The 115,343-nt window shown below is 35.9% G+C and carries 106 protein-coding genes, 2 pseudogenes, 1 riboswitch and 1 other annotated feature (1 of these 110 cut by a window edge); of the genes and pseudogenes, 37 read left to right on the plus strand and 71 right to left on the minus strand.

What is annotated here, in order from left to right; translation table 11 throughout:
- The 5 genes from H9650_RS08155 to H9650_RS08175 form a co-directional block, all read right to left on the minus strand.
- The coding region (locus H9650_RS08155) for a hypothetical protein (RefSeq protein WP_191696964.1) at positions 1-715 on the minus strand (715 nt) is incomplete at its 3' end.
- A gap of 164 nt (positions 716-879) precedes the next feature.
- On the minus strand, positions 880-1,356 hold the full coding sequence (locus tag H9650_RS08160; protein WP_144539976.1) for a hypothetical protein: 477 nt from the start codon (positions 1,354-1,356) through the stop codon (positions 880-882).
- Positions 1,357-1,526: 170 nt separating this feature from the next.
- A complete protein-coding gene (locus tag H9650_RS08165; protein ID WP_191696965.1) occupies positions 1,527-3,341 on the minus strand; it encodes an ABC transporter substrate-binding protein in 1,815 nt (604 codons plus the stop codon).
- A gap of 27 nt (positions 3,342-3,368) precedes the next feature.
- Positions 3,369-4,859, minus strand: coding sequence for an ABC transporter permease (locus H9650_RS08170; protein WP_318245398.1), 1,491 nt, complete (start codon positions 4,857-4,859; stop codon positions 3,369-3,371).
- Positions 4,860-4,874: 15 nt separating this feature from the next.
- Positions 4,875-6,299, minus strand: coding sequence for an ABC transporter permease subunit (locus H9650_RS08175; RefSeq protein WP_144539980.1), 1,425 nt, complete (start codon positions 6,297-6,299; stop codon positions 4,875-4,877).
- A gap of 245 nt (positions 6,300-6,544) precedes the next feature.
- Here H9650_RS08175 and H9650_RS08180 point away from each other — a divergent pair, with 245 nt between their 5' ends.
- From H9650_RS08180 to H9650_RS08200, 5 genes and pseudogenes are all read left to right on the plus strand, one after another.
- Positions 6,545-8,287, plus strand: coding sequence for an ABC transporter ATP-binding protein (locus H9650_RS08180; protein WP_191696966.1), 1,743 nt, complete (start codon positions 6,545-6,547; stop codon positions 8,285-8,287).
- A gap of 69 nt (positions 8,288-8,356) precedes the next feature.
- Positions 8,357-8,461, plus strand: a riboswitch (SAM riboswitch).
- A gap of 167 nt (positions 8,462-8,628) precedes the next feature.
- Positions 8,629-9,747: a methionine biosynthesis PLP-dependent protein gene (locus H9650_RS08185; RefSeq protein WP_191696967.1), complete on the plus strand. Its 1,119-nt coding sequence runs from the start codon at positions 8,629-8,631 to the stop codon at positions 9,745-9,747.
- Positions 9,748-9,755: 8 nt separating this feature from the next.
- Positions 9,756-10,939 (plus strand): annotated as a pseudogene (metC, locus tag H9650_RS08190) (cystathionine beta-lyase).
- Positions 10,936-12,042: a 5-methyltetrahydropteroyltriglutamate--homocysteine S-methyltransferase gene (locus tag H9650_RS08195; RefSeq protein ID WP_191696968.1), complete on the plus strand. Its 1,107-nt coding sequence runs from the start codon at positions 10,936-10,938 to the stop codon at positions 12,040-12,042. The pseudogene metC and the gene H9650_RS08195 overlap by 4 nt, the downstream one beginning before the upstream one ends.
- Before the next feature lie 161 nt (positions 12,043-12,203).
- Entirely contained in the window at positions 12,204-12,506 is a 303-nt protein-coding gene (locus H9650_RS08200) for a hypothetical protein (RefSeq protein ID WP_191696969.1), read from the plus strand.
- Between the two features lie 47 nt (positions 12,507-12,553).
- Here the strand turns inward: H9650_RS08200 and H9650_RS08205 are convergent, their stop codons facing one another.
- The 4 genes from H9650_RS08205 to H9650_RS08220 all read right to left on the minus strand — a co-directional run bounded on the left by H9650_RS08205 (position 12,554) and on the right by H9650_RS08220 (position 14,546).
- Positions 12,554-12,733, minus strand: coding sequence for a DUF6019 family protein (locus H9650_RS08205; RefSeq protein ID WP_191696970.1), 180 nt, complete (start codon positions 12,731-12,733; stop codon positions 12,554-12,556).
- Positions 12,734-12,754: 21 nt separating this feature from the next.
- Positions 12,755-13,453, minus strand: a complete 699-nt coding sequence (locus tag H9650_RS08210) for a DUF3169 family protein (RefSeq protein ID WP_191696971.1) — start codon at positions 13,451-13,453, stop codon at positions 12,755-12,757.
- Positions 13,453-13,653, minus strand: a complete 201-nt coding sequence (locus tag H9650_RS08215) for a helix-turn-helix transcriptional regulator (protein ID WP_144539995.1) — start codon at positions 13,651-13,653, stop codon at positions 13,453-13,455. Before H9650_RS08215 ends, H9650_RS08210 begins: the two co-directional genes overlap by 1 nt.
- Positions 13,654-13,796: 143 nt before the next feature.
- On the minus strand, positions 13,797-14,546 hold the full coding sequence (locus H9650_RS08220) for an HAD-IIB family hydrolase (RefSeq protein WP_191696973.1): 750 nt from the start codon (positions 14,544-14,546) through the stop codon (positions 13,797-13,799).
- A gap of 81 nt (positions 14,547-14,627) precedes the next feature.
- Between H9650_RS08220 and H9650_RS08225 the strand changes: the two genes are divergently transcribed.
- Positions 14,628-15,320 (plus strand): Crp/Fnr family transcriptional regulator, encoded by a 693-nt coding sequence (locus H9650_RS08225; protein ID WP_191696974.1) that lies wholly within the window; start codon positions 14,628-14,630, stop codon positions 15,318-15,320.
- A gap of 24 nt (positions 15,321-15,344) precedes the next feature.
- Here the strand turns inward: H9650_RS08225 and H9650_RS08230 are convergent, their stop codons facing one another.
- Both H9650_RS08230 and H9650_RS08235 read right to left on the minus strand, forming a co-directional pair.
- On the minus strand, positions 15,345-15,692 hold the full coding sequence (locus tag H9650_RS08230) for a DUF3147 family protein (protein WP_191696975.1): 348 nt from the start codon (positions 15,690-15,692) through the stop codon (positions 15,345-15,347).
- Positions 15,680-16,099 (minus strand): MarR family winged helix-turn-helix transcriptional regulator, encoded by a 420-nt coding sequence (locus H9650_RS08235; RefSeq protein ID WP_191696976.1) that lies wholly within the window; start codon positions 16,097-16,099, stop codon positions 15,680-15,682. The genes H9650_RS08230 and H9650_RS08235 overlap by 13 nt, the downstream gene beginning before the upstream one ends.
- Before the next feature lie 378 nt (positions 16,100-16,477).
- Between H9650_RS08235 and H9650_RS08240 the strand changes: the two genes are divergently transcribed.
- The 5 genes from H9650_RS08240 to H9650_RS08260 all read left to right on the plus strand — a co-directional run bounded on the left by H9650_RS08240 (position 16,478) and on the right by H9650_RS08260 (position 19,555).
- Positions 16,478-17,383 (plus strand): AEC family transporter, encoded by a 906-nt coding sequence (locus H9650_RS08240; protein WP_191696977.1) that lies wholly within the window; start codon positions 16,478-16,480, stop codon positions 17,381-17,383.
- Positions 17,384-17,504: 121 nt separating this feature from the next.
- A complete protein-coding gene (locus tag H9650_RS08245) occupies positions 17,505-17,723 on the plus strand; it encodes a spore coat associated protein CotJA (protein WP_144540003.1) in 219 nt (72 codons plus the stop codon).
- A complete protein-coding gene (locus H9650_RS08250; RefSeq protein ID WP_144540005.1) occupies positions 17,720-17,986 on the plus strand; it encodes a spore coat protein CotJB in 267 nt (88 codons plus the stop codon). Before H9650_RS08245 ends, H9650_RS08250 begins: the two co-directional genes overlap by 4 nt.
- Before the next feature lie 15 nt (positions 17,987-18,001).
- Entirely contained in the window at positions 18,002-18,571 is a 570-nt protein-coding gene (locus tag H9650_RS08255) for a manganese catalase family protein (protein WP_144540007.1), read from the plus strand.
- A 249-nt stretch (positions 18,572-18,820) separates the two neighbouring features.
- The gene (locus tag H9650_RS08260; RefSeq protein ID WP_191696978.1) at positions 18,821-19,555 is read left to right on the plus strand and encodes a polysaccharide deacetylase family protein; all 735 of its coding nucleotides are present in this window, start codon (positions 18,821-18,823) and stop codon (positions 19,553-19,555) included.
- 92 nt (positions 19,556-19,647) lie between these two features.
- Here H9650_RS08260 and H9650_RS08265 read toward each other — a convergent pair whose 3' ends face one another.
- From H9650_RS08265 to H9650_RS08280, 4 genes are all read right to left on the minus strand, one after another.
- Entirely contained in the window at positions 19,648-21,744 is a 2,097-nt protein-coding gene (locus tag H9650_RS08265; RefSeq protein WP_191696979.1) for an MMPL family transporter, read from the minus strand.
- A gap of 100 nt (positions 21,745-21,844) precedes the next feature.
- On the minus strand, positions 21,845-22,420 hold the full coding sequence (locus tag H9650_RS08270; RefSeq protein ID WP_191696980.1) for a TetR/AcrR family transcriptional regulator: 576 nt from the start codon (positions 22,418-22,420) through the stop codon (positions 21,845-21,847).
- A 119-nt stretch (positions 22,421-22,539) separates the two neighbouring features.
- Positions 22,540-24,024, minus strand: a complete 1,485-nt coding sequence (gene dacB, locus H9650_RS08275; RefSeq protein ID WP_191696981.1) for a D-alanyl-D-alanine carboxypeptidase/D-alanyl-D-alanine endopeptidase — start codon at positions 24,022-24,024, stop codon at positions 22,540-22,542.
- A 166-nt stretch (positions 24,025-24,190) separates the two neighbouring features.
- Complete coding sequence (locus H9650_RS08280; RefSeq protein ID WP_225215980.1) at positions 24,191-25,441, minus strand: erythromycin esterase family protein; 1,251 nt, start codon at positions 25,439-25,441, stop codon at positions 24,191-24,193.
- 103 nt (positions 25,442-25,544) lie between these two features.
- Positions 25,545-25,804 (plus strand) — a binding site (T-box leader).
- Positions 25,805-25,867: 63 nt separating this feature from the next.
- Between H9650_RS08280 and H9650_RS08285 the strand changes: the two genes are divergently transcribed.
- Positions 25,868-27,073, plus strand: coding sequence for an MFS transporter (locus tag H9650_RS08285; RefSeq protein ID WP_191696982.1), 1,206 nt, complete (start codon positions 25,868-25,870; stop codon positions 27,071-27,073).
- On the opposite strand, the gene H9650_RS08290 is transcribed toward H9650_RS08285, so the two are convergent.
- Positions 27,070-27,807, minus strand: coding sequence for a class I SAM-dependent methyltransferase (locus H9650_RS08290; protein WP_191696983.1), 738 nt, complete (start codon positions 27,805-27,807; stop codon positions 27,070-27,072). The two genes, H9650_RS08285 and H9650_RS08290, sit on opposite strands and share 4 nt — an antisense overlap.
- 123 nt (positions 27,808-27,930) lie before the next feature.
- Here H9650_RS08290 and H9650_RS08295 point away from each other — a divergent pair, with 123 nt between their 5' ends.
- From H9650_RS08295 to H9650_RS08310, 4 genes are all read left to right on the plus strand, one after another.
- Complete coding sequence (locus H9650_RS08295; protein ID WP_144540021.1) at positions 27,931-28,617, plus strand: TVP38/TMEM64 family protein; 687 nt, start codon at positions 27,931-27,933, stop codon at positions 28,615-28,617.
- 316 nt (positions 28,618-28,933) lie between these two features.
- Positions 28,934-29,491 (plus strand): class I SAM-dependent methyltransferase, encoded by a 558-nt coding sequence (locus tag H9650_RS08300; protein ID WP_144540023.1) that lies wholly within the window; start codon positions 28,934-28,936, stop codon positions 29,489-29,491.
- Positions 29,492-29,525: 34 nt separating this feature from the next.
- Complete coding sequence (locus tag H9650_RS08305) at positions 29,526-30,212, plus strand: response regulator transcription factor (protein WP_151111467.1); 687 nt, start codon at positions 29,526-29,528, stop codon at positions 30,210-30,212.
- Positions 30,209-31,267, plus strand: a complete 1,059-nt coding sequence (locus H9650_RS08310; RefSeq protein ID WP_144540028.1) for a HAMP domain-containing sensor histidine kinase — start codon at positions 30,209-30,211, stop codon at positions 31,265-31,267. Before H9650_RS08305 ends, H9650_RS08310 begins: the two co-directional genes overlap by 4 nt.
- A 338-nt stretch (positions 31,268-31,605) precedes the next feature.
- On the opposite strand, the gene H9650_RS08315 is transcribed toward H9650_RS08310, so the two are convergent.
- Positions 31,606-32,250 (minus strand): SMI1/KNR4 family protein, encoded by a 645-nt coding sequence (locus tag H9650_RS08315; protein ID WP_404814876.1) that lies wholly within the window; start codon positions 32,248-32,250, stop codon positions 31,606-31,608.
- A 63-nt stretch (positions 32,251-32,313) separates the two neighbouring features.
- Complete coding sequence (locus H9650_RS08320; protein WP_154311650.1) at positions 32,314-33,429, minus strand: hypothetical protein; 1,116 nt, start codon at positions 33,427-33,429, stop codon at positions 32,314-32,316.
- 205 nt (positions 33,430-33,634) lie between these two features.
- Between H9650_RS08320 and H9650_RS08325 the strand changes: the two genes are divergently transcribed.
- Positions 33,635-34,372: a metallophosphoesterase family protein gene (locus H9650_RS08325; protein ID WP_191696985.1), complete on the plus strand. Its 738-nt coding sequence runs from the start codon at positions 33,635-33,637 to the stop codon at positions 34,370-34,372.
- A 560-nt stretch (positions 34,373-34,932) separates the two neighbouring features.
- Positions 34,933-35,970 (plus strand): PTS transporter subunit IIC, encoded by a 1,038-nt coding sequence (locus tag H9650_RS08330; protein WP_191696986.1) that lies wholly within the window; start codon positions 34,933-34,935, stop codon positions 35,968-35,970.
- A gap of 166 nt (positions 35,971-36,136) precedes the next feature.
- Here the strand turns inward: H9650_RS08330 and H9650_RS08335 are convergent, their stop codons facing one another.
- From H9650_RS08335 to H9650_RS08355, 5 genes are all read right to left on the minus strand, one after another.
- Positions 36,137-39,259 carry a hypothetical protein gene (locus tag H9650_RS08335; RefSeq protein ID WP_191696987.1) on the minus strand — a complete coding sequence of 1,041 codons (3,123 nt, stop codon included), beginning with the start codon at positions 39,257-39,259 and terminating at the stop codon, positions 36,137-36,139.
- Positions 39,260-39,264: 5 nt separating this feature from the next.
- Complete coding sequence (locus H9650_RS08340) at positions 39,265-40,686, minus strand: glycosyltransferase family 2 protein (RefSeq protein WP_191696988.1); 1,422 nt, start codon at positions 40,684-40,686, stop codon at positions 39,265-39,267.
- Positions 40,686-41,729, minus strand: coding sequence for a HEAT repeat domain-containing protein (locus H9650_RS08345; RefSeq protein ID WP_154311657.1), 1,044 nt, complete (start codon positions 41,727-41,729; stop codon positions 40,686-40,688). The genes H9650_RS08340 and H9650_RS08345 overlap by 1 nt, the downstream gene beginning before the upstream one ends.
- A complete protein-coding gene (locus tag H9650_RS08350) occupies positions 41,726-42,598 on the minus strand; it encodes a response regulator transcription factor (RefSeq protein ID WP_191696989.1) in 873 nt (290 codons plus the stop codon). Before H9650_RS08350 ends, H9650_RS08345 begins: the two co-directional genes overlap by 4 nt.
- A 397-nt stretch (positions 42,599-42,995) precedes the next feature.
- Positions 42,996-43,493, minus strand: a complete 498-nt coding sequence (locus H9650_RS08355; protein ID WP_154311660.1) for a flavin reductase family protein — start codon at positions 43,491-43,493, stop codon at positions 42,996-42,998.
- Positions 43,494-43,630: 137 nt separating this feature from the next.
- On the opposite strand from H9650_RS08355, the gene H9650_RS08360 reads away from it, so the two are divergent.
- Positions 43,631-43,957, plus strand: a complete 327-nt coding sequence (locus tag H9650_RS08360) for a general stress protein (protein WP_144538564.1) — start codon at positions 43,631-43,633, stop codon at positions 43,955-43,957.
- A 23-nt stretch (positions 43,958-43,980) separates the two neighbouring features.
- Here the strand turns inward: H9650_RS08360 and H9650_RS08365 are convergent, their stop codons facing one another.
- Entirely contained in the window at positions 43,981-45,135 is a 1,155-nt protein-coding gene (locus H9650_RS08365; protein WP_154311662.1) for an MFS transporter, read from the minus strand.
- Positions 45,136-45,499: 364 nt separating this feature from the next.
- Between H9650_RS08365 and H9650_RS08370 the strand changes: the two genes are divergently transcribed.
- Positions 45,500-47,641 (plus strand): type IA DNA topoisomerase, encoded by a 2,142-nt coding sequence (locus tag H9650_RS08370; protein WP_191696990.1) that lies wholly within the window; start codon positions 45,500-45,502, stop codon positions 47,639-47,641.
- Positions 47,642-47,801: 160 nt separating this feature from the next.
- Here the strand turns inward: H9650_RS08370 and H9650_RS08375 are convergent, their stop codons facing one another.
- From H9650_RS08375 to H9650_RS08380, 3 genes are read right to left on the minus strand one after another with little or no spacing between them, the layout of a single operon-like run.
- On the minus strand, positions 47,802-48,848 hold the full coding sequence (locus H9650_RS08375) for a DmpA family aminopeptidase (protein ID WP_154312357.1): 1,047 nt from the start codon (positions 48,846-48,848) through the stop codon (positions 47,802-47,804).
- Between the two features lie 14 nt (positions 48,849-48,862).
- Positions 48,863-49,186 (minus strand): 5'-nucleotidase C-terminal domain-containing protein, encoded by a 324-nt coding sequence (locus tag H9650_RS20430; RefSeq protein WP_225215981.1) that lies wholly within the window; start codon positions 49,184-49,186, stop codon positions 48,863-48,865.
- Between the two features lie 33 nt (positions 49,187-49,219).
- Positions 49,220-50,254, minus strand: coding sequence for a bifunctional metallophosphatase/5'-nucleotidase (locus H9650_RS08380; protein ID WP_225215982.1), 1,035 nt, complete (start codon positions 50,252-50,254; stop codon positions 49,220-49,222).
- 136 nt (positions 50,255-50,390) lie between these two features.
- Between H9650_RS08380 and H9650_RS08385 the strand changes: the two genes are divergently transcribed.
- The gene (locus tag H9650_RS08385) at positions 50,391-50,888 is read left to right on the plus strand and encodes a TspO/MBR family protein (protein WP_191696991.1); all 498 of its coding nucleotides are present in this window, start codon (positions 50,391-50,393) and stop codon (positions 50,886-50,888) included.
- Positions 50,889-50,985: 97 nt separating this feature from the next.
- Positions 50,986-51,426, plus strand: a complete 441-nt coding sequence (locus H9650_RS08390) for a hypothetical protein (RefSeq protein WP_191696992.1) — start codon at positions 50,986-50,988, stop codon at positions 51,424-51,426.
- 47 nt (positions 51,427-51,473) lie between these two features.
- Here H9650_RS08390 and H9650_RS08395 read toward each other — a convergent pair whose 3' ends face one another.
- Positions 51,474-53,120, minus strand: a complete 1,647-nt coding sequence (locus H9650_RS08395) for a glycerol-3-phosphate dehydrogenase/oxidase (protein ID WP_191696993.1) — start codon at positions 53,118-53,120, stop codon at positions 51,474-51,476.
- 162 nt (positions 53,121-53,282) lie between these two features.
- Here H9650_RS08395 and H9650_RS08400 point away from each other — a divergent pair, with 162 nt between their 5' ends.
- Positions 53,283-53,846, plus strand: a complete 564-nt coding sequence (locus tag H9650_RS08400; RefSeq protein ID WP_144538557.1) for a glycerol-3-phosphate responsive antiterminator — start codon at positions 53,283-53,285, stop codon at positions 53,844-53,846.
- On the opposite strand, the gene H9650_RS08405 is transcribed toward H9650_RS08400, so the two are convergent.
- Genes H9650_RS08405 through H9650_RS08420 form a run of 4 tightly spaced genes read right to left on the minus strand, consistent with a single transcriptional unit; the run spans position 53,841 to position 58,499 of the window.
- Positions 53,841-54,623 (minus strand): HAD-IIA family hydrolase, encoded by a 783-nt coding sequence (locus tag H9650_RS08405; RefSeq protein WP_313955893.1) that lies wholly within the window; start codon positions 54,621-54,623, stop codon positions 53,841-53,843. The two genes, H9650_RS08400 and H9650_RS08405, sit on opposite strands and share 6 nt — an antisense overlap.
- Before the next feature lie 9 nt (positions 54,624-54,632).
- On the minus strand, positions 54,633-56,336 hold the full coding sequence (locus H9650_RS08410) for an ABC transporter permease (RefSeq protein WP_151111487.1): 1,704 nt from the start codon (positions 56,334-56,336) through the stop codon (positions 54,633-54,635).
- Positions 56,333-57,463 carry an ABC transporter ATP-binding protein gene (locus H9650_RS08415; RefSeq protein WP_151111489.1) on the minus strand — a complete coding sequence of 377 codons (1,131 nt, stop codon included), beginning with the start codon at positions 57,461-57,463 and terminating at the stop codon, positions 56,333-56,335. The genes H9650_RS08410 and H9650_RS08415 overlap by 4 nt, the downstream gene beginning before the upstream one ends.
- 16 nt (positions 57,464-57,479) lie before the next feature.
- A complete protein-coding gene (locus H9650_RS08420) occupies positions 57,480-58,499 on the minus strand; it encodes an ABC transporter substrate-binding protein (RefSeq protein ID WP_144538592.1) in 1,020 nt (339 codons plus the stop codon).
- 404 nt (positions 58,500-58,903) lie between these two features.
- On the opposite strand from H9650_RS08420, the gene H9650_RS08425 reads away from it, so the two are divergent.
- Positions 58,904-62,206, plus strand: coding sequence for a DUF6359 domain-containing protein (locus H9650_RS08425; protein ID WP_191696994.1), 3,303 nt, complete (start codon positions 58,904-58,906; stop codon positions 62,204-62,206).
- An 88-nt stretch (positions 62,207-62,294) separates the two neighbouring features.
- Here the strand turns inward: H9650_RS08425 and H9650_RS08430 are convergent, their stop codons facing one another.
- The 6 genes from H9650_RS08430 to H9650_RS08455 form a co-directional block, all read right to left on the minus strand.
- Complete coding sequence (locus H9650_RS08430; protein WP_144538552.1) at positions 62,295-63,140, minus strand: DUF1028 domain-containing protein; 846 nt, start codon at positions 63,138-63,140, stop codon at positions 62,295-62,297.
- Positions 63,141-63,241: 101 nt separating this feature from the next.
- Positions 63,242-64,093 carry an MBL fold metallo-hydrolase gene (locus H9650_RS08435; RefSeq protein ID WP_191696995.1) on the minus strand — a complete coding sequence of 284 codons (852 nt, stop codon included), beginning with the start codon at positions 64,091-64,093 and terminating at the stop codon, positions 63,242-63,244.
- A 215-nt stretch (positions 64,094-64,308) separates the two neighbouring features.
- On the minus strand, positions 64,309-65,223 hold the full coding sequence (locus H9650_RS08440) for an exonuclease domain-containing protein (protein ID WP_191696996.1): 915 nt from the start codon (positions 65,221-65,223) through the stop codon (positions 64,309-64,311).
- Between the two features lie 637 nt (positions 65,224-65,860).
- Positions 65,861-66,712, minus strand: a complete 852-nt coding sequence (locus H9650_RS08445) for a general stress protein (protein WP_191696997.1) — start codon at positions 66,710-66,712, stop codon at positions 65,861-65,863.
- A gap of 235 nt (positions 66,713-66,947) precedes the next feature.
- A complete protein-coding gene (locus H9650_RS08450) occupies positions 66,948-67,388 on the minus strand; it encodes a YusW family protein (protein WP_144538548.1) in 441 nt (146 codons plus the stop codon).
- 73 nt (positions 67,389-67,461) lie between these two features.
- Positions 67,462-67,701, minus strand: coding sequence for a hypothetical protein (locus tag H9650_RS08455; protein ID WP_144538547.1), 240 nt, complete (start codon positions 67,699-67,701; stop codon positions 67,462-67,464).
- 422 nt (positions 67,702-68,123) lie between these two features.
- Between H9650_RS08455 and H9650_RS08460 the strand changes: the two genes are divergently transcribed.
- Positions 68,124-71,924, plus strand: coding sequence for a S8 family serine peptidase (locus H9650_RS08460; RefSeq protein ID WP_191696998.1), 3,801 nt, complete (start codon positions 68,124-68,126; stop codon positions 71,922-71,924).
- A gap of 176 nt (positions 71,925-72,100) precedes the next feature.
- Here the strand turns inward: H9650_RS08460 and H9650_RS08465 are convergent, their stop codons facing one another.
- From H9650_RS08465 to H9650_RS20640, 4 genes are all read right to left on the minus strand, one after another.
- The gene (locus H9650_RS08465; protein ID WP_151111501.1) at positions 72,101-73,090 is read right to left on the minus strand and encodes a YecA family protein; all 990 of its coding nucleotides are present in this window, start codon (positions 73,088-73,090) and stop codon (positions 72,101-72,103) included.
- Positions 73,091-73,224: 134 nt separating this feature from the next.
- Positions 73,225-74,598 carry a sensor histidine kinase gene (locus H9650_RS08470; RefSeq protein ID WP_191696999.1) on the minus strand — a complete coding sequence of 458 codons (1,374 nt, stop codon included), beginning with the start codon at positions 74,596-74,598 and terminating at the stop codon, positions 73,225-73,227.
- The gene (locus tag H9650_RS08475) at positions 74,595-75,269 is read right to left on the minus strand and encodes a response regulator transcription factor (protein ID WP_191697000.1); all 675 of its coding nucleotides are present in this window, start codon (positions 75,267-75,269) and stop codon (positions 74,595-74,597) included. Before H9650_RS08475 ends, H9650_RS08470 begins: the two co-directional genes overlap by 4 nt.
- Positions 75,270-75,509: 240 nt before the next feature.
- Positions 75,510-75,635, minus strand: a complete 126-nt coding sequence (locus tag H9650_RS20640; RefSeq protein WP_263619331.1) for a hypothetical protein — start codon at positions 75,633-75,635, stop codon at positions 75,510-75,512.
- Between the two features lie 274 nt (positions 75,636-75,909).
- Here H9650_RS20640 and H9650_RS08480 point away from each other — a divergent pair, with 274 nt between their 5' ends.
- Entirely contained in the window at positions 75,910-76,308 is a 399-nt protein-coding gene (locus H9650_RS08480) for a hypothetical protein (RefSeq protein ID WP_151111505.1), read from the plus strand.
- 89 nt (positions 76,309-76,397) lie between these two features.
- Here the strand turns inward: H9650_RS08480 and H9650_RS08485 are convergent, their stop codons facing one another.
- The 7 genes from H9650_RS08485 to H9650_RS08515 form a co-directional block, all read right to left on the minus strand.
- Positions 76,398-77,162, minus strand: coding sequence for a 3-hydroxybutyrate dehydrogenase (locus H9650_RS08485; RefSeq protein WP_151111507.1), 765 nt, complete (start codon positions 77,160-77,162; stop codon positions 76,398-76,400).
- Positions 77,163-77,179: 17 nt separating this feature from the next.
- Positions 77,180-77,944, minus strand: a complete 765-nt coding sequence (locus H9650_RS08490; protein ID WP_151111509.1) for an SDR family NAD(P)-dependent oxidoreductase — start codon at positions 77,942-77,944, stop codon at positions 77,180-77,182.
- Positions 77,937-78,884 (minus strand): 3-hydroxyacyl-CoA dehydrogenase family protein, encoded by a 948-nt coding sequence (locus tag H9650_RS08495; RefSeq protein WP_191697001.1) that lies wholly within the window; start codon positions 78,882-78,884, stop codon positions 77,937-77,939. The genes H9650_RS08490 and H9650_RS08495 overlap by 8 nt, the downstream gene beginning before the upstream one ends.
- Before the next feature lie 84 nt (positions 78,885-78,968).
- Complete coding sequence (locus H9650_RS08500) at positions 78,969-80,291, minus strand: GntP family permease (RefSeq protein ID WP_151111513.1); 1,323 nt, start codon at positions 80,289-80,291, stop codon at positions 78,969-78,971.
- Between the two features lie 26 nt (positions 80,292-80,317).
- Positions 80,318-81,595 carry a histidinol dehydrogenase gene (gene hisD, locus H9650_RS08505; RefSeq protein WP_144538538.1) on the minus strand — a complete coding sequence of 426 codons (1,278 nt, stop codon included), beginning with the start codon at positions 81,593-81,595 and terminating at the stop codon, positions 80,318-80,320.
- A gap of 109 nt (positions 81,596-81,704) precedes the next feature.
- Positions 81,705-82,700 carry a LacI family DNA-binding transcriptional regulator gene (locus H9650_RS08510; RefSeq protein ID WP_225321731.1) on the minus strand — a complete coding sequence of 332 codons (996 nt, stop codon included), beginning with the start codon at positions 82,698-82,700 and terminating at the stop codon, positions 81,705-81,707.
- 113 nt (positions 82,701-82,813) lie between these two features.
- The gene (locus H9650_RS08515; RefSeq protein ID WP_144538536.1) at positions 82,814-83,950 is read right to left on the minus strand and encodes an MFS transporter; all 1,137 of its coding nucleotides are present in this window, start codon (positions 83,948-83,950) and stop codon (positions 82,814-82,816) included.
- A gap of 205 nt (positions 83,951-84,155) precedes the next feature.
- On the opposite strand from H9650_RS08515, the gene H9650_RS08520 reads away from it, so the two are divergent.
- Positions 84,156-84,458 (plus strand): nucleotide pyrophosphohydrolase, encoded by a 303-nt coding sequence (locus H9650_RS08520; RefSeq protein ID WP_144538535.1) that lies wholly within the window; start codon positions 84,156-84,158, stop codon positions 84,456-84,458.
- Between the two features lie 53 nt (positions 84,459-84,511).
- On the opposite strand, the gene H9650_RS08525 is transcribed toward H9650_RS08520, so the two are convergent.
- Positions 84,512-85,312, minus strand: coding sequence for a hypothetical protein (locus tag H9650_RS08525; protein WP_144538534.1), 801 nt, complete (start codon positions 85,310-85,312; stop codon positions 84,512-84,514).
- Between the two features lie 115 nt (positions 85,313-85,427).
- Between H9650_RS08525 and H9650_RS08530 the strand changes: the two genes are divergently transcribed.
- Positions 85,428-86,336 (plus strand): DL-endopeptidase inhibitor IseA family protein, encoded by a 909-nt coding sequence (locus H9650_RS08530; RefSeq protein ID WP_144538533.1) that lies wholly within the window; start codon positions 85,428-85,430, stop codon positions 86,334-86,336.
- Positions 86,337-86,416: 80 nt separating this feature from the next.
- On the opposite strand, the gene H9650_RS08535 is transcribed toward H9650_RS08530, so the two are convergent.
- Entirely contained in the window at positions 86,417-87,796 is a 1,380-nt protein-coding gene (locus tag H9650_RS08535; protein WP_144538532.1) for a DUF4179 domain-containing protein, read from the minus strand.
- The gene (locus tag H9650_RS08540) at positions 87,789-88,310 is read right to left on the minus strand and encodes a sigma-70 family RNA polymerase sigma factor (protein WP_144538531.1); all 522 of its coding nucleotides are present in this window, start codon (positions 88,308-88,310) and stop codon (positions 87,789-87,791) included. The genes H9650_RS08535 and H9650_RS08540 overlap by 8 nt, the downstream gene beginning before the upstream one ends.
- Positions 88,311-88,746: 436 nt before the next feature.
- Between H9650_RS08540 and H9650_RS08545 the strand changes: the two genes are divergently transcribed.
- Positions 88,747-89,184, plus strand: coding sequence for a hypothetical protein (locus H9650_RS08545; protein ID WP_144538530.1), 438 nt, complete (start codon positions 88,747-88,749; stop codon positions 89,182-89,184).
- Positions 89,185-89,417: 233 nt separating this feature from the next.
- On the opposite strand, the gene H9650_RS08550 is transcribed toward H9650_RS08545, so the two are convergent.
- On the minus strand, positions 89,418-89,885 hold the full coding sequence (locus H9650_RS08550; protein WP_144538529.1) for a DUF6985 domain-containing protein: 468 nt from the start codon (positions 89,883-89,885) through the stop codon (positions 89,418-89,420).
- Positions 89,886-89,993: 108 nt separating this feature from the next.
- On the minus strand, positions 89,994-91,145 hold the full coding sequence (locus H9650_RS08555; protein ID WP_144538528.1) for a retropepsin-like aspartic protease: 1,152 nt from the start codon (positions 91,143-91,145) through the stop codon (positions 89,994-89,996).
- 562 nt (positions 91,146-91,707) lie between these two features.
- On the opposite strand from H9650_RS08555, the gene H9650_RS08560 reads away from it, so the two are divergent.
- From H9650_RS08560 to H9650_RS08570, 3 genes are all read left to right on the plus strand, one after another.
- Positions 91,708-92,643: a sensor histidine kinase gene (locus tag H9650_RS08560; RefSeq protein WP_151111515.1), complete on the plus strand. Its 936-nt coding sequence runs from the start codon at positions 91,708-91,710 to the stop codon at positions 92,641-92,643.
- Positions 92,644-92,676: 33 nt separating this feature from the next.
- Positions 92,677-93,963 (plus strand): sensor histidine kinase, encoded by a 1,287-nt coding sequence (locus tag H9650_RS08565; protein ID WP_151111517.1) that lies wholly within the window; start codon positions 92,677-92,679, stop codon positions 93,961-93,963.
- Between the two features lie 83 nt (positions 93,964-94,046).
- The gene (locus tag H9650_RS08570; RefSeq protein ID WP_186318162.1) at positions 94,047-94,196 is read left to right on the plus strand and encodes a YfhD family protein; all 150 of its coding nucleotides are present in this window, start codon (positions 94,047-94,049) and stop codon (positions 94,194-94,196) included.
- Positions 94,197-94,277: 81 nt separating this feature from the next.
- Here the strand turns inward: H9650_RS08570 and H9650_RS08575 are convergent, their stop codons facing one another.
- The 8 genes and pseudogenes from H9650_RS08575 to H9650_RS08610 form a co-directional block, all read right to left on the minus strand.
- Positions 94,278-95,375, minus strand: coding sequence for a Ger(x)C family spore germination protein (locus tag H9650_RS08575; protein WP_191697002.1), 1,098 nt, complete (start codon positions 95,373-95,375; stop codon positions 94,278-94,280).
- Positions 95,372-96,442 (minus strand): annotated as a pseudogene (locus tag H9650_RS08580) (GerAB/ArcD/ProY family transporter). Before H9650_RS08580 ends, H9650_RS08575 begins: the two are co-directional and overlap by 4 nt.
- A gap of 30 nt (positions 96,443-96,472) precedes the next feature.
- The gene (locus H9650_RS08585; RefSeq protein WP_225215983.1) at positions 96,473-97,927 is read right to left on the minus strand and encodes a spore germination protein; all 1,455 of its coding nucleotides are present in this window, start codon (positions 97,925-97,927) and stop codon (positions 96,473-96,475) included.
- Between the two features lie 181 nt (positions 97,928-98,108).
- Positions 98,109-98,525 (minus strand): pyridoxamine 5'-phosphate oxidase family protein, encoded by a 417-nt coding sequence (locus H9650_RS08590; RefSeq protein ID WP_151111521.1) that lies wholly within the window; start codon positions 98,523-98,525, stop codon positions 98,109-98,111.
- Between the two features lie 70 nt (positions 98,526-98,595).
- Entirely contained in the window at positions 98,596-99,468 is an 873-nt protein-coding gene (locus H9650_RS08595; protein WP_151111524.1) for a patatin-like phospholipase family protein, read from the minus strand.
- Positions 99,469-99,788: 320 nt separating this feature from the next.
- A complete protein-coding gene (locus tag H9650_RS08600) occupies positions 99,789-99,953 on the minus strand; it encodes a hypothetical protein (protein WP_186318161.1) in 165 nt (54 codons plus the stop codon).
- Positions 99,954-100,168: 215 nt separating this feature from the next.
- The gene (locus H9650_RS08605) at positions 100,169-100,309 is read right to left on the minus strand and encodes a hypothetical protein (protein WP_154311721.1); all 141 of its coding nucleotides are present in this window, start codon (positions 100,307-100,309) and stop codon (positions 100,169-100,171) included.
- Positions 100,310-100,332: 23 nt separating this feature from the next.
- A complete protein-coding gene (locus H9650_RS08610) occupies positions 100,333-101,058 on the minus strand; it encodes a gamma-glutamyl-gamma-aminobutyrate hydrolase family protein (protein ID WP_144538521.1) in 726 nt (241 codons plus the stop codon).
- 149 nt (positions 101,059-101,207) lie between these two features.
- Here H9650_RS08610 and H9650_RS08615 point away from each other — a divergent pair, with 149 nt between their 5' ends.
- Positions 101,208-102,080 carry an SDR family oxidoreductase gene (locus tag H9650_RS08615; protein ID WP_191697003.1) on the plus strand — a complete coding sequence of 291 codons (873 nt, stop codon included), beginning with the start codon at positions 101,208-101,210 and terminating at the stop codon, positions 102,078-102,080.
- A 178-nt stretch (positions 102,081-102,258) separates the two neighbouring features.
- Here the strand turns inward: H9650_RS08615 and H9650_RS08620 are convergent, their stop codons facing one another.
- From H9650_RS08620 to H9650_RS08655, 8 genes are all read right to left on the minus strand, one after another.
- Positions 102,259-103,653, minus strand: coding sequence for a SpoVR family protein (locus H9650_RS08620; protein WP_151111525.1), 1,395 nt, complete (start codon positions 103,651-103,653; stop codon positions 102,259-102,261).
- Positions 103,653-104,804 (minus strand): sporulation protein YhbH, encoded by a 1,152-nt coding sequence (gene yhbH, locus H9650_RS08625; RefSeq protein WP_144538518.1) that lies wholly within the window; start codon positions 104,802-104,804, stop codon positions 103,653-103,655. The genes H9650_RS08620 and yhbH overlap by 1 nt, the downstream gene beginning before the upstream one ends.
- Positions 104,805-104,912: 108 nt before the next feature.
- A complete protein-coding gene (locus H9650_RS08630; protein WP_144538517.1) occupies positions 104,913-106,808 on the minus strand; it encodes a PrkA family serine protein kinase in 1,896 nt (631 codons plus the stop codon).
- A gap of 111 nt (positions 106,809-106,919) precedes the next feature.
- Positions 106,920-107,819: an NAD-dependent epimerase/dehydratase family protein gene (locus tag H9650_RS08635; RefSeq protein ID WP_191697034.1), complete on the minus strand. Its 900-nt coding sequence runs from the start codon at positions 107,817-107,819 to the stop codon at positions 106,920-106,922.
- Between the two features lie 36 nt (positions 107,820-107,855).
- Complete coding sequence (locus H9650_RS08640) at positions 107,856-108,803, minus strand: NAD-dependent epimerase/dehydratase family protein (RefSeq protein WP_144538515.1); 948 nt, start codon at positions 108,801-108,803, stop codon at positions 107,856-107,858.
- A 149-nt stretch (positions 108,804-108,952) separates the two neighbouring features.
- Positions 108,953-109,591: a hypothetical protein gene (locus tag H9650_RS08645; RefSeq protein WP_151111527.1), complete on the minus strand. Its 639-nt coding sequence runs from the start codon at positions 109,589-109,591 to the stop codon at positions 108,953-108,955.
- Positions 109,575-110,828 carry a glycosyltransferase family 4 protein gene (locus tag H9650_RS08650; protein WP_151111529.1) on the minus strand — a complete coding sequence of 418 codons (1,254 nt, stop codon included), beginning with the start codon at positions 110,826-110,828 and terminating at the stop codon, positions 109,575-109,577. The genes H9650_RS08645 and H9650_RS08650 overlap by 17 nt, the downstream gene beginning before the upstream one ends.
- Before the next feature lie 86 nt (positions 110,829-110,914).
- Positions 110,915-111,274, minus strand: coding sequence for a DUF4183 domain-containing protein (locus tag H9650_RS08655; protein ID WP_191697004.1), 360 nt, complete (start codon positions 111,272-111,274; stop codon positions 110,915-110,917).
- A 170-nt stretch (positions 111,275-111,444) separates the two neighbouring features.
- Here H9650_RS08655 and H9650_RS08660 point away from each other — a divergent pair, with 170 nt between their 5' ends.
- The 3 genes from H9650_RS08660 to H9650_RS08670 all read left to right on the plus strand — a co-directional run bounded on the left by H9650_RS08660 (position 111,445) and on the right by H9650_RS08670 (position 113,720).
- Entirely contained in the window at positions 111,445-111,819 is a 375-nt protein-coding gene (locus H9650_RS08660; protein ID WP_225215984.1) for a DUF4183 domain-containing protein, read from the plus strand.
- Positions 111,820-112,087: 268 nt separating this feature from the next.
- A complete protein-coding gene (locus tag H9650_RS08665; RefSeq protein WP_144538510.1) occupies positions 112,088-112,717 on the plus strand; it encodes a DUF1796 family putative cysteine peptidase in 630 nt (209 codons plus the stop codon).
- A gap of 40 nt (positions 112,718-112,757) precedes the next feature.
- Entirely contained in the window at positions 112,758-113,720 is a 963-nt protein-coding gene (locus H9650_RS08670) for a polysaccharide biosynthesis protein (RefSeq protein WP_144538509.1), read from the plus strand.
- Positions 113,721-113,901: 181 nt separating this feature from the next.
- Here H9650_RS08670 and H9650_RS08675 read toward each other — a convergent pair whose 3' ends face one another.
- On the minus strand, positions 113,902-114,786 hold the full coding sequence (locus tag H9650_RS08675; RefSeq protein ID WP_191697005.1) for a DUF4349 domain-containing protein: 885 nt from the start codon (positions 114,784-114,786) through the stop codon (positions 113,902-113,904).
- A gap of 276 nt (positions 114,787-115,062) precedes the next feature.
- On the opposite strand from H9650_RS08675, the gene hutH reads away from it, so the two are divergent.
- Positions 115,063-115,343, plus strand: partial view of a histidine ammonia-lyase gene (gene hutH / locus H9650_RS08680; RefSeq protein WP_144538507.1) — the 5' portion only. It continues 1,231 nt past the right edge of the window; the window shows 281 of its 1,512 coding nt (coding positions 1-281); the start codon lies at positions 115,063-115,065; the stop codon falls past the right edge of the window.

A 115,343-nucleotide genomic window follows, 5' to 3' on the forward strand; every position in this document is an offset into this window, starting at 1 on the left:
CTTTACCTTCGTGTTTTTCTTTGTCTTCTTTGTTTGCTTTACCTTCGTGTTTTTCTTTGTCTTCTTTGTTTGCTTTATCTTCGTGTTTTTCTTTGTCTTCTTTATTTGATTTATCTTCTTTGTTTGCTTTATCATTGTGACTCTGTTCATTTACGGTATTGGCTTTGTCTTCATTATTTTCTTTCTTTTCTTTACTTTCTTTATTTCCTTTGTCGCTACTATTTTTTTTATCTTTACTATGTTCATCTTTATCTTTTTCTTTGGACTTTTCTTTTTTATCATCTTTGGATTTTCCACATGTAGAAATTTGGCTAATGTTACGCATATGGAACAAGGAAACCCGAATTACTTCTTCGTTTGAAATTATAGTTACAAATTCATTATTAACGCCTTCCAATACACCTTCTAATGATTCTGGTCCACCGCGATTAACTTTGACCCATTTATATCTCAGACACTCTAAAATATCTTGAAAATCTCTCGCTTGTATAAAATCTAATTCCTCTGTTTCCACTTCTAAATCCACAGATTTTTTAGCGTTATGTGTCAAACTCTTCACGTGATGTCTATTATAGTAAATGATTCCATCCTCTTTAGTGTGCAATGTAAGATAATCCTTTCCTACTGCAAGCAGCCTACCTACGCGCGATTCTGGCCCACCTCTATCCACCTTAATAATCCTATTTACTAAAGAAAGCAGCATTTCTTTCTCCATAAAATTCCCCCCTTTTTATTATCCTAGTATCTATATGTATCTTAGGATTATTAAGTAACAGACATAAGCCTAACTATCCTTGATAGGCCAAGCTAATTAGTTTAATTTTTAAAATTCGCCGATTCTAGAAATCAGAAACGACGAATAAATTTTTATATATTTACTTAGGACTTTGTATTATCCTCAGTTTTTTTTTCATTAGAGTCCTTGTTTTTACGATCTTTTACTTCGTAACTAACGTTTCTAATATGGAACATAGAAATTCTGATAACTTCTTCTTTCGCTATAATGGTTACAAAATTATCGTTTACTTGATCGACAATGCCTTCTAGCTTTTCTGGTCCTCCACGATTAATTTGTACCCAATGGTATTTTAAGCTTTCTAAAACTCCCTTAAAATCCTCTGCTTGAATAAATCTAAAATCTTCAGGAACTTGAAAATCAAATTGCGAATCGTTTTTTGTATTTGAAGTTAAACTTTTTATGTGATGAGTTCTATAATATACAACACCTTCGTTTTCAGTTAACAACGCGATGTAGTCTCCTCCTACCGCAATTAGCCTTCCTTCCCTGGATTCTGGACCACCTCTGTCTATTTTTATGATGTTATCAACAAGGGAGTGTAACATTTTAATATCCAATTCTTCTAGCCTCCTTTTTATTTATCTTAATATTCATATGTATAAGCTGAATGTCTTGTAATAGACATACGCCCACTTTTATATTTAATGTCTCTCATAAAATTCGACATAAAAAAGCTCAGCAAGGAGGGGTTCCTCTCTTTGCTGAGCTTTTAACGTATTTTTAACTTTTACTTACCTTGTTTAAATTCATTTAAGTACTCTTTGACTTTATCTGTATCAGCTTTTAATTCGTTTCCTGTTTCCACAAGAGGACTTACAGTGGACACGGCTTTTTTCTTGTTGCCTTGGTAGTAATTCAATATTTCCTCTTGGTTAATGGAATATAAAACTGCTTTACGTAAGGATTCACTTTTCGCAACTTCACGATCCTTCGTATTAAATAACAAGTAACTTACTGCATTACTATCATTTTTTTGAAGGGATAGCTTGCTGTCGTTCTCAACTAAATCGTATTTAGTTTCTGGTACTCCATTAAATATATGAATTTCGCCATTGCGAAGAGCTGATAATGCACTGTCAGCATCCGCGATAAAGCGTACGGTCACATTTGTAATTTTCGCCTCATTTTCTGTACCTGGCATATAGGCTGGGTTTTTCATGAATACTGCTTCGTAATCATTTTTGTAAGTCAGAATATAAGGACCACTTGCATATAAAGTATTGTTATAAGAAGAGCCTTCCGTTACAGTATTCTGATCCCCATAAGGAATATCTGTTTTTACATCAAATGAATCTACTTCATACGTGTTAATGCTTTCTACTTGTTTCTGAGAAACAATACCTGCTGATTGGTGAGCCAGGTAGTTTAAAACTTGCGGGAATGGATTCGTAGTAGTAATTTTTACTACTTGGTATTTTCCAGCAGTTGCATCAGCTTCTGTTTTATTTGACACTAATTCGTTAATGCCAGAATCCACACCGTTTTCTAAAGCTTCTTTTACAGAAGTCTCGCTTCCGGATTGCTTCACATCAAGTTCTGAAAGATCTGTAACGATTTCTATATTTTCCATGCTTTCATGTAAGCTGTATGTGCGGTGATCTGGAACTGATTTGCTGTCTTTTGCACGGTTTAATGAGAATACAACATCCTCTGCACCCACGCGTTCACCAGTGTCTACTGCTTTTTTATCTGTTACAGCAGCGAAGTTAATATCATCTCTTAGTAAGAAATAATAATCTTTGTTGCCATCTGCTATCGCATGATTCAATGATAGAGATCCATCAGAAACTACTTTATCATCATCTGTTAAGTTAACTAAACGGACATACATATTTGTATTCAATGTATTGATAGAACCGTCATTGCCTTTGATAGGATCTAAAGAAGTTAAGGATGCAATACCTTGTTGCATAACCAATGGTTCAGAGTTTCTTTTAGAAGTGTCTGTAAAGTCAATTGTCTCCCATGCTATTGCACGAGATTTAGCTAGTCTTACTGTCTCTTCATTCAACACTTCTTTGTTTACTCCTTGCGCTTTGAAAGAGTTATATAAAGGTGCAATATAAGCCTTTTCTAAAACTAGAAGTTCTTCAAATTCTTTATACGTTTTTGTGTATTCTTCCGGTGTTTCTGTACTTGCTCTTTCAATTAATTCATCAATTTTCTTATCAGACATAATACTGTTATCGCCATCTGATTTAAATAATGCACGTACTGCATAATCTGGGTTACCCGTAACTGTCGTCCAGCTTGATAATGCCAAATCATAGTTTCCAGCATCTTTTTGAGCTGTAAAACTACCGTAATCAGGTTGTATGTTTAGTTTTACTTCAAAGCCGTTTTTAATTAATTGGTCGCGTACAATGTTCATATCCGCTTCACTAGAACTCATGCCTAATAATTCAATTACAACGTCACCTTGCTCTGTTTTGGAATCGGATTTGTCAGCTGCTTTATCAACATCTGATTTAGTATTAACACAGCCCGCCAATACTAAAACTAGAGTAAACAATAAAGCTAATAATCCTTTTGTGTTCTTCATATTTTTTTCCTCCTTGTTGAGCTTGCTTTAATCCATTCTCGGATCGAATGCATCTCTAAGTCCGTCACCTAAAAAGTTGAAAGATAATACGAGTCCTATAATTGCTAAACCCGGTATAATCGCCAAATAGGAATTGGACTCTAAATAAGTACTGCCTATCTTTAAAATATTGCCCCATTCTGGTATATGGGGTTCTACTCCAAGACCTAAAAAGCTCAAGCTGCTTGTTGCAATTACTGCTGTGCCTATCGTCAGTGTAGCTTTGACGATCATAGGTGCAAGTGAATTGGGAACAATTTGCTTAAAGATGATTGATAGATTGGAAGCTCCTAAAGCTCGAGCCGAGTCTACATATTCGTAGTTCGATACCATCATTACATTAGCTCGCATTGTTCGGGCATAAGTCGGAATCGAACCAACACTTAAAGCTAGTATAAGATTCGTAGTATTTGCTCCAAATGCTGCAATAATAGCGATGGCTAGTAATATTCCTGGTATTGCGTACAAGATATCTAGCAAACGCATAATGATGTTATCTGTACGCTTGCTATAATAGCCTGCCAACGCTCCTAATGCTCCTCCAACCACGAATGGAATTAGGGTCGAAGCAAAGCCCACTATTAGGGATATTCTTGCCCCGAAAATAATTCGAGAAAATAAATCTCTTCCGTAATTATCTGTACCAAATGGATACTCAAAGCTTGGCGGCTGGAGCAATGCCTCATAGTTGTTCTCTACTGCAAAATCATAGTCAAACGTAAACCTGCTAGTTACAGACAAAGCGAACATAAGAATGATAAAAAACATTCCTAATATAGCAGTAGAATTACGAGTGATTTTATCCCACATCGTGTTCCACTTCACTATGCGTGAAAGACTGTTACTTCGGGTTTTAATGATTAAACTAATACCAAGCACAAAGTTAAAAACATTACCCGTTAGAGACGTAATGATTAATACAATGGCTAGGCCTTGCATCCACCCTGGTGCCCCTTCATCTCTGACATACTTGGCAACAGCTATCAAAGTAAATACTTGAAGAACTAAAATAACGATTAAAATACCTATTGAGGTTAAAAAAGTGTCTGACACATATGGTTTAAAAAGATTAAATGCAGAAATAACTAGGATAAACAGCTGGGTGAAAATCATCCAAATGCTAAATGTATATTCCGGTGTTTTCTTTTCTTTTATCAAGTTAAAACCAAACGAGGATACAAAGATATTAGCAGTTAATATCGCAATTATTTGGACATAGCCAAGCCTTCTTGTAGATGATTTTAAATGTCCTAGATTCAAAAGCTCTCGCTTCATTCTCCAGATAATAAAAAATTGAAGTGCTGTAAAAAAGGCATACACAGCAAAAATACTACAAGCAATCGGCTTAATCGTGCCCATCTCAAAATCAAAACTATTAAATAATAAAACTATAGTTACTAGAAGAGAAAGTACTCCTGCAAAGTTCGCCTGTGTATATTCTCGTGACAGCTTTAATGCATGTTGTTTTTTAGTTACCACTTTTACACCTACTTCTTACAATTGCTTCATCTTAGATTTTATACGCGGATCAAAAAACGCATATAAAATATCGATGAGCACATTAACCAAGGAAATGGTTATTGCAATATAGATTACTCCACCCATAATAGCCGGTATATCGGGGATAAATTGTTTATCGACAATATAGCTACCAATCCCGCTAATATTGAATACCTTCTCTGTTACAGCCGCTCCTCCAAGCATTCCACCAAACAGTAAGCCGATAACAGTGACAATCGGAATCATTGCATTTCCAATGGCGTGTTTCCAAAGCACTTGGCGTTGGTTTAAGCCTTTTGCTTTTGCAGTGATAATATAATCCTCATTTATAATTTCTAATACGGAGGAACGAGTCATCCTAGCTACTGAAGCAGTAAGTCCTGTACCAAGCACAATCACTGGCATAATAATTGATAACCAGTTTTGCGGACTATAAGTTGCAGGAAGCCATTGTAGCTTAATAGAGAAGTTCAAGATGAATATAAGTCCTTGCCAAAAGTTTGGTATGGACAATCCAATTAAAGCAATGAACATAAAGGCATAATCTAAGAAGGAGTTTTGTCTAGTTGCAGATATAATTCCTACAGGAATTGCTATTACTACTGCCATTAATAAAGAGAAGATTGCAATCATTAATGTAACTGGGAACTTATTGGCAATACTTGTTGCAACATCCTCATTACCTGTAAAGGATGCTCCTAGATCAAAGGTTGCAATTCCTTTTATTGTATTCCATAGCTGATTGAGATAAGGCAGGTCTAACCCATGCATTTGATTGAACGCAGCCATCTGTTCCTTAGTGGCACTTTCTCCTAAAAGGTTAGCAGCTGGATCAAAAGGCGATAAATATAAAATGGTGAACACCAAAACCGAAACGCCTGTTATAACAAAGATACTCATGATCAATCTTTCAAAAATAAATTTACTAAACGCATTACTATAAAGACCCAATAAAATATACATCAGTAAGCCAGGAATAAACGAAACAATTAGAAATGCAGTATTCTCTAATAAACCTAAAAAATATGTTGTATAAGTGAGTGGCTTTGTACCATTTAACTCATGTATTTCATTCATTTCATTGGATACAAGCTTTTCTACTCTATCTTCCACGAGTTTATTTATTTCTACTGTCATTTTTTCTTCATTAATTTTTTCATTAAAAAAGGCATGCTTTCGTTCATACTGCTCCTTAAACTCCTCGTATAGTTCCTCTTTTATCCCCCTTGCCACAAGTGAAGACTTTAGATCGCTATTTAAGGAAGAACTAGGATCCTTCTGCTTTTTTAGGTAAAAAAGTAGAAAGGTTATTATATGAACTGGCAAGCCAAGTAAAAATAATAAGATTCTAAAGAAAGAATGATGTTGTAGTCTTCCATAGGTCAAACTTAGTGCGTTGGAAGAAGATTTTCTTCCCATACCAAATACCCCCTCCCTATATTGTATAAATCCGAGTGGTATAGTATAGTATAGATTCGAACTACTATTAAGTCAACGCAAATAATTTGGTTCTATTAAGCGTAGGGTTAAATGCGCCATAATTGTGCGTGTTTAATCTTCTTTTTTGTAGAAACCGCTCATATTACTTAAAATATACGCTCTCTACTGAAAGAGCATGAATCATAAATAATAAATTGAAGATTTTAATCAGATAGGTGGTTTTCATGGAAACTATTTTAAAAGTAAAAGATTTACAGATTTCTTTTTTAACAAACGACAATGAATTTGAGGCTGTTCGAGGCGTAAGCTTTGAAGTAAGAAAAGGAGAAACACTTGGCATTGTAGGAGAATCAGGTAGTGGAAAAAGTGTCACTGCCCGCTCCATCATGCGCCTGCTGCCTTCTCCCCCCTCCTTCATGAAAAATGGCTCCATTGAATTTTTAGGAGAATCTCTTGAGACAAAAACTGAAAAGGAAATGGAGAGTATTAGAGGAAGAGATATCAGTATGATTTTCCAGGATCCCATGACATCTTTAAACCCTACCATTCGAATTGGCCCACAGATTGCAGAAAGTCTTATCAAGCACCAGCAGCTTTCTAAAAAAGAGGCAAAGAACCAAGCAGTTGAAATCTTGAAGCTAGTAGGCATTAAGAATAGCGAAGAGCGCTACAACCAGTATCCTCACGAATTTTCAGGTGGTATGCGCCAAAGAGTTATGATCGCTATTGCACTTGCCTGCAAGCCAACGCTATTAATAGCAGATGAACCGACAACTGCACTAGACGTTACCATTCAGGCTCAGATTTTGAATTTAATGAAGGATATGCAGCAAAGATTTGGCACCTCCATTATTTTAATCACTCATGATTTGGGTGTAGTTGCAGGTATGTGCGATCGAGTGGCAGTTATGAAAAATGGCGAAATTGTAGAAACCGGGACAACTGAAAAGATATTTGAAAATCCTCAGCATGACTATACAAAAAAATTATTAAATGCACTTCCTCGTTTAGATGAAAGGAAGAAACCCAAGAGACCACCGCTTCGTTCCATTGGTTTAGAAAATGGCAAGCCGTTATTAGAGGTCAAATCTTTAAAGCAGCATTTCCAATTAGGCAAAGGGACTGTGCTGAAGGCCGTTGATGATATCAGCTTCTTCATCAAACCTGGAGAAACCCTTGGACTTGTAGGAGAATCTGGCTCAGGAAAATCAACTACCGGTCGGTCCATTCTTCGGTTACATGAGCCTACGGATGGAGATGTGCTTTATCAGGGAATGGCCATCAACCGTTTGAGTAAAAGTGAATTAAAAACGATGCGACGACATATGCAGATTATCTTTCAGGATCCGTATTCTTCCTTAAATCCTCGTTTAAAGGTGTTAGATATTATCGGCCAGGCATTAGATATTCATCGTTTGAGCAAAAATGCAGAGGAAAGAAAACAACGTGTAGAAGAGTTACTAAAAATGGTAGGGTTGGATTCCTCCCATGCCATGCGTTATCCACATGAGTTTTCAGGTGGACAACGACAACGAATCGGCATTGCCCGAGCACTGGCAGTAGAGCCTGACTTTATCGTCTGTGATGAACCACTATCAGCTTTAGACGTTTCTATACAGGCACAAATTGTAGAACTACTAGAGGATTTACAGCATAGACTAGGTCTAACTTACCTTTTCATCGCACATGATCTATCTATGGTTAAGCATATTAGTGATCGGGTAGCGGTGATGTATGCTGGTAAAATTGTGGAGCTTGCGGAAAGTGAAGAGCTTTATTCTAACCCACAACATCCTTATACAAAATCCCTATTAGCAGCAATCCCTATTCCTGATCCTAAGGTAGAAGCTAAGAAAAAAAGGAAGCTTTTGGAGGAATCAAATGTAGAGGATAGATATCAATTGAAGCAATCTAAGCTTGTGGAAGTTTCCTCCGGTCACTGGGTAGCAATTCCAAATGTGAAATAACTCTTGAATTTATATTCATCCCATGATAAACTTACTTATCGCTAAATTTTGAAAATTATATATTTTTATTTCTTATCAAGAGAGACGGAGGGATTGGCCCTATGATGTCTCAGCAACCAGCCATTATAGGTGTGGTGCTAAATCCAATAGACATTTTTGTCTTGAAGATAAGAAGAATGACTTCAATCTATATTGGGGGTTCTCTTCTTATGAAGAGAGCCCTCTTTTTATTTGGCAAAATGCTTCTATTCTATATTTATCCTGAATTTTTTCATCTTAGAGTCTACTTTGTGATTTATTTTCGAAATGTTGAACCTATTAATAATAAGAGGTGAATAACAATGTCCAAAACTCACATTAATACACAATTAGTTCAATTAGGTAATCATTGTGATCCAAAAACTGGAGCAGTTAACCCTCCTATCTATTTATCCACAGCCTATAAACATCATGGTCTTGGCCAATCTACCGGCTATGACTATACTCGAACTAAAAACCCTACACGTGCTATTTTAGAGGAGGGAATAGCCAAGCTAGAGCAAGGCGATACAGGATTTGCCTGTAGTTCGGGAATGGCAGCCATTCAATTGGTCCTTTCCCTTTTCCGTTCAGGTAATGAATTGATTGCCCCAGAGGACTTATATGGAGGTACTTATCGCCTTTTCAATCAATATTCTGAGTCCTATAATATTAGGACTATTTATAGTAAATTTACCTCTTACGTAGAGGTGGAATCTCTTATCAGCAAAAATACGAAGGCAATCTTTCTTGAAACACCTACTAATCCGTTAATGCAAGAGATTGATATTCAGCTATACGCGGAGTTAGCTAAGAAGCATGAGTTACTCTTAATTGTGGATAATACCTTCTTAACTCCTTTTTTACAGAGGCCAATAGAACTTGGCGCAGACATTGTCATACATAGTGCTACTAAATATATCGGAGGTCACAATGATGTACTGGCTGGGTTGGTTGTATCCAAAGGCGTTAAATTGAGCGAGAAATTACAGGCTAGCCATAACGCAGCAGGTGCAGTCCTTTCACCATTTGATTCATGGCTGTTGATACGTGGGTTAAAAACTCTCCATCTAAGAATGAAACAGCATGAAGCAAATGCAAAGAAGTTAGTAAAATTTTTAGAGCAAGAACATTTAATAAAAGATGTTCTCTATGCAGGCAAGGGTGGCATGCTCTCCTTCCGCCTTCAAAGAAGCGAACTGGTTGGTCCTTTTTTAGAAAAGCTAAAGTTAATCATATTTGCTGAAAGTCTTGGTGGTGTGGAAAGCTTCATTACTTACCCTGCCACTCAGACACACGCAGATATACCAGAATCTGAACGAATTGCCCGGGGAGTAGATAATAGTTTATTAAGGTTTTCTGTTGGTATTGAGGAAGCGGAAGATTTAATCAATGACTTAAAGCAAGTATTTGAAGCTTTAGAGAAGGAGGTTATTGTTTAATGGAATCTATTCATCAACAACTTGAAACTAGTTTAATTACTGCTTCAACTCGAGGTGATTATGAAAGAAGAACCGGTGCTGTGAATGTTCCAATCTATTTATCTTCTACCTTCCATCAGGAAAGTTTGGATAGCTTCGGCCCATTTGATTATAGTCGCTCTGGTAATCCAACCAGAGAAGCATTAGAAAAACCATAGCAGAGCTAGAGGGTGGTACGCGAGGATTTGCTTTCGCTTCTGGTCTGGCAGCGATATCAACCTCTTTAATGCTGTTATCTGTCGGAGACCATATAATCATGACGGAGGACGTTTATGGTGGCACCTTTCGCTTTGTGACAGAGGTTTTACCTCGCTTTGGAATAGAGCATTCTTTTGTTAACCTTTCTAATTTAGATGCTGTTGAGCAGGCAATTCAGTCCAATACCAAATTAATATATATAGAAACTCCCTCAAATCCGAGAGTAGGTATAACTGATATTGTCGGTATTGTAGACATAGCTAAAGCCAATAATTGTCTAACCTTTTTAGACAATACCTTCATGACACCACTCTACCAAAGGCCGCTCGAATTAGGTGTAGATGTTGTTTTGCATAGTGCAACTAAGTTCTTGTCTGGACATAGTGATATCATTGCCGGCCTTGCTGTTACAAAGGATGAGTTGCTTGGTAGCAAGCTAGGTTTTCTTCAAAATTCCTTTGGAGCCATACTGGGTGCCCAAGATTCCTATACACTCATACGGGGCATTAAAACAACTAGTGTGCGCTTCGAAAAGTCTACGGAGACGGCTATTAGTTTGGTCAATTATCTAGTGAATCACCCATTAGTGGAGGAAGTATTCTATCCTGGATTACCATCTCATCCAGGACATGAAATTCATAAAAAACAGGCGGCCAGCTCTGGCGCTATATTTTCCTTTCGTTTGCCAGGCAAGGCAGCTACAAAAATATTTGTTGAAAATCTAAGAATACCTGTTTTTGCAGTAAGTTTGGGTGGAGTAGAATCTATTCTCTCCTACCCTACTACTATGTCCCATGCAGCAATGCCTAAGGAGGAACGAGAAAAGCGTGGAATTACTGATGGACTGCTTCGCTTTTCGGTTGGGCTTGAACATGTGGATGATCTGTTAGCAGACTTTGAACAATCATTGGAAATAGTTACTACACATTATAAAGAAAGTAGGAGTTTAATATGACCAATCAATTACTAGTAAAAGCACCCTTCAAAGCAGATCATGTAGGAAGTTTCTTAAGACCAGAACGCTTAAAAAAAGCGCGAGCTCAATTTGAAGAGAAAGAGATAACATTAGAACTGCTAACTCAGATTGAAAATGAAGAAATTATTAAACTGGTTGAAGAACAGAAAGAAGCTGGGTTACTTTCCATTACAGACGGCGAATTCCGTCGTAAATGGTGGCATTTCGATTTCTTAGGAGGACTAGATGGTGTAGAGTTTTATGAACCCGATAAAGGCTTGTCCTTTAAGGGAGTCCAAACAAAAGCTCATGGCATTAAAGTAACAGGAAAAATTGGCTTTAGCACTCACTATATGATAGAGCATTTCAAGTTCTTAAAAGAAGTTGCAGGTGATGCTGTAGTAAAATTCACTATCCCAAGCCCGAATATGCTTTATTATAGAGCAGCATTTGAGGAAGGTGTGTATAACAACGATGAGGAAATATTCGCCGACTTAATCACAGCTTATCAAGGTTTTATCCAAGCATTATACGATGAAGGCTGTCGTTATCTACAAATCGATGATACTTCCTGGGCAACCTCCTTTTCCGAGGAAGGTATTGCTTCTTTGAAAGAAAAAGGATTGTCATTAGAGCAAGCCTTGTCCTTTTCCGCACGAGCTATTAATGAGTCTATTTCAAAAAGACCTGCCGATATGCTAGTGACAATGCATATTTGTCGAGGAAATTTCCGCTCCACGTATATTACGAGCGGCAGCTATGAATTAGTATCAGAAACTATATTCGGTGGATTAGATGTGGATGGATTATTTTTAGAATTTGATGATGATCGTTCAGGTGGCTTTGAGCCATTGCGTCATGTTAACAGAAAAGACCTTTACATCGTGTTAGGGCTGATCACCTCTAAGCACGGCGAACTCGAGGAAGAGGATTTAGTTAAAGCTAGAATAGAAGAGGCATCCAAATACGTACCAATTGAACAGCTTTGCTTGAGCCCTCAATGTGGGTTCTCCTCTACCGAGGAAGGCAACTTATTAACAGAAGATGAACAATGGGCAAAAATTCGCCATGTGGTGAAAATAGCACAGGATGTTTGGAAATAAGTATCCACATGTGGATAACAAAAAAATTAAGCGAGGTTGGTTGGACTAATGTCCGGCTAACCTCTTTTAACTAAAATGAACCTTCCTTAAAGAAGGTTTTTACTTTATTTGTTGGGGTAATTATAGAGTAAGACGTTAACTTCTTTAAGGAGGAATGTATGATGAGTAAACAAGCTTATGAATATACAACAGATGAAATTGTAGAGGAAACTGGAGATTATATTTGTGAATCTGGTGTAACTAGAACATTAGAAGAAGGTTCGAAGTTTCCATCATGTCCCGATACAGAAGTAGTTACTTATTGGAAGCGCGCTAATAGTCATTCTCACGCTTCTGGTCAGGAAGTTTTAGAATCTGGTCGGTATGTAGACGAAGATGGAGATGAAGCACTTCTGGAGGCTGGAGCAATTTTCCCAAACTGCCCTAAATCCGGTGTTCCTACAACTTGGTCACACGCTGGATAACCAATGAGCTGATACTAGTCTTTTAATAGACAAGTATCAGCTTTATATTATTTCAAATCATTCCAGTAGCTTTGAGCTTGCACTTCCTTCTCCTGCTGGTTCTTCCTTCTAGCTTCTTCAGAGATTAACAAAGACTCATTGATGCCATTTTTTACACCCCACTTAATAACGAAATATAATAGGATAGAAACACCCAATATCCAAAGTAGCAATTGCCCTGTAGTCATTTAATTCACCTTATTCTCCATTTATTTGTTTCGTACAACAACTAGATAGCTTGTATTAACAACCAACATGACTAAGCACATCAATGTAATAGAAAACATTTGAGATTGCTCACTAAAGAAAGAAAATGCTACAGCTAAAATAATACTTATGAGCATGAAAAGGTTAAATAGCTGATGAGCCCTGTAGAGACCTTGTAATGTGACATATTTCTCTCCATCATCCATAGATTCCATAAACTTATTTTCATAATCCTTTGCAGTAACACTCGGAAGGTTTCTTTCTGGGTAAATCTTTCTTACGAGATTTATACCAAAAATGGAAATGATACTGCTAGCAATAAACAAGAGAATAAATCCAATTTGAAGGATTGAATTATTCGACATAAGAATAGATATCGCTACAGCTAAGATTGACAGAATCAAAGATGTATTAGCTGTTATATTCAAATCAGCGAATTTTTTGTACTTAAATTCTTCCATCAAATCCTCTTGCTCTCCAACAAACTTTTGAGCATTAACTTTTTTCAACTTTTTGATTAATAGCAGACTAGTCACTAACAAAATAAAGAGAATGGCTAAAACAATATATAATAATATATTTACTGGCTGTGCCCATGCTTCATCTATCTTATTTTTACCCATCATTATAGCAAGTGTGATAGTAAAGCCAGTTAATCCTCCAAGCAGTAAGCTAATAATAGTTGTAATTACCTTTTTCATCATTCATCCTCCCCTATCAAAAAGACATTTTCTACAGACTCATTAAAAATTCTTGCTATTCTCACAGCAATCAAAATAGATGGCATATATTCTTCACGTTCAATCAAGCTAATCGTTTGTCTAGAAATTTTAGCTAATTTGGCTAGCTCGGTTTGATTGAGCCCCTCTCTCGCTCGCAATTCTTTTAAGCGACTTTTCACAATAATCGCCTCCTCCTTTTTAATATATATAATAATAGTCATTTTGACAACTATAACCGTCAAAATGACTATGATAATTTATAATATTTAATTTAAAAGGAGGTCGCACTAAAAGCATGCGCCTCCTTTATTCTTAAAGTCACTTATAAATCTCTTGCAATATCTTTAAGCTTATTTATAACTAGCTCTTCCTCGTTTGCCACATGAGAACTAGCAATTGTAATAAGCTCTGCATAGTCTCCTATACAGACTGAGCTTTGTGCTTGAAGAAACATAGATACATCGTTTGCGTCGTTTCCAAATGCTATAAACTGCTTGCTCTGTACTCCAAGCTTTTGTAATCCATTCCATTTATCAACACCCAACGGACTTATATCTAAAATCATTTCGAGTCCATGGTTATAAATCACAACTGGGAGTTCTTGGAGTTCCTTTAGTAGGCTTTCTTGATCATCGCTATGTAATATGACTACTTTTACTATTTCGTTTAACTTATGTAATTCCAATTTTTTAGCTTGTTGCTTTGGATCCAAATTCCTTTTTATAGGATGGTTTTCGTCACCTGTGTAAGCGTAGTCCCATTCGCTATCTACTAGGAACTCTGCTTTATATTTTCCTAGAAGCTGTATAATTTTATCAGAGGTTTGCTTGTCAAAATGAGTGCTTGATATAATTCGTCCCTCATTCGCTACAAATGCTCCGTTACCTCCAATCATCGGTAGCTGATGAAAGTGTTTAGGGAGAATAGGCAATAGATCACGAATCGGTCTTGCAGAGGCTAGAATTACTTCATGCCCCATTGCCCCTAAATCTTCTAATGCTTCCACCATCGCATGAGTTAAGGGCTTCCCATGAAAACAAATTGTTCCATCCAAATCAAAAACAAACTTCATCCATATCCCTCCTCTTATAAAATAATCATAACAATTTGCTATATAATAAAAAAAGGACATATGTCCGAAAAGGAGAAAAAGATGAAGATTATTCAAACCCCAACAATCATTAGCCAGTATCTATCTCAATTTAATATTCAGGAGAAAATTACCTCTCCCCAAAATCTCTCTTTTCAGCTACGTTACTATAATCCAGGTGAAACTATACTTAAAGAAGGAAATGAATTGGATGGAATATATTTTCAGGTAACCGGGAGAACAAAGGTAACCTCTAGTATAGAAACAGGAAAATCGCTGTTATTACGCTTTTGTCATCCTCATGCAATTTTTGGTGACATAGAGCTCTTGCAAAAGATAGAAATACAGTCACAGGTAGAGGCAGTAGAAGAAACCTCTTTATTATTTTTAGACAAGTTATCAGTAGAATTATATTTAATGAAGGATCCTTTATTTTTAGGGGAGCTATCTAAGCATTTATCCTATAAATTGCAAACCTGTACTACAGCATCTCGCGTAAACTTGTTGGCCACAGTGGAAGCCAGATTTGCAAGCTACTTATTAACTACTCGAGATATCCATAACCACTTTGGCAAAGAAATAACGACAAACCAAACAGAGGAAATTGCCTCTCTCATCGGAACGACTCATCGACACTTAAATCGAATAATCCTTTCATTTTTAAAGAAGAAAATAATTAAAAAAGAAAAGAAAATATTAATTGTGTTGGATTGGGGATTTTTAGAAGAGCTTTCTAATGGTGTTAGATATGAATGAGGGGATAGTCTAACGCCCCCCTCTTTAGACTATATGTTTAATGTAAGTAACAACGATGTCTTGTATGTATAAAAAGAATAACCATCCTGCTATCCCTAACAAAATAGATATAAAAAGATGAAGAGAATTTTGTAAGGCCAAATATACAATAAGTAACATTACCGCGGTAGCTGGGAAACCCCATAACACGCCCAAGGCAAACTTACTCAAGACGGGGGATTGTTCTCCTTGAACATACAACCAGATAATACTTAGTAAGCTCACTAGAGGCAATGCTGCAATAATACCTCCATATGTAGGAAATCTCCTCGAAATCTCCGTTACAATCGCTATTATAATGGCAGAAATAACGACTTTCATTATAACGTACATTTTTTAGCTACCTCACTTAAGGTCTTGAATGCTTTCTCAATTATTATTTGTTCTTCCTTAGAAAGCTGTTCTACTATTTTCTTTAATTTTTCATCATCCAGGCTTGTATTTCGATATAAAACATTTGACCCTAGCTCGGTTAAGCGTAATATGACCCTTCTATGGTCCTCTCCACTCTTCTCTTTTATTATATATTTTTTGTCTATTAGTCTTTTCACATGTTCTGAGGCAGTATTATGCGATATTTGTAAAACCATTGCCACTTCATTTATGCCGGTATTCGGTTGTTTATCTATAAGCTGAAGTATTCGTACTGCTTGATGAGTTATTTTATCCACATGTGGATAATGTAAATAAAAATAAATGTCTGTCCAATACTGATTCAATTGATTGACTTGAATGCTCATTTTTTACCTCCTTTTATATCGTATATTACGATATAAATTTAACATAAGAATAACAAAAGAACAAGTTCCTATATCTTACCTGACAAGCGAACGGGAAATTTCAGGAAGCAGCTCTCATGACTATAGCTTTTCTATTTCAACTCGATTGCAAGAGACTGAGCTTAGAAACACTTGTAAAATGATAAACTTTTCGATTTCTAAAAGCTTAGCTAAAGAAAACCTGGCTCCCCATCATTTAATTATTTCAGAAAAAAGATTCAACAAATGATATAGTTTTATATATTACGGATATCGAACTTATTTATAATTTTTTTATTACTATTGTTACAGGTGCCTGGCACCTGTAACAATAGTAATAATATTTGGGGTGATAATAGAATGGATTTGCTTTTAATAATTTTGCCGGTCTTTATTATATTTTTTATTGGTTTTATAGGACAACGGTTGATAGGATTTGATATTAAATCTATTTCCTCTGCCGCTCTTTATTTGATGTCTCCTTTTTTAGCCTTCCGAACATTTTATACACACGAGCTATCCATAGATTATGTATATATTCTTATCGCTTGTCTTGGACTAACATTTTCTCTGTTATTAATCGCTTGGTTATCTTCTCTTTTTATGCAAACTACGCGTTCAGAGTTGTCCGCATTGATTTTAGGAAGCGTTTTTCCGAATAGCGGTAATTATGGGGCTCCTGTAGTACTATTCGCTTTAGGAGCAGTTGGGTTTGATTATGCTGTTGTAATTATGGTTTTTCACGGGTTAATCATTAATACGATCGGAATATTCTTTGCATCGTTAGGTGGAGAGGAAAAAGCTACATGGAAACAGGCTTTATATAAAGTGTTAAGAATGCCTTTGGCTTATGCTTCATCACTCGGTATCTTACTCCAGTTAGTAGATATAAAAGTTCCTCAAGCAGTAATGGAGGGAGTTGGCCTTGCCGCGGACGCTTCTATCCCTACAGTTATGCTTGTATTAGGTATGCAGCTTGCTGTTATTTCTAAAAAGAAGGTAGCGTATCGTTTTGTATCAGCATCGACCATTATACGTATGGCAGTATCACCTTTAGTTGCAGCAGTAATTGTTTCATTTATGCCTTTAGATGATTTATATAAAACCGTGTTTATTATCCAATCAGCTATGCCAACTGCTGCCAACACAACTCTCCTCGCCCTACAGTTTGGCACCGAACCGGATCTCGTTTCGTTTATGACCTTTATCACTACCATTCTAAGCATTATCACTATCCCATTAACACTATTTTTCCTAGGAATATAATTCCTTCTATTATTACAGGTGCCAGGCACCTGTAATATATAGAACTCTATAAATTATTGCTAGTCCTTCAAGTATGAATAGGATTTGAATTTCATAGGTTAATTTGAAGGAGTGATAACAGATGGAAAATTGGCAATTTCGAGGTAGTTATAAGCCATACGTTTCTCCACGGGACCCTTGCCCTCCTATTTTAGTTAAGAAATTTGTACTTCCACCACAGCTATTTACTAATTTTCAACCACCAGGACTTCCGCAAAATACTCCAGCAGAAGCTTTAAAGCAAGGTTCTTTATGGCCACAATTTGTTGATGGATTTTATAGGGAGGAGGGAATTTCTTGACGTCCAGCGATCACCAATGGAATTTATTGAAACAGGTTCAACAAATGGACTTTGTTGTTGTGGAACTAACACTTTACACAGATACACATCCGGATGATATGGATGCTCTAGAACAATGGAGAGAAGCTATAAAAAATGCAGCTGCTGTCAGAAAGAAATATGAAGCACAATATGGACCAATTTCATTAAATACCATTCCCTCCAAGCAGGCATTAGAGGTTGGCTGGCGATGGAACTCTACCCCATGGCCATGGCAAATTTAAGAAAGGGGATAAATAATGTGGGTTTATGAGAAAAAACTGCTATATCCTGTTGAGGTAACCACATGCAATCCGATGCTTGCTAGGTATCTTATGGAGCAATATGGCGGTGCTGATGGAGAGCTGGCTGCTGCATTAAGATATATGAATCAACGATATACTGTTCCTGATAAGGTAATAGGTGTTCTAACAGATATTTCTACGGAAGAGTTTTCTCATCTAGAAATGCTTGCAACGATGATTTATAAGCTGACAAAGGATGCTACTCCTGAACAATTAGAAAAAGCAGGCTTAGGAGCTCATTTTGTGAATCATGGACACTCTTTATTCTATGAAAATGCTGGTGGTGTTCCCTTTACTGCTACGTATATTCAATCTAAGGGAGACCCAATTGCTGACTTATATGAGGATATAGCAGCGGAGGAAAAAGCCCGTGCAACTTATCAATGGCTGATTGATATCTCAGATGACCCTGGTATTAATGATGCTCTTCGATTCTTAAGAGAAAGAGAAAATATCCACTCCTTACGATTTAGAGAATCTGTGGAGATACTTAAAGAAGAGCGAGACCGGAAGAAGATATTTTAATTTAAAGTGCTTGGCGACTAGTTTTCTAGTTTCTAAGCCTTTTATTTTTGCTAATTCTAGGTGCAGGAATGTTACAGGTGCCTGGCACCTGTAACATTCCTAAAACTATAACATTCCTGGATCTGATCATACTTCTGTATTTTTTTGGGAGAGCTTGGTTAGTATATTCAGTTTGGCTTAGGCAACAATAACTTGAAGGATAATGTATTACTTCCGCCCAATTAAAATGGCAAGGAGGAATATAGCGAGATGAAATCATTAGTCATTAAAGTTGGAGTAGTATTCCTTGTGCTCTTTGGTATTGGTATTGGTTTCGCTACTTCTGCCAAGGATAAGGGACGACCATATTACGAAGAGAAGGGTTATGTCCTTTGGGAGATTAAAACAGATGAAAAAGTCATTGCTTTGACCTTTGATGATGGGCCACATCCTACATACACTCCGCAGGTTTTAGATTTACTGAAAAAATACGAGGCCAAAGCTACCTTTTTTGTAATTGGAGAAAGAGCTGAAAAATATCCGGAGGTTGTATCAAGAATTGGGGAAGAGAACCATGAGATTGCCAACCATACGTATACCCACCCATTAAGCATTTCCCCTGCAAAGTTAAAGGAAGAATTAAAAAAAACGAATGATATTATTCACGACATTACTGGTACTTACCCAATCTTTTATCGACCGGTAGGTGGACAGTATAACGATAAAATTATTAATACAGCGATAAATGAAGGTTATAAGGTGATCATGTGGTCCTGGCATCAAGATACGGAGGATTGGAAAACACCAGGTGTCAAAAAAATCGTCAAAAAAGTATTGTCCGGAGTTCAGCCAGGGAATATCGTTTTGTTTCATGATTCAGGAGGAGACCGCTCACAAACCATCCGAGCATTGGAGGAAATACTACCAGAGCTTCAACAACAGGGGTATAAATTTGTCACAGTTTCTGAACTTATTGAAATTTACACTATGCCTGCTAGCCCCTAATAAAACCTAGTATGAGTACAATTAACTTTTCTACTCCAAAAATAAAAGGCTTGAATCATTAAAAATCTAATGATTCAAGCTTTTTTCTTAGTTTATTTATTTTTATCCTTTTCAAACAAAACAATTAATGCTGGTAGTAAAATACCGCGAATCAAGAAAGTATCGAGTATAATACCTACCGCTACTATGAATCCGAAGACGAATAGTAATTGTATTGGCTGAGTCATTAACACAGCAAATGTAGCTGCCAATAAAATACCTGCGGAGGAAATTACTCCACCTGTGTGCGACACAGCTATTTGTACAGCTTCCTTCACAGAATGCTTCTGTCTTTCCTCTAAGAAACGAGAGATTAAAATAATATTATAATCTATACCAAGCGCGACCAAGAATACAAAGGAATACAACGGAACACGGTTACTAATCGTATCAATATCAAAGAATAAATTAGATAAGAACATCCCTAAACCTAATGCAGCCAAGAATGATAAAAGTATCGTTCCCATCATATAAATAGGCATCTTAATAGACTTAGTTAATACGATTAATAGGATGAAGATTAGGATAGTTTCTAGTACTACAATAACTATTAAATCACGATCATTTACAGCGCGGTCATCCACTTGAGAAGCTGTCTCTCCTGCAAAGTATAACTCGCCGTTAGCATCTATAGATGAAACAATATCCTTTTTCTCTTCTACCATCTTTTCCAGAGCATCCATTGATTCAGTAGAATAAGGACTTTCCTCAAAGGTTAGTTGATATTGAACTGCTAAGCCATCCTCTGATACACCTGTTGGACGTACAGAGCTAACTAGATCTTGATTTTGAAGTTGCTCCAGAATGCTGGCTTGAACTTCCTCTGTAACTTCTTCATTTGATTCAAAAAGTACAGTAGTTGGTGCTAAATCACCTTTAGCAAACTCTTCTTCCATGATTTCATAACCCATACGTGATGGCATATCTTCTGGGAATGACTTCATCGTGTCAAATTCGTATTTCAGATTGAACATATTTAAAGCCGAAACAACTAAAATAACTAATATAATAAGAGCAGCTACAATTGGTTTTCTCACAACGAATGAACCAATTTTACTCCATAGTCTATTGACCTTCTCTTCCCCTTCCCCGTATTTAGGAATGCGTGGCCAGAATGATTTACGACCAAATAATGTGAACAATGCAGGGATTAATGTTACAGAAGCAAACATAATAACAAACATTGTTGTACCAAAGATCGGAGCAAAGTTTTTATAATCTCCGAAGTTCGCAAAGAACAATACTAGCATTGCAGCAAGCACAGTTCCACCCGCGAAGAATACAGGAATACCTGTTTCTCTCATAGCCCACTTCATCGAATCAAACTTACTTTCGTAATTCTTTAGTTCTTCTCGGTAACGTGAGAAAACAAATAAAGAATAGTCTATGGTTGCTGCAAATAGCAGAATAGACATGATCGATACGGATTGGACTGCTAAGTCTAAACCACCAGCTCCCAAAATGCCAAGCAATTGGTTAACTACCTGATACACAATACCTGCAGCCAATAATGGAATAATTGCTAACAATGGAGAACGATAAATAACGATTAAAAGAATTAATATGATACCAACAGTTGCTAAAATTAAAACTAAATCTGCTCTTTCAAATAAATTAGTTGTGTCTACAGCAATACCTGCTGGTCCAGTAATATATACTTCTGTCCCAGATTCTTCAGAAACAATGTCTCTAATATCTTCTAAGGATTTTTCTAATTCAGCCGTTTCTAAAGAAGTTACAAAGTTTAACGGCACAACCGCTGTCCCTTTATCCTCTGAGAAGAATCCAGCTAAAGCTTGAGGTGGCAGGCTACTAAAAGGAACAACTTCCTTAACGCCATTAATATTTGCAGCACTTACTTTATCCAACGCTTCCCCTAGTGCAGCAACATCGATTTCTGAGTCCTTAGATTGTAACACCAGAATAGCCGGAAGACTTTCCGCATCCTTAAAATGCTCATCAATATGATTCTGCGCAACTACTGATTGAGCATCCTCCGGTAAAGACGCTACGCTTGATACTTTATATTCTCCTGCGCTAGGTGCAAATACAGTCAGTAAGACTGTGATGGCTAGCCATACACCAATTGTGGTCCACATCCCTTTTTTAGTGGCCACAAAATCTGTTACACTTCCTAGTAACTTTTTCAACAATTCCACTCCCTACTAGCTTATTTAAGTGACACTAGTGTCACTTTGAATAAAAAAACATTTTCATTTACATTATCCTTTTCTATCCTTTTCCTGTCAATTAATCGTGCTTGAACATCCCACTACTTAAAATTTCCTTGATAGAACCAATCCATTCTTTCTCTGGAATATTAAAATGATTAGGAATCGCAATAATTTGAAAGATCATCCCCAATAAAATAGCCGTAGGCAAATGCTCTTTAATAACGCCTTCTTTTCTTCCCAGCTCAATAAACCCTTCAAATTGCTGATACATACTAATATAGTATTCGCTTATTTTAGATTTATTATTCAATGCTCGCTTTGTTGTAGGTGCCGGGATTTGACCGATGATTTCCAACACACCGTAAATATTACTCTGCGTAAAAATAAAATCAATTAACTCATTAAATTGAGTTGGAAAATCTGCAGTTTTATTTAATTTTCCAAAGTCACTTAAAAATCTAGCCATTTCATACATTAAAAACTCTGAGATAAGTTCATCCTTATTTTCATAATACTTATAAATACTTCCTCTTGAAACCTTCAACCTAGAAGCCAGCTTACTAAAAGTAAAAGCCTCATAACCATCATGGATAATTAGTTCCTTTGTTTCCTGAAAAAGATGCTCATCTGTAAATTTTCGCTCACGAGCCACATCCAACACCTCACTATTCTCTTCAGTATATTACAAAATTCTATTAGCATAAACATATACACAAAAAGATTACAGCAATGTTGCAGGTGCCTGGCACCTGCAACATTGCTGTAATCTAGTTATTTATGGTTTGCTATGGCTGTTGCAATTTGGTCAATGGAAGGGATTGTGCTTGTTTTGTTGTTTTCTGTTAGTACGGTGAATATGAGTAGTTCTCCGTCTTTTGTATTGGCATAGCCAGCAAGTGCTTTAATGTTTTTAAGACTTCCTGTTTTCGCCATGATATTTCCTGCAGCAGGGGCTGTATTTAGTCTGTAGCGTAATGTTCCCCCAACATATCGATCCTTAGATCCAGCAATAGGTAGGCTCTTGTAATACGTATTATACCAAGGCTCTTTTCTAATCACGTATAACAGATGAGAAAGCTCGCTAGATGTAATTTTGTTGGAGTATGATAGCCCAGAGGCATCCTCGAATTTCCATTTAGAAACGTCTATCCCCATTGAAAATGCATAGTCACGCATTACCTGTAAGCCCGCGTCCCAGCTTCCTTCACCATAAACCTTTCTCCCCATTTCCTTAGCTAAAATCTCTGCATGCACATTATTGCTTAGCTTCATAAATGGAACGATTAAATCCTTTAAAGGCTGAGATTTTTTAGATAGTAAAGTTTTTGCGCTCGCTGGAGCTTTCCCTTTCACTAATTTAGTACTCTTGCTTAGGCTTATCCCCTTTTCAGCTAAAGAACGCTTGAAAATATCTAAAGCATACATCGTTGGGTCGGTTACAGCAATCCATTCCTTAGATCCGGATGTCCCAATAGGAGAATTTCCTGTTACAATTACTTTGTTTGTTCCCACTTCACGAGTAATTTTTAACGTATTTTTATTTCCTTTTGGTACTGTCTTGGATCTGTTGACGACCTGTAGTACGCCTGTATTTGGAGTTAAGGTTACTCTTGTAGCTTTTCCATTGCTAGTCGGTTTCGCTTCTACAATCACAGAACCCGCATCAAAGTCTCCATTTGGAGATAAGGTCAGCGCAGAAATAGGAGCTGCATAATAATAAGGCACGTCCTCTGCTAAAATACCAGCAGACAACCGAACACTCTCATACCAAGTGTCATCACCTACTAGATTTCCTGAAATGTGTTTAATACCTTTTTTAGATAAACCAGCGGCAAAATTGTCAAAATGGCTCTTCAATAAAGTTGGATCTCCTTGACCCTTCAAGTAAAGATTACCTTGCAAGGTACCCTTATTTATCTTTCCATCCATTAATACCGCGGTAGAGAATTGAAAATTTTCACCTAAAGTATCTAAAGCGGCTGCGCCTGTTAATAATTTTAAGGATGAGGCAGGAGTAATGCCTTTATCCCCGTTTCGCTCATAGATAACCTCTCCAGTCGATGCTTTTCTAATCGTAATACTAGTTGTTGCATTCTTCATGCGGGCATCTGCCATTATCGTATTTAATTTATTCGTTAAACTAGCATAGGTTGTAGCAGCCTCTACTGATGAAGTAGCTGGAGTTGGCACTAACACAGCGCTTCCTAGTAACATGATAGATACTATAGTGAAAAATAGTTTTTTCCAAACCTGCACTATTCTACCCCCATCTTTTCTATTTTCTGTTAGTTTAACACGTAATTGTAAGATAATAAGTTAAAATATAATATATTACAAAAATACGGTCTAATTTCCTATAGTCTAACTTTTAAAGTTCTAGATATTAAAAGAAGCGGTGTAAAGTCTCCTACTCTTCTCCCCCCTAATCTAAAGGCCTTAAAGCTTGAGTATGTTCCAAATAAATAAACGCATTATACCGTTCACTTATTTTGGAGGGCACATAATTCCCATATGCTTCAAATGCAGGGTTATACACTACTCCAATTGCTCGGTGACCGATCCATTGGTTGAACAGATAACGATTCTCTTCATTAAAGATCAGCATCTTATCTTCTGCTCCTGCTTCATGGAGTACATCCTCCCATGAATCCTTTCGTGCTGGGGGAACCTTTTCCTTTTTGTAAGGAATACCCCATTCATCTGCTGCTATAACTGTTCCAGAGTAAGTACCAAATCCCACAGCAAATACGTTATCTTTTCTATTTTGAAGTCGAAGAATTTGACCAACGTTTAGCATACCTGCATCTTTCATATCTGTAGCTGAAGCATCACCAATATGCGTATTATGCTCCCAAATAATTATTTTTGCATTCTTTCCGTCATAATCCATTATTTCATTGATCGCTTCTACCATATGTTCATCCCGCACATTCCAAGACAGGTTATCACTTCGAACCATCGCTCGGTAATACTCCTCTGCATTTTGTGCAACCATAGCGTTAATCTTTAAATTTAAGTCATTTTCTTCCTCGTCTTTAAAATTGTCTTCATGTGCCCTAATGGACTTGATAAGCTTTGACACTTCTTCTATGCACGCTTCCGAAATATCTAACGTCGATAGCGCGTACGTTTCCGGATGACGGTTAAACGGTTCAAAACAAGAAAAGGCTCTTTGAGCAAATTGTAGCTCCACTCCATTTGGATCGGTTTCCTTCAAATAACGAATGACTTCATCTAAGGATTCCCATAGACTATAGACATCTATTCCATAGAATCCCACTTTGTCTTCCTTAACCTTATTGTCATTATAAGTCCTTAACCATGCCGTGAATTCTGTAATTTCTTCATTTGCCCACATCCAAGCTGGCCATCGTTCAAATGCAGACTGGAGCATTTCTTTAACATTGGAATGCTTACTGTAACCTTTTACAAACCGGTTAATCTGCTGGGTGGATGGCCAGTCCCCCTCAACTGCTATCAGCGTAAAACCTTTTTCTTTTATTAACCTTTTGGAAATCTCTGCCCTTACTTTATAAAACTCCGAGGTTCCGTGACTCGCCTCTCCAAGTAAAACAATTTTAGCTTCCCCAATTGCCTCTAAAAGAGGGTTAAAGTCCTCATTCATAGATATTGGTAACGCATACTTTTGAATAGACTCCTTTAAATTCTTCAATAAAAGCACTCCTCTCCCATAAAGTTTGAGTAATCTAAAATTATTTTATTCCATTTTAAATTCTAAGTAGAAATTAAACGAATTTATGGTATGATATTGTAAATTAAATGCGACGAAGAGAAGAGTAAGTAATTTAAAGTCTTCCAAAGAGAGTCCCCGTAGCTGAAAAGGGATGAAGAAGAAATTACTGAAACAAGCCTCTGAGCATCACATAGGACCTGTTCTATACGGGGTATGATGTGACGGGTGCTCCTGTTATAGAGCTAAAGTATAAGCATATTCTATGCCGTACTTGAAAAGGTTCCATTGGTGACAATGGAACAAACTGGGGTGGCACCACGACATGATAATCTCGTCCCCAAGACAAACGTCTTGGGGGTGGGATTTTTTTATTTGTAAATAATTATCATGTCGGGAGGAATATAAATGAGTAATCGAAAAACAAGAACACTCTATTTAGGTGTAGTGGGGCTTGCAAACATTGGAGGCTGGATTTATTTACTTGCCCTCAATTTAATTATTTTGGAGAAAACCGGGTCTGTATTAGCCGTTACTGGATTATATATAATTAAACCATTTGCTAGTATGTTAATAGGGCCTTGGGCTGGAAGTGTAATCGACCGAGTATCTACAAAGCATTTAATGATATTTTTAGATTTACTACGAGCCCTTCTTGTAGGGTCATTGCTCTTTGTCGATTCGCTATGGGCAATCTATGTGGCGGTTTTATTTATTCAAATGGCTGGTGCTATGTTTGAAACAAGCTCATTTACTTATATGACTTTATTGCTACCAGAAGAAGAGCGAAACAAATTTAATGCCCTGCTAAGCTTTGTTCATTCAGGTGCCTTTGTGACAGGTCCCTTCCTAGCTGGGATTCTATTTATGCTTGCCCCACTTGAGTTTTCTCTATTAGTAAATATTATTATTTTTATTTGCTGCGGCATATGGACTTCGTTCTTGCCCAATAGACTCAATGCTACAATAGAAGCAAAAAAACACCTCGATTTAAAAGAGGTGCGAGAAGATTGGTTATTAGTTTGGAAGTTCAGTAAAAAATCTTTACCCTTTTTCTTAATTTATATGACTTTCCAAGGAACAATGCTGTTGACTGCTGCATTAGACTCTACTGAAGTTGCATTTGCTAAAGAGGTTCTCTCCCTCACGGACGCTGCTTATGGCTCACTTGTAAGTATAGGAGGAGTAGGCTTTCTATTAGGCGCCATATGTACGAATCTATTAGTAAGATTTCTTTCACCTAAAGCTTTGATGAGCGTTGGGACACTTTTAGTAGCATCTGGATATTTTATTTATAGTATTTCTACTACCTATTTTGTTGCAAGTCTCGGATTTCTTATCTTGTCATTTTTTCTTTCAATAGCCAATACCGGTTATATGACGTTTATACAATCTCATATCGACTCTAATATGATGGGAAGAATCTCAAGCTTATATGAAATGGCTTCCAGCTTCGTTCAAATGATTGCAGTATTGCTTTTTGGTATATTCGCAGGCTGGATATCTGTCAAAGCTGTTGTTATTGGCGGCTCCTTGCTCATGCTCATCGTTTCATGCTATCTATTAACTGTTGTATGGAAGTTCTCTAACCAAAAGATAATAGATAATATTTAACCATTTTTTACGCAGGAAAAGGCTAATACAACAGGTATCCTTTGCCTTCTCTTAAATTCTTCCTCACTCGTGAAGTGCTCACGCTTAGGTGTACCTTCGCGTAATTCCAGGATAGTAAAGCCTTCTTCACGTAACGCTGTAAAGTATTGTTCAATTGTGCGGTGAAATTTCACCACAACATGATCAATCCAAGGTTCTTCTCTTTCACCATCTATAAAATAATTGTCCACAATCCAATTCTCACGTCTCTCTCCTGTTTGCTTGCTTAAAAAGGAAGAGGTCGTGAGAGGATGTTGGACACTAAACACTAATTTTCCATCATTCTTTAGACTCTTATGTATAGAGCGGAATAACTCATTTATATTAGACACATAATGTATAGCAAATCTCGAAGTAACTAAGTCAAACGAGTTCTCCGGGTAAGAATAGGATTCCATTGTATTCAAAATCACTTCTCCGTTTGTGTCTTTTAAATTTGTTGTCGCAACATCTGCCATTTTTCTGGATCCCTCAACACCTGTATACTTAGCTGCCCCATCTCGTAATAATTCCTTACCAAATAAACCATCACCACAGCCTAAATCTAATATGGACTTATTCTTAAGATTACCTACTAGCTCAAACATAACTGGTCCTTCAATTGCATTATTTGGACTATCCGGTCGACCTCTTCTATTTAAATAATTTGTAAAAAAATCTGCCTGATTATAAACATCGGACCCTTTATGTGACAATACAATAACCTCCCAATAATTTTAGTAAAATAGCGGTACATCAAAGTTTAGATAACGAGCAGAAAATGGTACGATGAGGGAATAAAATAAGGTTTATTTCAATTTAGAAAGAACAGGTGAGTTATGAAAAAGAAAAAAGTAAATCTCTCACAAAAACAATGGATACTAGTAGGCGGATTTCTATTCCTGTTATTCTTTTTCCTATTTAACCAAGACCTGATCAATATTCTCTTAAAAGGAGATGTAGATAAAGCAAAAGAATTTTTAGACAAAAACATTGGCTATGCCTTATTTTTCATGGGACTGGTCATGCTTATTCAAAATTCATTTACTGTATTTCCTCTAATCTTAGTTATAACGATTAATATTACTTTATTTGGTTTTATAAACGGATTTTTATGGAGCTGGTTTACTAGTGTTATTGCTTCCATCATTGTTTTTTATGGAGTTCGATACATTTTCCAAAGTATGATTATTCATAAGTTTAATACAAAAGTAATTGAAAAAGTAGACGTAAATGGATTTGCTTACGTTTTCCAAGCTAGACTGTTCCCTTTCGTTCCAACAAGCCTTGTGAATATATTAGGTGGGTTAAGCACTTTACGAATTCTTCCTTTTACCATCGCAACAACAATTGGTAATTTCATATACTTCTTTGTGCTTGCTCTAATCCCCGCTGGGATTTTGTCTGCAGATCTAGATGAATATTTGATTTTAGGCATTATATTTGTATCTATTGCTGTATATTACGTATTTAAGCACATAAAGCATAAACGAAAGCCACTTGCTGAGTCTGAAAATAGTGAGTAATCATACGCGCATAAGAAAAGCGCAATTTCTCTTGCAACATTGGGTCTCCTTATTACACATCTTCAAAAAACTTAAAAAGAGGATGGCTGTGACTAATATTCCGGCCACCCTCTTTTTTTAATGGCTCTGCTAAAGGTAAAGGTAGAAGTTGTTTTTCGTAAAATGGTAATATGACAAATTCTCTACATCTAATAAAACTAATCACTATGTACTTTAAAAATCTTAAGGATTCTTAAGTATTTTTCCTACTGTTTCTTTAGGTTTGAAATGTATTCTAAAGCCGTAGAAAATTCAAACCTATGGAGTGATAGTGTACATGAGAGCTTTCAGTTTTATTTTTCAATATTTATTAAACCCTAGGGAGATTGGTGCAGTCTTGCCAAGTTCAAATTATCTTGCGGAAAAAATGGTAGATAGTATTGATTTTCATAATGCAAAATACATCGTAGAATTGGGTCCGGGTACAGGAGTTTTTACAAATAAGATTATTAAAAGCAGAATTGAACATACGGTTGTTATGTTGATTGAGAGCAATAAAGAGTTTTGTATGTTATTAGAAGAAAGGTATAAGTACGAAAGGAATCTGATTATTATTCATGGTTCTGCTGAGGATATCAACAAGTATACAAAGGACTTTAATATCCCATATCTAGATTATGTAGTTTCTGGTCTTCCTTTTGCAAGTTTGCCAAAAAGTGTCTCAAGAGATATATTAATTAATACGAAAAATCTGTTAAGGAAAAATGGGATTTTTATTACTTTCCAATATACATTATTTAAGAAAGGACTTATTGGTCACTATTTTAAGCATATTAATATAACACGTGAGTATAGAAATATTCCCCCAGCATATGTATTCGGTTGTAGTAATTAATATATGGAGAATCTTATAGAAGGTGTGAATTGATTTGAATGGAAAGGTCTTAATTGTTGATGATGATCTAGAAATTAGAAATCTAATTTCCATCTATTTAGAAAATGAAGGGCTAGAAATAACCAAGGCGAGCGACGCCCTAGAAGCATTGGAATTATTGGAAGCCCATAATTATGATTTGATTATTTTGGATATTATGATGCCTAAAATGGATGGAATCGAGGCATGTTTGAAAATTAGGGAAGCACGTAATATGCCTATCATCATGCTATCAGCTAAATCCGAGGATATCGATAAAATTAAAGGGCTGGTTTCTGGTGCAGATGATTATCTAAGCAAACCGTTTAACCCATTAGAATTAATAGCCAGGGTCAAATCTCAACTCAGAAGGTATAAAAAATATAATATTGAAACAGAAAGTAATAAGAGTGTTATTAAAATTGTTGATTTAACGATAAATACAGATACTCGCCAAGTGTGGATTAAGAGTAGCGAAGTAAGGCTTACACCAAAAGAATTTGATATCCTTGAACTTCTCGCACGTAATAAGGGCATTGTCCTAAGCGTCGCGAAAATATATGAAGCTGTTTGGAAAGAGAATTACTTTAAATCTGATAACACTGTAATGGTTCATATTACAAAAATCAGATTCAAAATTGAAGATGATCCGAAAAATCCTATTTACATCAAAACCATTTGGGGAGTGGGGTATAAAATATGAGGAGTAAAAAGCTAAGCGTTCAACTCCTTACAGCAATAGCAATAAGCTTTTTTATCTCAGTCCCAATTGTTAGTAATATTTTACTATATGTCATGGATATTTTTTTCAAAAAACCTAATTTTATTGGTATAACTATATATTATTTTATTTGGATAACTACTGTTATCTTAACTTTTATTATAAGTCTTTTAGTAATGATTCGTAGAAAAATAAAATACCTTCAACATATTACAGATAGTGTTCAAACCATTGCAAATGGAAAACTGGGTACTACTATTGAAATTAAGGGAAATGATGAGTTAAGTCAACTTGCTAAAAATATCAACTATATGTCAAAAGAGTTGAAAAGTAAGTTCGAACATGAGAGGCAAATAGTGAGTGCAAAAAATGAACTGATTACAAATATTTCTCACGATTTGCGTACACCTTTAACTTCTATCATTGGATATGTAGATTTGTTGAGAAAAAAAGAATATAGAGATGACGAACAATTATATGATTATTTGGAAACCATTTATTCTAAATCACAAAATTTCAGCAAACTTATTAATGAACTATTTGAATACACCAAACTTACAAGTCCTGATCTAAAATTAAACTTTACTGAAGTTGAGTTAGGCGGATTATTAGAACAAATATTAGGAGAATACATGCCAATTTTAGAAAAGGAAGGTCTGGACATTCAAAAATCGATAACTGAAGAAGATATACACGTATCGATGGATATTGAAAAAATAGTGCGTGTCTATGATAATCTTCTAATGAATGTTATAAAATACAGCAAGAAACCCTCTATATTAAAAGTAGATCTTCATATAGTTGGCATAAAAGCTATTTTTACTATATCCAATCAAGTAGAGAACTTACCAGTACAAGACGTTAATAAATTATTTGAACGCTTTTATCGAGGAGATATGGCAAGGAAGGAAGATGGAGGGTCTGGTATTGGACTTGCCATATCTAAAAGGATTATAGAGCTTCATGGTGGAACAATTGATGCTAATTATAGAGAAGGTTGGTTAACCTTTACAATTGAAAATATCATTAAAGAATAATTTCTTATGGGAAACGGCGAACTGGATATTGTTGGAATTTTTAGTGGATTTATTAAAATGGAATGGTGAAAAGTTGATTTATGATGAAGAATTATAGTCTTAATACTATTCATAGCTAAATTTCCATATAGTTAAAATGGATTGTGAAAGAACGCACTTATACTAACGGTTGCCTTAGTAAAATAAAATGAGCTTGGAGATACATATCCCAGCTCATTTTTTATGCACATTTTTAAATCTAACTTTAATATAGCCTTTTTAATTTATTGGTTTTATCTATCCTTAACTAATCAATTAAGTTTTGTTGCAGTCCCTTTTTGACTATTTGAATGTAGTGTTTAATTTTTCTTCATGTACTCATATACATTTTTAGGCGGGATATTAAGTAAAGAAGAGATTTCAGTGATTTTCTTTCCAGCTGTTTTCATTTCTCTCACCTTGTACACCATTGCTTCTTCATGTTCTTCGGCAATAATGAACAATGGGTTTAATAATGACTCCCATATCTCATAATCAGAGAAATTATTTTTTGCTATTATTTTTGCTAATAGTGATTTTACATCATTTACCTTTATTGATTGCTTTCCTAATAATAATTCTTTTTCTTCAAGAAAACATTTTATTTCTTTTAGAATATTTATGAATGAATCCATTGAATTCGCAAGGAAACTATTAGTTCCCCAACTCCCTAATCCGTGCAACAATAATGACACTGGGTAACCTTCTTCATTTAAATCTATAATAATTGGATCACCACACAGCGATTCATAAGCAATAACAATCCAGTTATCATCCCAGGAACCCTCTTCACCGGTTATAAGAGAATTTCCATCTAAATCGAAACTATAGCCCACTTGATACTTGCCTAATTGTTCAAAAAAGAATACCTCAAAGTCTACATAGTCTTTAATTTTTTCATACTCTAAATTGATTTGCTTCAAGTTCCTTTCAATGTCTTCTTTTTGTTGAAAGGAATTAAACATTATATTATTCAAAGTAATAACATCCTATCATCATTTCGTTATATAAACGAAAGGGTTATCTTTTTAGATGGTTGAAATATACATACTCCAATACGCCTCTAGCTGTCTTTCTTGAAAAATGGTTAAGCTACTCATATTTAATATTTCTTCTTTTAAAACCTGAACTTTATCTTTTTGCTTTATATTATAAAAGTTTTTACCAAGTTCTACTCTTAATCGATTCTTTACAGATAAATTACCAAAGGGATCGAAATAAGAATCTATTCTCGATTTATCCTTCACCCCTGTGTAGGTAAAGCGTTGGTAGTAGTTTAACTCCTTCTCAAGCTCAATGTATCTTTTTATCGCCTCGGATTCCGTAATTGTTTCCTTTAATAGCTCTAATTTAGTCTCTATTAGCTTTACTTCACTTGTATAATCATGTTCTCTTAATATGTTTAAGTTTTCTTCAACCCACTTTACATCTACTCCATAGTCTGACTGCAAGCCTAAAATATTAAAGGAACAAATAGCAAACGCATCCTTTACCTCTATATGCTCTTTGATTTCCTCTACTGATGGGTAGCCAATTTTGGAAGGTTGGATAATTTCAACGGATGGATTGTTAAATAATATATTTTCTATATCGTTCTTGTGTAGGTGGTTAACAATGATTAATAATGTTTTACCTGCATTTTCTTTGGCTACGGCTTTAATACTCATTGCCTGCATATAAGTTCTATACTGAAATAGTCTTCTTGAAAAATCCTTTTCCCCTGATGATTTCGTTTGAATCCATTCATTCATCTGTTTAATGACTTCTTTTCTTTCGGAATAAAAGAAGTCTTCTTTTAAGTTAGGAAAAGATACAAATTTCTTAAAAGAGTTTTCTCCTCTGACAAATGCTGGTTGATCAATATCATTTATACCGAGTGCTAGTTGTTGATCATTTGGGGAGGCATTCCAATCAAAGGGAAAAACAGGTATTCCCCTTTGTCGCGAATACGGTAAAATAATTTCCTGCTGCTCATAAGTAAAATCCTGAAAGTCTAGTCGGGCAAATTTTTCAGGACTTCTTTCTATTCCTATTAAATCTGGCTTTACTCGATCAAAGAATGCACGATAAACGGCAGGTTGACATTCTCTTGAAACTAGCTGATATGCATGGCTTACTCCTAAAATTATCAATTTAGATTTCATATCACTTTATCCCCCCACCTTAGTTGCTAATCAGCGCTCTATATTTAAAAATTCTGTAAATTCGTTTATACTTATTTTAACATATTTTCTATATCCCTTTCGGTCAATTTATTTAATTCTTTTATGAATGCTAAATGCCCCCTAATCTCTATTTGATATAATAAAAAAGAAGGAAAAATTTATGTAAATATAGGAGATAGTAGCTATGAAAATTGCCATATTCACAGATATCCATGGAAATGGACTTGCACTGAAAGCCGCCTTAAAGGATATTGATGCAAGATCAGATATAGAAGAAATCTGGTGCTTGGGCGATATGATTGCAATGGGACCAGATACAAACGAAGTGCTAGATCTTTTATTTTCTCGACCAGATATCCGAATGATTACAGGTAATCATGATGAGGCTGTACTATCTCTCAAAATGGGAGAAGGTCATCCCGATAGCTATAAGCATACTCGCGAACATCATCATTGGATAGCTGACCAATTGAGCGATAGAAATGCAGACAGACTTAAGAATCTTCCACGTATTCTTGAAAAAAATATAAATGGAGTGCATATTCTCGGCATTCATTATCATATAGAAGAAAAAAAGAGAATCGCCAATATAAAGGATGAGCCCTTTTACACCATTTTAGATGCCACATTAGAAAACATGGAGAAAATGTTTAAATCATATCCAGCAGACATAATCTGTTTTGGACATCATCATCCTGAACATTTTTTCTCAAATGACAAGCAGATCTATTTAAATCCAGGAGCTCTCGGAGTATCAAAAGGAAGCACTGCTCCTTATGCAATTATTGACGTTTCAACTGGCAAAACAACTGTTACTATTCACCATGTAAATTATGATAAAAGAGAATTTCTGGAAAAATTTAAGTTGCTAGATGTTCCCCAAAGAGAAATACTTTTTAAATTATTTTATGTAGGAGAATAAGCGCTCATGTTACAAATTATATATTAAACACTAATCCCTTGAAGCAGTAAAGAGGCAGTGAGTTAATTCTTGTAATAATCCATAACTATAAGGATACCTTGTTCTGAATGAATTCCGTTTTGGTAAATATTAATTTAACTAAAGATGTTCTCTTTTATATCTGAGATTATATACAGTTTTCACTTGATATCAAAGAATTTTAGTTGTTCGGAGCAAAGGCGGCGACTCTTAGGGGACACGCGCGTGGGAGAGACTACAGGCTCGACTCGTACCCCCAGGAAAGCGTCCGCTGTAGCGGATAACAACGACTTAGTAGTAGAAAAGAGTCCCGGAAATTTACTTATAGTAAATTTTCCGGGACTCTTGAATTTCTAAGGTGGATTTTGTCCGAGCCTCATTTTATTTTAATTCATCTTTGATTATATCAATTAAATGTTAATTAATAGTATTTTAATGATACTCATTAATGCTTTTTCACTTTAAATCAGTAAAGTGTATTGACCCTATTCTGAATAGTTCTTATAATTAACAACAATCTGTAAGGATGGGAGACAGCGATAATGAAAGATTTTATAAGTAAATTACTTACTGGTATGAGTATTGGAATTGTGGTGGCCCTAATACCAAATGCATTGCTTGGCGAAATGCTAAAATTGTTAATTCCACACTTTCCTATTTTACAGCCAATATTCGATATAACTGTTTATCTAATGAGCATGCTTTCTATTTTAATTGGGGTGATGGTTGGAATGACCTTTAAGCTGACTCCTATTCAAACAGCTAGCGTCGGCTTAGCTGCTATGGTTGGAAGCGGGGCCATTACAAAAACAGCAGATGGTTTGTTTGCCTTAAGTGGTATAGGAGTGGTATTGAACACAGGTATAACAGCTGCATTAGCGGTATTATTTGTGAAATTTATCGGAGATAAGCTGAAAGCTTATGCGATTCTTTTAATCCCTACCTTAACTATTTTGTTTCCAGGTTTGATTGGTTACAATCTATTGCCGTTCATGAAAAAATCAACAGGCTTATTAGGTGATGGCATCGCTTATCTTACAACCTTACAACCAGTTGTTATGGGAGCAGTAATTGCAGTTGCATTTTGTCTTATCATTTTATCTCCTATATCAACTGTTGGTGTTGCAACTGTCATTATGCTATCTGGAATTGGCTCTGGGGCAGCTAATTTAGGGATTGTAGCCACAGGTGTCGGCCTAGCAATTGCTAGCTACAAAGCAAATAACCTAGGTACTGCACTTGCACACGTGCTTGGTTCTCCTAAAATACAAATGCGCAACTTTTTTATGAAGCCTAAAATTGTTTTTCCAATGATTATAACAGCTGCCATCCTTGGTGGATTAGCAGGGGCTTTAAATATACAAGGTACGCCGATGAGTGCCGGCTTTGGATTATCTGGTCTTATTGGTCCTTTAAATTACATAAATCTAGCTGAGGGTGGATGGAACCTAGAGAATACTGCAATTATGCTGAGTACTTTTCTGATTCTTCCTATTGCATTAAATATTGGGTTGATATATTTGTTTTCTCGTAAGCTGAAAATGATTAAAGCACAGGATTACAAGCTAGATTTTGAATAAGTGTACATACGAGGATTTTTTGTGTGTCTTAGTTAAAATTAAACTCGTATCAGCATCATACTATTTTTCAATCATAAAGAGCTATTCCTATTTGAACCAGACATCTACAAACGTTTATGACTAAAAAAATAAAAAGAGAGATAGCCATTATGCTATCTCCCTTTATTTATTTATAACTATCAAACAAGTCTTGGACTATATAATAGGATTTTTTTAAACGTTCCTCGTATTCAGGTAAATCCCAGTTATCCCATTTATAGCTTTTCAAATTCTGCAACTTGCCAGCTTCAATGGATGGCAACGTATCTTGAATACTGTCCTGCTTGTCCATGAATAAGGCTCCTATATATATTTCATCCACAAACTTGCTTGCCTCTATTCCGTCCTTATATAAATCACCAGTAAACTCTTTTTGACTTGGATCCTTTGCACGTATTAATAGCCAGGGGATTCTAAGCTCAATCTTACCGTCTGCTATATAATAGTCGGCCAAAGAATCATAATCGTCTGCTTCTGGGTCTCCATTACCTTTTTTCAGCTTACCAGCTTCATAGGCTTCAAAGGGAAGTGTAGTATTTTGTTGAGGCAAGTATAATTCCTTGTTCAAGGCATACTGCTCTACTACAAATTCACCGCTATCTAGTGAAGCGGTACTTGGCTTTGGCTTAAGTAAATTTAAAACATGACCATATTGATACGAGAAAAAATCATAATATTTATCGACCATCAGTCTAGATTCACTTTCCTTAAGATTTAGTATGAAATCTATACCGTTATTAAAAGAAAGATCGGCTATACCGTTAATCTTGGTGTTCCCTTGATCAGGAACGATATCCAAAAGGAAGATAGGATATCCATCATTTTTAGTCTCATAGTCAAGCCTTAGATAAAGGTACCTTTCGTCATGGTCCACATATAAAGAGTTGATGCTTCCATCTTCTTTTTTATATAGAGGCTCTACTTCCCACTCTTCCGTTTCTCCATCCACTTTTACCTTATGTCGGTCAAAACTTAACAAACCAAATTGTTGCTCATTTGTTTGAGCATTAGACCAATAAGGGCGTCTATCTGGATTATCATAGTCAACTGTATTCCAAGTTCGCTTAAACCATTCATCCTGCCAGGTAAAAACTAAACCACCTAGTAGATTCTCTGCCATGATATCTTCAAATAAGCGGCTAATTATTTTTCCCTGCTCGTCTTCAGAAAGGAATCCTTGATTCCACCCAAAGGGGTTTTTATGTGTTAGCCCCCTCGAACCGGGCACCCCAAATTCAGCGATTAAAACGGGGAGACGATGTGCCTCGTGCAATTCTTTTAAATATGCAGCATAGCTATTAAATTCTCCACGATGGTCAACAAAAGTTTGATAAGATTCTTCATAATTAAAGAAGTCCGGATAATAAGGATATACGTGATATGAAGCAAATTGGTTAGTTAGCTTCATTTCATTTTTAGTATAAATTACGTTTGGGTCCACCCCTACTAAGTCTTCCTGCTCAGCAGGTTCTGCAGGATGATCTAAAATATCTGTTGTCACCCAATTGGTAAAGCTCATAGGTCTAACCCAGTTATATCGTTCCTTTTCGTACTTAACGATAGTATCCATTTGCTCCGCTAGCCAATATTCAAATGGCTTTGCTCCCTGTGTTTCAAAATATGTACCGTTATATTCTCCTAAGGAGCTATACTTCTCGTTCGTATTTAACACCATATAGGGATACCACTCAATTCCAAGCACCCATCCGGCGATATACTCAGAAACGTCTGCATTATATACACCTGAAGCATGACCTGCCCTTTCCTTCACTGTTTTGTTTCCATGAATAACATCCACAATCGTCTTCATCTCTGTTTGAAAATCTTTTAAATTTTCTTCATCGAAGGCATCTAATGATTCCTCGAGCTTTTCCTCATTAATCCAGACCCCATGTAGCACATAGATTTTATTTTCATGTTCTTCATTATAGCTTTTTAGGGCATTGTAAAAGCCTGGTGGATGCAGTGTATAAACACGCACCATGTTTGCGTTCATTTCACCTATTTGTTCAAACCAGCGATAGTATTCTTCTTCAGTGATAGCAGCTTCACCTGGAAAGTAGCCTGGTTTTCCCATACCAATGTTTACTCCCTTGACTGTTAAAGGAGTCCACTTGTTATTCTCAAGCACTTCAAATGCCTCACCTTGAATTCTTGCGTTATAGCGTAAGTCAGTTTCCATTACGGTTTCCTCACTTGTATCGAAGTCTTCTAATATAACCTTCATCATAGGACAATATGTGGACCAATAAAAAGCATTTTCCGCAAATCTCTCTGCTAAGTTATAGATATGAGAAAGACCCTTCAGCTGATAAAAAGACGGTACCTTTGCAACATCATTAAAATCTCCTGCAAAATAATAACTGGAAGAATTCGAATGTGTTTTCTCCAAAACTGCTGCAAACTCTGTAGGTATAGAGTACTCCTCTAGTAAACTCTTACCAGCCTCTGTTAGATCCCATTGATAGTTAGCTAAAACCTTTGCACCCTCTTTGGGAAGGACAATGTCAAACCAATATTGGTAATCTGTACTTTGCTCTAGGTCAAACTTTGATTCCCCAGTCTCCGTAAAGGCTACTTGAATTCCTTTCTCCCCAAAATGTTTATCACTTTCTAAAACTAAAACTTCATTTTTGTCATTTACTAAAACAAAACCTCCGCCTTTATAGTTCCAACTTTCTACGGCGTCAATCATCCACTTAGGAATCTCTTCATTGCTTTTTGGGTCCAAATCTGCGAAGTATCGCCCTGTCCACCCAGTCCAATTGAGTCCTAGATAATTTTCTATACTCTCTCTAACTTTAGGCTCGGTAGGATATGCAAAAGTATTGAACTCGGCAATTAACAAGCTTTTTTCTTGATCATTTAGTCTTTCAAGAATATGATTCCATTCCTCTTGCTCAAGTCCTCCATACACCTTATTGCTACCCTCATAGACACCGTAAGTATCTGCCAAATAAATCACGTCATAATTTGAGTAATCTTTGGGTAATTGTCGTGTTTTCCCCTCTTTTTTGTTCGGTATATACCCATAGTAGTCTGATGTAGCATCATATTCATCGTTGCCATTTGAATATTTCAAATGATTCAATAGCCAAGTAAGCCCTAAATGCTCTCGATAAGACTCATCTGGTACCGTTTTATCTATGATAGCTATACTCATCTTATTAGCTGGCTCTATAAACCAAAGAATAATTGGTAGAAGTAAGATGAAGAGAATAATAACACAAACTAAATAAAATCGTTTCATCTCCACTATCCTTTCTGAGAAAGACCTTTACGCTGCATAGTTCCCCACACCTTTTTCCCTAGCATGAAATGGACAATTCCTTCACATCTCCAAAATAGAGTTAGTGGCTTGTACCAAAAAATTTCTGTGAGGGAGATAACAATTAACCGAAAGACATCTCTCACTTTTGGGAATGTATTTGTGCTCCATGCCTCCAATAATATCGATAATGCTGAAAAAATTGCCCCATAAACCACAAATAATAGGGAGAGTAAAATAGCAATTTCATAATAAATGTCTCCTAAAAAGAAGGCAAAGATAATATATACATATCCACCTAGCTCAATAATTGGCCCCAAGCATTCAACAATCCAGAAATAAGGAAAAGAAATCATACCAATCCCACCGTACTTTGGATTGAAGGTCATCTTTCTATGCTTCCATAGGCTTGTGATTAAACCTTGATGCCATCTTCTTCTTTGCTTTCTTAAAGTAGCTAAATCTTGTGGAGCCTCTGTCCAACAAACCGGATCTGGAACAAATTCTATACGTTTCTTAGAATTTCTTTCCTTTAATAGGCGATGTAGCTTAACAACCAATTCCATATCTTCTCCAATGTTATGCTTGGAATATCCTCCAGCCTCTATGACCCATTGCTTGGAGAAAACACTGAAGGCTCCGGATATAATTAGTACCAAATTAAATTTACTAAGAGCAATTCTTCCCATAAGAAAAGCTCTCAAATATTCAACTACTTGCATGACAACCAAGAAATTATCGGATAGGCCGGTTTTAAAAATAGATCCTAGTTGAATATCTGACCCATTAGCTATACGGATATTCCCTCCAGTCGCTATTACTTCGCCGTTAGACAAAATAATTGGCTTCATCACCCTCAACAGAGAGGTTTCTTCTAGTATAGAATCACCATCTATGGAGCAAAAATAAGGATACCTCGCTACATTGATGCCAGCATTTAACGCATCTGCCTTTCCCCCATTCTTCTTGTTTACTAACAGTAAATTAGGGTGAATATCGGATTGGTAAATATCTAGTATAGGTTCCGTAGTAAGCTGATCTCTTATAATTTTTTTTATCTTTTTCATTTTAAATTGTTCGATTACTTTCTGTTGTGTAGTGTCTGTAGAGCCATCATTGACTACTATTAGCTCTGTTTGTGGATAACGTAGGCTCAAGAGAGAATGTATACTATCAATTACACCCGCTTCTTCATTGTATGCGGGCACAATAATAGACACAGGCTTTGAATAGATGACATCAATATAATCATCGTCTAGTTCATCCTTGTCCAGCTTAGATTGCTTTCTTAGCTGGTGGAAGGCCATTAATAGCATAATACTGTAAGTTAAAATAACGATAAGCATATAAAATAATATTATTCCCGCAAAAAATAATAGAATATATTCAAGAATATTAGCTAAGCCCATTATGGTTTTTGTCCTTTCCCTAGTGCCTCATAGGCCATATCAATTGCGTATCGATCACTAGAATTTTCTATATACTCCTCCAAACTCTCTCTCCCATTTTTATCATTCATCATAGTTCTGGCAGCCTGTGATCGAACCCACCAGGACTCGTCCTCTAACAATATTTGTAAATGGGGTAACGTGTAGGATAGTGGTAATAGCTGAAAAAGCTTAGCAATCATTAATCTCTCCTCCCAAATAGGAGATTTCACAAACGGCAAATAAGTTTCCGGATTTATAATAACTCCAATTTCATAAATTGCCCTTAGGGACCTTATACGAATTTCTACATCCTCTTGCTTCAATTGCACTTCTAAATGAGGTAAATACTCAATATCTCTTTTAAGTCCCATCGTTTCAATTAAGGAGTAGCGACAAGTCTTAGGTAAATCACCTATTTTATCCGTTAAGTTGTCTATTAGCTCTGGTGTGAGATTTAAAAGAAGCTTTTTATACTCATATTCTGATAGAGGAACAGTACTGACTAACATATGTTGTAAAAATAATTTCTTATTAAAAAGCGAATATATCTTTAAAAGCTGAAAGTATTCTTCTCTTGAAATTCTTTTTCTACCTAGCTTTTCACAATCCTTTTGAAGAGAACTAATCCTAAAATCCTCTATACGAAACATAGCGTTCATTCGCTTGCTCCAACTCTTACTATGCAAAAGAACGCTATAGTAATCCTTTAGGTATCTATTGGAAAATTCACTGATTTTATCTTGTATAGATTCGTTAGAGAGATTTTTTAAATATGTAGCAAAAATTTCTTCTATGCCCATTATCTCTTCTCTACTGCGAGGAATGAGATACTTGTTAAAAGGTATCCCGTCTATTAAAAAGCGATGCCAATCCCCTTCATAGTCGTGAACATAAGACTCAATTTTCCCATTAACTTTTACTTCTCTTATTCTCTTAAAAATTAAATATAATCCAATTGATATTAATATCAGGGTTAATAGAAAGATAAGCAGAAGGACAAACTTAATCGATATCTGAATCATAGCCATAGCCTTTCAAAGGTTCTTTTAATTTGTGCTTCAAATAACCTAAGATTAAAAGGTTTTATTAAATACTCATCTACCCCTATTTCATAGGCATAGAGCATGTCCTCCTCGGTTTTTTTCTTAGTCATCATGAAGGTTATAAAACGCTGACTATTAGGGAGCTGTTTAACCGTATGTAAAACTTCCAAGCCATTTTTTCTCGGTAAAATATCATTCATAATAATAATGTGCGTATGACTAGTAAAATACCAATCAGATTTTAAAAACTCATAGCCATCGGAAAATGCTTTAATCTCTAATTCGAAATAGTCCACATTCATCTTTTCCAACGATGAGCTAAGTACTCTACGGAATATCTCATTTTCCTCTAATATACTTATCTTAATTTTTTCCATATCTTTTTCTTTAAAATCCTGTATGTAATTAACTTCAAAGGAGCCACCGCGATTAATTACTTCCTTTAGAGCCCCTACTCCAACCTCTAACAGTTTTTCAAAATCTGCACGATTGTTTCCTATCTCTACAACACTTGCATAGAGAGTTGAGGTTGACACTATTTTTGAATCTTTAAATAATCTGTTAAGAAATGCTTGCGCTTCTTCTTCACCACTTTGAGATAGTATAATACACCAGTTGTTTGGCTCTATTAACTCAAAAAGAAAATCCGTTTGTCTAATCTTGCTGCCTAAATATGAAGTTAAATCATCTTGCTGAAATATTTCTTCCTTAAAAGCAGCCGATAAAAAAACTGCAGTAATAGTTGTGCGAGAGCGGACGACATTAGCTTTTAATACATTAAAGAATTCTTTAATTTGAGTAAAATTTTGTTGAGACCCAGCTTCACTCCTATTTTTAGTTAAGCTCATTCCTTCACCTCTTTTAGAAATATTATCCATTAATTAATTTTTATTTACAAATAATATAATTTTACCATTTATATACCCATTTTATTGAAGAATAGACAATTTTAAATTTTCTTTTATATGTATCCCTTACATAGTTCCTACACGTAGTAAAAAATCGTCGATTTCCGTTTCAAGTACTACGTTTTCGCGAGCACCATGGCCTCAGCCTTCAATCCAATCGACTAATATTGAACAACCCTACGAGGAATTAAACTTGTTCATGCAAGCAATTCGAAACGTGCTCGTAGGGACGATTCATAAAAAAAATTTAAAAACAAAAAATACCCAGAGAGGCGAAACTCTCCGGGTATTTTACTTTTTGAAGAATAGTCTGCTGACTGCTTTATCTATTTATAACTTATTGATAAAAATCTTTAGGTATTGCTCCTATTGTACGACGATGATAAAGTAATGGATTCTTTTCCTCATTTTTTATATCCACAACTTTACCTATTAATATAGTGTGATCTCCTGCATCCACCTGCTTAAATAAGGTACATTGTAAAACAGATTGACTATTTGTTAAAATGGGCAGATTTAACTCAGATTCACTCCAATCACATCCTGAGAAACGGTCCTCTATTCGACTAGCGAATAAATTACATAATTCACTTTGATCATCAGCTAATATATTTACTGCAAATTTATCTACCTTTAAAAATTCTTCATATGAAAAAACTCTTTTATCAATGGACCATAATATAAGTAATGGATCCAGAGAAACAGATGCAAATGAGTTAACCGTCATCCCCATTGGCTTGCCTTGCTGATTTAAAGCAGTGACCACCGTGACTCCTGTTGGATAGTTCCCCATAGCTGCTTTGAAATTTTCTATTTGTTTAGATTCATTTTCCATCTGGCAACTTCCATTCTTTTTTCTTTCATCATATCAAATGACCTATATTCTTTCACATAATAAGTTTTATCTTTTGTTTAAATTTTGTTCTTACGGGTAAAGTATCTATGTAGAACAAACAACTGGAGGGATTTTATATGACAGTCAAATTAACCGTAGAAAATGCCGTACAGGCTAAGCAAGAAATCGAGCGATTAGAAACTCAAGGATACCATAAAGACCATATCCACATTTTCGCTCATTCAAAAGAACGTGCAGATGATGTAAATGATGCATTAGATACATCTGATGTTGGTATGAAGGAAATGGGATTCCTACAATCCATGAAAAATATGTTCACTTCACGTGGAGATGAATTAAGAGCAAAAATGAGCGGAGCAGGCTTAACTACTCAAGAGGCAGAGGCTGCTGAGAGAGAACTAGATGAAGGTAAGCTAGTTATTGTCGCTCACGACCCTAAATAAGAATAAACAAAAACAGCCCATTGTTAAACAATGGGCTGTTTTTTTGTCTTACGAAGCCGCACCAAGGTTACAAGTAATATGTACAGTGTGGGGGCTAAAGTAGTTAGTATTACAAGTCCTCTCCATCCTAATTGTTCCCATATCGGTCCAAGTAAAGTACTCCCGGCTCCTACTCCTATATAGTAGGACACGAGGTATAGACTAGAGGCACTTCCTTTATGATGATTTGCCTCCCTGCTAACTGAAGAGGCCGCTAAAGAATGGGCTGTAAAAAAGCCTAAACACGCCACACATAAACCAACCACAATTATCCAAACGGAGCTACTCATTGTAAATAGTACACCTACACTTAATACAAAAACTCCTGTTATTAGTACCTTTCTTTGACCAATTTTGCTCGCAAGCCAGCTTGCGAGGGGAGAACCAATTACTCCAAGGCCATAAGCGAAGAACAAATTAGAAACAGCATCAATGGAAAGTAAAAAAGGTTCTTCAGTAAGATGGAATGGGATATATGTCCAAATCCCAGTAAAAGATAATTGAAGTACAATTCCTAAGCCGAACATCAAAAGTAAGGATGGATTTTTTAAATGATAAGTAAAACCTTCAAAGTCTTCCCTAAAGCTAGCTTCTTGAGGCTGAAAGTTCCTAGATTTAGGTAAAGCAAACAAGACTAAAATAAACACAAACACACCACTGGCCGCTAAAATATAGAAAGCTATTTCCCAAGAGAAATGCTCAGTTGCATAGCCTGTAACTACTCTACCTATCATTCCTCCTAAAGCATTGCAGGAAATATATAAGGCAGTGGCTACGCTTATAAATTTCTTATTTATTTCCTCACTTATATAGGCAAGAGCCGTAGAAGGTACACCTGCCAATAAAAAACCTTGAACAAATCGTAAAAAGATAATCCAACCAAAGCTCTCTGTTAGAGGCATGAGAATAAAAGGTAGGAGTGATCCAACAAGGGATATTTTCACAAAGATAGTTCTTCCTATTCGATCTGAGAAAAAACCTAAAACAACTAACCCTATAATTAGACCACATGTAGTTAAAGACATCGCCATACTTGAGTATGAGACCTTAACATTAAACTCCTCCGTAAACATTGGAAGTATTGGCTGTACCGAATACATAGCACCAAAGATAAACATGGATGCAAACCCCAGGCTCATTACTATTCTCCAAAATTGAAAATCTCTAATAGAATATCCTTTAAAATTTCTTGAGTCACTCAATATTATCCCATTCTTTCAGGAAGCCACATGCCACTCACTACAAGAGATTTACTCCTATAGGTGGTGTGATCATACCTAGCTCCGTATTTAATTGTCATAATTATAGCAAAACTCATAAGATTTATCCTAAAGAATATAAGTTTTGGTAAATAAAATAGGGAAAGTATTGGGTTTTTAGAAATAGCTCTAGTAGTTTAAATAACGAGTTTAGTACGGTAACTTATATATTTTCCCTTGAGTCCTTTGTGTTTTAAGTCCGTTTGTTGCACAATAAACATATGAATCTTGAAGAGGTGAAATCATGAAACCAGTAATACTTGCTGAAAAACCAAGTCAAGCTAAAGCCTATGCAGATGCTTTTTCAGTTAAGCGTCATGAAGGCTATATTGAAATCTTACCCTCACCTATCTTTCCTGAAGGAGCTTTTATCACTTGGGGAATCGGACATTTAGTAGAATTGAAGGAACCTAAGGCATACGATCCCAAATGGAATAGATGGTCACTTGCAAGCCTGCCCATATTGCCTGAGCGCTATGAATTTCAAGTGGCTAAAGGAAAATCCAAGCAATTTACAATCGTTAAAAAATTGATTAAATCTACCGACACGGTTATTAACGCCTGTGACGTTGATCGCGAAGGATCTAATATCTTCTATAGTATTTATAACCAAACAGGTGCAAGAGGAAAAAATATTAAACGTTTATGGATTAACTCTTTAGAAATAGATGAAGTGCGAAAAGGATTCGCCAATCTACAGAACAACCAAAAGGATTTACTAATGTATGAGGAGGCAAGAGCTCGACAAATCAGTGATTGGCTTGTCGGTATGAATGCATCTCGCCTATATTCTCTCTTATTGAAAGAACAAGGGATTCAAGATGTATTTCCAATCGGCCGAGTTCAATCGCCTACACTATATTTAATCTATCAGCGTCATATGGAAATTGAAAACTTTGTATCAGAGCCGTTTTATGAGATAGAAGCCGTTTTTACAGCTGAGCATGGAAGCTATAAGGGAAAGACAAAAGCAAAGGAGCCAAAAAGAGAAATTATTCAAGCTCTTTTAGCAAAGCACGGCATTCAACCTAATTCGCCAGGCATAGTTACTTCTGTAGTGACGCAAGATAAGCGAATTCCGCCTCCACAGCTTCATTCGTTATCGACTTTGCAGGCTACAGCTAATAGATTATGGAAAATTAGCCCTGCTAATGTATTAAAAACAATGCAAGGACTCTATGAAAAAAAACTAGTAACGTATCCTAGAACTGATTCTCGCCATATCACGCCCAATGAGTTTGCTTATATAGTTGGGCAAGTAGAAGATTATCAAAGACTCATCAATCAACCGTTTCCTATAGCCTCCCGTTCTCCGAAAAAACGCTATGTAGATAGCTCTAAGGTACAGGAGCATTATGCGATTATTCCAACCAAAAAGATTCCTTCTCCATCGGTTCTTGCCAAGCTTTCACCGATGGAGCGAAATCTTTATGAAGAGATTGTTCGAACAACTCTAGGTATGTTTCATACTGACTATCTTTATACGGAAACTAAGGTAACAACCGATGTAAATGGACTGCTTTTCTTTACAACTGGAAAAACTGAGGTCGACAAAGGCTGGAAAGCTCTTTTTGTTCGTTCTTCTAATGAAAAAGAAAAAGAAGAACCCACTCTCCCTCCTTTAACTGAGAACGAGCAGGTTTCAAGCAAAATTGAAATTAAAGAAGGAAAGACCACGCCTCCCAAACCATACACGGAAGGTCAGTTAATAGCGATGATGAAAACCTGTGGTAAACTTATAGAGGACAAGGGTGAAATCGAAATTCTAAAGGAAGTAGAAGGATTAGGTACCGAGGCTACTCGTAGCGGAATTATAGAGACCCTAAAAAAACATAGCTATATACAGGTAACTAAAAATATTGTTTCAATAACAGATAAAGGTCGCGTCCTATGTCAAGCGATCGAAGGCAATCTACTCTCTAGTCCTTCTATGACTGCAAAATGGGAAAACTATCTTCGTAAAATAGGGAATGGAGAAGGCTCTCAGGACCGTTTTCTTGGAAGCATTGCAAAGTTTATTTATAGCCTAATTAATGAAACACCAAGTCAGTTAAAAAATAAAAATATTACTATAAAGCTTCCTCCTAGGGAGCCAAGCTCAAAGTATGCGAGGTTTAAACTGGAACCTATCGCTCCATGTCCTAGATGTGGACAAGGTTCTATTGTAGCCCGTAAGAATTTTTATGGGTGTACTAATTATAAAAATGGATGCACACAGACATTCAATGGCTTCTTCTTAAAGAAAAAGATAACCCCAAGTCAGATAAAGCTTCTTTGCACAAAGGGTATGACAAATATTATTAAAGGTTTTGAAGCAGAAAATGGGCAAAAATTTGATGCAAAGCTTGCTCTAGAAGAAGGCAAAGTAAAGTTAGAATTTAAGTGATTTTCTTTTAAAGTGGAATGGTAGGATATACTTAAAAATCCCAAAAACACTACCATCAGTAATTCCTAAATCTAGCATTTATTGCTAATACTTTCTCGTGTAAAAAAACAGAGGTTGCCAATTTGTAATTGAATTGGCAGCCTTTTAATTTAATAATCTTCTAATCGAAAGGATATGCATAGACTGTTTCACCCTGACGGCCTTTAGTTGTAACAGCCTGAGATAAAGAGTTTATAATGGCTTCCTCCGTCGCTTCTGATGCTGCTTGAAAGAGGTCATTCATAACAGCATGGTCATCTCTCAGCATATACCTTGTTTCAACACTGATTTCAGAGACATGAGGAATTTTATGAGCGGTAGAAAAAGCAATGACAATGTCACCACTTCCGTTGCTAAAATGACTGCCTGTTCTTCCTAAACCAATACCACAACGCTTTGCAACTCGCTTAAGCTGATTGCTGCCAAGCGGTGCATCAGTTGCTAACACGATTATTATTGAACCATCTGCAGGCGTTGGATAGGCTGGTACAGAATTCTCTTCTGTTGCCTTGTAACGCTCCGCTTGAAATTCTTCTTTCTGACCGAAATTACTTAAGACCATGCATCCAATCGTATAGGCAGTATCACTGGATGTATCATAAACTACCCTAGATGATGATCCTATTCCGCCCTTATATCCAAAACAAATCATTCCCTTACCAGCCCCGACAGCGCCTTCTTCAGCAGCTTCCATCTTAGCATTTTGGATTGCCTCTACTGCATGCTTTGGTTCCACTGGAAGCTCACGAATAGAGTTTAATCTTCCGTCGTTACATTCTCCAACGACAATATTAATAGTTCCGGTAGATACTCCAATATCAGGATTTGCTTTTAACATATACATTAATGCACCTTGAGTAACGGCTGGTACACCAAAAGTATTAGTTAGCATAATAGGTGCTTCGATTACACCTAACTCATCTACTTGTACCAAGCCGGTTGTTTTGCCAAATCCATTTAATATGTAGCTAGCAGCGACTACCTTATGATGAAACAAATTATCGTCATGAGGCAGTATAGCTGTAACACCGGTACATGCATACTTTTCCTCTCCAAATTCGTGCTCGAGCGTTGTATGGCCCACTTTGACTCCAGCCACATCTGTAATGCAATTCTTCTGCCCCACAGGAAGATTTCCTATTGTGACACCACGTTGTCGTATTTTCATCGGCTTCATACCATCTATCCCCTTATATTAGCTAGTTCCTTCCATCTATTTTGATGTGCAGAATCAACAAAATCAGATTTCTCTCCATATATTTCAATAATATCCTTAATTTCTTCTGCCCAATATTGTTCGTTCCGATTATTGGCAAGACTAGGGTAACCAGAGCCTCTTTGTAAATAATCCGAGCTTGCGACTAAATACCATTTTTCATCTTCAAGTGGAATCTCATTTAAATAGATAGTTTTAATATGTTTTCCATCGTGCACGATTTCTAGTCCAGAGACATGTAATCCCCCTACAAATCTTCCTCTAAATCCCGGTCCACGTCCTTCAGCCAAACAAATCTGAGCATCTAGGGATGATTCAAGGGCTTACTTTAAATTCTTCCCTTGAATCTCAAAAAGAGTAGGGTTCAACGGAGACGGACATACTTCAATTAGTTTTTTTCTAGACATCTCACGGAAAATACCAGCGTTACAAATACCGCTGTTGATAAGGCCAATATCCGCCTTAAGCAAATCCTTCAGGCCATCAGCTATTAAATTACTAATAGGATTTTCCTCCACTACATCATGCCATAGAGGAAGGGCTAAAGAATATAGTGGCTGACTTAATGTGTTAATTGCTTTATCTTTATTTACCTTTAAGATTGAAACAATTTGTGGATCCTCTTGTATTTCCTTAGTTGATATTGTCTGAGAGTTAATAAGCTGAACCTTTCCATCCGACACTTCTATTTCGACTATTCCTAAATATTCCCCATAGTTTCCGGCACTGTTCATAATTGTTTCATTAATAAACTTTGCCTCGTTGAATAGTTTATGATCATGAGCCGAAATGATAATATCAATTTCCTCTATTTCATTTGCTAATGGTTCGTCAGCAAAAGTGCCAACATGACTAAGCAAGATACATACATCATATTTACCTTTGTTTCTATGAATTTCTTCCTTAATGGCAACAGTATAATCAGTCATGTGAAGGCCTAGCCCCTCATTAAACACGCCCATATCTGGAGAAGAACCTGTAATTAGAAGACGTAATCCATTTTTCTCTAGAAGAGTACTCTTACAAACACCTTTAATAGCTGTTTTGTCTTTTTTCATTAAATTATTACTAATAAAAGGAATGGTACTTTTGCTAGCCATATGCTCTAATGTATCTACCCCATTGAACATTTCGTTGTTACCAATTGTAATCGCATCGTAGCCTGCAGCTTCTAGCAATTCAATTGCAGCAATCCCTTTTGTTCCCTGCAATTCAATACTTTTAAAGTCTGCAAAATCTCCCCCGTCTAACACAATGGTATCAGCGTCACGATGCTCTCGAATTAAAGAAACTATTTTTTTATAATTGTCGAAGTGACTATGTAAATCATTCGTATGTAATATTTTTAATCTTGTCATGAACTTCAGCCCCCTAATTATTTTCTAATCATACCATATTCTAACAATTCTATTAACTTAATAATTTTAAAAAATATAAGCGTATTCCCCTAAAAACAGGGAATAATATTACTAATATTATTAAGGAGGTAACCAAATGGAATTATTAAAAATAAACGGAGAGTTAGACAAGAAAAAACTAGCAATTAGTATTCTAGTACCCATCATCGCAGGTTCGGTTACTGGCTGGTTAGCAAATAGAAATGCACAAAAGAAGTATAAAAAATTAAAGCAGCCTTCCTTTGCTCCCCCCGCTCCTGTCTTCCCTATTGTGTGGACTTCTTTATACGCAATTATGGGATTAGCTAAATATCGTGCCGTCCAAAAAGTTGAGCAGGAGGATTCCGATTCTCCCACCATTCCCTTCTATGACTTACAGTTAGGTTTAAATTTCCTATGGTCTTTCTTATTTTTCCGTTGGGGTCTCAGAGGAACAGCTCTTATAGAAATGACCATTCTGTTAGGTGCAATCGCTATGACAGCATACGAATTTCAGAAGAAAGATACTACTGCAGGTGCTCTGATGATTCCATACATCAGTTGGGTGACGTTTGCTTTAGGCTTAAATTACTCTGTGTGGAAACTAAATAAATAAAACCAAAACACCAGATGTCTAAAATAATCTGGTGTTTTTATGTCCTGTTGATTTGATATACTTAATAGAATAAAAAGACAAACATAGGAGTGAGACAATGGAAAATTTTAAGTTAACCATGAAGGAAGCCGTCCTATTGGAAGTTTTACGAAGCAATGGTGTATCAAACAAGGAACTAATAGATAATTTAGAAAGCCATTCATGGGAGGATCTCTACTCTAATGAATATCAAACACTATTAAACGTGTATGTACAAAACAAACCTCAATTTAAAGAGTTATTAGAAAATGGGTACTCCGTAAAATTTATTACCATTAACGGATTGAAAAACTTACTAAAGATGAAATTTGAAAAAATAGAAGACCAAGATTATAAGATTAATAATCATACTATAGAATTATTAGAACTCAACCCCCAGCAGCTAAGTACCTTAAGACAACTTCTTTCTATCAACTGGGTTGTAGAGGAATATGAGCGTGAAGCATTAGACCCTGCCTCGTCTATAGTAAAAATCTATCCTATTGTAGTATTCCAATAATTAATTACAAAAAACAGTTAGGACCTGTATTTTTCCAGGCCCTACTTTTATTTGTTATTTGTAGCTTGATGAAGCTTTAACTCCAAATCAGCCCACATAAACTCTTTTGTTTTTTCATCCCATTTCATTGCTATAGCCATGTAGTCTATTACCTCTATTTTCCATTTTTGAGCAATAGTAATATTAAACAATATACTCCCTGTCCTTCTTAATAAATAGTCTACTGCAGTTATTGCCATCTCATGGTCAATTGCATAATGGAGAGTTAATTTCATAATCATCGGTAAGTTTGTTTCCTCTAATACATTATCCGCTAGCTTAAGAATTTTATCCGTATTAGTACCATACATTGCAGCCAGCGAGGTTGCTTCTTCGTTGGTTAAACCTAAAGTCATTAAGTCTTTTGTTTTCCTTGATATGTAGCTCGCATAGTCTGTCGGGCTTTTAAATTCACCTCCAGATAATTTCAAGGTTTTAGTAATTGAATTTCCAACCGAAATGCCGCTTTTTTGTAAATCCTTACACAATAAATCAGTAATCGTTTCAGCCATCTTTCGGTAACCAGTTAATTTTCCTCCTGCAATTGTTATAAGACCTGTTTCAGATGTCCAAATCTCGTCTTTTCTCGATATTTCAGAAGGCCCCTTCCCTTCCTCTCGAATCAATGGTCTAACCCCAGCCCAGCTAGATTCAATATCATTGATTGTAAGTTTCGTTTGAGGAAACATAAAATCTATACATTGAATTAAATAGTTTTGATCGTCCTTATCTATGCTTGGATTGACTAAATCTTCTTCAAAGACAGTATCTGTAGTTCCCACATAAGCTTTGCCTTCTCTAGGAATGGCAAATACCATTCTTCCATCTGGTGTATCGAAGTAGACAGCCTGCCTTAAAGGAAATCTTTTCTGATCTATTACTATATGAATACCCTTTGTATGCAGCAAACTTTTTCCTGCTATTTTTTTGTCTAAACCAATTATACTTTCTACCCATGGCCCCGAAGCATTAACTATTTTCTTCGCAAAAACATCGAATTGACATTCAGATATAAGATCATTCACTGTAATCCCACAAATCTTCCCATTTTCCGAATAAATTAGCTTTTCGGCTTTCACATAATTAAGGAGATCAGCTCCCTTTTCGTAAGCTTTTTTGGCAACCTCTATTGTGAGTCTTGCATCATCTGTTCTATATTCGACATAGTACCCTCCGCCAACCAAATCCTCCTGCTTTAACAAAGGCTCTTTTTCAATGGTCTCATTTCGAGTAAGCATTTTTCTTCTTTCATGTCTTTTCACTCCTGCTAAAAAGTCATATACCATGAGACCAACAGAAGTTGAGTATTTTCCAAAGGTCCCCTTTTTATAAATAGGTAAGAGCATCCACTCTGGATGAGTTACATGGGGCGCATTAAGATAAACAATCTCCCTTTCTTTTCCGACATCTGCGACCATTTTAACCTCTAGCTGTTTTAAGTAGCGAAGACCACCATGGACAAGTTTAGTTGACCTGCTAGAAGTTCCAGCAGCAAAATCCTGCATTTCTACTACTAACACTTTTAAACCTCTCGTAGCACAGTCTAAAGCAATTCCCGTACCAGTAATACCTCCACCAATGACTATCACATCATAGTGGTTCTCCTCTAGTGTCGACAGTCGTTTCTTTCTTTCGATATATGAAAAATTTTTCATTATTTTCTCCTTTGCATTAAAAAAGACCATTACAATAAACTTGCACCTAGGCAAGCCTTGTAATGGTCTTCTCTACATTCTCTAACCAAAATTATTTTCTTCTGAATATTGTAAATATGTTACAATGGTTTAAAAACTAATAGATAGAAAAGGTGAGCAACGATGATTTTAGTAGACATGGTAGAGTCACAGATAATAGCTTCCGTTACTAATGAACAAGATTTAAAACAAGCAATTAATAGCAAGGCAAATATTGTCTTTCTGCTAACAGGAAACCTGCTGACAGCAGGCGGTTACATTAGTCAACTAAAACAAGCGAATAAATATGTCTTTGTCCACCTTGACTTCATAGATGGCATTTCTAGTTCAAAAACAGCTTTAACCTTTGTAGCAGACCAATGGAAACCTACAGGTATCATTACCACAAAGAGCCATGTGGTTAAGTTGGCTAAAGAAGCCGGACTAATGACAATCCAACGAATATTTTTGCTCGATAGAAGTGCGATAACTAAAGGAATTGAAATGGTAAACTCCTGCAGACCAGATGCTGTAGAGGTAATGCCTGGTATTATGCCTAAAGTAATTGACCAGCTCTCTACGAGCCTTGTTTTTCCTATAATAGCTGGAGGTCTTATTGATAACATTTCTGAGGTTCATCAGGCCCTAGAAAATGGTGCCTTAGCTGTCTCTGCTGGAATCCCTGAAATGTGGAATTTTAATCTATAAAGTAAGGATATCCCGTACACTTTCTAAAATGTATTTAGGTTTATGGACAGGATTTTCTAACATATTTAGAGTTGTAATCCCTGTCATCACTAAAACTGAATGCATTCCTGCATCATTACCCATTTTTATATCTGTTTCTAATCTGTCTCCTATCATATAGCAATTAGAAGCTTCCATTTGTAATACATCATTCAATACATAATTAGCCATCAGAGAGGAGGGCTTTCCAGTAATGAGCTTGATAGGTTCACCCGTAGTTCCTTCTAGAGCACCTATCATTGCCCCACAGTCTGGTATGTCCCCCTCTCTAACAGGACAGGTTCGATCGGGATTGGTAGCTATAATTTCTGCACCATTTTTCCAAGCTTGATAGGCTTGGTTTAGCTTATCATAAGTAAAATCTCTATCCCAGCCTAATACAACATGGGAAGCTCTAGCTGAACACTCCGCTAGTTTTATATTTTCTCCTCTAAGCTCCTCGAATAAGGGGGCTTCTCCAATCACATATACGGAGTCCTCTGGCTTCATAACCTTTTTTAAATAATGAGCAGTAATATAGTTTGAATTAATAACTTCCTCTAATTTTACTTCTATATCTAACTTCTTTAACTTTTCTACATAATCTTTTCTACTCGCTATAGATTTGTTTGTGAGAAAGATTACCTTATCTCCTCTTGCCTTCAAGCTTTTAATAGCTTCAGGAACTCCTGCGATTATCTCATTATCAATGTAGATTGTACCGTCTAAATCAAATATATATCCATTCAACGTCTTCACTCCAATAAACTATAACTGTTGTTTTCTTGACAAGAAATTAGCTACCCCTTGTAAAAGGAGCACGAGTACTATAAGAACGATGGACATCGCAGCAGCAGAGTAATACTCTGCACGTAGTATATTTTGGAATATAGCTAAGCTCATTGGCGCCCATTCAGGTGGTGCAAGTAATATGGATACGCTCGCCTCTTTAATGACGGTTATAAATACCAATACTGATCCAGCCGCTATCCCAGGTAGCATAAGCGGCCCAACAATGGTTATAGCAGCAGTTAAAGGAGTCGCTCCAAGATTAATAGCCGCCTCTTCAATGTCTTGCTTAATCGCTCTCATCGCTCCCATAGTAGACCTGACCATATATGGTAGTCTTCGAATTGTATATGCAATAATTAATAAAACAGCTGTACCAGTTAATTGCAAAGGAGCTGTGTTAAATGTTTGAATCAAAGCTATACCGAATGCAATTCCAGGGACAACTAAAGGTATAGAAGCCATGAAATCTAACTTAGATGAATTTTGTCTTACTACAAAATAAGAAACAAAAGTTGCTATGATAACACTTAATACAAGTGCTCCTGTCGCTAGCATAATACTGTTTTGAATATTCCCCATAGAGGTGGAAAAAATTGTTTTATAGTGATTTAGTGTATAACCGTTAGGCAGCAGATCTTTCCCCCAAGTTGTAGCCACAGATTGTAGTGCTACTGATAACATTGCTAAAAGTGGGATTAATACTACTAAAAAAGAGTAACCTGATAAAACTCTTGTTAATAATTTGTTTTCTATTAATTTCTGTTTTTTTGGTTTACCAGAAACAGAACCGTAGTTTCTACTTTTAGTAAATAAGTGTTGAAGCCAGAAAAAGAATGCAGCAACAATTACCATAACTACCGTTAGAATCGCAGCACCACCCCAGTTAAAGAAACCAGCTATTTCACGATAAGCCTCTACTACTAAAAGGTTTAACTCTTTCGGAGCTAGCACAATAGGGGTACCAAAATCGGAAAAACTCACCGTAAAAATTAATAATGCACTCGAGATAATGCCTGGAAGTGCCAATGGAAAAGTCACAAAAGTAAATGTGAACCAACTCTTTGCACCTAAATTTTGTGAAGCCTCTTCTAAACTAATATCACTTATTTTAAATGCCGCAACTAATGGCCATAACGCGTAAGGGAAGAAGAAAAACACTTGCACCATTACTACACCTGCCATGGAGTAGGGGTTGAGAAGCATCCCCTCTCCGCCTAATAGGTTGTAAATTTCCGTTACCCAGCCTGCTCTCCCGAACATTATGATAAAAGCGTAGGCTGATATAAAAGTTGGAACGATAAGTGGAATTGTACACAAGGCGGAAATTGTTTTTTTAAAGGGCATTTTAGTTCGTGCTATCCCATAGGCCATAGGAATGCAAAGGGTAATGACAATAACAGTTACTAAAAAACCCAAATATAGACTGTTTTTTAAGGCATCTAAATAGCCTGAGTTTGTAAATATATTTTTATAATTGTCTAATGACGAGCCTTTCAACTTTTCAATGGTTGAACTAAAAATTGTGGGATCCGTTATTGAACCCAAAATATTTATTGGCTGTCCTGTGAAGCTCACAAGAAATACCGAAAATAGTGGTAGTATCATGAAAAGGCCAAAAAATACGTATATAAATATTTTTACTACTGATAATCCACTGAAGTTTTTTAATGATTTCTTCATATCAATAGCACCCTTTCAAACTCTACTGTTAGCTTCACTTTTTTTCCTTCTTCAAATATATTAGCTCCGGTGGAGTAAGTTGTATCAACGATCAATTGATATTCCCCAACTTGAATATCATAGCGAACAATCGAACCTAGATATGTAGACATAAGGACTGTCCCTTCTATAACATTCGTTGTAGAAGAATCTACTATACTATCGACAGGCTCAACCATCACGTGCTCTGGACGTATAATGATATCCACGTCTTTCTTAGCAGTGCTATTAGAGGATTTCAATTTAAAACCATCCCCACTAACAATTAGCAAGCCATTTTCATCCCCTACAACTTCACCCTTCAATATATTGGAAGTACCAACGAAGTCTGCTATAAAAGGTGTTGATGGATTACTATATAGATCTGTCGGAGTACCAATTTGCACGATTTCCCCTTTGTCCATAACCGCAATACGGTCAGCCATACTCATCGCTTCTTCTTGGTCATGTGTAACAAAAATAGTTGTAATACCTAAATCCTGTTGAATAGATCTGATAGTATTCCTCATAGAGTGGCGAAGCTTTTGATCGAGATTAGAAAGTGGCTCATCCATTAATAGAACGGCAGGTTCCATCACTAATGCCCTAGCTAGAGCAACCCTCTGCTGCTGACCTCCCGAAAGCTCGCTAGTTAAACGATTTGCATATTTGTCTAGCTCAACATATTGAAGAATCTTCATAACTTTCTCTTGAATTGCTTTTGGCGTTTTTCCTAATCTTTTATTTAGTAAACGCGCATAAATACCTAGTTGTTTAACTGGATTACTAGAGTTTAACTCTTTAATGTTTAAACTGTAGGCGACATTGTCAAATACGTTCATATGAGGAAATAATGCATAGCTTTGAAAAACCATGCCACAATTACGCTTGTTTGCGGGAATGTTCTCTACTTCGTTATCTCCTATGTAAATTTTTCCTGAAGTAGGACTTTCAAAACCGGCAATACATCTCATTGTTGTCGTTTTCCCACATCCCGAAGGACCAAGAAGAGCGAAAAACTCGCCCTCCTTGATATCAAGGTTAATATCATGAAGCGCAGTAACGTCCCCAAACTTTTTTGTGATGTTACTTATTTTTACTGATCCCATTTATATTCACCCTTATTTATTGAAATTTATCTTTCCACTCGTTTCTTACTCGGTCATAGTTTTCGTTAACCCAATCTATATCGAGATCAACTGCTACCTCTTTTACCTTCTCCAAAGTCAAAGGTGTTTTAGATTCTACGTTAGGATTAATCGGTATATGATACCAATCCGCCATGATTTGTTGAGCATCCTCAGATAGAAGGAAATCTATAAATTCTTTACCACCTTTAGCATTTGGGCCACCCTCAATTAGTGATGCAGGATTTACAAGAACTGGTGTCTGATCAGGTACGATAAAGTCTACGCTTTCTCCCTTACTTTTTTGTTCATACGCCATAAAGTCAAAGCCAATTCCAATGTGGGCTTCTCCCATTGCTACTCCTTTTGTTGGAGCTGAACCAGAGTCTGGCATGGAGTTAGACTGCTTGACTAATTGTTCAAAGTACTTCCAAGCCTCATCTTCACCTTTTCTCATCATTTGATCCATAACCATTAAAGTTGCTGTTCCAGAGGCTGCAGGATTTGGAAACTGGATTTTCCCTTCCCATTTAGGGTCTAAGAGATCTTCCCACGTTTTTGGAGCCTCTTCCTCAGTCACTAGCTCCGTATTATAAGAGAATCCCAATACGAAAATTTCAATTCCAACATACTTACCGTCTTCATGTTTCATCTTGATGCCGTCTTCGACTACGTCCCAATCTGCTGCAAAATCTGGAATATACTCTGCTAAAATTCCACGCTCGACTGCTGCTTCAAAAGGTAGTATTCCTCCTCCGCCATACCATACATCAGCTTTTGGATTATCTTTTTCTGCTAACATTTGATTAACAAGTACATTTGTTCCAGCGTATTGTACATCTACTTTTCCACCGTGCACTTCTTCATATTTAGCTGCCAACTCTTTAGTAAAATCAGGTGTTTCAGGAGAATAAAGCGTTATTCGTTCTCCTCCACTTCCCCCTTCACTAGTGTCATCGCCTGCACAGCCAGCTAAAATACTTCCCGCAAGCAATACGCTTGCTACTAGACCTGTCATTTTCTTCACTGTATATCCCCCTTTGTTTTAGTTAACGGCAAAAAAATAAAGATGAACACCAAATGTAAGCCTTTACAAAAAGGCTTACATTTAGGCTTTCATCTCATAGTCTCTGCCTAGTTATTTAACTTAATTTAAAGTATACAACAAATTCTGACAATTACAACACTTAAAATACAAAATATTTAAACTATATTGCAATACTTTTTATTCAGTTAAGTATTTCTTTGCAGAATCTTTTTTACCATTTTAAAGTAATTCTATTTTCCTCAATATATTTACAGCCCCCCTACTTCTATCCTGTTTTTACCCAGAAAACTAAAAATTTGTAGAAATTAAATAATTTATTAATATTCCTCTGCTATACTCCTTTTGAACATAATACATTACAAGGAGTGAAATGAATGGTAAGAAAAGATTTTTGGACAGGTACTTTTAGTAAAATAACACTATCTTTACTGCTAGTTACTTCTTTGGTTTTCCCGTTTATCTTCGTGACCGAAACCCAGGCTGCTGAACCCATTACTGTGGCAGAGGCGATTAGCAACAATTCTGGGATTGCAACAGTACAAGGCTATATAGTAGGAACTGCCTCCTCCGGGACTTCCTATGATCAGGAAGCTCCCTTTACAGTTGCAACAAATATAGGCTTAGCTGACTCTCCTGAGGAAACCAATCCTGCTAACATTCTACCAGTGCAATTACCTACCGGAGCAGTCCGTGCAGGTTTAAATTTAGTAGACAACTCAAGCTTATTTCAAGGAAAGGTTACTGTGACAGGAACATTGTCTGCCTATTTCTCTGTTCCTGGAATGAGAAGTGCCAGTGCTTATACAATCATTTCTGAAGGAGAAACCCCTCCTACTGAGGTTGAGGTATTAGAAAATATTTCTGCAGCACGAGCTATCACAGATCAAAATAAAGTTGTCCGTGTGACTGGGACAGTTACAACTGGTCAAGGATTATGGGGCGGAAAAGCTTTCTATATTCAAGACGAAACAGGTGGGCTTTATGTATACACTTCCTCAGCAGATGTACAACCTGGAGATCTTGTTGAGTTGGAAGGAAAGGTAAGTCCTTATAGTGGAGAGCTTCAAATTCAACCAACAACTATTAGTAAGCTTTCTTCAGATAATCCACTACCCTCTGTTCAAGAAATCACGCCAGCCGGAGTGAATGAAAATACTCAGGGTGAAAGAGTTTTACTAAACAATGTAACTATTTCTAATCTAGTAGCTACTAATGATTATGGAACGTTTGAGTTCACAGCAACACACGAAAATGGCGAATCAGTCATTATTCGAAATGATAATCGTAATGGTCTAGACTATGAGACATTTACTAAACAATACAACAATGGTGATTTAATAAATGTGTCCGGTATTGGATCTATTTTTAATACCACTTTCCAAGTTAAAACACTTGGCTTAGAAAGCTTTGAACAAGTGAACAAGCCTGCTGTATATCCAAACATTTTCCCTGGAACTGTTTCAGAAGGAACAAAAATTACATTAACAACCCCCTGGGAAGCAGCTAGTATCTATTACACATTAGATGGCTCTCCCCCAACTGCTTCAAGTAAAAAATATGTTGAGCCTATCACATTAACAAAAGACACAACAATTAAAGCTGTTGCAATAGGCGATATTACATCAGAAGTCTTTATATTTACGTACAATATCTTAAAAACAGAGAACCTTTCTATCCGTGATATTCAAGGACAAGGACACTTCTCTGATTATGAAGGTACGATAGTACAAAATATTACAGGCGTAGTCACTCATCTATACAATTCAGCAAACTTTGTTATTCAAGACATAAATCCAGATGATAATAATCATACATCTGAAGCTATTATCGTAAATAAAGCAAATAATGGATTAAAGGTTGGAGATTTAGTAACAGTTGCGGGTACAGTAGAGGAATGGTATTACGATGGCTATTCCGATATGAAAACAAACGACCTACCCATCACAAGAATTAGAGCTTCAGAAACGAGTAAAATAGGAACTGCAGAATTGCCAGCACCACTAGTAATTGGTGATGATATTAACCCACCTACTGAAATCATTGATAATGATGGCCTGACTTCCTTCGATGCATTAGAGGATGGAATTGATTTTTGGGAATCTGTTGAATTAATGCGATTAGCCGTACCAAATGCTAAAGTTGTAGGGCCGCAGGATTATGGCGAAATTGTGGTGGTGGCAGGTAACTCGGCTAATACTACATTTAATGTTTTAGGCGGAATTAATATTTCTGCTAATGATTATAATCCAGAACGAATTACAGTTCTTATTGATAATGATAACTACGATGCTAAATCAGGTGATTATTTTACGGAAGACATCATTGGAATCTTGGGGTTTGGTTTTGGAAACTTTAAGTTATGGGCAGAAGAGGAATCACTCCCTCCAATTACACGCATTGAAAAACCAGTGACGGTGACGGATATTGTTCCTACCGAAGAAAAACTAACGGTTGCTTCATATAACGTAGAGAATTTCTCTGCTAATGCAGAAAACACTCCTGATGAAAAAGTAGTAAAAATAGCTCGATCATTTGTTGAAAATATGAAAGCACCGGATATCATTACTTTAGTTGAGGTTCAAGACAATGATGGTCCTACAGCCTCTGATAACTCAGATGCATCTGCGAGCTATGAACGATTGATCGCAGCTATCATAGCAGAAGGCGGACCAGCGTATGAATGGACTGATATAGCACCTGAATACAACCGCGATGGTGGACAACCTGGAGGTAACATACGAGTTGGCTACCTATACAATCCGGATAGAGTGACACTTTCTGAAGGCACAAAGGGTGGTTCAACTGACCCAGTTGCTTGGAGTGAAGAAGGAAATTTAACCTTAAACCCTGGACGTATCCTTGACTTACCTCAGGAAGACACTCGTAAACCACTAGCTGCCCAATTTGATTTCCAAGGGGAAAAAGTAGTTGTAATTGGTGCTCACTTAAATTCTAAGGGAGGAGACCAGCCTTTATTCGGCAAAAACCAACCTCCTGTATTGGGTTCAGAGGCTGAGCGAATTGAGCTTGCAACAATGATAAACAACTTCATCAAGGCAGGACAAGCTAAAGATCCAGACTTAAATGTAATTGTTGCGGGAGATATGAATGACTTTGAATTCACTCCTGCTCTTGCCGCTTTAAAAGGTGGAATTTTAACAAATATGGTAGAGAAAGTTCCAGTAAGCGAACGTTTCTCTTATTATTATCAAGGTAACAATCAAGTATTAGATCATATTTTAGTAACGAATAATTTAGCAGAAAAAACAGCGGTAGATATGATCCACATCAATGCAAACTATATGGATATCCATGGACGTGCTTCTGACCATGATCCAGTTCTAATCCAAATAGACTTGGAGAAGCAAGAGCAAGAACCAGGGGTTCCTAAAATCTTAAACCTAAAAGTTGATAAAAAGCATATTAAATTAGACTCTGGTAAAACAGCAACTATTAAACTATCTGCTATGGTGAAAAATAAAGGGAAGAAAAACTCGACTATTGATGTAACCGCAGATGCAACCTATACAGGCTATGATAAAAATATAATCTCTGTTGACCAAAAAGGGGTTATCACTGCTAAAGCAGCTGGAAGCACTACAATTAAAGCTACTTATAGCAATAAATCGGTTTCTATTAAGGTTACAGTAAAAGCTAAAAATGGCAAAACTAAATAGTTACTCTTGACCATGAAACCTGACCAATATATGTTGGTCAGGTTTCTTACTAATGATCAGAATCAAAATAGAACTACCATCTGCCTCTTTACTTTTTAATTTTCATATATTCTACTACCTTTAAGTCGATGTATCCTCTCTCTTGTAATCGCTCATCAAAATTTTCAATAAGATGATATGATTGCACAGCGTCTAACAAGTCATCACGTTCTATTAGATCTCGGTCCAAGTGTCCATTTTCAAACAGTAAATTTTGTATTTCTTCTTCTAATTCTCCTTCTATTGCTACAATATCCTCTATTGCCGAATGCTCAAAGTATAGGCGATGAAGCTTCAACAATCTTATTAGTTCCTTTACCGGATCACTATGGTCATCTACTCGTAAGTCTATGAATCTATCTGTATATCCTCCGTAGCTTCCTTTTTCTTTTACAATATAGAGAGCTGCAGATTGTTTGCCCCTACTGTCGCCACCCGCTAATTCCCCTGCACACAGGGCCGCCAATAACCGGTCGGCTAGACTACCATCTGTTTCTATAAAAGTTTTTTCCATTTCATTTACAGTCTCTGAATCTACTAGAATATTTCCCTGAATCGCATAGTTAGTACCCGCTACACCACCGGCCCATTCAAAGCATTCTTCTCCTGTGAATGTGATACTTCGACCATTCGCATTCACAATACCAACTTGTCGCACAGAAGACTTATCATCGTCCTTAATAAGTTCTTTTAACACTTCTTCTGGCTCGAGCCCTTGTTTTAAAAGGCTTAATCCTCTTTTACCATATTCCAGGTTAGCCCAAGACTGAGTCGCAATTGCTCCCACCCCTGCTTTAGCAAAAGGAACTACTGCACCGACACTTAAAAATTTGGAAGCCACCGCTATACCTAACTCTTTCGTTTCTGGGTCAAAACCAATTATCGAAAACGTCATACACATCCCCCATTCCTACATAATTGTATATATTCTAATCTTTCTATAAGAAAATGAAAAGAAATCCTATCCTCTCCAAAGGGCTGATAGGATTTCTGCGATTATTCATTATCTACAAACTTTCCATAACTAGGTTTCGCAATTCGTTGAAATTCGCTAACTAGTAAATGAAGATTACTTTTAAGCAATTCTCCACTCATTGGAAGTCCATGTCCTGTAATAGCAGTATTGGGATTTAATGATTTTAATACCTTCACTGAGTACTCCGCATCCTCCCAATTCGTTGTAAAATAACGAGGAGGACCACTTATTTCTTGCTCTTGAGTCAACACTTTGTATAAATACTCCTGTTTAACTGTAACAAAAGCATCCCCCGCTATAAGAAGCCCATCTTCCTTACGAAATAGAGAAATATGTCCTGGTGAATGTCCTGGTGTATGATACCATTTAAAACTAGGCAAAAAAGGAACAGAGCCATCCTCTGGCAATGCTATTACATGACTCCCCAAATCTATTGCTTCGTTAGGAAACATAGATGACATTTTTGCCACCATCCCGCCTTCAACCGTTGGATCCGGTTCTGGATAATCCTCTTTCCCCGTTAAAAATGGTAATTCCAATTGATGTGCGTAGACAGGTATATTCCATTTTTCTATCAATTCTTTTATCGCTCCTACATGATCGAAGTGACCATGGGTTAAAATGATAGCCTTAGGTTTTTTACGCTCCCCAAATCTCTCCTCCACTACCCCGATTATCTTCTCAGCCGAATGAGGCATTCCAGCATCTACTAATACAAAATCATCCGAACCTGGCTTGCCTACCAAACAAATATTTACTATTTGAACTGTGTAGCAATAGACATCTGACAAAATTTCTAGTCCTACCCCACTGCCAACCGATGTAGTTGGAATGTATTTATAATCGTCCCCATAAGATATCGAATTGTCCATTATGTTCAAGCTCCTCTCCATATTTTTTAGTTTCTCTTCCCTCCTAAAATTTATACTTTATTATCGTTTACACTGATTTAGTGCATTCTAAACATTCTCTTCTTCTTTTGTTATAAAATACCTATTAGAATTTATTTTTTGGCATAAGGAATCTGCAGACGAATGCCAAAAAGAGCGATAGATAATCAACTAATTATCCATCGCTCTTTTTTATTTTAATGTCTAACCAATTTTAAAAAATCTTGCTCTCCTACGATTTCTAAAGGAATTCCTTTTTGGATTAGCGCCTCTGCTTTTAGCATTTTTGAACTCTTCACTCCTTCTACGTATTTAGTCAGTGCTTGATCACCTACTATTAAAAAGTTAGTATCTACATCAACAGCACCTTTGCAAATAGCACCACGGTCAACTGCATATTGGGCTGCGCTAGACCTTGTCATAGAGTCCATTTTTCCTGTGAAGACAATATGCGCTCCGTAAAATGGATGTCGGGGATTCGGTTCATTTATTTGAGTCTCAATATAGGTTAAGGGCTTGTCCTCTATACTTTTCTTTGCACGAGAATTTGGTTTTTTAAGTGTCACGGAATCTCCAATTTTAATCTTATGCAAATGAGACAGTTCATTAATAGAACTGGTTCTTGTTTTTTTCATAGCTTCTAATACAATCAAAGCTGCAGCTCTGGCATCCTCTAAAGCATCATGATGCTTTAAACTTATACTTAAGTAGTTTGCCACTGTGGATAATTTATGATTATACAAATCAGGCCATACTTTCTTTGCAATTCTATAGGAACAAGAATATTGGTATTCTGGTTGAGTTTCATAGCATCTGCTCACGGAGTCCTTTAATACTCCTATATCAAAGCTTGCATTATGGGCTATGATCATTTGTTTGTCTATATAAGGCTTAAGCTGCGGCCAAAACTCTTCAAATGTTGGAGCATCTTGCACCATATTTTCTGTTATTCCATGTACTCTTGTATTAAAATAGTGAAACTCACTAAGTGGATTGATAAGCGTTTGTACTTCTTCATGTATTTTGCCATTCTTTACAACCACAACCCCTACTGAGCAAACACTAGATCGTAGACTATTTGCAGTTTCAAAATCTATCGCAACAAAATCCATTTATACCACCTCAAATATCTTGAATACTTCTATTATCTCATACTAATAATAATTAAGAGAAGCGCAAACACTTAGGTTACCCTGACAAGATTTTCGAGTAAATTTAAATCATTTTATTTCACCATACATCACAATACATGAGATTGAAGCGACAGGCGGCGACTCCGGTGGGATCAGTGAGAAAGGTAAGACAACACAAACGACGCGCTAGCGACGGTGATGGCTTATCGCTCACCCCACAGAAAGCGACCGCCGAAAGCGGAAATCAGTTATTTATTGTTCAAGCTTTTCCTATAAATTTATTAATAGGATAGCTCTAATAACGATACAATTTATTCTTGTGATAATTTCTCCGTGATAATTTCTCCGCGCTACTTTCTCATTACTACACCATATTTGATTGAAGCGACAGGCGGCGACTCCTGTGGGATCAGTGAGAAAGATAAGACATTACATACGACGCGCTAGCGACGGTGATGGCTTATCGCTCACCCCACGGAAAGCGACCGCCGAAAGCGGCAATCTGCCATCTATAATTCATACATTATGATTAAATTATATTTCTGAAATTATGTAAGTAATCCTTACTAAACTCAAAAACCCCTCTAATAATAGAGGGGTACTTCGAAAATACTTATTAATATAATCGATTTATAGGAGAAGTTTCATCTAATTTTTGCTGACGTTCCAGCTCTTCTTCGCGTTGTTGTTTATTGATTCTTCTTTCTTCCTCATCAATTTCAACCTCATCATCACTAAATGCCGCTGGCCCCAAGTTCGGATCGGCACCTGGAGAATGTGCCCCATATGTTTTTTCTTCCATTGTTACACTTTCATCAATGGTAGGACGCTTATTTTGGACCAATTCGTCTTCTTGCATAGTATGCCCAAAATGATTTTCATCTCTTGCTAGTAGAGGATCAGTCGCAAAAGTTTCTCCCCTCGCAAACTTATCCTGTTGTTCATCCAACCGTCCATCAGTTTTGTTAACTACTTCATTAGTCGAAGGAGTAAATCCACTTTCCTTTGCATAGTCGGATATAGGTGCCTCTCCCTCCGTGAAACGGTTTTGCACAACATCAGTTCCAATAGTATCAGTATACTCTGTTGTTGCTGCAACTTCAGAGTCAGCAGCGTTATTTAAATAACCTTCGTCAAGAGTGTCGGAGTCAGTATATAATACTATACTTCCTGAAGACACTTCTCTTGCATATTGTTCTGCTTCTTCCTCGTTTAAATCTAACTTTTTTAAGCCTTCTACGATAGCAGATTCTCCTGTAAACCAAGATTTAAACTTATCCATGAAAGTTCCAGCTTCATGTGTCGACACTTCTGAATGGCGACTTAATGCATTCAAATCACTGCTTTCTGAAGATATAACGTGAATATCACTTTCTTCAAAACCTTGTTTTTGTAACGCCTCTAGTTTTTCATACATCTCTTCTTCTGTTCGAGCAATTTCAATTCTTCTATTAGAATTTAAATTCATTTGTAAAGCCTCCCTTTTAATTTATGTGGTGGTTTGTGTTATTAGATGAATACCCCCTCTTTCACATCACTAACCTATTTATCATCCTTTTAATCGATTTGTAATAATTGACATAAACTCTTCTTAATAATATTTAAATCAACTAGGTTTTCAAAAATAAGAAAAGGTATCGCTAGGACTTTCCTAACGATACCTTTTGGCTGTAATTTTTTTGTTTTATTTCACAAACCGTCTTTTATTTCTTTAGATCCTTATACTCTATTTCTTGACCATCTTCATATTGTACCTCTAGGTCAAACTCTGTATATTCACTTATTCCAAAAGCTGTTAAAACTTTTTCCATTACTTCTTCCTTCTCCATGTCCTTCGTTAAGGCAAGATCAGTAAAAATAGGCTTAAGAAACTCATATGCTTCATCTCCATGTAGTTTCTTAGAATCTAAAGAGTTTACATATTCTGCTTCTACTCCAGTGGCATCTACTTCAAAAGAAGCTTCAACAGCATCACGTTGTTCTGCAGTATCGATATCGAGGTCAAAAGAGGTAAACCCAAATTCACTTTCAACCGCATCAGCAGTTGGGGGATCGCTTACCTCTTCTTTATCCCCACATGCTCCTAAGATTAGAGCTGTTGAAAGAAAAGCGCTTCCTAATATTTTTCTTTTTAACATAACCATTATAATCACTCCTCAGCTAATTTCTAATTTATATTATTAGCATTCTCCGGAAAGCGTATTCTTAAACATTAATTCAGCCAGGATAACGTTTATCGGTAGCGGAAGTATTTTTTGTCTTACTATGATTTTTTTCATCCTTCACTTTTTGGTTTAATTCTTCCATAGGTATCGGATCGACATTTTTCATTTCTTCGTCTCTATCAAAAATACTTTCTTTCTCTGTATCCAGTAAATCTGGATTATCCAAAATACGTCCAGGAATATCTTGTCTTTCAGAATCTTTATCCTTGTTAATTGAATGATTTTTATCCATCTTTACTCACTCCTTCGTGGTTTCTATTTATATAACCTCTCTTAAATTTAATAAACATTTTTAGAAAATATTGATAGTATACAAGACTATAGTCACACCGCTATATATATTGAACTATTTTTGTAAATTACTCTCTTTTTTTTATTTTTTCCTTTATCTCAGGAATTTTTTGCTGTAATTTATACTTATTTTTATAACCTGGGACTAATTTCTACAAAAATAATAGTATAATACTATATTTATTTACTCTGAAATTGAGCACATCAGATTACAGTAAATAAATGGATAAGTATCTTAATGATTACTTTTCTTTCCAAATTGATTTATTTAAGTAAAATGCTTGCTTACACACTCTATTTTAAATGTTCTGAATATATGATAAGTTCAAATAGACATTATGAAAATATGAGGAGGAAAGGGAATTGGGAATTAAGAAAAATACTACTATTCTAGCTGTGGTCACTTCACTTATGTTCAGTACGACATCTGTTGGTTTGGCAAGTCCAGCATCTGCTAAACAGATTGAAAAACAACTCACCAATACTCAGGTTCAAAGATTACCACAAATACCAGAGAGGTTACTAGTTCCTGAGAATCCTAGCGAAAAAGTTCGAATCATTGTCGAACTCGAGAAGGCTCCGGCAATTGAGACTGCGACAAAAAAAGGAGTTCTCTACAAAAATTTATCTAAGTCTGAAAGAAAGTCTGTCGAATCTGCTATTGAAACAGACCAACGAAATGTAAAGGATAAAGTTAAGAGAGTTTCAAAGAATATACAATACAAAGAAGAATTTAATGCTATATTTAATGGCTTCTCGGCAGAGGTAGATGCTAGAGATGTTGCTGGTATTGGATTGATTGACGGCGTTAAACGAGTGTATGAATCTACTGAATATGACCGTCCGAAAATAACACCACAGATGGTTCATTCGAAGGAACTTGTACAAGCGCAGCTAGCATGGGAGAAATACTCCTTTAAAGGAGAAGGCATGGTTGTAGGTGTTATCGATACGGGAATTGACCCTAACCACCGCGATATGATTCTTTCTGATGAAAATACGGGGGAAATAACTTCTGCAGAAGTAAGCACATTATTAAGTGATGGCTCTATTGAACCTGGCTTGTATTTCACTCCTAAGGTTCCATTCGGTTATAACTATATGGATGAAAATACAGAAATTCGTGACATTGGTCCCGACGCTTCAATGCATGGGATGCATGTATCCGGTACTGTAGGTGCTAATGGGGATGAAGAAAACGGCGGTATCAAGGGGGTTGCTCCAGAGGTACAGCTTCTTGCACTTAAAGTATTTGGTAACGACCCATTGTTCCCTTCCACATACGGAGATGTATATGTTAAAGCAATGGACGATGCTATTAAGCTAGGCGCGGATGCTTTAAATATGTCTCTTGGATCTACTGCGGGATTTGTTGATAGTAACAGCCCTGAGCAGCAAGCAGTTACTCGTGCACAGGATAATGGTTTACTTGTAGCAATATCTGCAGGTAACTCTGACATGTTTGGTTCAGGTACTTGGTATCCATATGCCTCTAACCAAGACTACGGATTAACAGGTTCTCCTTCTGTTTCGGAAGATTCATTTGGTGTTGCTTCTTACGAAAATGATTCTATCACTGCTTCTAGCTTCCAATATGCTTTTGATGGAGCCGAAAGTGGACAAGCAATGTTCTTATTAGCAAATGACAAGGACCCTGCTGCTCTTCCTGCCGATTCTTACGAAGTAGTGGAAGCTGGGCTCGGTACACCTGAGGACTTCGCTGGTAAAGATGTATCCGGAAAGTTTGCTTTAGTATCCCGAGGTAGTATTTCATTTGTAGAGAAAGGTTTAAATGCTCAAGAAGCAGGTGCTGTAGGAGTTATTATCTATAACAATGCAGAGGGAACTATTAATATGGCTTCCGACCCTGCTATTCGCATTCCATTTATGTCTGCTTTACAAGCTGATGGATTAGCTATCAAAGCTGGCATTGATGCTGGAAAAACTGTCACAGTATCATTTGATGGAGAGTATATTGATACTCCAAACCCTTCTAAAGGTAAAATGAGTTCATTTACTTCTTGGGGACCAACACCTAACTTAGATTTCAAGCCTGAAATTACAGCTCCTGGTGGTAACATTTTTTCAACTTTAAATGATAATAACTATGGATTAATGAGTGGTACATCTATGGCTGCTCCTCATGTTGCTGGTGGTACTGCATTAGTATTGGAACGTGTAAATGAAGAATTTGGATTAACTGGTGCAGAACGTGTTCAGTTTGCTAAAAACCTTATGATGAACACAGCTAAGCCGATTGAGTTAAAAGCTGGAGAATATGTGTCTCCACGTCGTCAAGGGGCTGGGATTATGCAACTTGCAAATGCTTTAGAAACAGATGTATTAGTAACTAATTCATCCACTGGCGAAGCAAAAGTTGCACTAAAAGAAATTAGCGGAAGTCAATTCAACTTCTCTTTAAAAGCTAAAAATTATAGCGATGAGGCTAAAACTTATAACGTCGATGTTCAATTACAAGTAGATCGTCCAGTAAATGCAGGAGCAAACTACGTAACTATTCCTAATAATGAAGCTTATGGCTCCTATGTTTTAGAGGAATCAGATGCTAGCATTTCAGTTCCTGCTACTGTCACGGTTCCTGCAAATGGGGAAACTACCATTCAGGTTTCCGTTGATGCTTCTAACTCTGATTGGTTATACCAATATTTCCCTAATGGCTACTTCATTGATGGTTTCGTACGTTTGACTGACCCATCGGAAGAGACTTCTGGAAATGTACCATTAACTGTCCCATTCTTTGGCTTCAATGGTTCTTGGGATGATGCACCAATCTTTGATGAGTTCCTTTGGGAGGATTTAACTTATTGGGGATTCCAAGCATTAGCTGATGACAAAGGTGACTTTATCAATGGATCTTCTTTAAGCGAAGAATTCGATCCTACTAAGTTTGCATTCTCCCCTAACGGAGATGGCACATTAGACAAAGTAATTCCTGTTTATTCTCTAATGCGTAATGTGAAGGACTTCCAAATCAATATATTAGATGCAAATGGTAAGAAACTCCGTACCATTCGTACTGAAAAATATTTAAGAAAACACTACATCTCTACTAATGCATACACGTTCTCTAGCGTTAATGCCTGGGATGGAATGATCAATGGAAAACCTGCTGCAGACGGTCAATATAAGATTCAGCTTAGAGGTGTCATTGATCATGCAGGTGCCGAATGGCAAACTATTGAGTACCCTATTATCTTAGATACAAAGGCTCCTACTGCTGAAATTACATTTGATGCAAAAACAAAAACACTGACCCTTGCTAATGCAAGCGACCAAGGTGTCGGAATCGATCGTATCGAAGTTTACTTAAATGATGAAGAAATTACAGAAGCTGCAACACTTGAGAGCTATGTAGTAGAGCAAGCTAAAACTGGAGATAAGATAACAGTTAAAGTATGGGATATCGCTGGAAACTCTACAGTAGAAGAAATTATTGTAGAAGATGCACCTGAGACTGAACCAGCTCCGGAGGAAGAAACAAAGGAGCCAGTTATCTTTATACAAACACCTGAATTTTTCGGCTACTATCAGACTGGTGATGTTTTAGTAGAAGGAACAGTAGAAGATGACTCTAAGATTAAGTCATTAAAAATCAATGGAGTACCTGCTAGTTCATTTGATGGAAAAGCATTCTCTCATACCTTGTCCTTAAAAGATGGAGTACAAAGTGTAAACGTAGAAGCTATTGATGAATTCGACAATAAAATGGCGATTACTCGCAAAATCATTGTAGACACTCAAAAACCAACTGTAGAAGCTGTGAAGAAATCTCTTCCAAAAGGGAAACTTAATGCTGATGCAGAAAATCCTGTTATTCAAGTGAAGGTTGGAGATAACTTCGACGAAGTGCGTCTGTATCTAAATGATAGCGAAGTCTTCTATAACCCAGTTTCTTCACCATACGCTATGAATGGCTATAGTAAAACTGTAGATGTGGAGCTTCCTTTAGAGGAAGGAAGCAATGAATTTGTATTAAAAGTAGTAGATTTAGTAGGTCATGAATCTACACAAACCATTACAGTTGAAAAGAAAGTGAATGGTAGTGGGAATAGTAACGGAAATGGGAACAGCAATGGTAGCGGCAACGGTAATGGAAATGACAATGGCAATGGTAACGGTAATGGCAAAGGAAAAAGCAATTAAGTTTTAAAATTATAACATTCTATTTTTTTAAGCCAATCATGATTAGTCATGATTGGCTTTTTCATTAGAGCAATCATTCTCTGTTTATTCTTTGAGCCAAGTCACTGGATTTAGACAAATAATTTGAAAAGTTCTTAGAAAAAGGCTATGTAGAAATTGTCTACATAGCCTTCTAATTAAATTTTCATCTCTGCGTAATATGCATTTAATTCCTGATAATATTTGTTCAATGAGGAAGTTGAAACGTCAAAAGCTTCTGCAATTTCTTTAACTGTAAAGTTTAATGGCTCAAAGAAACCATTTTCTTGCCCAAATCGGATTGCTCCAGCAGCTATAGCCACTTCTTTTCTTGCATTTGGCTGTTGCTCAAACAAATAATCTTCGACCACTTCTATTAACTTCTTATATTCTCGACTGTTTTTTTCAAGAAAATCCATAGCCTGTTGGAGTACCCCTGCTTCAAAGAATGTGTACTCCCCGCCCTCATAGCCGTTTTCTCCAAGAGCGATCCAAAGCTTCATACCATTCTCTTTTAGGAAAACTTGCTCAGTCGTATCATCGAGTGCTTTAAATTTTTTCGTAAAGTCTTCAAATACTACCTTGTGGTCAGTAGGGAAAAATACAAGACTAGAGACAGCCAAGTAATGACCGTCTCCTTGTCCATCTGGCAGTATAAAACAATATATATGCATTCCAACTGGAACAGGCTTATCATTTTCTCTTCTTAATAAAATTGTTTCATTAGACAATACATGTTTAACGGTCAAGTACTGCTCTTCTACAACAGTTACTTCTCCTACAAATGCACGTGGTTCATTCCAGCTATCCAGTACCTTTAACGTGGAAGGTCTAGCTATTTTCTTTCTTTGTTTTTCTAGATATCCTGTCCAAATATCTATACGCTGGTGAAAGAAGAACTCATCCATTGCTATAGCTTCAATCATTTCTTGCTCCATAAAACTCTTCAAGGATTTGGTCCAATCAGTTGCAAAATCACCGAAAGCAGCATAATCCTTTCTTTCTGGATATTCATCATAGAAGGTTTGTAGCACACGTTCTAATTCTTCGGTTTTTACTTCTTCTATAGAAATAGTCTCTTTAGACTCACAGCACTTTTTATATTTTTTTCCACTACCACATGGACAAGGATCATTTCGTCCTACCATTTAAAACACTTCCTTCTTGTTTACTAAGTGCTTATTTTAACACGAAATACCCCTTAAATTAAAATCTCCTTTGAAATAGTTAAATGGGAATGACTAAAAAACGTAAGTCTATAAAAATCAATTCCGCACTCCGTTCAATTCCTTGGTAAAGAAATAACGAATAAAGTACCCTCTTTTCCATTGCTCGTTACTTCTACTTTGCCACTATGCAAATCAACAATTTCCTTTACAATCGCTAAACCCAAACCAGAACCATCTTTTGTTCGAGAACTATCTATACGATAGAATCGCTCAAAAATCTGGTTTATTTCCTCTACTTCCATACCAATTCCACTATCCTGAAAGGATATATTTACATATTCATTATCTTCTATAACTCTTATAGAAATTTCTCCATTAGCCATATTATATTTAATAGCATTTGTTAGTACGTTATCCCAAACATTTTCCAACAGATCTGCGTCTCCATAAAACATAACTGGTTCCATTTCATAAGAAAGATCAATATTCTGTTCCTCTAGTCGCCATCTATATTTATAAATGACTTCCTTGAGCTGTTCATCTAATTTGAAGTTCGATTTTCTGACAGGTCTGGCAGATTGGTCAAGTGATGTTAATAATAACAATTGCTTAGTCAGATTAGATAATCTTTTTGTTTCCTGTTCAATAACTTGTAGGTAGCTTTCTCTTTCTTCCATATTAAGATCAGTTGATTTTAACAAATCCGCATATCCTTGAATATTTAAAAGAGGTGATTGAAAATCATGTGACACATTACTTATAAAAGCCTTTCTGGACTCATCGTTAAGCTCGAGCTGCTTAACCATATTAGAGAAATTTCTAGCTAGTTGCCCAAGCTCATCTTTACGTGTAATGTCTAAATCTACTCGATAGTTCTCTTCCATTACGTGTTTGGTTGCATCATTCAATTGCTTAATCGGTTTAACGAGTTGCTGTGCCAATACTAGCATAGAAGTTAGAATTATTACTGCAAGTGCAAGTAAGAAGCCGAGTAGTAACAGGTGCATGTCAGAGAACAATAACTGATTATTTGGTCGAATAAATAAACCGTAAACCATCCCTTCATGCTCGTAGGGAATACCAACTGTATTACTAACACTATTCGCATAATGATTAAAGATAAAAAGTTTGCCTTGATAATCACGCATACCGTGATAAATATTTCCATTTAATACTTGGAAACGGGTTTCATCGCTTAGCTCCTTGTCCGAAAATGGTTCTCCAAATGAATATTCTTCCCCCTTTTCATTAATGACATAAGCTTGATAGCCCAGCTTAGTAATAGATTCTAAATATTTATCAAAACCTCCTCCGTGCATTTCCTCTAATACAGTAGTGATTTCTATTGCTACTTCTACGTTCTTCTCATCATTTTTTTCTTTAATTTGAATGTTATAAACCAGACTCACAATTAGTAATCCAGCTAAAATACTAATCGTAATAATAAATAAAGTCGCTAATGTATATTGTCTATATAAAGATCTCATTGTGCCCTCACATCCAACTTATATCCAATCCCACGAATCGTTTGAATCTCCATCAAGGCCCCCGCACGCTCTAATCTTTGCCTTAAACGCTTAATATGTGTATTTAATGTTTGATCATCTCCTTCATAATCATAGCCCCATACTTTTTCCATTAAATTAGTTCTTGTGAAAACCTGTTCTGGCTTGGAAGATAATACGCTTAAAAGCTCAAACTCCTTCAAAGGTAGTAAGAGGGTTTGTTTTCCTACTGTAACCTCATGTGTAGAGCGATTTATCGTAACGTTTCCAATCATCATAATTGGCTTGAAGGTCTTGTCGAGTCTACGTAAGATTACAGCAATTCTATATAGTAATTCCTTTGGTTCAAAGGGCTTTACTAGATAGTCATCTGAGCCTGCTAAAAAGCCCTGTTCCTTATCTTCCAAGGCTCCTTTAGCAGTCAGTAAAATTACGGGTATGTCATATTCCTCACTTAAAATTCTAGTTAAAGCAAAGCCGTCCATCCCTGGCATCATTACATCAACTAACGCTAAGTCTGCCCAGCTATCCTTTAATAAAGCAAGAGCTTCCTCTCCATTTTTTGCTGCAATTACTTCATAACCAGCCCTCTTTAAGTGAATCATCACTAGTGTTTGTATATTTACATCATCATCCACTACTAAAATATTCATTGGATTTCTTCCTTCCCTTTTCACTATCCACATTACTAATTAAATTATACTTTCTATTTAAAAAGAGGGTTGTTTTGTAAGTTGACCTTACGAAACAACCCCCTCTTTTTTCCTTGTTCGGGAACGACCGCACTGCCCCCTCGGGGTCAAATGAAAAAAAGCTCCGGTGGCTGTGGGGCTGCCTCCTCGCTTTTCCCCATTTGCCTGTCGGGGCAGAGACAGGCGCTTACGCTTTTCTTGTTATTTTTTATCTTTTTCGTACATAAGTATTAAGGATGGAAGTAGCATTCCTCGTACTAGGAATGTATTGATAATTATTCCTATTGAGACGATAAAGCCAAAGACGAATAAATCTGCTATCGGCATAGTCGTCCTGCTGCAAGAATAACACTCGCTGAAGAGATTACACCTTTAGTAGAAACCCACTCAGTAATAAGGTGCAAAATTTTTCATAGAGTATTTCCTCCTTCAAATTTCCTTCAAAGGGTTAGTGTACATCTGTTATATGAACTCTCTATGAACTTTTCTTCTACTTTTTATTGTTTCTATTCAAATATGAATTATTCAAGTCAAAGTTTAATATTTACTTGTTTAATACTTATGAAATCATTAGACTGATTGCTTGAGAGGAGAGATTGAAATGGAAAAAACATGGAGTATACGACTAATTCGATTTGCTGCACTATTCGGCCTTTTTGGAACTTATCTTGGCTCGCATATGGCTGGTCAGATGGACTACTCATTAAGACCGATTCACGCTCACGTACTTTTAGTAGGGTGGTTATCTGTATTTGCATGGGGGATTTTCTATCAAGTATTTACAGTAAAGCATAAATGGATGGTTACTTTACAAAGTATAAGCGCCATGATTGGTGCATTAGGTTTAACTTTGGGGATGTGGATGTATAATATAAATCCATTCAACCTTAACGAAACATTGGTCATGGTCTTCTTTATCGTTGGAGGAACAATCTTACTTTTTGCATTTTTTATGTTTTTAGTTATCACCTTCTTTACGGAAAAATCAAATAAAGCATAAGGCAAAAAGAAGCTATCTCTGTTTAAACAATCTATTATTTTGTATATACAAAAGGTCCTTAAGTAAGTTTTACTTTAAGGACCTTTTTATTATTGCGCTGTATAACCACCATCTAAAACAATTGCTTGACCCGTCATTCCTTTGGCTGAATCACTTGCCAAGTACAAAGCCAAGTCTGTAATTTCTTGAACATCCAACAACCTTCTTTGAGGAACAAGTGGATATAGCACTTCTTCAAGCACCTGCTCTACTTCAATATTCCTTGTCTTTGCTAAATCTTTAAACTGATTGCGTACAAGAAGGGTATCTACATAACCTGGACATATTGCATTCACTGTTATTCCATCGGCTGCAGTCTCTAATGCTGCTACCTTCGTTAAACCGATAACTCCATGCTTAGCCGAATTATATGCGGCCTTTCCAGCAAATCCTATTAATCCATTTATAGAAGCCATGTTAAGAATTCGACCAAACTGTTGTTTTTTCATATATGGCAATGCATGCTTCATCGCTACAAAAGGAGCTGTAAGCATTATTTTTATTAGCAATTCAAACTTCTCTGTTGGGAAATCTTCTATATACGATACATGTTGCATCCCCGCATTGTTTATCAGTATATCTATTCTCCCAAATGATTTTACTGTATATTCGATTGCATTTTTAATGTCCTCTTCTTTCGTTACATCACAGACGATTCCCTTTACTGGCCCATTTAGAGTGAAGACAGCTTCGTCTAATGACTCGCGATCCACATCAGAAATAATCACGCTCGCTCCGGCCTCTAAAAATGCCTTAGCCACATCAAAGCCAATTCCTCTGGCTGCCCCAGTTATAAATACAACTTTATCCTTCACTTGAAATCCCCCAATCCTTAAATTGCAGTCCAGCCGCCATCAACTTTTAAGGTTTCTCCTGTAACGAAGTTCGCCAAATCAGATGCTAAGTATAGTACTGCACCAGAGATATCCTTCGGCTGAGAAAGTCCCTTTAAGAGAATGCGATTTTCCACATCCTTTTTAAAAGCTTCATCTTCAAACATCTTGGCAGTCAATTCTGTTTCTATAAATGTTGGTGCTACTGCATTAACGTTTATGCCAAGCTTTGCCCACTCAACTGCAAGTGCTTTCGTTAATTGGACTAGACCACCCTTACTAGAACAATACGCTGCTCTATTGTAATAGCCTACAAATGCCATCTGAGATGCTATATTTATAATTTTACCATTTTTTTGTTTACTCATGTATTTAGCCGCTGCTTGGCTTGTAAAGAACACAGATTTTAAGTTTAAGTCTAAGACAGTATCCCAGTCAGCCTCTGTTACTTCTAAGGCAGGCTTTGCAATATTTACTCCAGCATTATTTATAAGTATATCTATTGTTCCAAATTCTTTTGCAGTCGTTTCAATTAGATTTTTAATGTTCTCGATTATACTTAAATCTCCTTGTACTGCCATACATCGATTATTATAATTTTTTAGTTCTTTCAGCGTTTCCTCTAACACCTGATTATCTCGACCAGAAATTACAACATTTGCTTTTAACTTAGCAAATGTCAGGGCTATATCTTTCCCTATCCCTTTACTACCGCCTGTTACGATTACTGTTTTATGCTCTAATTCTGAAAAGAAGTTATTCATTGCTACCTCCTAACTTCAAGTCACCCTTAAGAAAATGAATAAGCATTTGTTCACGTTCCACATTTTTTAACATAGAGAATTGCTCGTCCCATGAATAGAACCCTTCACCACTCTTGTCTCCAAACTTATTCTCTTCCACTAACTGTGTGAGCACGCGACCAGATTTTTGATCGGTACTCAAATCCTCAAATAGATAATTTGAAATAGCTGAAAAAACATCAAGCCCTCCCAAATCTGCTGTCATTAATGGACCAGTTATCGGAAGACGACGCCCTATGCTATAAGTTACTGCAGCATCTATGTCCTCTTTAGTCGCTACACCTGCATCAAGTAGTGATTGGGCTTCTCGAAATAACGCATACTGTAAACGATTTCCTATAAACCCTGGTATCTCTCTATTCAGTAATACTGGTTTCTTATTCATATGTTGTAGTACCTGCATAGCTCGCTGAACTGTACCATTATCCGTCTTTTCACCTTTTACGACTTCAACTAGCGGGATTAGATGACCGGGATTCCAAAAGTGAGTTACAACAAAACGATTAGGGTAATCCATTCCCTCTGCTAGCAAACTTGGCATGAAGCCAGAGGTATTGCTTGCAATAATTACGTCTTTATCAACTAGTTCCTCTAATTTTTTGTACATGCCCTTTTTAAGATCTAGTACTTCAGGTATGACTTCAATAATAAAGGTTGCTTCTTTTACAACCTCTTCTAGAGAAGGAGATAACACAATGAGGTCCATAATGCGTGACGCTTCTTTTTCATCAAACAATTCATTATCCTTCATCACTTTTAATTTATTGTGGAGACCTTTTTTAGCAATCTCTAAGTCCTGTTCACTAACTCCATATACCTTTACGTGCATGCCTGCCCAAGCTGCGGATAGAGCGATAGAGTGCCCCATCGTTCCACAACCTAAAATTGATACGATTTCCATTTGTTCACACCCCTTAATTGTTTCTATAACAATCAATACCCAACAAACATCATACTTATGTTTGTCGGGTATTATAATGTATTATTAAATACCTACTCCAAAAGAAAATAGAATTACGGCTAATATTACACCGAGAATCGGTACAACAACTGTTAAAGCACCAAAGGCCGGGTAAGCATCCTTATGCGTTTCTCCACAGATAGATCGAATAGTAGTAACAACATAGCCTCCTTGTGGCAACGAATCTAGAGACCCAGAAGAAATGGCAACGGATCTGTGAAGGGCTTCTGCATTTACGCCTAGGTCTAAATAATGTGGGGCCAAAAGAGGTAAGGCTATAGCTTGTCCACCCGAAGATGATCCCGTTAAACCTGCAATAACCGCCACAGCAACTGCTCCACCAATCAGTGGACTACCTGGAATAGATGTCATTACATCAACCGCCGATTCAAATGCTGGGGTTGCCTTTACTACACCCCCAAAACCTACAACAGCAGCAGTATTTGCAATGGCGATTACAGCTCCCATTGCCCCTTCTGCAACAGCTCCACCGAAATTATGAAAATACTTTTTGTTTAACAGGTAGGTAGCAAGAATTCCACCAGTTAATGCAATGATTAATGCTGAAGTTTCAAGCTCTTTATGTAAGAAAAATGAAATGATTAATACTACACCTAACGGAATCATACTTAGTAAAGGATTTGGCAACTCTTTACGAGCAACTGTCGTTACATCAGATTCCCTGCTAACAAACTTTTCTCCATTAGACATTGCTTTTTTAATCATTTTTTTCAGCCACCAATAACCAAATGCCATCATGAAAACAGCTACAATAAAACTTACTTCCCATCCTGCATAAGGCGATGTCTTTAAAAATTGAATAGGAATCCAGTTTTGAATTTCTGGTGATCCCGCTGATGTCATAGTAAAGGTTGTAGAACCAAAACCAAGTGCAGCCGGTATAAACCTTCTTGGCAAATCCGCTTGTTTAAATAAACTTAAAGCCATTGGATAAACGGAGAATGCCACGACAAACAAACTAACTCCCCCATAAGTTAAAACAGCACAGGCAATAACTACAGCTAACGCTGCACGTTTAATACCTATTTTACTGACGATCCATTGGGACACACTATCTGCTGCCCCGCTATCCTCCATGACTTTACCAAAAATGGCACCAGCTAAGAACATTAGCCACCAAGATGCTATGAAGCTAGTAAACCCTCCCATGTAATTAGTTAAGAAATTGGCAGCACCTTCCTCTACAAGCTGTGGAAACAACGGAAGCCCATTAAATACCCCAACTAGCAGAGCTGTTAGTGGTGCGGCAATGAGAAGGTTCATCCCCTTCATAGTTAAATAAATCAATAAAGCTAGCCCACCGAATAACCCTATGAGACCTAACATACTTTCTCCCCCTAAACCCCTAAGAATTATTTATTTCCGTATCTTCTTACTCTTAGTAACGCCTGCTCAGCATGTCCAGCAAAGTTCTCTAACTGACATAAGCGTGCAGCATACTCCCCTATATATGCACTTGCCTCTGGTGTTACTTTTTGATAGGTTACTGTTTTAATAAACTTACCTACCCATAAACCGCCCGTATATCTTGCCGCACCCTTAGTCGGTAACGTATGATTCGTACCAATTACTTTATCCCCATAGGCCACATTTGTTTCTGGTCCTAAGAAAAGACAGCCATAGTTCGTCATATTTTCTAAGAAGTAGTTTGGGTCCTCTGTTAAGATTTCTACATGTTCAAATGCCAGACGGTCTGCCTCCACTCGTGCTTCCTCAATAGAATCTACAAGTAAGATTTGTCCGTAATCCTCCCACGATACTCTAGCAACATCTGCTGTAGGCAAAACTTGTAGCTGGCGTTCAATTTCTTTCAAAGTTTCTTCTGCAAGTTTCTCCGATGTTGTTATTAAAGCACCCGGAGAGGTCGGACCATGTTCTCCTTGACCAAGAATATCTGTAGCAACCATTTCAGCGTCCGCTGTATGGTCTGCCACCACTAACGTTTCAGTCGGACCAGCAAATAAGTCAATTCCCACACGTCCATAAAGCTGACGTTTTGCCTCTGCAACAAATGCATTACCCGGCCCTACGATCATATCTACTGCTTTGATAGATTCTGTTCCAATGGCCATGGCTGCCATAGCTTGAATACCACCTAGCAAGTAAATTTCATCTGCACCAGCTAAAGACATAGCAGCAATAGTGGCATGTGGAATTTCCCCGTTAATCGGCGGGGTACATGCGATTACTCGTTTTACACCTGCAACTTTTGCAGTTAAAACACTCATATGAGCCGAAGCCACCATTGGGTAACGTCCTCCAGGAATATAGCAACCCACACTATTGACTGGTATATTTTTATGTCCTAAAGTAACTCCTGGTATATTTTCTACTTCCACATCATGCATGGATGCTAGTTGTGCCTCAGCAAATTCACGTATATTTTTTTGGGCAAATTTTATATCCTCTAATACCTCTGAAGGTACTTTAGCTACGATTTCTTCAATTTGTTTTGTGGATAAACGAAATGATTTTGGTGACCACTTATCAAACTTATCTGATAATTCACGAACTGCTTGATCTCCTCTTGTTTCTACATCCTGTAAGGCTTCTGAAACTATTTGTGATACCTTTAAATCATTCGCACTTACCTCTTCTTGTGACTTTCCGGCCTTTATTACTTTAACCATTTGTTCTTCCTCCCCTTTGTTTGAAAACGCATTCAAAATAATCCATTTTATTTTTGCATACGTATGCAAAAATATATACAAATAAGATTATTCTAAAAAAATCAATTAGTCAACTATTATATGTCGAATTTCGTACAATTAACCTTCCATCAATCTCTATATTTTTGGTGAAACCAGAGTATTCGTTGATTTCTGCGGTTAAATAATCAACTGTTCTTTTGACCATTTCATTTATTGGCTGCTCCCATGTTGTTAAGCTATACGATGGCCAAGCAGACATCTCAATATTATCGAAGCCAACAACCTTCACTTCATCTGGAACAGATATTTGATGTTTTTTTAAAGCATCAATCACACCCAGAGCCATAATATCATTCGCTACAAATATTGCCTCCGGTATTTTACCTTGAGAAACTATTTCCTCAATTGTTTCGTACCCGCCTTCATATGTATAATCGGAAATATATTTTTTATATTTCACTTTATTTTCTTCTAATACCGTTACAAAACCTTTCTCACGCTCTTTACTAGTTGATGTATTTTCATTACCCGAAATATAAATCATATTAGAGCAACCCGTCTTCAATAAGTACTGTGCAATCTGTTTACTTGCCTCTAAATTGTTACAGCAAACAGAAAAAAATTTATTACCAACAATTTTTCTATTAAATAACACTAAAGGAATTCTGTTGTTAAATAGATCTTCGTTAGCCTGTAAGGACAACGTTGCGTCAGTAATAATAACACCCGCAACATTATAATTAAGTAATGTATCGATATCATCTTTTTGAATCTCATCGTTATTCGTATACACAAACAAAATACTGTAGCCTAACTTTTTAAATGCGGTTGTAAATTGTTTTAAAACCTGGGGATAAAAAGGGTTTTGAACTCCCTTCATAACTAGACCAATTATCTTCGTTCTATTTGTTATTAGGCTACGAGCAAATTCATTCGGTCTATAACCCAATTCTTTTGCAGCAGCTAACACCTTCTCACGAGTCTTTTGAGATACAGTCGCTCCTTCAAAATACACACGTGAGACAGAAGATTGAGAAACGCCAGCAAGCTTTGCCACGTCCTTTGCAGTAATTCCTTGTTTCACCTTACTCACTACCTTCTTAAAAATATTACTTATTTCAAACTATACAATGAGATTATATTTTTGGAAATAATAAACACTAATCTTCTTTTAAAGTTTAGTGTTTACTAACGAACTCAATCTTCTACTTCCTTACCTCCCTTAAAAAACAAAGAGCCTCCTACCAAAAGGACCCCACTAAAGAGAAATACTCCAATCATCCCGACAGAGCCACCAATTACGCCAAAAAAAGCTGGTGCGATTAATTGAAATAGACGATTAATAGTTATTCGTAGGCCTAAAACTTCTCCCGTACGTTCGGGCGGGGATGCATTATAAGTTGTTGTCATAGATATAGGCTGTCCACATCCAAGACCTAATCCCATCATAATAGCGAGAAAAGCAATAATGATGGAGGAACTAGTTAAAGGCAACAATAAAAAGGCAACCCCTGCAACAAATATAGATACAAATAATATAAATTCTCTCTTGTATATTTCTAATAGCTTAGGCAACACAAAACGAACAAACATAGTTGCCAACCCTTGTAGAGCAATTATCCATCCTATAGTTGAGGTAGACAAATTCATTTGTTTCCCTAGTAACGGAAAATATGCAACAAATATGTCCTTTGAATATAAAACCAAGGCACTTGAAAACAAAGCCTTTCGTATAAGCGGGCTTTCTAGAAGCTTTATCGAATCCATCATTTTAGTAGGGGTACTATGTATTTGACGCTCTACCTTGGGGATTCTTAGGGAAAAGACAATCCCTGCTAGTCCAATCCCTACACACGAAATGTATACAATTCGAAAGGAAATATGTTCCGACAAGTACCCCCCCATTAGAGGTCCTACTACCGCTCCAAATGCAACACAGAGACTAAACATGCTGAAATAATAATCCCTATTTTTTTTGGTTGTTTGATGTCCCAATTGATTTTGCAAAGCAATAGGAATACTAATATTTCCTATTCCTAAAAGCAGCTGACTTGCAAACAAAGACCAAATAGTAGAATAAACGGCAGGAACAATCATACCGGCAATCAAGCTGACAAAGCCTATAATAATGGGAAGCCTATCCCCTATCTTGTCTATAATTTTTCCGGCATGGATCGAAAATAATAATGGCAAAAAAGCAAATGTGGAAGTTAAAATACCAATGATCCAAATAGATGCTCCATACTCATCTGCGGAAAGAGTAATGACCGGTCTAGTTGCGTTTACTACAGTATGAAACAAGAATATTAACAATAAGACTCCTTTAAGATTCATTTATCCCCCTCCATCCATAGAAAGTAATTATTCAATATTATACCAATACAATACTCTGAAACAAAAAATCATTTAGAACTCTGCTTGAATGTACTCCTAGGTATTGGGTTCAACTATGGATTCACTGCTTACCGTTTGATAAAATAAATATGGTAACACAATACATATCTATCACTTAAAATTACTGAAAGAAAGGAATAATAATATGGATGAATTGACAAAGGAAATTATGAAATTCAATGAAGAAAGAGGCTGGGGTAGCAATACAGATGGTCGTGCTCGTAGTCTGGCTATATCTGTTTCATTAGAGGCAAGTGAGCTCTTAGAGCACTTTCAATGGCTTTCCTCTGAAGAAGCTATAGCAAATAATAAACAAGGTATTGAAGAAGAGGCAGCAGATGTTTTAATATACCTTTTACAGCTGGCGAACTTATTAGATATAGATTTAAAGGAAGCTGCAAAAAAGAAAATCCAGAAGAATGCGTTAAAATACCCTATACCTAACTAAAGTTGATCTACCACTATGAGATAAAATGTATAGTGGTAGTTTTTATATTAAATCTACTCATTAAACGTATGGATTACCTCTTGAACTAATGACCAAATCTCATAGTTATAATCAGGATCTACTATATACCAATACTGTATATCTCTTATAAAAGCTTGTTTTTCTTCTAGTGTTGCCTCTTGAAGAAATTGACGCATCCTTAATAACTCTTTTGCATCACTATTTCGACTCTCCAAAAATTCATATCTTTCTCCACTATTTTTCCCTATAACACCCAATCCATCAAAGGTAGTGATAACTACTTTATCCTCCCGTTTCCGCTTCGCTGAAGTAATAGTAGTAATAACATCTACCTTTTCTCCTAAAGGATAGATGTTTTTTAATGCAGAGAAAACTTTTTCTTGTTTTATTTTCCATGAAAATGGAAGATCGGCTATATATTCATCTAGTATTGCCTTTTCTTGTTCTTTATTTGAAATAGTACTTAATTGCTCAAGCATTTCAGCATGGGGTACTGAAAATACTAGACTAATAAATCTCTGGAAATTGTCTGCTAAATAACGTATTGGTGGGTCGTTAGTAGGTGAAATGCATACAATAGAAGCTTTCATTAAATCGGTAGTTTTATGAAAGTCGGTCAGAAAACCAAAATGAATCCCTCCCCCTCCACTTTCAGCAAACGGTATTAAATCAGGTGGTGTGATTGAGTAAGGAGAAGGCTCGGTAACTGGTCTGAACCCAATCATATCTAAAGATAAATTTTCCTTAGTGAGATTCCTCTCTAACTGAATCAGCTGCAAGATTTCTTTCGGAATTAAGTAATTTCCATAAGCTACTTTTAAGTCATCAGACATAATCTTTGCTCCCTCTACATAATATTTATTAATTACCTATTCTAGAAACTTTACAAATACCCTTTCTAACATTTTTGCTTATACCAACAACAAATCACAAATAGGAGGATCTATTATGAAAACAGCAAAACTATTAATTGCATTTACAGCAGTTAGTCTTTTAAGCACTACATTTACTGGTGTTACCGAGGCTACAACCAAAGAAAATACTAAGGTTACCCAAACAGTTACGCAAAACACCAAAATACTAACAGAGAAAATAGCAATTGATTTAGCAGCTAAATATCATGAGGCATATCTATTCGTTAGTAGTGGCGGGGGGTATAAAGATAGAGAATATAATACTTTTCTTTACAATGACTTCGCTTATCGGTACCTATCCAGTAAGATTGATACAAAGACTAAGCTCTTGAAGTACTTAACTCAAACTATGACCTCAAAAGCAGCGGAACAGTTTATAAAGGATTTAGAAATCCTGGAGTATAAAGGAAAACTTGCTCAAAAAGAAGCCGACATGGGGTCCCAAGAGAAATGGGAAAAAGCTACAGCAGAAATTATTAAGAAAGATTCCGATAAAGCTAAATATCGACTAACTGTTCCCTTTGGGGAAGACGCTGATAAAACAACCTACGTTGTAGAGTATCAATTTGTTGAAAAGGTTGGCTGGCGTATTAGCAAGCAGCCAGCTGTTGATCTTGACATCCCAGATAAAGCAAATCCCATTAATATTCTTTTCACCAACCTTTTAAACAACCCACAAATTTCTCAGAAACAGCTATTGCCAACTTCTTATTTTGATGTAAATGAATTTAAGACGGGTATAAAAAAAATAGAGTTATCAAAGCTTAAAGAGGTAGATAGGGGATCTTACCACGTAGAGTTTGTTGCCACAATTTTCGTTGAACTCGAAAAAGACTATAATGGCCCCTTAGTCTCTGGTGAAAATAGAATGTATTTTATCGTGGAGCCTAATGGATATATGGACTTTAAAATTCATCAGGCCGGGCTTATTAGTATGTATTAAGAGAAATTAGCGAAGAGACAGTAAATCGTAAGTGATTTACTGTCTCTCTTAAGATAAGAAATTCTAAAATTAAAAGCTGTTTACGGGATTTCTATTTCAATTTTTACGTCCTCATCCTCAATCCAAGAAGGATAAAAATCTAAGTCTAATCTAATCTGATTGCTATTTGAAGGAATCTGAAATTCAAATTTTGTTTTTCCCTCTGGGAGATCTGTAAAAGAGCTGTTCACATATTGAGAGCTTGGATAATAGGGCTGGTCATTATACTTTATTATATATTCCTCTCCATTTGCATCTATTAATTTTGGAAAATAGACAAACTCTTTATTTCTATCTGCATCGATAATAAAGCTTCCTTTATTATTTTCTATTTTTAAATCAGAGAAGATAGAATCCTTTGGTTGCTTTATAAATTCAGAAGAATTTGTATCAATGAGTAAGTAAGCCTCATCTTTATCCATTGCTGCTATTTTCCCAAACTTTAATGTCAGCTTTTTAGGGTTATAGAAATAAAAGCTCTCCGGCATTGAGACGGTAAATTTATTTTCCTCCCAATAATAGCTATCTGAGTAAGCCGACCATTCTCTGCCATCTTCATCTACTAATTGTATTTTATTAAATGCACCATATAAAAACTTTTTAGTATTACTTGAATTTGTCTCTAAATACACTTTCATACCAGTGGGATCTACGGAGATAAATTTCACTTTTATTATTTGCCCCTCAATCTTCATTTCCTTGTTTACAGTAATAGTTTTGCTATCCAAATTATCTATTCTTTTAAAGGAAAAAGGTATTTTAAAGTTTTCAATTGTATCTCCATTTATAAGTCCCAATTCAAAATTATGTTCTTCTGTGGGTAGAAGAGACCTATAGCTAGTTTCTATACGATGGCTAGAGCTAAATACCTTCAATCCCTTCTCTTTAGCTAAAGGATAAAAGCGATTATGGATTTCCATACTATACTGATATGGTGATCTATTGTTTGATTTTATTCGCAAATATTTATAACCTAGCTCACTCAAATCCTTTTCCTTAGATTCCACCGTATAAAAAACAACCATTCCCTTTTCATCAGCAATTACCCCATCCAACGTGACCGTAATTCCATGCTCGGTTTGAGAAGCATTTATTTGTTGATAAATGTTATTTTCTACAGCTGCAACTAGACCCTTGTCATTTTGAACAAGAGCTACTACCCGCTCCATGCCAGGAATTGCTGATACCTTGTTTGCAAAGGCTGGAGAAACGTTTATAGAGGTTACAAATGCTATAAATAATAGAGCTACCATTGCGACAGACCACAGACTCCGATGAGTAATTATTCTCTTCCTTTTTTTCTCTTGTTTTGCTTTTTCAAAGCCGTTTCTTACGGACATCTCTACCTTGTCCAAAGGAACATCTACCTGATTGATCACGTTTTTTCGTTTCTCCAATTTTTGTTTTTCCTCTTCAAACACGTTTCATCTCCCCTTTCTCCTCAAAATGATGTCGAAATGAACGAAGTGCCTTATGTAATCTAGTTTTAATCGTTCCCTCCGGTGTCTTCCACATGGCTGCTATGTCTTTAATTTTGACGTCCTCAAAGTACTTGAGATGGAGTAACTCTCTTTCGTAGTCAGATAGATGGGCAAGTGCCTCCTCTATTTCCAAAAACGTATAATCTTCTTTTTTCCCGAATACTAGTAGTAAGCTTTCCTCACAAATCTCTCTCTTACTTTTTTTAATCGTATCCTGACAATAGTTCATCATGATCCTTGTTACCCAGGTTTTAAAATATGCTGGCTCTTTAAGTGTTTTGATATGTTTAAAGGCCCTATAGGTTACTTCCTGAACAGCCTCTAAAGCATCCTCTTCATTTTTTAAGTAGGACATGGCAGTTCTATATAATGCCTCCTGATGAGTATGCATCAGATCTAAAAAAGCATCCTCGTTTCCCTTTATCGCTTTCCTTTCTAATTGATGCTCGCTCAAAACATCACCTCATTTCAAATTTCCCTATTAATTAGACTATTTAAAGCAAGAAAAGTTTTGACAATTTTAAACAATTATATTTACTTCATTATTTTAAGAAGATTGGCGTAAGTACAAAGTAATGGGCGATATAAAAAGTTTTTTAATAATAGTGGAATTAAGTGTTTCTCCTAAAGATATACTTAAAGGTAAGTACTTGAATTAATTTCACCTATAATTTGGGGTTAAAGTATGTAATTATTTGTTCTACTTTACTATTGTTAACGCTATTTTTATTAAATGGGAATTATGAATTGATTTACTTTTACATTTTTATTAGTTTTTTTCAAGAAAAATCAGTATATTACTAATTTTATTAGGTATATCCAAGATATTACTGACAAAATGGGGTATACTTAATAGTAATGAGTTTGTGGATTTGTAAAGGAGGCACTTTATGTCAGTCGCTAGTGAAGCATCACAAGTAAATCTCGATTTTTTAATTAATGAATTAGGTCTTCAACAGGTTTCCAATACTTCCCTATTTCGTAAAGGGAATTATTTTGTCATTTCTCCTTCCGTTCAAAATAAATCAAATACGTTTGAACTAGGTGAATCACTTATGAAAAAATTCAATCCTGAAACGGATGAAGGTTATTTGCTCATTCGTCTTAAAGAAAAATTTTTAATGTGCAAATTACATCCCTTCCAAAGAAAAATGATGACTACAGAAACCGAAAAGAGTACGAAAAGTAAACCATCCTTTTGGAAGTTTCATGTGATTGAATCAATCATTCCACGTATAGAAAATAGCGGTGATAGAGAGCTGACTTTTAAAATTCAAGCCCCTACCAATAAACAGCTAATTTCTTTTTTTGGTAAAGAAAATGTTTAATAAAAACCAGATCTAGAAAATAGATCTGGTTTTTTTTGTATTAATTTAGGTTACGTTAAAGATATAGCTCGATATGTAAGGTTGAATTCTAGTGACAGGAATATAAAAATGAGCTTGGGAATGTCTCTCCAAGCTCATTGTACTTCACTTTCTTTGTTTTTCTTAACACTCGATTCACCTATAAATAAAAATAGCTCTTTAAACACAATACAAACGTGTATTAATGTATTGCATTAAGCATAATTCCATTCTTTTCCGATATCGCAATCCCCATATGGATTTATTCCATTATACGGTCCAACATACATAACTACCTCATTGCGTATGATCCATTCCATACCATGTTCTTCTTCCCATTCGCAATTTAATTCTAAATCAATGACAGGTTCTGTTGTATTCTTAGGCTTCGGAATACATATAGTGTTTGGTGTAATATAAGGTAAAACATCTGTCGGTTTAGTGAATTCTATAACATCTTCACCAATATCATCAAGAAATTCATTACAGTATCTAATAGATGCGTTACAAATCTCATCTATTAGTCCATCACTTAAAGTGTTCAAGTAAGTTATACATAGTTCCGCGTATTCAATATCTGACTCTTGTTCTATATATACAGTAATATTTTGATCAAATAATTCTAAGTAGGCTTCTCCTTCTAATTCGAAATATTCATTGGTTTTAAGGTTTTTAATAACCACTATAATTACTCCCCCCTTGCCAAATTAGCATTCATCCTTCTAATTATAAAATTTTTAAAAAAATTAAATCAATAAAGATGTTGCAATCATTGCTTAAATATAGAAGTATTAATTGTTAAATACAAGCTCAAATTTTCTATTTGTATAATCAATCACCAAACGCCCATCCTTAGCAATATCACTACCAAAAACACCATCTAACTTAAAAAAAGTAGCAAGATCTGTCAACATCTCTCTCACGTTTTGTAAGCTGATGGATTGATTCCTATTCAGATAAACTATTAAACTTGCTATGCTGTCTAATTCTCTTTCTTTTACACTACCGACGCCACCAGAAAGTATCATTCTTTTCTCTATTTTAAGATCATCGACTTTCGATAGAAGAGGTTGTCCAAAATGGGTTTTATTTGCACCAGTGTCTAAACCGAAATACAAGGGTACTTGATTCTTTCCTTTGACTTTTATAATGGGATACCCACAGAAGAAAAGGTTATTCTCCACCCCTTCTTTTCGTACCGGTTTCTGAATAATAACCTGTTTTCGTGCATAGTCTATTTCCAGAAAAATATGTTGTATAATATCCCATCCAATGATACCGTCAATCTTCATTATTTCTTTCGTTTTAGGATTTTGAATCATTAACAATTCATTCGCTAAAACCAATGTAGGCTGATTAAGAATCGTCAGGCTCTGTATGACAATTGAATCGATTATTGCCAAATCGGTACTGAAATTTTGGTTTGTTGAATTTCCAACCTCTAATTCTTCAATTTTCTGAATGTTAATATCGCAGTCTTTCACTAAAGAACTTGAGATGACCGTCATCCCTGCTCCAGTATCTAGCCAAAAGCATTTCTTATTCCCATTAATCATAATATCAATGGTCGGAGAGCCGGAGCTGCTTAGCTTCATTGGAACACATATTTGTTCTTTTAAGAAGGAGAAAGAAGTAGTTTCATACTGGCTACACGCTTTTGCAATTAAACGATTGCTTTGATCAATGCTGTGATCATCCAGAAGTCCAAGCGTCTCTAGTTGTTTCCATTCTGATTTAGTAAAATACAGCTCAAATAAAATCTTGGCACAGCTACTTCGTAATGAAGGATCCTGACACTCACAATATAGATTCTTTAACCTTTCTGCACCTAAACTTTCTTTTCCATCTGTAATTAATTTTAAAGCAGATACAAACTTTTTTTGTTCATCATTAATTTCCACCATTGCAAAATCAAACTTCTCCAACTCTACTATAACCTTCAACTTTTCCCCTCCACCAAATCTTGATAGTTACTATTTCTATATAACTCTAATAATTCCTTCTAATAGAACTAATGTATTATTTTAAGTATTGTTCCTTCAAAGAATTATCGAGAATTTAATATACTAACTAGCGAAGACGAAACTATTTTACTTGATATAGGGTAAGTATTCTGATTGATTTTATTAAATTTTCAAAATAGTTAATTAAAAACTTGAATACCTCTTGGTTTAAAGATAATATAAATTTATAATCCTACCGGTGAGATGAGGTTTAATAGTGGAATTAATTACAATTCACTTTCTTTTCAATTTATCCTTATTAGTCATCTTTTTTTTCCTTTATTTTTCTATCCTAAGAATATCCGGGAGTATACTACAACGAAAACGCACCTCTATTTTATATTTCATCATATCCTTATTACTATGCTATTTATTCTCCTATTCCTTAAATGATGAGGTTATATTAGACTTAAGAATTATTCCATTGATAATTGGTGGGCTTTACTTAGGACTAAGCCCTATATTAGGATTAATAGTTATTTCTCTTAGGGGTTTTTATGGTATGGACTTAGGATTCTACTTAAGTATACCTATCTATGGAATTCTCAGCATTTTCCTTTGGAAGGTACATCCTCATTTTTTACAATTAAGCTCTAAATATCGTATTATTAGCTCTACCATGTTAACGCTCGTAGTAAGTATATTTACATTAACATTGGTTTTAAACACAATTGGGGCTGGTCATACACTAGACTTATTTATTGCATATGTTTTTGTTCCTCCACTGGGAGTTGCGATTCATGCGTATACTATAGAAATGGTGGAAAAAATTTTACTCCAGCGACAGCTTTTTATAAAAGCTGAAAAGAGAGAGGCTGTAGAACAAATGGGTGCTGCTATTTCTCATGAAATTCGCAATCCTCTAACAACCGCTATTGGATTCTTAGAATTGTTAAACAAAGAACCGTTAGAATCAGATAAGCGCAAACAATATTTGACTATTTTAAAAGAGGAACTAGATTTTGCAGAGAAGATTATTCAAGATTACTTAGCTTATTCTAAACCTAGCGTAGAAACTTCAAAGGAATTAAATATTCAAGAAGAACTTCCTATTGTACTAAAGCTCTTACAACCACTAGCTAACTATTACTCAGTAGAAATTATCTCCAATCTTTCCTCTATGAGCTTAATAGAAGGAGATCGAGCTAAATTTCAGCATTCCTTTATAAATATTATTAAAAATTTAATAGTTATGTCTGACGGAGGCACCATAACCATTAACACAGAGGAAACGAAGACCAATATTTTTATCACAATTAATAGCTCTACTCCAATGATTCAGATGAAAACTATTGCATTAGATATGTCTATCGATTTTGGTATTATTAAAACTATGAAAGGTTCTGTCCAAACAAAAATAACAGAAAACGGAACTACTTATTATTTTTCCTTTCGATCTATGAAGACACCACTTAAACGTATGATCAGTTTTAGCTGATACACACCAGTCTAATCGAAGAGAGGTAATGCTATGGAGCTGACTTTACACTTTTTATTCAATTTATCTCTTTTAATAGTATTACTTTTTTTTAGTTTAATATGGACCGAGAACACGAAAAAGGTACAATCCGCAGGAATATTTTATTGTTTCTCTAGTCTCTTAATTTGTTATGGATTTAGTTATCCCTTAACAGATCACATATTATTAAATTTAAGAAATATTCCCTTTGTAATTGGTTCTCTTTATATTGGCATAAGTCCTTATCTGGGCTTAGTAGCAATTATTATTCGAGCTTTTTTCGGAATAGATCTAGGTTTTTGGATAACGGTATCATTCTATGCTATCTTCTCTTTAATGTTTTGGAAATTACATCCTTGGTTTTTAGAGAAAAGTAGAAAACAGCGTATTTTAATTGCTATAGGGTTTATGTACATTGTCGGAATTTACCAAATTCTCCCTTTAAACTTTGCTTTAGAAGGGTATCCAATACTTGATGTGAATCTTGCTTTTTTATTGATACAGCCTTTAGGAGTTGGCATGATTGCCTATTTTTTAGAGGAGTTTGATAAATTTATCATTTATAGACAACAACTTATTACTATTGAAAGACAAGAGGTCGTTGAAAAGATGGGTGCTGCTATTTCTCATGAAATAAGGAACCCATTAACTGCTGCTAGTGGCTTCGTACAACTTTTACATAGTGACTCTCTTTCCCCTGAAAGTAGATTGCAATACTTGGCAATTGTAAGGAGTGAGCTTAAATCAGCTGAACGAGTCATTCAAGATTATCTTACTATCCCTAAGATGAAAGCAGACGGCGAAGATACAATTTATATAAATGATGCCTTAAATAATGTTATTCAAATGCTCATCCCCTCAGCCCAAAAAAATTCGATTGAAATCATTGCAAATTTTTCGAATGAATCTATCGTAATCGGTGATAGCCAAAAATTTCATCAATGCCTAGTAAATATTATGAAAAATGGTATAGAGTCGATGCCTTATGGAGGAACTTTAACAGTGGAAACTGATGCCACAGCTACAAACGTTATAATAACTATCCAAGATACGGGAACAGGTATGACGGAAGAACAACTAGACCGTTTAGGTGAACCTTATTACTCTACAAAGGGCGACCAAGGAACAGGTCTTGGAACAATGGTTGTTTTTAGCGTTATCCGGTCAATGAATGGGAATATACATGTAGATTCTAGCCTTGGTGAAGGTACAACCTTTGAACTTGTCTTTAGGTCTTCTCTGGCCGAAGATTGCTTAAGTATAAACGAGATTAAAAAAAGTAATATGGTGCACAATTAATTGTTCTATATTTCCATGTGTAGAACCACGCTAGCTACTACATCTTAAGGAAGAAAGAATTTCCTTAGAAAGGAGCTACACCTATGGGAAGAGACGATAAAAAGGGAAGCAGCAATAACACTGGATCTTTACCTCAAACACCAAAAAACATGAAAATTAAGCCTAAAGATGTTCAAGAAGAGTTTGCCCGTGAATTTGCAGAACTAAGCCGTTCCTCTAAAAAGAAAAAATAATTTTCAATAGGTAGAGGAGGACGACAGAACATAAATTCTGTACAGGTCCTCCCTCTTTTTTATTTTAAACCGAGTACCTAATTAATTTAGAATACCAGTACTCAGAATAGACACATCAACTTTAATATCCCACTTCATTTTACTGATAGTTTCACGTGTAAGCTCCGTATCCCACTTTCCTCGATGATGTCTACGTACATTTTCCGTCAGTCCAATTGGATCTACTTGTAATTGCTTCAATTCCATTAACAAGGTGTTTATTTTATCTTCCAGCTCCTTCTCCACTTCTTTTTCTAATCGTTGAATGCTGTCAGGATGTTTAAAGCTTTCTTCTTTCCCTTTAAATTCTGTCATCGTCCCTTCTACGTTAAGTAGAATTTTTAGCCTTGGTGATTTTAAACTTTTATTACTTATGATTTTCACGTTATTATCAATAAAATCAAGCAATAACCTATCTCCCTCATTTGTTGTTAGGTTAATGGGTGCTAGCTTTCTCTTGCCCTGTATAGCTTGAATAAACAATGCTTCACCTGGAGTTAATATGGTCATCATACTTTTATCTTTAAATAAAGCAACACCGTTTAACTCAACTTTTTTCTTTTTCATTTCAATTACTGGAATAATTGGGTCAAAGTTCGGATTAGTTTGCGTATATATAAAGTCATGAATATTTGTATTTGGATTAAATGCTAAGTTTACGCTAGGTTGAAGGAGGTCGCTTACGTAGTTAATGGTACTTGCCTTATCAGGATAATCTTGTCGTAGTAATTCCTCAGCGCTGCCTTTTACGATTGCCATTAATATCTCGTTTCCTATTTGTGTATTTCGATATAAATGCTTTATCACTTCCTCAACTCTTCCACTAGTTGCAAATTCCTCACTAAACAGAATTACTCTCAGTTGATTTAAAACAACTTTCTTCTCCGTCTCCTTTTCAATATTCACCATGCCATCTGTCACTAAATCAGTTGAAGTACTATAAATTTGCGTTTTTTGATTTGCATTCTTGGATTTTTGAGGAATTGCCGCAGTAAGCTTAAAGGTTGTGTCACTTTCAAAGTCAAAAGCTAGTATTCCAACCATATCAATACCTTCGATTGGTACTTTTTTTTCCCTCAAATTGCACCCCGCAAGGATAACCATAACTATTAGTAAGATTGAAATTTTTTTCCTAGTCATGATTGCACCTGCTTTTTCTTAATAAAATAAATTCCAATTAAAATTATGGGCCATAGCAACAGTGCATAACCAACCCTATAACTTACGATAAAAACTTTTTCCAAATTTTCATGAGAGAGCGGTAGCGAAAGAATAACAAAAATGATGACTCCTATTATATAAATATGAGAGCTTTTTCTTTTAGATATAATGGAATTTACTCCTTTCATAGCTGCCCATATATAACCTGTAACTGTTGAAATAACTAAAAATACCCATAAAGTAATTCCGAAAATATCTATTCTTTCTAAAAAAGAAAAGCCACCTGCTTTAAATAAATGTAGTACCGAATATTGTATATTCCTTAATTGCCATTCTGAGAAATACATTACACTTACCAAAGTCGTCAAGAAACAAAGAAATACAGTTATCCAAATACCTATTAATGCATGCTTATATGCTTTTCGTTTAGATATTATATAAGGGAAAAATATTAATATAACCTCATAGCCCGCTATACTATTGTATCCTCGGTCAAACGCTATAAAAAATTCACTCCAACTATGATTAAAGATAGGAAATACATGGCTTATATCACCCTTTTCTATAGACCATTTCAGGAAATAGATTATTGGTAGAGTAATAAAAAAAGCCATTATACAGAATCTGGCAATATTTATTATTCCACCATTTACGATGTATAACACTAATAGCAACAATAAAATAAGCGGTATAGTTGTTGTTTACTCTTGCAGAGCTGTACTTTGTATCAATTGGACATAATTACTTACTTTTGCAGTCGGAAGTAAAATTAATTGAATAACTATAAATACATTTATAAACTTTCCTAGGTTTTTCCCTAAAATTTCTTCATTTATTTCAAACAAGTTCTTTGATTGGTATTTGGAGCAAATCCAAATCATCGGCCATATAGAAATACTCGCAATTATTCCAAAAAAGATTGGCATTAATGTCTGGCTGTATCCAAGTATACTCAATCTTTCAGGCAGTGAAAGCGCTCCTGTGCCAAACATAATACTTTGTACTAAAAAAATGACATGGTAGCCCTTTAGCGTTTCTTTATTCACACTTAAGTTGCTCTCACCAACCTATATACTTTATTTATTTTCACTAGAGATTCCACTTTTCTTCTTTAAATACGCTGTTGGAAAGCGTACAACACTATCTTTCAAATCAGAAATTTTTCTAGGTATTACCGTTGACATAAAAGGTGTTCCAAGAGAATTTACTCTTAATAAATGAGCAATGAGCCACGCAAATGCCAGCATTTGACCATATAAACCAAACATGCCCGCTGCAAGAATAAAAATATAACGTATAAACCTGCTCGTATTACTCATATGAAAAACAGGCGGCAGGAAGGATAGTAGTGCAGAGGTTGCAACTATTACGATTAAAATATTACTTACGAGTCCTGCTTCAACAGCTGCAGTCCCAATAACAATCCCACCAACAATCCCTATCGTTTGTCCAATTTTTGCAGGCATCCTAGCTCCTGCCTCTCTTAATACCTCTATAATTAATTCAATAAATAAAACCTCAAATAGTGGAGAAAAAGGTACCTTCATCCTAGATTCCTGTAAATTAAGTAAGAGCTCATAAGGAAGCACCTCCTGATGGAAAGTTAAGGAGGAAACATATGATGGAGTAATCATTATCGTTAAGAAAAAACCAAAAAACCGTAGTAGTCTCATTAAACTCGCAGATGGCCAGCGATTATAGTAATCCTCCATAGTGATAAATAGTTCTAAAAAAGAGGTCGGACATACTAGAGCAGATTGACTGTTATCCATTAAAATAACTATTCTTCCATCCGCTAAATAATGCGAAATAGTGTCTGGTTTTATCGTCATATAATATTGGGGAAATGGGGAATATGGATTGTCTTCAATCAATTGCATGAGAATGGAAATATCCAAGAATGTAGGATAATCAATCTTGTCCAAACGATTTTTTAAATTTTTTAGTTTCTTTTTTTCCACCAAATCATCAATATATAAGAGAGCAATTTTAGTATTGGTGACGTTGCCTATTATTAGTTCTTCATCTTTGAGCATGGAATTTTGTATTCTTCTTTTTACAAGTGAAAGATTTGTTTCCAATGATTCTGTAAAAACATCCTGTGGACCAATGAATGTACTTTCCATCTCAGAAATAGAAACATCTCGAGTGTTCACACTGTAAGTGTCCATACTCAATAATCGATTTGTTTCATGGAAGTACAATAGAGTTTCTCCGATTGAAAGCCTATTTGTAATGTCAGCTATATTAAAAGGATTTACGCTTTCTGCAACTTGGTGTATTTGATGGATGTAATTTGCTATAGGAATCATGACCATCATTTCTAAGGTCATTTTTTCTGTTAAGGAGTTTGGATAGATTAGTGTTACAACTCCTTCACTTGTCGGTACTTTTTTATAAATAATATCATTATTTTCTCGTGTAACTTTTTTATAATATTGAATATTTTTTTCTACTAGATCTCCCTTTGATGCTCCGCGATTCGTAAAATAAGCAAGCAGACTCTTCTTTACTAATATCATTTTTTTCATAAGAATCACTTGCCTTTCCTATAGATTTGATTAGTTTGTCCATTTATTTATTATGTATTCAAACAAACCTTGTCGATAAGAAAAGTACAAGCGACTTCATTTAGTTGGTAATTGTTGTAGAATTTCTTCCAAAATGCAAAAAAACACTCAAGACCTTTTTGGTCTTGAGCGTTTCTAGTGTTTAAAATTTAACTACCTCTGGCTCTTTGCCTTTTGAATTCATGACGCGTACTTGCGTTGGTACAATCTTTAGGATGACTAAGTCTGGATCCTCTGGGCCTTCAAACCAGCCTTTTAATGCATCATTCCAAACTTTTTCTTTCATAGACTCGTCATCCGATACTTCTACTTTACCTTCAATTTCTAAAAATGAATCACCAAGTCCATTTCCATCATATCCTAAAAGGATATGTGTATATGGGTTTTGTTCAATATCTTCTACTTTATGAGTTTTTTTACTAGTGGCTGTGTAGAGGATGAAATCATCATTAAAAAAGGTCATATAACGAGAATGTGGTTTATTTTGTTGCACAGTGGCCATTGTTCCTATCATATTATCGTTTAGAATTTTCAGTGCTTGTTCTTTAGCATTTGTCATTTTTAAATCCCCTCACTTTTATGTTTATTAGTATTATTCCTTCACATGATAATATTAAACATTTATCACATTACCATGTTTTTAAAAATTGTGTTGAGGACGCTCTACCCTTTTGTAATAAGCTTAATTTGGAATCATAATCTAAGTCGAATTGGGTAGCACTATATTCATCGGCTGGTATAAAAATAATATTCTTTTCAATTTTCCTCGATATATACCTTGTATCATGCGCATCTTTCATCGTTGTAAATAAGCCTTCAAATAGGTCTAGCCCATTTTTTATTTGCTTTGGTTGTGGTTCCTCAATGTTTGCACTAAGTCGGATGCCTAATACCGGTCTCTCTCTTAACCCATTATCAAATATCCACATTGGAAAATTACTTAACACGCCCCCATCCACAACTACGACGTCACCAAGGCCTGTTTGTAATTTTATTGGCTCAAAGAAAAAGGGAATTCCACAGCTCATACGCAAGGCTCTACTTACTAAAAAGGTATCAGGCTCTATGCCATAATTTTTTAAATCATCAGGAAGAATAATCATCTTTCCATTTGTTAAATCGGAGGCAACTAACTTTAAGGAACCTTTAGGTAAATCTCCAAACGTATAAATACCTTTAACAGCCAATTTTTCTAGAAACCAATCCTCCAATGCCTTTCCCTGGTATAGACCCAAACCCCAATACAAATTGAGCCATTTCATAAAAGGAAGAGGTATCACTCTCCTACGTTGGTCTAAGAGCTTTTGAAAATTTTGTTCCATCATAAGCTTTTCCATCTCTCTGCCATTATATCCGGCGGCTATCAAGCAGGCTAAAATAGCACCAGCACTTGTTCCAGCGACTCTTTTAAATCGATACCCCTTCTCCTCCAACACCTGGTAAGCACCTACTAATCCAATTCCTTTCATACCCCCGCCTGAGAATACTCCATCTATATACATACACAACCCTTTCTTTTCTAAAATGTTGTTATATCACTCTAAGAAAGAGGAAGGATGATTAGAACAATAATCGACAAATATATTGTCTATGTATGGATTTTTCCAAAGTGCTTAAGTTTAAAATAACACTTTTCTTGGGATGGCTTTGAACAAAACTGTGATGACCTTACAATGACCTCTACGTGTGCATTGTGATGTCTTATCTGTCTCACTGTTCCCGCCAGCCTGCTGCAACAATCAACAAAAATAAATGTTCATGTTTGTATACTTTTTTATTCTTCAAAGAGCCAGCAGATATCCTCTACTGGCTCTAAAAATTATTATTTTAATTTTGGACTAGCGTATTCTTGTTGTTTGCCATTATTTTTTCTTTTCGCAGCTTCATTTTGGCCGACCACACCTAAATCTTTCGGACTAATATCATAACCATAACCGTATTCTTCACGATCTAAAGTGTTTTCCTTCTTTTTCTTTTTATCCGTCATGAGACTTCACCTCCTGAAGAATAACTTGTACTATTTTGTATTATTTATGCTAAAAAAGCACAAACATCTCTTTCTGCTTTGACAAGCAATAAGGAAGCTCCTGCCACTATTTCTTATTTATTTCAGTAAATTTTGGATACTCCACTTTTGCACAAATATAAAAAAGTCAGCTTGAAACAGTATGTATTTTACCGTTCAAACTGACTCTTCCTTTACTATTTCTTTTCAGTTTCTTTCTTTTCCCCTGGCTTAGTAATATCTTTCTTATCCGCATTGTCTTTATCGGTTTCTTTAAAGTCATCTGGATTTAAATTTGAATTATATTGAATATCATTTTCTTTCTTATCTTTTCCCATATAAGGCACCTCCTAATTAGTGACTATGCTCGTTCTTTATTTTTTCTTTCAATAGCCGCTTCGATAAACTTAGCAAATAATTTTTTGGATGGTTCATCTCCAATGAGAGCAAACTCTTCTGGATGCCATTGAAAACCATAGATAAATGTGTGGTTCTCACTCTCTACTGCCTCCACTATGCCGTCGGGTGCAGTAGCAACGACCTTTAAGCCATCCCCTACTCTGTTTACCCCTTGATGGTGAAAAGAGTTAACCTTAAATTCTTCCTCCTGAAACATTTGAAAAACTTTACTTTTCTTATCTAACTTTACAGGGTGGGATCTATGAGTTCTTATAGCGTTTTGTCTATGCAGGAATGAATATTCCTCCCTTTGATCATGTATTGATTGATGTAAAGAACCACCCATCACAACGTTTAGCATATGCAGACCCCTACATGTTCCTATATATGGCTTGTCCAATTCTAGAATTTTTTGTACAAGTGCAAATTCCATCTCATCTAATTGTGGAGTTATTCGTTGTAATGTGGGATGTGGTAATTCACCATAATATGCCGGGTCAATATCTTCTCCGCCTGTAATAATTAGCCCATCTATTTGTTGACATAGCTGATTCATATCCTTGTCAGGTATTAATGGTATTAGTAAAGGAACTCCTCCTGCTTGTAAAACTGTATCTGAATAAACTGAAGATAAGTAATAACTTTTATCATCTTTAACTTCAGCTGTAATCCCTATTATTGGTTTCATATTAAACTCTCCGCTCTTTATAATTTGACGCCTTATATTAATACCCTAATCTTAGAGTATACAAACTACTCATCCCTTTTTATTTTCACGTTTGTTTTTAAATTCTTTGGGGAATATATTTACTAGACAGCGTTAAAGGAGGACTTACAATGAGTAATAAATACGAAAAAATTGAAAATGAAATTTCTGGACAAACTCAGGATCGTCAACCAGGTTTTGAAAATGAGATGAATCCTAAACCTATCTTTGATGATGAAAATTATAAGGGATCTGAAAAGCTAAAAGGAAAAACTGCTTTAATTACTGGTGGAGATAGCGGTATTGGTAAAGCGGTTGCTATTGCATTTGCAAAAGAAGGAGCAAACGTAGCTATTGCATATTTAGATGAGCATGAGGATGCAAAAGAGACTGTGAAGCTAATTGAAAACTATGGCGTGAAGGCGCTAAGTATTGCTACAGATATCAGCGATGATGAAAACTGCGAGAAATTAGTAGAACAGGTTATTGGAGAATTTTGCCAATTAAATATTTTAGTAAATAATGCAGGGAAACAGTTCCCTACAAAAAATTTCTTAGAGATTACTCCTGATCAGCTACAGGAGACATTCTCTACCAACATATACTCTATGTTCTATTTAACACAGGCCGCTCTCCCTCATATGTCTAAGGGAGACACAATTGTAAATACATCTTCCGTCACAGCTTACAGAGGTGCGCCTGAGCTAATCGATTATTCAGCAACCAAGGGAGCTATTACTTCATTTACACGTTCTTTAGCACTAAACTTAGTAGAAAAAGGAATTCGCGTAAATGCAGTTGCACCTGGTCCAATTTGGACTCCACTAATTCCGGCAACTTTTGATGCTGAAACAGTAGAGAAGCATGGTGATAGCAACCCTACTGGCAGACGAGGACAACCAGCAGAAAATGCACCTGCTTATGTATTCTTAGCTTCCAATGATTCAAGCTATATTACAGGGCAGACAATTCACGTAGATGGTGGAGATTTTGTAGGTTCATAAAACTCCAATTAGTAAAGAGGAAGGGACTGTGAGTATTCACAGTCCCTTTTATGAGCCATTTTCACCTTTTTTGGGGCGGTTTCCAGCTATTTAGGTGCACTTTTCTACCTTTTAGGGGCGTCCCCCCCCCCCTTGTTTAAAAAGCTTTACTTCCTTTTATGAAACCTTTTTAATTTTATTACATTAGACTCCTTGAAATCTTTTTACCATCATAAGTATAAAAGACAGGCTTTTTATCCATGTACGTTTCCATATGAATAGAGCGCCCCCAAAGATGATAAATGTACGGAAGTACATGCTCCAAATAATGTGCATCAAGTTCCGTTCCTTCATAATTATGTTTTAGATGTAGTTCTCCATTTCTTGAGTAGTCACCATTTTCCACTACTATATATGGATAACTTCCATTTTCCCGGATAGCTATAATTTCATCTCTAACATTCTCATAATCCTTATCTGTGATTTCATAGTTCCCATTTTTCTTTTCAAAAAGATAAAGATCCTCCTGCTTAACCAATTCCTTCGTAAGGTAATTTCGTATAAAAGAAATATCAGATTCAATTTCCCTTACCTCAAATATTTTTTCTCTTCCCTGTCCGGCAAGGATACCATGCTTTCTCATTTCTTCTGTTGGGGAATCATATCTTCTCTCTATATCTTCAAAGATTTTAAGTCCTAAATAATAAGGATTAATAGATGTTTTAGAAGGTTGAACCACATTTGCATTTAACTTAGCGAATTCAATTGTTTCATCTGAGGTTAAATCCATTTCTCTTATAATCCGCTGATGCCAAAAAGTTGCCCATCCCTCATTCATAATTTTAGTTTCTAGCTGTGGCCAAAAATAAAGCATTTCTTCTCTCATCATGGTTAAAATATCCCTTTGCCAATCTTCTAATTCTCTACTATATTGCTCTATAAAAAGTAGTAAATCCTTTTCAGGGCGCGGAGGAAACTTTTTTCGATAAGGAAGAATAAGCTTAGGATTATCCTTCTTATCTATATTCCACAAATCATCATATTCACTCTTTTTAACTTCCTCTGTTTCTTCTTGTTCTAAATCGTAGCTTGGTAGCTTAGGACGCACAATAGATGGATCAATATGTTCCTGAATCGCAAGGACAGCATCTAAAAAGCTTTCTACCTCCTCTTTTCCATGAATCATTTCATAGTGGGCAATTCTCTCAGCAGTAGCAGTCATGCTTTCGACCATGTCCCGTCTTGTATTGGAAAAGCGGACGTTATGTTTGAAAAAGTCACAATGGGCAAGCACATGAGCAATGATTAGCTTATTCTGTATTAAACTATTTGTATCCAACAAAAATGCATAGCAGGGATTAGAATTAATTACTAATTCATAGATTTGGCTTAACCCAAAATCATATTGCATTTTCATTTTATGAAATTGTTTACCAAAGCTCCAATGAGCAAATCGAGTTGGCATCCCGTATGCTCCGAATGTATAAATGATATCTGCGGGACATATTTCGTATCTCATCGGAAATGTATCCAAACCAAAACCAGTTGCAATTTCAGTAATTTCAGCAATTGCATATTGAAGTTTTGTGTCCATCACTTAACTCCCTTTTTAAAAATACTTTTCAATGCTTCGTAGACATCTTTATTGTCTTTAATCACGTAGTGACGGAACTTGGAATTATCTATTGTTTTATAGGTATTCATCAATGATGAGTATCTGCTATGCTCATTTACTTCCCCATAGCCAAAAATTTGTGAAACACTCATCAATTCGTTAACTAGCTTTAGACATTTTTCATTATCACTTGTCATATTCTCACCATCCGAGAAATGAACAGGATATATATTAAATCGTGAAGGAGGGTACTTTTCCTTGATAAGCTCAAGTGCTTTTTTGTAAGCAGAGGAACAAATAGTGCCCCCACTTTCTCCTTTTGTAAAAAATGCTTCCTCAGAAACGACCTTTGCCTCCGTATGATGAGCGATAAATTCAATTTCTACTGCTTCGTATTTAGAACGTAAAAATCTCGTCATCCAAAAGAAGAAGCTACGTGCACAATACTTTTCGAACGCTCCCATAGAACCACTTGTATCCATCATAGCAAGAACCACTGCTTTAGATTCATGCTTAACTACTTCATCCCATGTTTTAAATCGTAGATCATCTTGATGTATAGGAGCAATGGAAGCTTCTCCTTTTAATGCATTCCTTTTGATGGCTGTTATAAGTGTTCTTTTTTTATCAATATTACCCATTAATCCTTTTTTGCGTATATCATTAAACTCGATATGGTCTGTGAGAATTTCAGCTTTTTCTTTATCTTCCAGGCTAGGCAGCTCCATATCACTAAAAAGGGCATTTTCTATTTCTTCCATACTAACTGTCTCATAGTAATCCTGACCTGCTTTGTCCCCCGCCTTCTTACCATTGCCGGAAGCATTACCTTCTCCTGGACCTTTCGCTACAACATCACCGACTTTACTGTCACCCTTACCTTGACCCACATGCTTAGAAGTATCATAGTTATATCTAATCTTATATTCATCCAACGATCTAATCGGAATTTTAATAACGTCTCGTCCATTTGACATGATAATACTCTCGTCACTTATTAAATCTGGGAGATTATTTTTTATTGCTTCCTTCACTTTTTCTGCATGACGTTGCTGATCTTGATGTCCTTTACGATGTAGCGACCAGTTTTCCTGTGAAATAACAAATTGATTTTTTTCTTTTTCATCCATCCTTAACACCTACCTATATTTTTTTATCATATGCCGGTGCGACAGAGTTATTGCCAAAGTATAAAAAAAACAAGACCAATGAAACATATTAGTCTTGTGTTTATGATGTTATCGATTAAGAAGACTTCCTACATAGCGTAATAATTCATTTGCTGATATGGAGTTATAGCCATGCTCATCAATTAACCTAGCAACTACTTCATTTATCTTTTTCAAATGAGCTTCATCAGGTGTTTTAGTAGAGGTAGTAATTTTCACTACGTCTTTTAAATCTGCAAACAGCTTCTTTTGAATAGCTTCTCTCAACCGTTCATGAGAGTTATACTCAAAACGTTTGCCTTTCCTCGCATATGCGGAAAGCCTGATTAAGATTTCTTCTCGGAAGCCTTTTTTAGCGTTTTCAGAAATACCAATTTGTTCCTCAATAGAACGCATTAATTTTTCATCTGGATTCATTTCTTCTCCAGTTAGAGGATCTCTCATCTTATTTTTATTGCAAAATGCTTCTACGTTGTCTAAATAGTTATTCATCATCGTAATAGCAGACTCTTCATATGAATAAACAAATGCTTTTTGGACCTCATTTTTAGCGATTTCGTCATATTCCTTCCGAGCAATTGCAATATAATTTAAATACTTTTCTCTGTCCTCATCTGAAATAGAGGCGTGCTGATCAAGGCCCTCTTTAAGTGCTCGTAATACATCTAATGCATTAATAGACGGTACCTCTTTACGAATAATGGCAGAGGATATTCTATTAATCACGTATCTTGGGTCAATTCCATGCATACCTTCACTCGAGGATTCCTTCTTCATTTCTTCCACATCTATTTCATTGAAGCCTTCTATATTTTCTCCATCATATAATTTCATTTTCTTTACGATATCTACACCCTGTTTTTTAGGATCCTCTAGTCTAGTTAGAATAGAGAAAATTGCAGCCGCTCTTAATGCATGAGGTGCAATATGCACATGAGCCATATCGCTTTCATGAATCATTTTTTCGTATATACGTTCTTCTTGGCTAACCTTCAGATTGTACGGAATAGGCATTACTATAATACGAGAATGCAGGGCTTCATTTTTTTTATTGGATATAAAAGATCGATACTCCGTTTCATTCGTATGGGCAACGATAAGTTCGTCAGCGCTAATCAACGCGAATCGACCAGCCTTAAAATTACCTTCTTGCGTTAAAGAAAGTAAATGCCACAAGAACTTCTCATCCAACTTTAGCATTTCTTGAAATTCCATCATTCCTCGATTGGCTTTGTTTAGTTCTCCATCAAATCGATAAGCACGTGGATCTGACTCTGAACCAAATTCTGCTATCGTTGAAAAATCTATACTGCCTGTTAAATCTGCAATGTCCTGTGACTTAGGATCAGAAGGAGTGAAAGTGCCAATACCTACTCTCTTATCTTCTGAAAAGAAAATTCTTTCTACTAAAACATCTTCTACTCTTCCGCCATACTCCTGCTCCAAGCGCATAGAGTTAAGGGGCGATAAGCTTCCTTCTATACGAATACCAAACTCTTCGAAAAAGTCCTCCCGTAGATGTGAAGGAATTAAATGAAGCGGATCCTCATGCATTGGACAGCCTTTAATAGCATAAACTGCTCCTGCATCCGTTCTAGAATACTGCTCAAAACCTCTCTTCAACAAAGTTACAATCGTCGACTTGCCACCACTTACTGGACCCATCAACAGCAAAATTCTCTTTCTAACATCTAATCGCTTCGCTGCTGGATGGAAATACTCTTCTATGAGACGCTCTAATGCTTCATCAAGACCAAACATTTCATTTTCAAAAAAGTGATATCTTTTCTTTCCGTTCTTATTCGAACTCCCAGCACTTTTAATCATACTATATACTCGTGCATGTGCTGTTTGAGCTACCTCTGGTCGTTCTTTTACAATGTCTAAAAATTCACTGAATGTACCTTCCCATTTCAGATCATTTTCTGCTTCCCGGTAATTTCTCACTTTGTTTAAAATGTCCATGTTTCCCTCCATTCAGGGCTTAGTTTATACATTGTATGAAAAGATTATATAAATGATACACGTTTATAAGGGTTCCTTTTGCTTGGAAAATTAATAGCCAACCCAACCAAGCTACTTTAATAATTCTCGATGATAGTTAAGGATGTCCTCCATCGAATTTTCAAATGGAATACTAGGATTCCATCCTATGTCTAAAAGCGCCTTAGGTTCAACCGCTTGTATTTTTTCTGGAATATTCTCTACAGCATTGACGTCCAATGGCACGTTAGAAAGGGCCATTAAACAATCAGTAATATCCTTTACAAACCTTGGCCTTCCAGAGGAAATATCATAAACCTCTCCTGACTGGCCATATTGTAATATTTTCTCATACGCAAGAACTGCATCTCTTACATCAATGAAGTCTCTCTGAGCGTATAAATTATTTACTGTAATGCTTCCCGCTCCTTTAAGTATCTCCAGTTCAGCCACCTGCTTTGCCAGTATGGAGCACACTCCATTAGATACTCCTGGTCCTATTAAATTGGAGGGCTTGGCAATAATAATGTTCATATCAAAAAGTGCTTCCCATGATTGGGCTATTAGTACTTGAAGCGATTTGCTTAGGCTATAAGGGTGAGAAAGAGAGGATATATTACTTAAATCAAATTGAAGAGCTGATCCTACTACAATTGCTTTGCAAGGGGGACTATATTGTCGGAGTGCTTCCATTAAAAAAGCAGTAGATAGAGCATTTGCTTCAAGAGAAGCAATTGGGTCTAACCAAGATTCTTGCACATGATTTTGCCCAGCTAGATGCAGTAAATAGTTTGGTTGCACTCTTTGAATCAATTTATTAACTTCATATTTGTTTGTTAAATCACATTGCTCAACCAAAATGTTTTCTTCGTTTACGTAAGTCTTTATGCTTCTTGAAACAGCTATCACATCATAACCATTTCTTTTAAAATGTTGGCAAGCATGACTTCCCGTAAAACCAGTGGCACCTGTTATCATTATTTTCTGTTTCATAGTCACTTAACATTCCGCTCAACTTCAAAAAATGGATTACTCATACTTTTCCATCTCCTTTAAAGTGTCTTCTGTTTGAGAGACAAAAGCACGGATTTCTTCTAATCCATCCTCTATCGTATAATGAGGTTGCCAATTTAATATATCAGCAGCCTTTTTGTTACATAGACAGCTGTGCTTAATATCTCCTTCTCTTGGGGGAGTGAATACTTTTTTGACACTTACATCAAATTTGTTGGATAAAAGCTTTAGTATTTCATTAATAGAAGTCTTCTGTGAGGTACTAACTTGGAGAGTTTGTTGGTCACCGCTATTCATTGCCGCAAGATTAGCTGCTACAACATCCTTTACATAGATAAAGTCTCTCGTCTGTTGACCATCCCCGTGAACATTTAAACTTTCTCCTTTTTTTATACGGTCAAGAAATACAGATACAACCCCTCCTTCTCCCTTCGGTATTTGCCTAGGACCATATACATTCGCGTATCTTAAAATAGTGTATGATTGTCTATAAAGCTCATAATAAAGTCTTATGTAAGACTCCGCAGTGAGCTTGGACAAACCATAATAAGAAGAAGGAATCGTTACATCGGCTTCAGAAATAAGCGCATTGTGTGAATTACCATAAACAGCCGAAGTACTAGCAAATATAAACTTTCTTACCTTGGCATTTCTTGCTGCTTCCAATAAATTAATGGTACCAATAATATTGACATCAGCATCATAATTGGGATGCTGTACAGATCTTCCAATATCCGCCTGCGCTGCTAAATGAAATATTGCCTCTGGTTTCACTTGTAGAATAATTCGTCTTGCTTCTTCACTTCGAATATCTACTACATACATATGGGCTTCTGGGTTAACTTGATGTAGCTGACCTGATACTAAATTGTCTAAAACATGAACTTCTATCCCTCGAGAAATAAGCTCATCAACAAGATGGGATCCAATAAAGCCTGCACCACCTGTTACAATTACTTTCAAAATTTGTCCTCCTTAAGATTTTCCTTATCATATGCCGCAAAATAGTATCGTTCATGGACATATTCCCAAAGAAATCGATGAATGAAGGAAAAGGGTAGCTTGGGTATTCCATTCATCGACAAAAGAGGATTTTGAATTAGATAAATTAGTTAAAATTGGGGCTTCATTAGAATAGAGTTATGGTTACTATGAGAGAGTTTAGAAATTAGACTATCTGTATTTTTACTAGGTATACTATACGATTCTGGTATATTTTTAATTATTTGTTCCCAAATCTGATTATCTACAAAAACTTTAGAGGTTTTATATGATTGAGGGAAAAGTTTATCGTAATAATCACTACTCATGGGTGTCATAACTTTCTCAAACAAAGAGGTAGGAATAATATAATCTTCTCTTATATTCTCCATAATCTTTTTCCAAACTTCCCCTTCTACAAATAGGTAAGGCGTAGAAGGAGGATCATGGAAGAAATTATTGTAGTAGTCGGAACTCATAGTTGATAGCAAGTGAAGAGATTGTTCATTGGGAATTATATAACCACTCGGCATTGAATCTTGAATTTTATTCCAAACCGTTTCAGATACCAAAATATGCTCTTTCGACTTCTGTAATGGGAAAAGACGATCGTATTTTCGACTAGTGGCAAAAACATTTTCTTCTATTTCTACCTTGTCTTCTTTAAGATGTTCGATCTTTGAAGGAAAAATTGATTTCCAAACTCTTTGACAAAAATCCCTACCTTTTACTAACCACGACAATATCCAAAGTTTAATTTGTTGAAACATCTGTGACATCCTCAACACCGTTCTTCCTCATGGATATTGCTTCATTATAAACATTTAATAGATCTTTGATCCCCTGTTCAATTGACCAATGTGTCATTCCCCATTTTTTTGCATTAGACCCTAAATTTTTTCTGAGCTGCTCATCCGATAAAAGCAAGTCAAGATTCTCAGTCAATAGATCAGGATTTGCTGGAGGAATTAATAAACCAGTAACTTTATGTTCTATCATTTCATTTATTCCACCAACATCACTTACAATGGATGCTCTCCCAGCAATTTGGGCTTCTATAAGAGATAAAGGTTGGTTTTCTAATAAGGTTGGCAAAACAAATATATCTGATTTCCCTAAAAGATACGGGACATCATCTCGTTTTCCTAAAAAAACAACATAGTCCTCTAATCCAAATACCTTGCTTTTAACTCTTAACTTAGATTCATCATCTCCAACCCCCGCTATCCAACATACCCAATCCTGACGTTTCTTTTTAAGTTTCCCTAATGCCGTGATGAGATGCTGTACTCCTTTTAAATCTGTTAATCTACCTGTATAAATAATAACTTTTTTATTTTTAGCAGCAGGAACACTAGACTTCACCTTCATTTGCTTAATGAAATTTTCAGTATCAAAACCATAATGAAGTACTTTTACTTGTTCATCTGGTACATTAAATTCGTTTACCAAAATATGCTTTAACCAGTTATTTGCAACAATTGTTACTTCCGGAGAAGTTGCTCCCTCTTCTTCTAAAGCATCATAATAAGTTCTAGCCATGTAGGCATTTGGAGTCTTATGAATGGTAGTCAACTGATGGTGAATTTCATGTGCTACTGAGCCGTGTAGAGTCGCAACCAGCGGAACATGATCTGGACGAATCCGATTTATACAAGCACTAGAAATAACATCCTGCGTGTGAATTATGTCATATTTCTCTAACCCAAAATACGCCACTCCCAATTCAAACACATACCTTTGGAACTCTGTATATTCAATAAGCTTGTTTTCGTATAATTCCGGAAAATTTTGCTGATTAATCTTAGCCTGTAGCAAAGGTAGCAACTTGTCTCTCGAAACAATCTTATTTTGATTATAAAGACAAATATTTATATTATTTTCGTCGTAGCCGATTATGTCCACCTCATGGCCATTTGACTCTAGCTTATTTTTCAACTGCACCATGTAATTCCACACTCCGCCTAAATGTGGAACAGGCCAGTACGTCGCTAACAGTATTTTCAATGTATACATCCCCCTATTTTAACCACTTATTCTAATTTATTTTTCCACCATGTAAGAGATTGGGCGCATTTAACTTTTTTTAGCATTTATATTTTTATCATCTGCAATATGATAGGACAACCTGTTAATGGAACATCTTCAGTCAATAACGTTATTTTTCCCTGTGTAATTTCATAATTTGCTTTAGGCTGTAAAATTCCATTTATAAATAAATTCATGTAGGAAACTGTAGAAGGATCAGGTATTTTTTGAACTCCATATTCCAACATTGCATCATTCTCTGAGTAAATCCTTTTACTTCCATCTGACAAGACAAAAAATTCATAAGTATTAACTTCCTTAGGGCTAAAAACCTCTCTTTCTGCTTTGTTGACAGACACAGAAAATAATAACGGACGCGAGTGTCTCTCAATGGATTTTCGTGGTATATATGGCTGGTTATTCATTATATCCCCCATCATACAGATAAATTTATATGCCATATTGTATCCATAAGTAAATCATTATGTGTACACATAAGGTCTTTATTCCTATTTTCAAAAAAGTACATGTCCCTGTTTAACATGAATTCCTTTGGACACATATGTTGTTAAAGAAGTTCAAAGGAGGAAAATACTTGTCATTAAAAATAATTAAACTTGCTATTGGCCCAAAACAAAGTGTTTCAGCTTCACCGATGGTAACGCGGCTTTTTCATGAAGTTCCTGAGATCATAACGGATGTCAGTACCCATAAGATTGATACATCTATGTTTTTAGATGATCGTGGAGAGGTTGCTCAAAATTTACCTTTACTCAATTTAAATAATAGCTACTTTAATGTATATATAAATGGTGTACTTCAGATGGATGACAATTTTGCCTATACTGCTGGAGAAGATGGAGTAGGCTCTTTATTAATTTCTCTACCAGAGGATGCTGAAATTCCTAAAGGAACGCCAATTATTATGGAAATCATTAACTTCGCTCCTGAAATTAATACACCAGAATGATATAAATAAAAGAAGGCTCGTGAATTATTCACGAGCCTTCTTTTATTTTGTCTATTTAAATGAAGCGCTATTAAACATGGACTCGCTCCAGTAAAGAAATAAGTAAAACTTTTTGGACACTCTTTTCTCTATTAAATATTTAAAAAAGGTAGGAATCAGCCCCTGTTCTCTTTTCATTTGCTGCATCTAATACAAATAGGAATGAAAAGTATGGTTATTATGCTTTCTTCTCATTCTTAAACCTTTAAAAATATAAGGAGGTGAAATTATGGAACTATCGAAGCTAAAAGGGGGCTACGATGCAGTTTTCAGTTTAGGAGATTTATGCTTAGCATCTATTCAGTTAAAAAAACATAATCTGAGACCCTTCTCTGGTGTCCTTGATTGGATGGCGAGTCCTACTTTATCAACAGTAAATGAACTTTTAGAAAATCGATTCATTGGATTCATGGATTACGATAACTTACGTGTTATAGGCTATGCTGACTCTAATATTTGTGTGTCAGATGATGCCTACAACCTAGTTTCTAACCATGATTTTAGTAGAGAAAAAAATACCCTAGAATTTTTAGGATCATATCTAGAAGTGATGGAGAAATACGAAAGAAGAATCCAAAGGTTTCTTCATCAAATGCAGACAGCTAAACGTATACTTTTCGTTAGAACAGAAGGAACTTTAGAGGATGCAGCATCACTTCAAAATACTTTATCTGAAATGGTCAAACACGATTTTAATGTATTACTAATTAATCATACTCCAGTCAAATGGATGGTCGAAAAACACTGTCCTTTAGAAAAAGTCTGCATGATGGAATTTCCAAATGAAGATATTTGGGAAGGGAATGGAGAACTGTGGAAAGAGGTATTAAGTGATATTTATTTAACAAAAAGTAAATGACATATCAAAACAAAATAAAATTAATTCAGGAGGAAATGCAGTGTTTACAAATTCAACGATACTGATAACCGGGGGGACAGGCTCATGGGGTATTGAGTTAACTGATCAGCTACTACCTTTTAACCCGAAGAAGATTATTATTCTCTCAAGAAATGAGGATAAGCAAGTTACCTTACGTAGAAGCCTTGATGATTCAAGAATACATTTTTTCCTTGGTGATATAAGGGACAGAGAGGCATTAAATCACGCTTGCCAGCAAGTTGACTATGTTTTTCACTTAGCTGCCTTAAAGCATGTTACAGTATGTGAGGAAAACCCTTTAGAAGCTTTTAAAACAAATGTATTAGGTACTTACAATGTTATCGAGGCGTCTATTGCCAACAAGGTGAAAAAAGTGATTTATGTATCGACCGATAAAGCAGCTGATCCAGCTAATACTTACGGAATGACTAAAGCACTTGGTGAAAAATTAATTATTCATGCTAATAACACTTCATCAACTACTAGATTCATGTGCCTTAGAGGTGGAAATGTATTAGGAAGCAGCGGGAGCGTAGTTCCTTTATTTATAAAGCAATTACAAGAAGATAACCAGATTCTTATCACAGACAAAGCTATGACAAGGTACTTCGTTACACCTCAATATGCCATTAAAACTCTACTGCAAGCAGCTGAGTTAGGTAATGGAGGAGAGATATTTGTCATGAAAATGGATGCATGTAAAATCCTCGACCTAGCAGAGGTGCTTATTGAGTATTACCAAAAGAAAGATGTAAGTCTAATAGAAATAGGTGCTAGAAGAGGAGAGAAAATTCACGAAGCTCTAATAGCTGAAAATGAGAGACCATTAGCGAGCATCTTTAACAATAACTTAATCCTTATATCTAATACAGGTTCTAATAATGAACAAGCTATACCTGACGTGCTACTAGATACTAATAACATAATCATGACTAAGGAAGAAATAAAACAAATGCTTATAGAAGGCAATTTCTTATCATAAGCAAATCAAAATACCTACTACAAAATTAGATTATAACTAAAATCCAACTTTATCTGATCAACTCAAGAGACAAGATCAAATAAAAGTTGGCTTTTAGTTATTAATATCCACTAAATTTTAGTTTCAATTTACATAAAAACAAAAACTATAAAGAATAGATTTTTAGAATGATATTGCTAAGTCATTTCTTTCTTCTTTTAAATAACGAGTACGAGATAAATGCAAGCACACCTAAAATAATTAACACCGGCAAATTACCAAGTAGTAAAACAAGAATACTGGAACCTATGGATAAAAGAAAATTAATACTTGTAACAAATTGCTTCTTTATCTTCTCCCATGTATTTAAGTCATCATTTTCAATGCTTGGAACAACTATTTTATTTTCATACAAGGTCATTTCAATCGTTGATAACGAAGTTTGGTTTTCTAGAAACTTCATTTTCCCTACTATTATTTCTATTTCTTCCTGTACCTTCGCTAAATCATCTGAAATTTTAAGTAAATCCTCGGTTTTTTCTGCCTTTTCCATAAACACGAGTAAACGAGCTTCCACTGCTCTTTTTGATTTTAGTCTTGATTCTAAATCAACATATTGCTCAGTTACATCCTCTCCAGTAACATTATGCTCTAGTACCTTGGTTACTTCGGATTCTGCTTCTACTAAAAAAGTTTCAAAATGCTCCTCTGGAACTCGGACAACCATTTTACCATAACTGTTAGACTCACTCTCTTGATATACGGTTGATTCTACAATGTATCCATTATACTTTTTTACTTTTTGCGTGATTTTTTCTTGGGCAACCGAAAGCTCTTTAACATTTGCACTTATGTCTGCATTATGAATAATCATTCTTTGTGTTTTTGTTTCCTTGGAACTCTCTGTCTCTTTGCTTTGATCTGTTAAGCTCTCTTCTTTTGCTTCTTCACTTATATTCGCTACTTCATTGGAATAATCGGCTGAATCTTTTTCAAGCATATCACTTTTAGCAGATTCTTCGTTTGCACTACAACCTACCAATAAAAAGACGAATAGGAAGCTAACAAGTTTAATCCACTTTACCATTTCCAAATATCCCCTTTCTTTGTATAAATAGACGGATATAGTTTCGTTTAGTTACAGTCATTTGTTTTAGTACACTAACAGGATATTTTATTAGCAGATGAGAAATTTTTACTTTTATAGTAAAAACACTTAATTTATTTAAATATTTCGATAGAATAAAGAAGAGAATTTTTTTGTTGAGATAAAGCAGTTGAAAACATCAGCGCTGAAATTACCCTACTCTTAGCAAAAGAATTATTTAATATAAATTACACAATGACGTGAGGACTGTGAAAAATGATTCATTTAAAAGGATATGGCCTAACATTAGAACAAATGAGAGCTATTTTATATAAAAATGAAAAAATAGCTTTAAACACGGAAGCTGTTAACCGCGTACTTAATAGTAGAAAAGTTGTAGAAGATATTGTTAGTAGTAAGCAAACTGTCTATGGAATTAATACAGGATTTGGAAAATTTAGTGATGTGAGTATAAATGAAGAAGATGTTCATGCACTCCAGCTACACCTTATCCGATCACATGCCTGTGGAATCGGTGCTCCTTTTGATGAGTTGGT

The organism is Psychrobacillus faecigallinarum, assembly GCF_014836595.1.
GTDB lineage: Bacteria > Bacillota > Bacilli > Bacillales_A > Planococcaceae > Psychrobacillus > Psychrobacillus faecigallinarum.

Bases quoted from the DNA above. Each gene is read 5' to 3' on its own strand.
- H9650_RS08165 (WP_191696965.1), bottom strand. From the start codon at position 3,341: ATGAAGAACACAAAAGGATTATTAGCTTTATTGTTTACTCTAGTTTTA.
- H9650_RS08175 (WP_144539980.1), bottom strand. From the start codon at position 6,299: ATGGGAAGAAAATCTTCTTCCAACGCACTAAGTTTGACCTATGGAAGA.
- H9650_RS08180 (WP_191696966.1), top strand. From the start codon at position 6,545: ATGGAAACTATTTTAAAAGTAAAAGATTTACAGATTTCTTTTTTAACA.
- H9650_RS08185 (WP_191696967.1), top strand. From the start codon at position 8,629: ATGTCCAAAACTCACATTAATACACAATTAGTTCAATTAGGTAATCAT.
- H9650_RS08195 (WP_191696968.1), top strand. From the start codon at position 10,936: ATGACCAATCAATTACTAGTAAAAGCACCCTTCAAAGCAGATCATGTA.
- H9650_RS08200 (WP_191696969.1), top strand. From the start codon at position 12,204: ATGAGTAAACAAGCTTATGAATATACAACAGATGAAATTGTAGAGGAA.
- H9650_RS08205 (WP_191696970.1), bottom strand. From the start codon at position 12,733: ATGACTACAGGGCAATTGCTACTTTGGATATTGGGTGTTTCTATCCTA.
- H9650_RS08210 (WP_191696971.1), bottom strand. From the start codon at position 13,453: ATGAAAAAGGTAATTACAACTATTATTAGCTTACTGCTTGGAGGATTA.
- H9650_RS08220 (WP_191696973.1), bottom strand. From the start codon at position 14,546: ATGAAGTTTGTTTTTGATTTGGATGGAACAATTTGTTTTCATGGGAAG.
- H9650_RS08225 (WP_191696974.1), top strand. From the start codon at position 14,628: ATGAAGATTATTCAAACCCCAACAATCATTAGCCAGTATCTATCTCAA.
- H9650_RS08230 (WP_191696975.1), bottom strand. From the start codon at position 15,692: ATGTACGTTATAATGAAAGTCGTTATTTCTGCCATTATAATAGCGATT.
- H9650_RS08235 (WP_191696976.1), bottom strand. From the start codon at position 16,099: ATGAGCATTCAAGTCAATCAATTGAATCAGTATTGGACAGACATTTAT.
- H9650_RS08240 (WP_191696977.1), top strand. From the start codon at position 16,478: ATGGATTTGCTTTTAATAATTTTGCCGGTCTTTATTATATTTTTTATT.
- H9650_RS08245 (WP_144540003.1), top strand. From the start codon at position 17,505: ATGGAAAATTGGCAATTTCGAGGTAGTTATAAGCCATACGTTTCTCCA.
- H9650_RS08255 (WP_144540007.1), top strand. From the start codon at position 18,002: ATGTGGGTTTATGAGAAAAAACTGCTATATCCTGTTGAGGTAACCACA.
- H9650_RS08260 (WP_191696978.1), top strand. From the start codon at position 18,821: ATGAAATCATTAGTCATTAAAGTTGGAGTAGTATTCCTTGTGCTCTTT.
- H9650_RS08285 (WP_191696982.1), top strand. From the start codon at position 25,868: ATGAGTAATCGAAAAACAAGAACACTCTATTTAGGTGTAGTGGGGCTT.
- H9650_RS08295 (WP_144540021.1), top strand. From the start codon at position 27,931: ATGAAAAAGAAAAAAGTAAATCTCTCACAAAAACAATGGATACTAGTA.
- H9650_RS08300 (WP_144540023.1), top strand. From the start codon at position 28,934: ATGAGAGCTTTCAGTTTTATTTTTCAATATTTATTAAACCCTAGGGAG.
- H9650_RS08310 (WP_144540028.1), top strand. From the start codon at position 30,209: ATGAGGAGTAAAAAGCTAAGCGTTCAACTCCTTACAGCAATAGCAATA.
- H9650_RS08315 (WP_404814876.1), bottom strand. From the start codon at position 32,250: ATGTTTAATTCCTTTCAACAAAAAGAAGACATTGAAAGGAACTTGAAG.
- H9650_RS08320 (WP_154311650.1), bottom strand. From the start codon at position 33,429: ATGAAATCTAAATTGATAATTTTAGGAGTAAGCCATGCATATCAGCTA.
- H9650_RS08325 (WP_191696985.1), top strand. From the start codon at position 33,635: ATGAAAATTGCCATATTCACAGATATCCATGGAAATGGACTTGCACTG.
- H9650_RS08330 (WP_191696986.1), top strand. From the start codon at position 34,933: ATGAAAGATTTTATAAGTAAATTACTTACTGGTATGAGTATTGGAATT.
- H9650_RS08335 (WP_191696987.1), bottom strand. From the start codon at position 39,259: ATGAAACGATTTTATTTAGTTTGTGTTATTATTCTCTTCATCTTACTT.
- H9650_RS08340 (WP_191696988.1), bottom strand. From the start codon at position 40,686: ATGGGCTTAGCTAATATTCTTGAATATATTCTATTATTTTTTGCGGGA.
- H9650_RS08345 (WP_154311657.1), bottom strand. From the start codon at position 41,729: ATGATTCAGATATCGATTAAGTTTGTCCTTCTGCTTATCTTTCTATTA.
- H9650_RS08350 (WP_191696989.1), bottom strand. From the start codon at position 42,598: ATGAGCTTAACTAAAAATAGGAGTGAAGCTGGGTCTCAACAAAATTTT.
- H9650_RS08355 (WP_154311660.1), bottom strand. From the start codon at position 43,493: ATGGAAAATGAATCTAAACAAATAGAAAATTTCAAAGCAGCTATGGGG.
- H9650_RS08360 (WP_144538564.1), top strand. From the start codon at position 43,631: ATGACAGTCAAATTAACCGTAGAAAATGCCGTACAGGCTAAGCAAGAA.
- H9650_RS08365 (WP_154311662.1), bottom strand. From the start codon at position 45,135: ATGAGCCTGGGGTTTGCATCCATGTTTATCTTTGGTGCTATGTATTCG.
- H9650_RS08370 (WP_191696990.1), top strand. From the start codon at position 45,500: ATGAAACCAGTAATACTTGCTGAAAAACCAAGTCAAGCTAAAGCCTAT.
- H9650_RS08375 (WP_154312357.1), bottom strand. From the start codon at position 48,848: ATGAAAATACGACAACGTGGTGTCACAATAGGAAATCTTCCTGTGGGG.
- H9650_RS08380 (WP_225215982.1), bottom strand. From the start codon at position 50,254: ATGACAAGATTAAAAATATTACATACGAATGATTTACATAGTCACTTC.
- H9650_RS08385 (WP_191696991.1), top strand. From the start codon at position 50,391: ATGGAATTATTAAAAATAAACGGAGAGTTAGACAAGAAAAAACTAGCA.
- H9650_RS08390 (WP_191696992.1), top strand. From the start codon at position 50,986: ATGGAAAATTTTAAGTTAACCATGAAGGAAGCCGTCCTATTGGAAGTT.
- H9650_RS08395 (WP_191696993.1), bottom strand. From the start codon at position 53,120: ATGAAAAATTTTTCATATATCGAAAGAAAGAAACGACTGTCGACACTA.
- H9650_RS08400 (WP_144538557.1), top strand. From the start codon at position 53,283: ATGATTTTAGTAGACATGGTAGAGTCACAGATAATAGCTTCCGTTACT.
- H9650_RS08410 (WP_151111487.1), bottom strand. From the start codon at position 56,336: ATGAAGAAATCATTAAAAAACTTCAGTGGATTATCAGTAGTAAAAATA.
- H9650_RS08415 (WP_151111489.1), bottom strand. From the start codon at position 57,463: ATGGGATCAGTAAAAATAAGTAACATCACAAAAAAGTTTGGGGACGTT.
- H9650_RS08420 (WP_144538592.1), bottom strand. From the start codon at position 58,499: ATGACAGGTCTAGTAGCAAGCGTATTGCTTGCGGGAAGTATTTTAGCT.
- H9650_RS08425 (WP_191696994.1), top strand. From the start codon at position 58,904: ATGGTAAGAAAAGATTTTTGGACAGGTACTTTTAGTAAAATAACACTA.
- H9650_RS08430 (WP_144538552.1), bottom strand. From the start codon at position 63,140: ATGACGTTTTCGATAATTGGTTTTGACCCAGAAACGAAAGAGTTAGGT.
- H9650_RS08435 (WP_191696995.1), bottom strand. From the start codon at position 64,093: ATGGACAATTCGATATCTTATGGGGACGATTATAAATACATTCCAACT.
- H9650_RS08440 (WP_191696996.1), bottom strand. From the start codon at position 65,223: ATGGATTTTGTTGCGATAGATTTTGAAACTGCAAATAGTCTACGATCT.
- H9650_RS08445 (WP_191696997.1), bottom strand. From the start codon at position 66,712: ATGAATTTAAATTCTAATAGAAGAATTGAAATTGCTCGAACAGAAGAA.
- H9650_RS08450 (WP_144538548.1), bottom strand. From the start codon at position 67,388: ATGGTTATGTTAAAAAGAAAAATATTAGGAAGCGCTTTTCTTTCAACA.
- H9650_RS08455 (WP_144538547.1), bottom strand. From the start codon at position 67,701: ATGGATAAAAATCATTCAATTAACAAGGATAAAGATTCTGAAAGACAA.
- H9650_RS08465 (WP_151111501.1), bottom strand. From the start codon at position 73,090: ATGGTAGGACGAAATGATCCTTGTCCATGTGGTAGTGGAAAAAAATAT.
- H9650_RS08470 (WP_191696999.1), bottom strand. From the start codon at position 74,598: ATGAGATCTTTATATAGACAATATACATTAGCGACTTTATTTATTATT.
- H9650_RS08475 (WP_191697000.1), bottom strand. From the start codon at position 75,269: ATGAATATTTTAGTAGTGGATGATGATGTAAATATACAAACACTAGTG.
- H9650_RS20640 (WP_263619331.1), bottom strand. From the start codon at position 75,635: ATGCCGATAGCAGATTTATTCGTCTTTGGCTTTATCGTCTCAATAGGA.
- H9650_RS08480 (WP_151111505.1), top strand. From the start codon at position 75,910: ATGGAAAAAACATGGAGTATACGACTAATTCGATTTGCTGCACTATTC.
- H9650_RS08490 (WP_151111509.1), bottom strand. From the start codon at position 77,944: ATGAATAACTTCTTTTCAGAATTAGAGCATAAAACAGTAATCGTAACA.
- H9650_RS08495 (WP_191697001.1), bottom strand. From the start codon at position 78,884: ATGGAAATCGTATCAATTTTAGGTTGTGGAACGATGGGGCACTCTATC.
- H9650_RS08500 (WP_151111513.1), bottom strand. From the start codon at position 80,291: ATGTTAGGTCTCATAGGGTTATTCGGTGGGCTAGCTTTATTGATTTAT.
- hisD (WP_144538538.1), bottom strand. From the start codon at position 81,595: ATGGTTAAAGTAATAAAGGCCGGAAAGTCACAAGAAGAGGTAAGTGCG.
- H9650_RS08515 (WP_144538536.1), bottom strand. From the start codon at position 83,950: ATGAATCTTAAAGGAGTCTTATTGTTAATATTCTTGTTTCATACTGTA.
- H9650_RS08520 (WP_144538535.1), top strand. From the start codon at position 84,156: ATGGATGAATTGACAAAGGAAATTATGAAATTCAATGAAGAAAGAGGC.
- H9650_RS08525 (WP_144538534.1), bottom strand. From the start codon at position 85,312: ATGTCTGATGACTTAAAAGTAGCTTATGGAAATTACTTAATTCCGAAA.
- H9650_RS08530 (WP_144538533.1), top strand. From the start codon at position 85,428: ATGAAAACAGCAAAACTATTAATTGCATTTACAGCAGTTAGTCTTTTA.
- H9650_RS08545 (WP_144538530.1), top strand. From the start codon at position 88,747: ATGTCAGTCGCTAGTGAAGCATCACAAGTAAATCTCGATTTTTTAATT.
- H9650_RS08560 (WP_151111515.1), top strand. From the start codon at position 91,708: ATGGACTTAGGATTCTACTTAAGTATACCTATCTATGGAATTCTCAGC.
- H9650_RS08565 (WP_151111517.1), top strand. From the start codon at position 92,677: ATGGAGCTGACTTTACACTTTTTATTCAATTTATCTCTTTTAATAGTA.
- H9650_RS08570 (WP_186318162.1), top strand. From the start codon at position 94,047: ATGGGAAGAGACGATAAAAAGGGAAGCAGCAATAACACTGGATCTTTA.
- H9650_RS08575 (WP_191697002.1), bottom strand. From the start codon at position 95,375: ATGACTAGGAAAAAAATTTCAATCTTACTAATAGTTATGGTTATCCTT.
- H9650_RS08585 (WP_225215983.1), bottom strand. From the start codon at position 97,927: ATGAAAAAAATGATATTAGTAAAGAAGAGTCTGCTTGCTTATTTTACG.
- H9650_RS08590 (WP_151111521.1), bottom strand. From the start codon at position 98,525: ATGACAAATGCTAAAGAACAAGCACTGAAAATTCTAAACGATAATATG.
- H9650_RS08595 (WP_151111524.1), bottom strand. From the start codon at position 99,468: ATGTATATAGATGGAGTATTCTCAGGCGGGGGTATGAAAGGAATTGGA.
- H9650_RS08600 (WP_186318161.1), bottom strand. From the start codon at position 99,953: ATGACGGATAAAAAGAAAAAGAAGGAAAACACTTTAGATCGTGAAGAA.
- H9650_RS08605 (WP_154311721.1), bottom strand. From the start codon at position 100,309: ATGGGAAAAGATAAGAAAGAAAATGATATTCAATATAATTCAAATTTA.
- H9650_RS08610 (WP_144538521.1), bottom strand. From the start codon at position 101,058: ATGAAACCAATAATAGGGATTACAGCTGAAGTTAAAGATGATAAAAGT.
- H9650_RS08615 (WP_191697003.1), top strand. From the start codon at position 101,208: ATGAGTAATAAATACGAAAAAATTGAAAATGAAATTTCTGGACAAACT.
- H9650_RS08620 (WP_151111525.1), bottom strand. From the start codon at position 103,653: ATGGACACAAAACTTCAATATGCAATTGCTGAAATTACTGAAATTGCA.
- yhbH (WP_144538518.1), bottom strand. From the start codon at position 104,804: ATGGATGAAAAAGAAAAAAATCAATTTGTTATTTCACAGGAAAACTGG.
- H9650_RS08630 (WP_144538517.1), bottom strand. From the start codon at position 106,808: ATGGACATTTTAAACAAAGTGAGAAATTACCGGGAAGCAGAAAATGAT.
- H9650_RS08635 (WP_191697034.1), bottom strand. From the start codon at position 107,819: ATGAAACAGAAAATAATGATAACAGGTGCCACTGGTTTTACGGGAAGT.
- H9650_RS08645 (WP_151111527.1), bottom strand. From the start codon at position 109,591: ATGTTTCAACAAATTAAACTTTGGATATTGTCGTGGTTAGTAAAAGGT.
- H9650_RS08655 (WP_191697004.1), bottom strand. From the start codon at position 111,274: ATGAATAACCAGCCATATATACCACGAAAATCCATTGAGAGACACTCG.
- H9650_RS08665 (WP_144538510.1), top strand. From the start codon at position 112,088: ATGGAACTATCGAAGCTAAAAGGGGGCTACGATGCAGTTTTCAGTTTA.
- H9650_RS08675 (WP_191697005.1), bottom strand. From the start codon at position 114,786: ATGGTAAAGTGGATTAAACTTGTTAGCTTCCTATTCGTCTTTTTATTG.